The sequence below is a fragment of the Mycolicibacterium sp. 624 genome, from assembly GCF_040548615.1.
In the GTDB taxonomy this organism is placed as follows: Bacteria; Actinomycetota; Actinomycetes; order Mycobacteriales; family Mycobacteriaceae; genus Mycobacterium.
The window spans coordinates 1,077,519-1,192,097 of sequence record NZ_JBEPRZ010000002.1; the positions used below are offsets into that span (position 1 = coordinate 1,077,519).

Annotated in this window: 111 protein-coding genes, 1 tRNA gene and 1 pseudogene (2 of these 113 running past the window's edge); 66 read left to right on the forward strand and 47 right to left on the reverse strand. The window is 66.5% G+C overall.

Annotated elements, in window-relative coordinates; genetic code table 11:
* Positions 1–1,153: the 5' portion of an aldehyde dehydrogenase gene (locus ABIA65_RS12260; protein WP_354523658.1), read on the reverse strand. It extends 314 nt beyond the left edge of the window; only the first 1,153 of its 1,467 coding nucleotides appear in the window; the start codon lies at positions 1,151–1,153; its stop codon lies off the left edge, out of view.
* 202 nt (positions 1,154–1,355) lie between these two features.
* On the opposite strand from ABIA65_RS12260, the gene ABIA65_RS12265 reads away from it, so the two are divergent.
* The 9 genes from ABIA65_RS12265 (at position 1,356) to ABIA65_RS12305 (ending at position 8,660) form a co-directional block, all read left to right on the forward strand.
* Positions 1,356–1,964 carry a TetR/AcrR family transcriptional regulator gene (locus tag ABIA65_RS12265; RefSeq protein ID WP_241403064.1) on the forward strand — a complete coding sequence of 203 codons (609 nt, stop codon included), beginning with the start codon at positions 1,356–1,358 and terminating at the stop codon, positions 1,962–1,964.
* Complete coding sequence (locus ABIA65_RS12270; protein WP_354523659.1) at positions 1,961–3,181, forward strand: cytochrome P450; 1,221 nt, start codon at positions 1,961–1,963, stop codon at positions 3,179–3,181. The genes ABIA65_RS12265 and ABIA65_RS12270 overlap by 4 nt, the downstream gene beginning before the upstream one ends.
* Positions 3,182–4,006 (forward strand): SDR family oxidoreductase, encoded by an 825-nt coding sequence (locus ABIA65_RS12275; RefSeq protein ID WP_241403062.1) that lies wholly within the window; start codon positions 3,182–3,184, stop codon positions 4,004–4,006.
* Positions 4,003–5,397 (forward strand): lanosterol 14-alpha demethylase, encoded by a 1,395-nt coding sequence (gene cyp51, locus ABIA65_RS12280; protein WP_354523660.1) that lies wholly within the window; start codon positions 4,003–4,005, stop codon positions 5,395–5,397. Before ABIA65_RS12275 ends, cyp51 begins: the two co-directional genes overlap by 4 nt.
* A gap of 4 nt (positions 5,398–5,401) precedes the next feature.
* Positions 5,402–5,611 (forward strand): ferredoxin Fdx, encoded by a 210-nt coding sequence (gene fdx / locus ABIA65_RS12285; RefSeq protein ID WP_241403060.1) that lies wholly within the window; start codon positions 5,402–5,404, stop codon positions 5,609–5,611.
* A 2-nt stretch (positions 5,612–5,613) separates the two neighbouring features.
* Positions 5,614–6,153, forward strand: coding sequence for a nuclear transport factor 2-like protein (locus ABIA65_RS12290; RefSeq protein WP_241403059.1), 540 nt, complete (start codon positions 5,614–5,616; stop codon positions 6,151–6,153).
* Between the two features lie 94 nt (positions 6,154–6,247).
* Positions 6,248–7,375: an NDMA-dependent alcohol dehydrogenase gene (locus ABIA65_RS12295; protein WP_354523661.1), complete on the forward strand. Its 1,128-nt coding sequence runs from the start codon at positions 6,248–6,250 to the stop codon at positions 7,373–7,375.
* A gap of 8 nt (positions 7,376–7,383) precedes the next feature.
* Entirely contained in the window at positions 7,384–7,815 is a 432-nt protein-coding gene (locus ABIA65_RS12300; protein ID WP_241403057.1) for a nuclear transport factor 2 family protein, read from the forward strand.
* Positions 7,812–8,660, forward strand: a complete 849-nt coding sequence (locus ABIA65_RS12305; protein ID WP_354523770.1) for an SDR family NAD(P)-dependent oxidoreductase — start codon at positions 7,812–7,814, stop codon at positions 8,658–8,660. Before ABIA65_RS12300 ends, ABIA65_RS12305 begins: the two co-directional genes overlap by 4 nt.
* Here the strand turns inward: ABIA65_RS12305 and ABIA65_RS12310 are convergent.
* On the reverse strand, positions 8,647–9,033 hold the full coding sequence (locus tag ABIA65_RS12310; RefSeq protein WP_354523662.1) for an ester cyclase: 387 nt from the start codon (positions 9,031–9,033) through the stop codon (positions 8,647–8,649). The genes ABIA65_RS12305 and ABIA65_RS12310 overlap by 14 nt on opposite strands.
* Positions 9,034–9,247: 214 nt before the next feature.
* Between ABIA65_RS12310 and speB the strand changes: the two genes are divergently transcribed.
* Positions 9,248–10,237 carry an agmatinase gene (gene speB, locus ABIA65_RS12315; protein WP_354523663.1) on the forward strand — a complete coding sequence of 330 codons (990 nt, stop codon included), beginning with the start codon at positions 9,248–9,250 and terminating at the stop codon, positions 10,235–10,237.
* 97 nt (positions 10,238–10,334) lie between these two features.
* On the opposite strand, the gene ABIA65_RS12320 is transcribed toward speB, so the two are convergent.
* Entirely contained in the window at positions 10,335–11,117 is a 783-nt protein-coding gene (locus tag ABIA65_RS12320; RefSeq protein ID WP_354523664.1) for a carbon-nitrogen hydrolase family protein, read from the reverse strand.
* 169 nt (positions 11,118–11,286) lie between these two features.
* Between ABIA65_RS12320 and ABIA65_RS12325 the strand changes: the two genes are divergently transcribed.
* A complete protein-coding gene (locus tag ABIA65_RS12325; protein WP_241403053.1) occupies positions 11,287–12,804 on the forward strand; it encodes an APC family permease in 1,518 nt (505 codons plus the stop codon).
* 14 nt (positions 12,805–12,818) lie between these two features.
* On the opposite strand, the gene ABIA65_RS12330 is transcribed toward ABIA65_RS12325, so the two are convergent.
* Positions 12,819–13,835: a LacI family DNA-binding transcriptional regulator gene (locus tag ABIA65_RS12330; protein WP_241403052.1), complete on the reverse strand. Its 1,017-nt coding sequence runs from the start codon at positions 13,833–13,835 to the stop codon at positions 12,819–12,821.
* Positions 13,832–14,851 (reverse strand): polyprenyl synthetase family protein, encoded by a 1,020-nt coding sequence (locus tag ABIA65_RS12335; protein WP_354523665.1) that lies wholly within the window; start codon positions 14,849–14,851, stop codon positions 13,832–13,834. The genes ABIA65_RS12330 and ABIA65_RS12335 overlap by 4 nt, the downstream gene beginning before the upstream one ends.
* A gap of 134 nt (positions 14,852–14,985) precedes the next feature.
* Here ABIA65_RS12335 and ABIA65_RS12340 point away from each other — a divergent pair, with 134 nt between their 5' ends.
* Positions 14,986–15,390 carry an HIT family protein gene (locus tag ABIA65_RS12340; RefSeq protein WP_354523666.1) on the forward strand — a complete coding sequence of 135 codons (405 nt, stop codon included), beginning with the start codon at positions 14,986–14,988 and terminating at the stop codon, positions 15,388–15,390.
* A gap of 3 nt (positions 15,391–15,393) precedes the next feature.
* On the opposite strand, the gene ABIA65_RS12345 is transcribed toward ABIA65_RS12340, so the two are convergent.
* Entirely contained in the window at positions 15,394–16,827 is a 1,434-nt protein-coding gene (locus ABIA65_RS12345) for a sensor histidine kinase (protein ID WP_354523667.1), read from the reverse strand.
* Positions 16,828–16,845: 18 nt separating this feature from the next.
* Positions 16,846–17,565 (reverse strand): response regulator transcription factor, encoded by a 720-nt coding sequence (locus ABIA65_RS12350; protein ID WP_241403048.1) that lies wholly within the window; start codon positions 17,563–17,565, stop codon positions 16,846–16,848.
* 129 nt (positions 17,566–17,694) lie between these two features.
* On the opposite strand from ABIA65_RS12350, the gene ABIA65_RS12355 reads away from it, so the two are divergent.
* On the forward strand, positions 17,695–18,426 hold the full coding sequence (locus tag ABIA65_RS12355; protein WP_241403047.1) for a hypothetical protein: 732 nt from the start codon (positions 17,695–17,697) through the stop codon (positions 18,424–18,426).
* 22 nt (positions 18,427–18,448) lie between these two features.
* Here the strand turns inward: ABIA65_RS12355 and ABIA65_RS12360 are convergent.
* A tRNA-Thr gene (locus ABIA65_RS12360) sits at positions 18,449–18,523 on the reverse strand.
* Positions 18,524–18,774: 251 nt separating this feature from the next.
* On the opposite strand from ABIA65_RS12360, the gene gabT reads away from it, so the two are divergent.
* From gabT to ABIA65_RS12385, 5 genes are all read left to right on the forward strand, one after another.
* Positions 18,775–20,127: a 4-aminobutyrate--2-oxoglutarate transaminase gene (gabT, locus tag ABIA65_RS12365; protein WP_502919555.1), complete on the forward strand. Its 1,353-nt coding sequence runs from the start codon at positions 18,775–18,777 to the stop codon at positions 20,125–20,127.
* A 47-nt stretch (positions 20,128–20,174) separates the two neighbouring features.
* Complete coding sequence (locus tag ABIA65_RS12370; RefSeq protein ID WP_241403045.1) at positions 20,175–21,368, forward strand: acyl-CoA dehydrogenase family protein; 1,194 nt, start codon at positions 20,175–20,177, stop codon at positions 21,366–21,368.
* Positions 21,369–21,401: 33 nt separating this feature from the next.
* Positions 21,402–22,874, forward strand: a complete 1,473-nt coding sequence (locus ABIA65_RS12375; RefSeq protein WP_354523669.1) for an aldehyde dehydrogenase family protein — start codon at positions 21,402–21,404, stop codon at positions 22,872–22,874.
* On the forward strand, positions 22,871–23,986 hold the full coding sequence (locus ABIA65_RS12380) for a CaiB/BaiF CoA transferase family protein (protein WP_354523671.1): 1,116 nt from the start codon (positions 22,871–22,873) through the stop codon (positions 23,984–23,986). The genes ABIA65_RS12375 and ABIA65_RS12380 overlap by 4 nt, the downstream gene beginning before the upstream one ends.
* A 95-nt stretch (positions 23,987–24,081) precedes the next feature.
* Positions 24,082–25,629, forward strand: a complete 1,548-nt coding sequence (locus ABIA65_RS12385) for a PucR family transcriptional regulator (protein WP_354523771.1) — start codon at positions 24,082–24,084, stop codon at positions 25,627–25,629.
* Positions 25,630–25,641: 12 nt separating this feature from the next.
* Here the strand turns inward: ABIA65_RS12385 and ABIA65_RS12390 are convergent, their stop codons facing one another.
* From ABIA65_RS12390 to ABIA65_RS12400, 3 genes are read right to left on the reverse strand one after another with little or no spacing between them, the layout of a single operon-like run.
* Positions 25,642–25,797, reverse strand: coding sequence for a hypothetical protein (locus ABIA65_RS12390; RefSeq protein WP_354523672.1), 156 nt, complete (start codon positions 25,795–25,797; stop codon positions 25,642–25,644).
* Between the two features lie 41 nt (positions 25,798–25,838).
* The gene (locus ABIA65_RS12395; RefSeq protein ID WP_241403041.1) at positions 25,839–26,435 is read right to left on the reverse strand and encodes a carboxymuconolactone decarboxylase family protein; all 597 of its coding nucleotides are present in this window, start codon (positions 26,433–26,435) and stop codon (positions 25,839–25,841) included.
* Between the two features lie 14 nt (positions 26,436–26,449).
* A complete protein-coding gene (locus tag ABIA65_RS12400; protein ID WP_241403040.1) occupies positions 26,450–27,217 on the reverse strand; it encodes an acyl-[acyl-carrier-protein] thioesterase in 768 nt (255 codons plus the stop codon).
* A 99-nt stretch (positions 27,218–27,316) separates the two neighbouring features.
* Between ABIA65_RS12400 and ABIA65_RS12405 the strand changes: the two genes are divergently transcribed.
* The 11 genes from ABIA65_RS12405 to ABIA65_RS12455 all read left to right on the forward strand — a co-directional run bounded on the left by ABIA65_RS12405 (position 27,317) and on the right by ABIA65_RS12455 (position 40,015).
* Positions 27,317–28,084 (forward strand): DeoR/GlpR family DNA-binding transcription regulator, encoded by a 768-nt coding sequence (locus ABIA65_RS12405; RefSeq protein WP_241403039.1) that lies wholly within the window; start codon positions 27,317–27,319, stop codon positions 28,082–28,084.
* A gap of 61 nt (positions 28,085–28,145) precedes the next feature.
* Positions 28,146–29,660, forward strand: coding sequence for an amino acid permease (locus ABIA65_RS12410; protein WP_354523673.1), 1,515 nt, complete (start codon positions 28,146–28,148; stop codon positions 29,658–29,660).
* Complete coding sequence (locus ABIA65_RS12415; RefSeq protein ID WP_241403037.1) at positions 29,657–31,105, forward strand: FGGY family carbohydrate kinase; 1,449 nt, start codon at positions 29,657–29,659, stop codon at positions 31,103–31,105. Before ABIA65_RS12410 ends, ABIA65_RS12415 begins: the two co-directional genes overlap by 4 nt.
* Positions 31,102–32,496 carry an NAD(P)/FAD-dependent oxidoreductase gene (locus ABIA65_RS12420; RefSeq protein ID WP_354523674.1) on the forward strand — a complete coding sequence of 465 codons (1,395 nt, stop codon included), beginning with the start codon at positions 31,102–31,104 and terminating at the stop codon, positions 32,494–32,496. Before ABIA65_RS12415 ends, ABIA65_RS12420 begins: the two co-directional genes overlap by 4 nt.
* Positions 32,493–33,737, forward strand: a complete 1,245-nt coding sequence (locus tag ABIA65_RS12425; RefSeq protein ID WP_354523675.1) for an NAD(P)/FAD-dependent oxidoreductase — start codon at positions 32,493–32,495, stop codon at positions 33,735–33,737. The genes ABIA65_RS12420 and ABIA65_RS12425 overlap by 4 nt, the downstream gene beginning before the upstream one ends.
* A gap of 58 nt (positions 33,738–33,795) precedes the next feature.
* On the forward strand, positions 33,796–34,398 hold the full coding sequence (locus ABIA65_RS12430; RefSeq protein ID WP_354523676.1) for a TetR/AcrR family transcriptional regulator: 603 nt from the start codon (positions 33,796–33,798) through the stop codon (positions 34,396–34,398).
* Positions 34,395–35,480 (forward strand): DUF1214 domain-containing protein, encoded by a 1,086-nt coding sequence (locus tag ABIA65_RS12435; RefSeq protein ID WP_354523677.1) that lies wholly within the window; start codon positions 34,395–34,397, stop codon positions 35,478–35,480. Before ABIA65_RS12430 ends, ABIA65_RS12435 begins: the two co-directional genes overlap by 4 nt.
* A complete protein-coding gene (locus ABIA65_RS12440; RefSeq protein WP_354523678.1) occupies positions 35,477–36,721 on the forward strand; it encodes a sulfotransferase family protein in 1,245 nt (414 codons plus the stop codon). The genes ABIA65_RS12435 and ABIA65_RS12440 overlap by 4 nt, the downstream gene beginning before the upstream one ends.
* 69 nt (positions 36,722–36,790) lie before the next feature.
* Positions 36,791–37,153: a hypothetical protein gene (locus tag ABIA65_RS12445; RefSeq protein WP_241403030.1), complete on the forward strand. Its 363-nt coding sequence runs from the start codon at positions 36,791–36,793 to the stop codon at positions 37,151–37,153.
* Between the two features lie 136 nt (positions 37,154–37,289).
* Entirely contained in the window at positions 37,290–39,509 is a 2,220-nt protein-coding gene (locus tag ABIA65_RS12450) for a glycoside hydrolase family 183 protein (protein WP_354523679.1), read from the forward strand.
* An 11-nt stretch (positions 39,510–39,520) separates the two neighbouring features.
* Positions 39,521–40,015, forward strand: a complete 495-nt coding sequence (locus ABIA65_RS12455) for a hypothetical protein (RefSeq protein WP_241403028.1) — start codon at positions 39,521–39,523, stop codon at positions 40,013–40,015.
* A 4-nt stretch (positions 40,016–40,019) separates the two neighbouring features.
* Here the strand turns inward: ABIA65_RS12455 and ABIA65_RS12460 are convergent.
* A pseudogene (locus tag ABIA65_RS12460) lies at positions 40,020–40,436 on the reverse strand (NAD(P)H-dependent flavin oxidoreductase); the annotation flags it as partial.
* A gap of 173 nt (positions 40,437–40,609) precedes the next feature.
* Between ABIA65_RS12460 and ABIA65_RS12465 the strand changes: the two are divergent.
* The gene (locus ABIA65_RS12465) at positions 40,610–42,241 is read left to right on the forward strand and encodes a hypothetical protein (protein ID WP_354523680.1); all 1,632 of its coding nucleotides are present in this window, start codon (positions 40,610–40,612) and stop codon (positions 42,239–42,241) included.
* A 153-nt stretch (positions 42,242–42,394) separates the two neighbouring features.
* Positions 42,395–43,444 (forward strand): cytochrome P450, encoded by a 1,050-nt coding sequence (locus ABIA65_RS12470; RefSeq protein WP_354523681.1) that lies wholly within the window; start codon positions 42,395–42,397, stop codon positions 43,442–43,444.
* A gap of 18 nt (positions 43,445–43,462) precedes the next feature.
* Here the strand turns inward: ABIA65_RS12470 and ABIA65_RS12475 are convergent, their stop codons facing one another.
* Genes ABIA65_RS12475 through ABIA65_RS12485 form a run of 3 tightly spaced genes read right to left on the reverse strand, consistent with a single transcriptional unit; the run spans position 43,463 to position 45,708 of the window.
* A complete protein-coding gene (locus ABIA65_RS12475; RefSeq protein ID WP_241403024.1) occupies positions 43,463–44,332 on the reverse strand; it encodes a DKNYY domain-containing protein in 870 nt (289 codons plus the stop codon).
* 57 nt (positions 44,333–44,389) lie between these two features.
* Complete coding sequence (locus ABIA65_RS12480; protein WP_354523683.1) at positions 44,390–44,656, reverse strand: hypothetical protein; 267 nt, start codon at positions 44,654–44,656, stop codon at positions 44,390–44,392.
* A 44-nt stretch (positions 44,657–44,700) separates the two neighbouring features.
* Positions 44,701–45,708 carry a VWA domain-containing protein gene (locus tag ABIA65_RS12485; RefSeq protein ID WP_354523684.1) on the reverse strand — a complete coding sequence of 336 codons (1,008 nt, stop codon included), beginning with the start codon at positions 45,706–45,708 and terminating at the stop codon, positions 44,701–44,703.
* 147 nt (positions 45,709–45,855) lie between these two features.
* Between ABIA65_RS12485 and ABIA65_RS12490 the strand changes: the two genes are divergently transcribed.
* From ABIA65_RS12490 to ABIA65_RS12515, 6 genes are all read left to right on the forward strand, one after another.
* The gene (locus ABIA65_RS12490; protein ID WP_354523685.1) at positions 45,856–47,013 is read left to right on the forward strand and encodes an XdhC family protein; all 1,158 of its coding nucleotides are present in this window, start codon (positions 45,856–45,858) and stop codon (positions 47,011–47,013) included.
* 104 nt (positions 47,014–47,117) lie between these two features.
* Positions 47,118–49,517, forward strand: a complete 2,400-nt coding sequence (locus ABIA65_RS12495) for a xanthine dehydrogenase family protein molybdopterin-binding subunit (protein ID WP_354523686.1) — start codon at positions 47,118–47,120, stop codon at positions 49,515–49,517.
* Positions 49,518–49,519: 2 nt separating this feature from the next.
* Positions 49,520–50,227 (forward strand): SRPBCC family protein, encoded by a 708-nt coding sequence (locus tag ABIA65_RS12500; protein ID WP_354523687.1) that lies wholly within the window; start codon positions 49,520–49,522, stop codon positions 50,225–50,227.
* Positions 50,224–51,099, forward strand: coding sequence for an FAD binding domain-containing protein (locus ABIA65_RS12505; RefSeq protein WP_241403016.1), 876 nt, complete (start codon positions 50,224–50,226; stop codon positions 51,097–51,099). Before ABIA65_RS12500 ends, ABIA65_RS12505 begins: the two co-directional genes overlap by 4 nt.
* A complete protein-coding gene (locus tag ABIA65_RS12510; RefSeq protein WP_241403015.1) occupies positions 51,092–51,565 on the forward strand; it encodes a (2Fe-2S)-binding protein in 474 nt (157 codons plus the stop codon). The genes ABIA65_RS12505 and ABIA65_RS12510 overlap by 8 nt, the downstream gene beginning before the upstream one ends.
* A gap of 50 nt (positions 51,566–51,615) precedes the next feature.
* Positions 51,616–51,954 carry a DUF732 domain-containing protein gene (locus tag ABIA65_RS12515; RefSeq protein WP_241403014.1) on the forward strand — a complete coding sequence of 113 codons (339 nt, stop codon included), beginning with the start codon at positions 51,616–51,618 and terminating at the stop codon, positions 51,952–51,954.
* A 30-nt stretch (positions 51,955–51,984) separates the two neighbouring features.
* Here the strand turns inward: ABIA65_RS12515 and ABIA65_RS12520 are convergent, their stop codons facing one another.
* A complete protein-coding gene (locus ABIA65_RS12520; protein ID WP_241403013.1) occupies positions 51,985–52,419 on the reverse strand; it encodes a YdeI/OmpD-associated family protein in 435 nt (144 codons plus the stop codon).
* Between the two features lie 23 nt (positions 52,420–52,442).
* On the opposite strand from ABIA65_RS12520, the gene ABIA65_RS12525 reads away from it, so the two are divergent.
* On the forward strand, positions 52,443–53,333 hold the full coding sequence (locus tag ABIA65_RS12525) for an NAD(P)-dependent oxidoreductase (RefSeq protein ID WP_354523688.1): 891 nt from the start codon (positions 52,443–52,445) through the stop codon (positions 53,331–53,333).
* Here the strand turns inward: ABIA65_RS12525 and ABIA65_RS12530 are convergent.
* Positions 53,330–54,169 (reverse strand): SDR family oxidoreductase, encoded by an 840-nt coding sequence (locus ABIA65_RS12530; RefSeq protein WP_354523689.1) that lies wholly within the window; start codon positions 54,167–54,169, stop codon positions 53,330–53,332. The two genes, ABIA65_RS12525 and ABIA65_RS12530, sit on opposite strands and share 4 nt — an antisense overlap.
* Before the next feature lie 254 nt (positions 54,170–54,423).
* Here ABIA65_RS12530 and ABIA65_RS12535 point away from each other — a divergent pair, with 254 nt between their 5' ends.
* From ABIA65_RS12535 to ABIA65_RS12550, 4 genes are all read left to right on the forward strand, one after another.
* A complete protein-coding gene (locus tag ABIA65_RS12535) occupies positions 54,424–54,783 on the forward strand; it encodes an intersectin-EH binding protein Ibp1 (protein WP_241403010.1) in 360 nt (119 codons plus the stop codon).
* A 155-nt stretch (positions 54,784–54,938) separates the two neighbouring features.
* Complete coding sequence (locus tag ABIA65_RS12540) at positions 54,939–55,295, forward strand: intersectin-EH binding protein Ibp1 (RefSeq protein WP_241405466.1); 357 nt, start codon at positions 54,939–54,941, stop codon at positions 55,293–55,295.
* Between the two features lie 58 nt (positions 55,296–55,353).
* Positions 55,354–55,518, forward strand: a complete 165-nt coding sequence (locus tag ABIA65_RS12545; protein ID WP_241403009.1) for a hypothetical protein — start codon at positions 55,354–55,356, stop codon at positions 55,516–55,518.
* A 26-nt stretch (positions 55,519–55,544) separates the two neighbouring features.
* A complete protein-coding gene (locus tag ABIA65_RS12550) occupies positions 55,545–57,008 on the forward strand; it encodes an alpha,alpha-trehalose-phosphate synthase (UDP-forming) (protein WP_241405465.1) in 1,464 nt (487 codons plus the stop codon).
* Positions 57,009–57,014: 6 nt separating this feature from the next.
* Here the strand turns inward: ABIA65_RS12550 and ABIA65_RS12555 are convergent, their stop codons facing one another.
* From ABIA65_RS12555 to ABIA65_RS12610, 12 genes are all read right to left on the reverse strand, one after another.
* Positions 57,015–57,509, reverse strand: a complete 495-nt coding sequence (locus ABIA65_RS12555) for an Rv1363c family protein (RefSeq protein WP_241403008.1) — start codon at positions 57,507–57,509, stop codon at positions 57,015–57,017.
* Entirely contained in the window at positions 57,509–58,231 is a 723-nt protein-coding gene (locus ABIA65_RS12560) for an Rv1363c family protein (RefSeq protein WP_241403007.1), read from the reverse strand. The genes ABIA65_RS12555 and ABIA65_RS12560 overlap by 1 nt, the downstream gene beginning before the upstream one ends.
* The gene (locus ABIA65_RS12565; protein WP_241403006.1) at positions 58,228–59,970 is read right to left on the reverse strand and encodes an MCE family protein; all 1,743 of its coding nucleotides are present in this window, start codon (positions 59,968–59,970) and stop codon (positions 58,228–58,230) included. The genes ABIA65_RS12560 and ABIA65_RS12565 overlap by 4 nt, the downstream gene beginning before the upstream one ends.
* Positions 59,971–61,152, reverse strand: a complete 1,182-nt coding sequence (locus ABIA65_RS12570; protein WP_241405464.1) for an MCE family protein — start codon at positions 61,150–61,152, stop codon at positions 59,971–59,973. It lies immediately after the preceding gene.
* A 35-nt stretch (positions 61,153–61,187) separates the two neighbouring features.
* Positions 61,188–62,579: an MCE family protein gene (locus ABIA65_RS12575; RefSeq protein ID WP_241403005.1), complete on the reverse strand. Its 1,392-nt coding sequence runs from the start codon at positions 62,577–62,579 to the stop codon at positions 61,188–61,190.
* Positions 62,576–63,634, reverse strand: a complete 1,059-nt coding sequence (locus tag ABIA65_RS12580; RefSeq protein ID WP_241403004.1) for a virulence factor Mce family protein — start codon at positions 63,632–63,634, stop codon at positions 62,576–62,578. Before ABIA65_RS12580 ends, ABIA65_RS12575 begins: the two co-directional genes overlap by 4 nt.
* Entirely contained in the window at positions 63,627–64,661 is a 1,035-nt protein-coding gene (locus ABIA65_RS12585; RefSeq protein ID WP_241403003.1) for an MCE family protein, read from the reverse strand. Before ABIA65_RS12585 ends, ABIA65_RS12580 begins: the two co-directional genes overlap by 8 nt.
* Positions 64,661–65,863 (reverse strand): MCE family protein, encoded by a 1,203-nt coding sequence (locus tag ABIA65_RS12590; protein ID WP_354523690.1) that lies wholly within the window; start codon positions 65,861–65,863, stop codon positions 64,661–64,663. Before ABIA65_RS12590 ends, ABIA65_RS12585 begins: the two co-directional genes overlap by 1 nt.
* A 12-nt stretch (positions 65,864–65,875) precedes the next feature.
* Complete coding sequence (locus ABIA65_RS12595) at positions 65,876–66,718, reverse strand: MlaE family ABC transporter permease (RefSeq protein ID WP_241403001.1); 843 nt, start codon at positions 66,716–66,718, stop codon at positions 65,876–65,878.
* A gap of 31 nt (positions 66,719–66,749) precedes the next feature.
* Positions 66,750–67,514, reverse strand: a complete 765-nt coding sequence (locus ABIA65_RS12600) for an MlaE family ABC transporter permease (RefSeq protein WP_241403000.1) — start codon at positions 67,512–67,514, stop codon at positions 66,750–66,752.
* Positions 67,515–67,773: 259 nt separating this feature from the next.
* Complete coding sequence (locus tag ABIA65_RS12605) at positions 67,774–68,703, reverse strand: 3-oxoacyl-ACP reductase (RefSeq protein ID WP_241402999.1); 930 nt, start codon at positions 68,701–68,703, stop codon at positions 67,774–67,776.
* Between the two features lie 13 nt (positions 68,704–68,716).
* Entirely contained in the window at positions 68,717–68,908 is a 192-nt protein-coding gene (locus ABIA65_RS12610; protein ID WP_241402998.1) for a ferredoxin, read from the reverse strand.
* Positions 68,909–69,092: 184 nt separating this feature from the next.
* Between ABIA65_RS12610 and ABIA65_RS12615 the strand changes: the two genes are divergently transcribed.
* The 7 genes from ABIA65_RS12615 to ABIA65_RS12645 are packed head-to-tail and all read left to right on the forward strand — an operon-like array spanning position 69,093 to position 78,026.
* The gene (locus tag ABIA65_RS12615; RefSeq protein WP_354523691.1) at positions 69,093–70,271 is read left to right on the forward strand and encodes an acyl-CoA dehydrogenase family protein; all 1,179 of its coding nucleotides are present in this window, start codon (positions 69,093–69,095) and stop codon (positions 70,269–70,271) included.
* Positions 70,272–70,301: 30 nt separating this feature from the next.
* Positions 70,302–71,399 (forward strand): acyl-CoA dehydrogenase family protein, encoded by a 1,098-nt coding sequence (locus ABIA65_RS12620; RefSeq protein ID WP_354523692.1) that lies wholly within the window; start codon positions 70,302–70,304, stop codon positions 71,397–71,399.
* A gap of 5 nt (positions 71,400–71,404) precedes the next feature.
* Positions 71,405–72,940, forward strand: a complete 1,536-nt coding sequence (fadD17, locus tag ABIA65_RS12625) for a long-chain-fatty-acid--CoA ligase FadD17 (RefSeq protein ID WP_241402995.1) — start codon at positions 71,405–71,407, stop codon at positions 72,938–72,940.
* Positions 72,941–72,967: 27 nt separating this feature from the next.
* On the forward strand, positions 72,968–74,617 hold the full coding sequence (gene casI / locus ABIA65_RS12630; RefSeq protein WP_354523693.1) for a steroid-22-oyl-CoA synthetase: 1,650 nt from the start codon (positions 72,968–72,970) through the stop codon (positions 74,615–74,617).
* Positions 74,595–76,151, forward strand: a complete 1,557-nt coding sequence (locus ABIA65_RS12635; protein WP_354523694.1) for an FAD-binding protein — start codon at positions 74,595–74,597, stop codon at positions 76,149–76,151. The genes casI and ABIA65_RS12635 overlap by 23 nt, the downstream gene beginning before the upstream one ends.
* Before the next feature lie 5 nt (positions 76,152–76,156).
* The gene (locus ABIA65_RS12640) at positions 76,157–77,296 is read left to right on the forward strand and encodes a 3-ketosteroid-9-alpha-monooxygenase, oxygenase component (RefSeq protein ID WP_354523695.1); all 1,140 of its coding nucleotides are present in this window, start codon (positions 76,157–76,159) and stop codon (positions 77,294–77,296) included.
* Positions 77,297–77,306: 10 nt separating this feature from the next.
* Complete coding sequence (locus ABIA65_RS12645) at positions 77,307–78,026, forward strand: DUF6597 domain-containing transcriptional factor (protein WP_354523696.1); 720 nt, start codon at positions 77,307–77,309, stop codon at positions 78,024–78,026.
* Here the strand turns inward: ABIA65_RS12645 and ABIA65_RS12650 are convergent.
* The 3 genes from ABIA65_RS12650 to ABIA65_RS12660 form a co-directional block, all read right to left on the reverse strand.
* A complete protein-coding gene (locus ABIA65_RS12650; RefSeq protein ID WP_241402990.1) occupies positions 77,966–78,358 on the reverse strand; it encodes a VOC family protein in 393 nt (130 codons plus the stop codon). The two genes, ABIA65_RS12645 and ABIA65_RS12650, sit on opposite strands and share 61 nt — an antisense overlap.
* A 103-nt stretch (positions 78,359–78,461) precedes the next feature.
* Positions 78,462–79,583 carry an NAD(P)H-dependent flavin oxidoreductase gene (locus ABIA65_RS12655; protein WP_354523697.1) on the reverse strand — a complete coding sequence of 374 codons (1,122 nt, stop codon included), beginning with the start codon at positions 79,581–79,583 and terminating at the stop codon, positions 78,462–78,464.
* Between the two features lie 29 nt (positions 79,584–79,612).
* The gene (locus ABIA65_RS12660; RefSeq protein ID WP_354523698.1) at positions 79,613–81,265 is read right to left on the reverse strand and encodes a medium/long-chain-fatty-acid--CoA/3-oxocholest-4-en-26-oate--CoA ligase; all 1,653 of its coding nucleotides are present in this window, start codon (positions 81,263–81,265) and stop codon (positions 79,613–79,615) included.
* A 92-nt stretch (positions 81,266–81,357) separates the two neighbouring features.
* On the opposite strand from ABIA65_RS12660, the gene ABIA65_RS12665 reads away from it, so the two are divergent.
* Positions 81,358–82,158 carry a crotonase/enoyl-CoA hydratase family protein gene (locus ABIA65_RS12665; RefSeq protein WP_241402987.1) on the forward strand — a complete coding sequence of 267 codons (801 nt, stop codon included), beginning with the start codon at positions 81,358–81,360 and terminating at the stop codon, positions 82,156–82,158.
* 123 nt (positions 82,159–82,281) lie between these two features.
* On the opposite strand, the gene ABIA65_RS12670 is transcribed toward ABIA65_RS12665, so the two are convergent.
* From ABIA65_RS12670 to ABIA65_RS12680, 3 genes are read right to left on the reverse strand one after another with little or no spacing between them, the layout of a single operon-like run.
* Complete coding sequence (locus tag ABIA65_RS12670; protein WP_241402986.1) at positions 82,282–82,656, reverse strand: hypothetical protein; 375 nt, start codon at positions 82,654–82,656, stop codon at positions 82,282–82,284.
* Positions 82,656–84,119 carry an APC family permease gene (locus ABIA65_RS12675; protein ID WP_354523699.1) on the reverse strand — a complete coding sequence of 488 codons (1,464 nt, stop codon included), beginning with the start codon at positions 84,117–84,119 and terminating at the stop codon, positions 82,656–82,658. Before ABIA65_RS12675 ends, ABIA65_RS12670 begins: the two co-directional genes overlap by 1 nt.
* Positions 84,119–85,744 carry an amidohydrolase gene (locus ABIA65_RS12680; protein WP_354523700.1) on the reverse strand — a complete coding sequence of 542 codons (1,626 nt, stop codon included), beginning with the start codon at positions 85,742–85,744 and terminating at the stop codon, positions 84,119–84,121. Before ABIA65_RS12680 ends, ABIA65_RS12675 begins: the two co-directional genes overlap by 1 nt.
* Before the next feature lie 102 nt (positions 85,745–85,846).
* Between ABIA65_RS12680 and ABIA65_RS12685 the strand changes: the two genes are divergently transcribed.
* Positions 85,847–86,860, forward strand: a complete 1,014-nt coding sequence (locus ABIA65_RS12685; RefSeq protein ID WP_241402983.1) for a LacI family DNA-binding transcriptional regulator — start codon at positions 85,847–85,849, stop codon at positions 86,858–86,860.
* On the opposite strand, the gene ABIA65_RS12690 is transcribed toward ABIA65_RS12685, so the two are convergent.
* The 3 genes from ABIA65_RS12690 to ABIA65_RS12700 all read right to left on the reverse strand — a co-directional run bounded on the left by ABIA65_RS12690 (position 86,857) and on the right by ABIA65_RS12700 (position 89,877).
* Positions 86,857–88,068, reverse strand: a complete 1,212-nt coding sequence (locus ABIA65_RS12690; protein ID WP_354523702.1) for a cytochrome P450 — start codon at positions 88,066–88,068, stop codon at positions 86,857–86,859. The genes ABIA65_RS12685 and ABIA65_RS12690 overlap by 4 nt on opposite strands.
* Positions 88,065–88,745 (reverse strand): acetoacetate decarboxylase family protein, encoded by a 681-nt coding sequence (locus tag ABIA65_RS12695; protein WP_354523772.1) that lies wholly within the window; start codon positions 88,743–88,745, stop codon positions 88,065–88,067. Before ABIA65_RS12695 ends, ABIA65_RS12690 begins: the two co-directional genes overlap by 4 nt.
* 100 nt (positions 88,746–88,845) lie before the next feature.
* Entirely contained in the window at positions 88,846–89,877 is a 1,032-nt protein-coding gene (locus ABIA65_RS12700) for an LLM class F420-dependent oxidoreductase (protein ID WP_241402981.1), read from the reverse strand.
* Between the two features lie 70 nt (positions 89,878–89,947).
* On the opposite strand from ABIA65_RS12700, the gene ABIA65_RS12705 reads away from it, so the two are divergent.
* From ABIA65_RS12705 to ABIA65_RS12720, 4 genes are read left to right on the forward strand one after another with little or no spacing between them, the layout of a single operon-like run.
* Positions 89,948–90,940, forward strand: coding sequence for a Zn-ribbon domain-containing OB-fold protein (locus tag ABIA65_RS12705; protein WP_241402980.1), 993 nt, complete (start codon positions 89,948–89,950; stop codon positions 90,938–90,940).
* 15 nt (positions 90,941–90,955) lie between these two features.
* Positions 90,956–92,023, forward strand: a complete 1,068-nt coding sequence (locus tag ABIA65_RS12710; protein WP_354523703.1) for a thiolase family protein — start codon at positions 90,956–90,958, stop codon at positions 92,021–92,023.
* Complete coding sequence (locus ABIA65_RS12715; RefSeq protein WP_354523704.1) at positions 92,023–93,201, forward strand: thiolase family protein; 1,179 nt, start codon at positions 92,023–92,025, stop codon at positions 93,199–93,201. Before ABIA65_RS12710 ends, ABIA65_RS12715 begins: the two co-directional genes overlap by 1 nt.
* A 50-nt stretch (positions 93,202–93,251) precedes the next feature.
* Positions 93,252–93,608: a nuclear transport factor 2 family protein gene (locus ABIA65_RS12720; protein ID WP_354523773.1), complete on the forward strand. Its 357-nt coding sequence runs from the start codon at positions 93,252–93,254 to the stop codon at positions 93,606–93,608.
* Between the two features lie 9 nt (positions 93,609–93,617).
* On the opposite strand, the gene ABIA65_RS12725 is transcribed toward ABIA65_RS12720, so the two are convergent.
* From ABIA65_RS12725 to ABIA65_RS12745, 5 genes are all read right to left on the reverse strand, one after another.
* On the reverse strand, positions 93,618–94,901 hold the full coding sequence (locus ABIA65_RS12725) for an LLM class flavin-dependent oxidoreductase (protein WP_354523705.1): 1,284 nt from the start codon (positions 94,899–94,901) through the stop codon (positions 93,618–93,620).
* Positions 94,902–94,939: 38 nt separating this feature from the next.
* Complete coding sequence (locus tag ABIA65_RS12730; protein ID WP_241402976.1) at positions 94,940–96,274, reverse strand: LLM class flavin-dependent oxidoreductase; 1,335 nt, start codon at positions 96,272–96,274, stop codon at positions 94,940–94,942.
* Positions 96,271–96,597: a hypothetical protein gene (locus ABIA65_RS12735; protein ID WP_354523706.1), complete on the reverse strand. Its 327-nt coding sequence runs from the start codon at positions 96,595–96,597 to the stop codon at positions 96,271–96,273. Before ABIA65_RS12735 ends, ABIA65_RS12730 begins: the two co-directional genes overlap by 4 nt.
* Complete coding sequence (locus tag ABIA65_RS12740) at positions 96,594–98,108, reverse strand: sodium:solute symporter family transporter (RefSeq protein ID WP_241402974.1); 1,515 nt, start codon at positions 98,106–98,108, stop codon at positions 96,594–96,596. The genes ABIA65_RS12735 and ABIA65_RS12740 overlap by 4 nt, the downstream gene beginning before the upstream one ends.
* Before the next feature lie 171 nt (positions 98,109–98,279).
* Positions 98,280–98,813: a gamma carbonic anhydrase family protein gene (locus ABIA65_RS12745; protein ID WP_354523707.1), complete on the reverse strand. Its 534-nt coding sequence runs from the start codon at positions 98,811–98,813 to the stop codon at positions 98,280–98,282.
* A gap of 141 nt (positions 98,814–98,954) precedes the next feature.
* Between ABIA65_RS12745 and ABIA65_RS12750 the strand changes: the two genes are divergently transcribed.
* The 3 genes from ABIA65_RS12750 to ABIA65_RS12760 are packed head-to-tail and all read left to right on the forward strand — an operon-like array spanning position 98,955 to position 101,291.
* On the forward strand, positions 98,955–100,112 hold the full coding sequence (locus ABIA65_RS12750) for a 3-ketosteroid-9-alpha-monooxygenase, oxygenase component (RefSeq protein ID WP_241402972.1): 1,158 nt from the start codon (positions 98,955–98,957) through the stop codon (positions 100,110–100,112).
* A gap of 27 nt (positions 100,113–100,139) precedes the next feature.
* The gene (locus ABIA65_RS12755; RefSeq protein WP_241402971.1) at positions 100,140–100,634 is read left to right on the forward strand and encodes a hypothetical protein; all 495 of its coding nucleotides are present in this window, start codon (positions 100,140–100,142) and stop codon (positions 100,632–100,634) included.
* An 18-nt stretch (positions 100,635–100,652) separates the two neighbouring features.
* Complete coding sequence (locus tag ABIA65_RS12760) at positions 100,653–101,291, forward strand: sensor domain-containing protein (RefSeq protein ID WP_354523708.1); 639 nt, start codon at positions 100,653–100,655, stop codon at positions 101,289–101,291.
* 10 nt (positions 101,292–101,301) lie between these two features.
* On the opposite strand, the gene ABIA65_RS12765 is transcribed toward ABIA65_RS12760, so the two are convergent.
* From ABIA65_RS12765 to ABIA65_RS12775, 3 genes are all read right to left on the reverse strand, one after another.
* Positions 101,302–102,078, reverse strand: coding sequence for an IclR family transcriptional regulator (locus ABIA65_RS12765; protein WP_354523709.1), 777 nt, complete (start codon positions 102,076–102,078; stop codon positions 101,302–101,304).
* A 77-nt stretch (positions 102,079–102,155) separates the two neighbouring features.
* Positions 102,156–103,568 (reverse strand): FAD-dependent oxidoreductase, encoded by a 1,413-nt coding sequence (locus tag ABIA65_RS12770; protein WP_354523710.1) that lies wholly within the window; start codon positions 103,566–103,568, stop codon positions 102,156–102,158.
* 20 nt (positions 103,569–103,588) lie between these two features.
* Positions 103,589–104,935 carry an MFS transporter gene (locus ABIA65_RS12775; RefSeq protein ID WP_354523711.1) on the reverse strand — a complete coding sequence of 449 codons (1,347 nt, stop codon included), beginning with the start codon at positions 104,933–104,935 and terminating at the stop codon, positions 103,589–103,591.
* A 191-nt stretch (positions 104,936–105,126) separates the two neighbouring features.
* Here ABIA65_RS12775 and glpK point away from each other — a divergent pair, with 191 nt between their 5' ends.
* Both glpK and ABIA65_RS12785 read left to right on the forward strand, forming a co-directional pair.
* Complete coding sequence (gene glpK / locus ABIA65_RS12780; protein ID WP_354523712.1) at positions 105,127–106,644, forward strand: glycerol kinase GlpK; 1,518 nt, start codon at positions 105,127–105,129, stop codon at positions 106,642–106,644.
* A gap of 41 nt (positions 106,645–106,685) precedes the next feature.
* Positions 106,686–108,404, forward strand: coding sequence for a glycerol-3-phosphate dehydrogenase/oxidase (locus tag ABIA65_RS12785; RefSeq protein ID WP_354523713.1), 1,719 nt, complete (start codon positions 106,686–106,688; stop codon positions 108,402–108,404).
* A 14-nt stretch (positions 108,405–108,418) separates the two neighbouring features.
* Here ABIA65_RS12785 and ABIA65_RS12790 read toward each other — a convergent pair whose 3' ends face one another.
* Positions 108,419–109,126, reverse strand: a complete 708-nt coding sequence (locus ABIA65_RS12790; RefSeq protein ID WP_241402969.1) for a FadR/GntR family transcriptional regulator — start codon at positions 109,124–109,126, stop codon at positions 108,419–108,421.
* Between the two features lie 173 nt (positions 109,127–109,299).
* Between ABIA65_RS12790 and ABIA65_RS12795 the strand changes: the two genes are divergently transcribed.
* The 6 genes in view from ABIA65_RS12795 to ABIA65_RS12820 are tightly spaced (at most 26 nt apart) and all read left to right on the forward strand, a layout consistent with a single transcriptional unit that may run on beyond the window.
* Positions 109,300–109,815, forward strand: a complete 516-nt coding sequence (locus ABIA65_RS12795) for a gluconokinase (RefSeq protein WP_241402968.1) — start codon at positions 109,300–109,302, stop codon at positions 109,813–109,815.
* Complete coding sequence (locus tag ABIA65_RS12800; RefSeq protein ID WP_354523714.1) at positions 109,812–110,951, forward strand: ABC transporter ATP-binding protein; 1,140 nt, start codon at positions 109,812–109,814, stop codon at positions 110,949–110,951. The genes ABIA65_RS12795 and ABIA65_RS12800 overlap by 4 nt, the downstream gene beginning before the upstream one ends.
* A gap of 1 nt (position 110,952) precedes the next feature.
* Positions 110,953–112,083, forward strand: coding sequence for an ABC transporter substrate-binding protein (locus ABIA65_RS12805; protein ID WP_354523715.1), 1,131 nt, complete (start codon positions 110,953–110,955; stop codon positions 112,081–112,083).
* A complete protein-coding gene (locus ABIA65_RS12810) occupies positions 112,083–113,024 on the forward strand; it encodes an ABC transporter permease (RefSeq protein WP_354523716.1) in 942 nt (313 codons plus the stop codon). Before ABIA65_RS12805 ends, ABIA65_RS12810 begins: the two co-directional genes overlap by 1 nt.
* Positions 113,021–113,863: an ABC transporter permease gene (locus ABIA65_RS12815; RefSeq protein WP_241402964.1), complete on the forward strand. Its 843-nt coding sequence runs from the start codon at positions 113,021–113,023 to the stop codon at positions 113,861–113,863. The genes ABIA65_RS12810 and ABIA65_RS12815 overlap by 4 nt, the downstream gene beginning before the upstream one ends.
* A 26-nt stretch (positions 113,864–113,889) precedes the next feature.
* Positions 113,890–114,579, forward strand: partial view of an amidohydrolase gene (locus ABIA65_RS12820; RefSeq protein WP_354523717.1) — the beginning only. The gene runs 948 nt beyond the window's last position; 690 of the gene's 1,638 nt are visible here — the first part of the coding sequence; its start codon is at positions 113,890–113,892; its stop codon lies beyond the right edge, outside the window.

Genomic DNA, 114,579 nt, shown 5'->3' on the forward strand with positions numbered 1-114,579 from the left:
TGTTGTCCAGGCCCGCGATGACGGTCGGCTCGATGAAGAATCCGGTGTCGCGGTCGGCGGGACGCCCGCCGCCGCACGCGAACCGGCCGCCCTCGGCGATCGCCGAGTCCAGGTACCCCTGGATACGGTCGCGTTGCAGTGCGGAGATCACGGGCCCGCAGATGGTGCCCGGCTTGTTGGGGTCACCGGGCTTGAGGCCCCCCATCGTGCCCGCCGCAGCCTCGACGGCCTCGTCGTAGCGGGCGCGTGGCACCACCAGACGTGTCGTGATGGCGCATCCCTGCCCGGCGTGCATCGATGCGGTGAATGCGGCCATGGCGCATGCGCCTGCCAGATCGGCGTCGTCGAGCACCAGGAACGCCGACTTTCCGCCGAGTTCCAGGAAGACCTTCTTCAGCGTGGCAGCGCCGTCGGCCATCACCGCACGGCCGGTGTTGGTCGACCCGGTGAACGACACCATGTCGACGCGCGCGTCCCTCGACAGCAGCGCACCCACGCCGTGATCACTGGAGGTGATGATGTTGATGACGCCCGCGGGGAAGTCGGTGTGCTCGGTGATCAGCTCACCGAGCACCGCCGCGGCCCACGGGGTGTCGGGTGCCGGCTTGAGCACCAACGTGTTTCCGGCCGCCAGCGCGGGTCCGATCTTCGCCAGGTTGATCTGGTGCGGGAAGTTCCACGGCGTGATCGCGCCGACGACCCCAACGGCCTCGCGGGCGATGGTGCGGTGAGACTTGATGCCCATCGGCGACGCGATACCGAGGTCGGTTGTCCACTCATAGGACTCCGCGGTGTCGGCGCAGAAGCTCAGATCCTCGACGGGACCCTCGAGCTGCGCCGCCGCCGTCAGCATCCGCGGTGCACCCACCTCGGCGATCGTGAGATCGCGCAGGTCCTCGACGTGATCACGCATCGCCTGCTGCAGTTGCCGAATGCACCGCACCCGGAGTTCGTGGTTGGTGGACCAGTCGGTGTCGTCGAATGCGTCGCGCGCCGCGCCGATCGCCGAACTCATGTCATCGGCGGTCGCATCGGCCGCGACGCCGATGACCTCCTCGGTCGCGGGGTTCAGCGTCGGGAACGTGCCCGAACCACCGGTGACCAGCTTGCCTCCGATGAGCAGTCGACTCTCGCGATCGCTCAGTAGCGCCATCCGAACTCCCATGTGCAGAATTTCCGGTCCAAACGCCTGGACAACTGTCCAGCCGTACTGCGTCGAACCTTAGCCCCAGACGCGCGACGGAAGCAAGGGTCAACACCGGCCGGAGGAGCCACGGCCTCGAGATACACCAGGTGTAGTGGCATTTCGCGGCGATCGCTTGCCTTCGCGGCACACCGTCCGATAACTTGGACATGTGTCCAGCGATTCGGTGTTCGCGATCACAGGGACGTCCGAGACGGACCCTGGCGAGCCAACGCGCAACCGCAGGCAGGAGGAGACCTTCCGCAAGGTGCTCGCCGCCGGTGTGGAGATGCTGCGCGAATCCAGCTACGCCGACCTGACTGTGCGCGCTGTGGCCGCCAGGGCGAAGGTCGCGCCGGCCACGGCCTACACCTACTTCTCCTCGAAGAACCACCTGATCGCCGAGGTGTATCTCGACCTCATGAAGCAGGTGCCCTTCTTCACCGACGTCAACGAGCCGATGACGGCGCGCGTCGAGCAGGCGCTGCGCAGCATGGCGCTGATGGTGGCCGACGAGCCCGAGGTCGCCGCGGCCTGCACCACAGCACTGCTGACCGGCACCGACCCGACAGTGCGGCGCGTCCGCGATCGCATCGGCGCCGAGATCCACCGCCGGATCCGCTCGGCTGTCGGCCCCGATGCCGATCCGCGTGTGGTCTCGGCCCTGGAGATGACGTACTTCGGCGCGCTCGTCAACGCGGGCAGCGGCGCCTTCACCTACCACCAGATCGCCGACCGACTCAGCTACGTCGTCGGCCTCATCTTGGGAGAAGAGCAGTGACATCTCAGACCGGAACGGGCCCAGACGTATTGCTCGACCCGTACGACTACGACTTCCACGAGGATCCGTACCCGTACTACAGGCGGCTCCGTGACGAGGCTCCGCTCTACCACAACCCCGACCTCGGCTTCTGGGCGTTGTCACGGCACGCCGATGTCCTGACGGGTTTCCGCAACAGCACCACGCTGTCCAACCGGGAGGGCGTGTCGCTGGACCCGATCTCCCGCGGGCCGCACGCATCGAAGACCATGTCGTTTCTGGCCATGGATGATCCCGATCACCTCAGGCTGCGGACGCTGGTCTCGAAGGGCTTCACACCGCGTCGCATTCGCGAATTGGAGCCCCGGGTAACCGAACTCGCGGTCAAGCACCTCGACACCATGATGGAGCGGGCGCAAGACGGCACCGTTGACTACGTCGCCGAGTTCGCGGGCAAGCTGCCGATGGACGTCATCTCCGAGCTCATGGGTGTCCCCGAGGAGGACCGGGACCGCATTCGAGCCTGGGCGGATGGCGTCATGCACCGCGAGGACGGTGTCAAAGACGTGCCCGCCGAGGCGATCGAGGCATCGATCAACCTGATCGTCTACTACCAGGACATGGTCGCCGAGCGCCGCAAGAAGCCAGCCGACGATCTGACCACCGCACTGTTGGAAGCCGAGATCGACGGTGATCGCCTCACTGACGAGGAGGTGCTCGGCTTCCTGTTCCTGATGGTGATCGCGGGCAATGAGACCACCACGAAACTCCTTGCCAATGCCGCGTTCTGGGGCCACCGGAACCCCGACCAGATCACCCCGATCTACGACGACGAGTCGCGGATCCCGCTGTGGGTCGAGGAGACACTGCGCTACGACACGTCCAGCCAGATCCTGGCTCGCCTGGTGTCGGGGGACCTTACTCTGTACGACACCAAGATCCCCGACGGCGACGTGCTGTTGCTGCTGCCCGGATCGGCACACCGTGACGAGCGCGCGTTCGAGAGGCCGGACGACTTCATCATCGGCCGCGATATCGGCGCCAAACTCCAGAGCTTCGGCAGCGGCGCGCACTTCTGCCTCGGGGCACACCTGGCCCGCATGGAGGCCCGCGTCGCGCTTGCCGAGCTCTTCAAACGCATCCGCGGATACGAGGTCGACGAGGCCAACTCGGTTCGCGTCCACTCCAGCAATGTCCGCGGTTTCGCCCACCTTCCGATCACCGTAAAGGCCCGATAGATGCCACGTTTCGCACCGCTTCCCGACCGCCGACCCGCAATCGTCGCGGGCGCGTCAGCCGGTATCGGGGAGGCCACCGCCCTGAAACTCGCCGCCCACGGCTTCCCCGTTGCGCTCGGCGCCCGCCGGGTCGAGAAGCTCGACGCCCTGGTCGCCAAGATCCGCGCCGACGGTGGTGAGGCGGTCGGGTTCCACCTCGACGTCACCGACACCGACTCGGTGAAGTCGTTCGTGACCCAGTCCGTCGAGGCGCTCGGCGAGATCGAGCTGCTGGTGGCGGGAGCCGGTGACACCTACTTCGGCAAGTTGGCCGAAATCAGCACCGACGACTTCAACTCACAGTTGCAGATTCACCTGGTGGGGGCCAACCGTCTGGCCGGCGCGGTGCTGCCCGGCATGATCGAGCGCCAGCGCGGCGACCTGATCTTCGTCGGGTCCGATGTCGCGCTGCGCCAGCGTCCGCACATGGGCGCCTACGGCGCAGCCAAGGCCGCACTCGTGGCGATGGTGACCAACTACCAGATGGAACTCGAGGGCACCGGGGTGCGCGCCTCGATAGTGCACCCCGGCCCGACGAAGACCTCGATGGGCTGGAGCCTGCCCGCCGAGCTGATCGGGCCCGCACTGGAGGACTGGGCCAAGTGGGGCCAGGCCCGGCATGACTACTTCCTGCGCGCAGCAGATCTCGCACGCGCCATCACGTTCGTCGCCGAGACCCCGCGCGGCGGGTACATCGCGAATATGGAACTTCAGCCCGAGGCTCCACTGACCGACACCAAGGACCGTCAGAAGCTGGCCCTGGGGGATGAGGGGATGCCGTCATGACCGTCACCAAAGAGGTGCAACGGGTTTCAGGTGGCGAGGACGAGCACGGCCACCTCGAGGAGTTCCGCACCGATCCGATAGGCCTGATGTGGCGGATTCGGCAGGAGTGCGGGGATGCCGGTTGGTTCCAGCTGGCGGACAAGCAGGTCGTCATGCTGTCCGGGGCGGAGGCAAACGAGTTCTTCTTCCGGTCCTCCGACAGCGAGCTCAACCAGGCCGAGGCATACCCCTTCATGACGCCGATCTTCGGTGAGGGCGTGGTGTTCGACGCCGACCCCGAGCGGCGCGCGGAGATGTTGCACAACACCGCGTTGCGTGGCGAGCAGATGAAGGGCCACGCCGCCACCATCGAGAACGAGGTCAAGAAGATCATCGCCGACTGGGGCGACGAGGGCGAGATCGAGCTGCTCGACTTCTTCTCCGAGCTGACGATCTACACGTCGACGGCGTGCCTCATCGGGCTGAAGTTCCGAGAGCAGCTCGACAGTCGGTTCGCGCACTACTACCACCAACTGGAGCGCGGGACCGATCCGCTCTGCTACGTCGACCCCTACCTCGACATCGAGAGCTTCCGCATCCGTGACGAGTCGCGCGTCAAACTCGTTGCGCTGGTGCAGGAGATCATGGACGGCCGCATCGCCAACCCGCCCAAGGGCAAGGAGGATCGCGACCTGCTCGACGTGCTGGTCTCGATCAAGGACGACGACGGCAATCCCCGCTTCACGGCCAACGAGGTCACCGGCATGTTCATCTCACTGATGTTCGCGGGTCACCACACCAGCTCGGGCACCTCGTCGTGGACGCTGATCGAGTTGCTGCGGCACCCTGACGTCTACGCCCAAGTCCAGGCCGAGCTCGACGACCTCTACGCCGACGGCCAGGAGGTGAGTTTTCATGCGCTGCGCCAGATCCCGAAACTCGACAACTCGCTCAAGGAGACCCTGCGCCTGCATCCGCCGCTCATCATCCTGATGCGCGTCGCGCAGGACGAGTTCGAGGTGGCGGGCTTCCCGATCCACAAGGGTCAGATGGTGGCCGCATCGCCTGCGATCTCGAACCGGATTCCCGAGGACTTCCCCGACCCGGACGACTTCAACCCCGACCGCTACGACAAGCCGCGGCAGGAGGATCTGGCCAATCGTTGGACGTGGATACCCTTCGGCGCGGGCAAGCACCGCTGCGTCGGGGCGGCGTTCGCTCAGATGCAGATCAAGGCGATCTTCTCGGTTCTGCTGCGCGAGTACGAGTTCGAGATGTCACAGCCGTCGGAGAGCTACCGCAACGATCACTCCAAGATGGTCGTGCAGCTGGCTCAGCCCGCCAAGGTGCGCTACCGCAAGCGAGTCGCCGGAGGGCAGGAGCGCAGCGACTCGGGAATCGTCAAGGGATAGTCCAGTGGGGTGCTACCGCGTCGAACTCGACGACGACCTGTGCCAGGGCCACGCCATGTGCGAGCTGGAGGCCCCTGACGTGTTCAAGGTGCCCAAGCGCGGCGTCGTGGAGATCCTCGACTCCGAACCGCCCGACGAACTCCGCGAGGACGTCGAACGGGCCGTCGAAATGTGTCCAACCCGAGCACTATCCATCACAGAGAAAGAGGCTTGACAATGGCGTCACGTGAGCAGCTGGAGGATTGGGTCAACCGTTGGCTGAAGGCCAACCGAGACGCCGAGAAGGCCGGTGACTGGAAGCCGTTGGCCGACTTCTACACCGAGGACGCCACCTACGGCTGGAACATCGGCCCCAAGGAAGACGTGATGTGCGTCAACCGGGACGAGATCCGGGATGTGGCGCTCGGTTTGGAGATGGAGGGCTTGGAGAACTGGGTCTACGAGTACCAGAAGACGCTGATCGACGAGAAGCAGAACGAGATCGTCGGATTCTGGAAGCAGATCGCCAACAAGTCCGACGGCACGAAGGACGAGATCTACGGCATCGGCGGAAGCTGGTTTCGCTTGAATGACGACCTGCTCATCGAGTGGCAGCGCGACTTCTTCGACTTCGGGCATGTCCAGAAGGCCTTCATGAAGCTCATCGAGTCCGGCGACCTCACCCCCACCATGCAGAAGCGCATCGAACGCAGCCTCGCCGGCGAGAAGCTGCCGGGCTACTACCCGATCGGGACCAGCCCCGTTCCGATCTGGTGAGGTCCCGGCCAAGCAGTTGCTTGGGGGTGGGTGTGACGCATCTAACTAATGGCTCTAGTCTGGCCTGACTGGGTCTAGCGGAAGGCATGTACTGATGAAGACAAAGGGTGCTCTCATCTGGGAGTTCAACCAGCCGTGGTCGATCGAGGAGATCGAGATCGGCGACCCCGTCAAGGACGAGGTCAAGATCCAGATGGAGGCATCGGGCATGTGCCACTCCGATCACCATCTGGTGACCGGAGACATCCCGATGGCCGGTTTCCCGGTGCTCGGCGGCCACGAGGGCGCGGGCATCGTCACCGAAGTCGGCCCCGGCGTCGAGGACATCGCACCCGGCGATCACGTCGTGCTGTCGTTCATCCCGTCGTGTGGCGCATGTCCGTCATGTCAGGCCGGCCTGCGCAACCTCTGCGACCTGGGCGCGGGACTGCTCGGCGGCCAGGCCGTATCCGACGGCACACACCGCATCACGGCCAAGGGCCAGCCGGTCTTCCCGATGACGCTGCTGGGCACGTTCAGCCCGTACATGGTGGTGCACAAGAGCTCGGTCGTGAAGATCGACAAGTCGATCCCCTTCGAGGTCGCCTGCCTGGTCGGTTGTGGTGTGACCACGGGCTACGGCTCGGCCGTGAAGGCCGGCGACATCCGCCCCGGCGATGACGTCCTCGTGATCGGTGTCGGCGGCGTCGGCATGTCGGCGGTCCAGGGCGCGGTCAACGCCGGTGCCCGCCACATCTTCGTCATCGAGCCGGTGGAGTGGAAGCGCGACGCCGCACTGAAGTTCGGTGCCACGCACGCCTATCCCGACACTGACGCGGCCTTCGCGGGTATCGCCGAGGCCACCTACGGTCTGATGGCCAAGCAGGTCATCGTGACGGTCGGTGAGCTGAAGGGCGCGGACGTCGACACCTACGTCAACCTCACCTCAAAGGGCGGCACCACCGTGCTGACCGCCATCGGCAGCCTGATGGACACCAATGTGTCCTTGAACCTGGCGATGCTGACCCTGATGCAGAAGCGCCTGCAGGGCACCATCTTCGGTGGCGGCAACCCGCACTTCGACATCCCGCAGCTGCTGTCGATGTACAAGGCGGGCAAGCTCAACCTCGATGACATGATCACCCGGCAGTACAAGCTGGAGCAGATCAACGACGGCTACAAGGACATGTTGGAGGGCCGCAACATCCGCGGCGTCATCCGCTACACCGACGCAGACCGGTAGGAGCAACGGTGTCACAGGAAACGGCCGAGAAGTCCCCCGTACTCGCCGCGTCGGAGGCGTCATGGCGCTGCGTTCAGTCAGGTGACCGCGAGGGCTGGCTGGCGCTCATGGCCGACGACATCGTCGTCGAGGATCCGATCGGCGAGTCCGTCACCAACCCCGACGGCACCGGCGTGAAGGGCAAGGAGGCCCTCGCGGCGTTCTACGACGCGAACATCGGGCCCAACACCCTGACCGTCACCCGCGAGGAGACGTTCCCGTCGAGTTCGCGTGAGGAGATCGCCTACATCCTGGTGCTGCACACCGTGTTTCCGAACGGCTTCACCGCAACGGTGCGTGGTGTCTTCACCTATCGCGTGAACGACGAGGGTCTCATCACCAACCTGCGCGGCTACTGGAACATGGATGCGATGAAGTTCGGCCAGGAGGACGCGAGCTGAGCGCTCGGGGTGCCGTCGTCGTCGGCGGCTCCCGGGGCGTCGGGCTCGCCGTCGCCGAACTCCTGGCCAGCCAGGGGTTCGGCGTCGTCGTCAATGGACGTGACCCCGATGCCGTCGCCAGCGCCGTGGGCGGCATCGGAGGTCGCACCGTGGGTTACGCGGGCTCCCCCGCGGATCCAGTGGTTGCCGACGCGTTGATCGAGCGGTGCATGGACGAGTTCGGGCACATCGATGCGCTGATCAACTGCGCCGGAACCGCCGAGCCGGCCGGGTCATCGATTCTCAATGTGTCCTCGGCCCAGTTTCGGGATCTGCTCGACGCTCATCTCGGCACGGTGTTCGAGACCTGCCGCGCGGCAGCACCACGCATGGTCGCCGCTGGTGGCGGCGCCATCGTCAACACCAGCTCGTTCGCATTTCTCGGCGACTACGGCGGCACGGGATACCCGGCGGGCAAGGGTGCGGTCAACGGCCTCACCCTCGCCATCGCCGCCGAACTTCGCGCGTACGGCGTCCGCGCGAATGTGGTGTGCCCCGGCGCGCGGACCAGACTGTCGACCGGTTCGGATTACGAGGCCCACATCGCCGACCTGAACCGGCGCGGGCTGCTCGACGAGATCAGCATGCAGGGTGCACTCGACGCCGCGCCGCCTGAGTACGTCGCACCGACGTATGCCTACCTCGTCAGTGGCCTCGCCAGGGACGTGACGGGGCAGATCTTCATTGCCGCAGGCGGTTTCGTCGGCCGCTTCGACCGCCAGACACCCGCGATCGTCGCCTACCGCGACTACCACGACTCGCCGCCGTGGTCGCTCGACGAGCTGGACGGGTTCATCCGGCGGTAAGCCGCTGATGCAGTTCCCACGACGCACGCTCGACCCAGTTCGTCAGCAGCTTGCCGTCTTCACGCACCGCCCAGACGGCGGTGCCGGTCATCGCGACGTCCTGCTTGTCCGGCACCGTTCCGAGGATGCCGTTGTTGCGCCCGGTCAGCAGCCAGCGCGACGCCACCCGGCTGCCGTCGGCGTTCTGGAAGGACTCGACGACCTCGAGGTGTAGGTCGTCGACCTTGGCCAGAAAGCCCTCGATCCAGCGCTTGAAGTTGTCGCGACCCGTGATGGTCTCACCGCCGGTGACGATGACGAAGTCCTCGACGACGAACCGATCCACCGCCGACGGGTCGTGGGCGTTCCACACGTCGTTCCAGAATGAGTGCACGATTGCTACGGAGTCCTGCGCGGTCATACCCGTGTAACGCCCGCGCTGTCCGGACCATGCCCTGTCGAAACGTTCCCTAGACGCCGGAGGAGGCGAATGCTACGGTCGTGCCGAATCGTTTCGGCAGACATCGTCGCGAAGGCGATGTTTCGCCAAGACGATCTACCAGTGGAGTTGCGAGCCTCTGCTCGCGCAGAAAACAAGTGAGGAAACCATGACTGAAGTGGCGGCCGGCTCATTCGACGAGACGATGTGGACCGGGCTCCTGCACGGAGGCGTCGGCGGAAACTTTATGGGCGTGCCGAGCATTGAACTCGACCGCGAGGCGATCAGGGCGTCTGGAACGAAGGCGGTCGTGTACGGCTTCCCGTTCGACGCGACGACGATCAGCCGAAGCGGCGCCAACTACGGTCCTCGCGCGATCCGTGAGACCTCGGTGCAGTTCACGAACTTCCAGGCGACCTACGACTTCGACCTCTTCGAACGGCTTCCGCTGGCCGACGGCGGCGACTGCAATGTCGCTCTCGGCAACACCGTGAAGACCTTCGCGCGAGTGGAGGCCGATATCACCGAGATCGTCGCGGGCGGAGCGATTCCCGTGGTCTTCGGTGGTGACCACTCGGTGAGCATTCCGGTCGGCAAGGCCGCAAAGAAGCCGGGGACGAGCCCGGGCTGGGTGCAGTTCGACACGCACCTCGATGCCGCGCCGCATGTCGGCGGCGAGGAGCTGAATCACTGCTGCACCATCACGCGCGCGGTCGACAACGGCTACGATCCGTCGAAGATCGTACTCGTCGGCATCAACGGATGGTTGAACCCGAAGACGGAGCTGAAGTACTGCCGGGACAATGACATTCGGGTGATCTGGCTGGAGGAGATCTGGGAGCACGGCGCCGCTTGGGTCGTCGAACAGATTCTCGAGCGCGTCGGCGAGGAGGGGTTCTACCTGACGTTCGACGTCGATGCACTCGACGCGGCTTACGCGCCCGGAACCTGCGCTCCGACACCGGGTGGAATGACCATGCGCGAGGCGCTGCAGATCGTTCGGGGCATCTCGCCCGCGGGATTGATCGGTGTCGATATCGCGGAGACAGCCCCCGCGCATGACCACTCGACCCGGACTCAGCTGATCGCTGCCCGTATCGCGCTGGAGGCGCTGGCATTCCACGCGGGATCATCCAACACGCCGGTGAGGGTCGGCTGACTCCACGTCATCATGGGCGGGCCCGGGCCGAACAGGTCCGGGCCCGCACACGTCTGTGCGCGGCGAGCCGGTCGGCACGTCCCTGCGCGGGCTGCTCCTACGATTCGTAGAGTTCGGGGCGGCGCTGAGCGATCATGTCGACCGCACCTGCGCTGCGCACACCGATCTCTACTTCCGCAGTCGCGCTGCCGGTCTCAACGGAGTCGAGCGCGGCGAGCACCGAGCCGTCCCGGTCGACGATCCGGCTCGATCCGCAGAAGTGGTGTCCCGACTCGTTACCGACCCTGTTCGCGTAAGCCACCGGGACGCGATTCTCCAGAGCGCGAGCGCTGCTGGCGATGACATGATCACGCTCATAGGGATGCATGTTGGCCGACCCCGCGACGAGAAGCGCCGCCCCGCGGAGCACGAGCGTGCGGGACACCTCGGGAAACTCGAGCTCGAAGCAGTTCAGAACGCCAATCCTAGTGTCGCAGAGGGTGACCGGTTCGAGCACATCGCCGCGCAGGAATGCCTCGCGCTCGGTCCCGAACAGGTGCGTCTTGCGTATGGGTTTCCCGATGGTGCCGTCTCGGTCGATCGCGAGATACGCGTCGAAATAGCCACCGGGGCCGGGTTCGACGAAGCCCGCCAGGAGGGCTGTGCCCGCGGCACGACAGCGGTCCGCCAGTGCCGCGATGCGGGGATCGTCGGGTGACAGCGCGATCTCGTCGAGAGCCGTCGTCTGGTACCCCGAGAGGAAGAGTTCGGGGAAGACGATCAGGTCGACTCCGCTCGTCGCGGCCAGACGGTCTCCGACGTGGGAAATGTTGCGCTCGAGGTCCCGGGGCCGGGGCGCGTCCTGAACCACCGTGAGGCGCAGAGTGGTCGGCGGTGTCATGTTACTCCCGGTTTCCCTGGGTCACGAGGTGAGCGTGAGGCCCGAGTTAAATCGTTTCGATCCCCAATAGTACCTCCACCCGGGTACTTCATGAGGGTTGTTAAAACGTTTCGGCTTACGTAGTGTGAGCGCGGTTACATGCCCTCACCGAGTGAATCAAGGGAGTCCAATGGCCGAGACGCCGATGGTGATGAAGCGAGAGTTCACCACGTTTTCCGCGCTATCCGTCGCGTTCGCGTTCGTCTCACCGATCGTTGCGCTGTACAGCGTTCTCGGTGTCGGACTGGCCACCTCGGGGCCGGCGTTCATCTGGGGCGGCCTCATCCTCTACGCGGGGCAGTTCGTCGTGGTGCTCACATTGGGCGTGCTGGCTTCGAAGTGGGCGGATTCGGGCGGTATCTATCAGTGGTCGCGTCGCCTCCTGGGATCTCGGTACGGCTGGTTCGCCTCGTGGACCTACATCTGGACACTCCTGATCACACTTCCCGCGGTCGCGTACGCCGGGGCCGTGCTGCTCCCGCCCATCTTCGATGTCTCGGGCGCCGATCACGGCCTTGTCACGTGGTTGGCGGTCGCCCTCCTCGCGTTCAGCACGCTGGTGAATCTCGCCGGACGGGTCTTCATCAAGATCCTCATGGTCGCAGTGATCGTCGCCGAGGGGGTGGGGTCGGTCGGAGTTGCCATCTGGCTGCTCGTGTTCGAGCGCCATCAGGATCTCGACTACCTGTCACCGGCCGCACTCGTCGACTACCAAGGGGTGCTCTTCTCTGCCCCGCTCGTGATGGCCATCGCGTTCTCGAGCTACTTCGCGATCGGCTTCGAGAGCGCGAGCTCGATCGCCGAGGAGGTCAAGCGACCGAAGCGGGCCGTGCCCCGCGCGATGGTGATCTCGTTCTTCGCCATCATGAGCATCGTCTTGCTCAGCACGCTCGCGTTCACCCTCGCGGTGCCGAACGAGGCCTTCCTGCAAAACCCCGACAACGCTGCCGATCCGGCCGTTGCCATCATGGCTGCCGCGCTTCCTGAGCCGGTGTTCCGCGGCGTCCTCGCCCTCTTCGTCATCGCCTTCGCCGCGAGTCTCATGACCATTCAGATCACGGTCTCCCGAATCGTCTGGGCCACCGCACGAAACGGAGAGCTGCCGTTCGCGCGTCTCCTCACGCGCCTTTCCGGAGAGACGGGGCTGCCGCGGCGGGCGGTCATCGTCACAGCGATCATCGCGGTGCTGCTCTTCATCCCGTTTCAGAGCGAGGGCATTCAGATGGCCCTGATCTCCTTCTCCTCAGTGGGCTTCTTCATCTCCTTCCTCTTTCCGATCCTCGGCTTGGCCATCGCGCGCGTTCGCGGGCAGTGGAAAGACGAGCCCGGCCTCTTCCTGGGACGCGCAGGGCGCGCGACAGGGTGGATTGCGCTGGTGTGGCTCGTATTCCAGATCGTCAACGTCGCGTGGCCGCGGGAGACCGGCGGCGGCTGGGCCAGCGACTGGTCGACGATCATCGGAGCCGTCACCGTCGGCCTGCTCGGCGTCGTGGTGGAGGCGTGGGTGCATCGAAGGAGACTGCACGCGGCTTCCACGGGGCGCACGATCGTGATCTTCGAGCGTGACGAGTCGGCTGACGACGATACGGAGCACGAGCCTCGTCGCGACAGCCTGGGAGACCGCCTCACCACCTCGGAGACCGTGTGAGGACGGATGACACGTCAGTCCGCGAGCGTCGACTCCCGCACGGTCAGCGATGCGTTCACGAGTTCGCGTCGCCGACCGGCCTCACCGTCCAGCGCGGAGAGAAGTAGATCAACCGCGACCTGGCCCAGCCGTACCGGGTGCAGATCGAGCGCGGTGATGGGTTTCTGAAGGCCGTAGTCGAGGTAGCGGCTATCCGTGAGACTGACCACCTGAAGGTCCTCGGGGACGGCCATCCCCAGCAGGTGCGCACCTCGCTCAGCGGCGAAGGCAAGGGTGTCGAGAGTGGCGAGCACGGCATCGAAACGGCGGTCGGGCGATGCGAGCGCGGCCCGGATCACGGGCTCGGCCTCATCCACACGCGGACCGGGCGAGCGGATGATGATGGGCTCAAGCGAGACTGTCGAGCACCAATCGAGATACGCGGAGAGTTCGTCGCGCACATAGGAGGAACTGGTCTCGCTCAGAAACAGCGCCGTTCGCGAACTGCGGACCGCGTTGAGATGAGCGAGAGCCGTCGTCGTGCCCGTGGAGAAGTCGTTGTCCACCCAGCTGAACTCACCGGAGTTCCGGCCGATGGTGACGCAGGCCAAGCCGGCGTGCGCGGCTTCGGCAAGCAGCGGATCGTCATCGCTCGGGTCAACGACGATGAGGCCGTCGGCCGCAGAGAGGAACGCCTGTGAGGATGAGTGGGAGGGGAGCATCGAGACAAGGAACCCGCGCTGGAAGGCTTCGGCGGTCGCCCCGTTCAGGACCCGGAAATAGTATTCGATGTCCCACTCGGGCTGCAGATCTGCGGACGAGGACTGCACGGCCATCGGGGAGACTGTCAGCACGAGCGAGCCGGTCCTGCCCGCGTTCAAATTCTTGGCGATCCGGTTCGCCGTGTACCCCAGGCGATTCGCGACGTCGATTACGTTCTGACGGGTAGCGGGAGCGACGCGCCCCTTGCCGTTCAGCGACTCCGACGCCGTGGCGATGGAGACGCCGGCTTCATGCGCGACGTCCTTGATGGTGATGCGGCGGGATCTCACGGAACCTCGGGCTCGGGATCCGTGCTCGAGAACTGTTCGAGACTGCCCAGGACTGTGCGCACGGTGAGGTCGAGTGCCTCGGACTGCGTCGCCGGGGGCAGCAACGCCCGCGACTCCTCGATCAGAGCGCGGATCCGCTCCGTCGTGGAATGAAGTGTGCGATCCGAACCCGCTTCTTCGGCCAGAGCGTCGCGCAGCGATGGGTCTGCGGCCGAACGGGTCTCACCGCGATCGACGAGACGGCGATAAGCGCTCCAGAGAGGAATCGTGGGAACTCCGTTGCGGAGATCGGCGCCGCGATCCTTGCCGAGGTTCAGCGCGTCGTCTCTGACATCAAGAAGGTCGTCGGAGAGCTGAAATGCGAGACCGAGCCGTTCGCCCGCCTTGCACATGCGGTCCTGGAACGCCGTGTCGCAGGAGGCAGCCATGGCACCGAGTTCGAAGGCCGCTCCGAAGAGCGCGCCGGTCTTGAGCGTCGCGTAGTCCTCGATCGCGGGCCGGGCCTCGTCGCTCCACACAAGCGCCGGTTCCAGCAGCTGCCCCCTGCAGAGCTGCCCGAAGGCGCGGGCGAGCGGAGTCACGGCACGCTCTCCGAGGAGTGCCGCGGTCTCGAACGACATGGCGATGAGCAGATCCGCGATGAGGATCGCGGTGGCCTCGTCCGCGGCGGAGTGCAGTGATGGCTGCCCGCGGCGGAATCGAGATCCGTCGATGATGTCGTCGTGAACCAGCGAGGCGGTGTGCAGCAACTCAAGAGCGACGGCGGCGTCGATGGCGAATCTCAGATCAGGCGCACCGAACGCGTGAGCAATCAGGAACACAGTCCGCCCGCGCAGGTGCTTCCCGCCCGACAGGGCATCGACGATCGTCGATGGATCATCAACGGGGAGCGGGATATCCGCGAGGCGCTCGGATATCCGGGCCCTGAGACTGGCGGCCACGGCGGCCACCTGGCCGTCGACGGTGTCCGGGCGGAACGATTCCGCGTCTCGAGGGAGAGCGATGGGAGTCGTCACACGGCTCCCTTCTCCGGTGAGTGCGAGGAATCCAACCAGGATACGGCCGGACGTGACCAGTGCCAAATCGGTTCAGCAACGTCAGGGCGACCACTGTTCTGAACGACGGTGTGACGGTCTGGCATGCTCGGGTCATGGCGTCCGTATTCACCATGATCATCAACGGGGATCTGCCCGGCCGCTTCGTCTACGAGGACGACGACGTGGTGGCGTTCCTGACCATCGAGCCGATGACACAGGGCCACACGCTGGTCGTGCCACGGGCCGAGATCGACAATTGGCAGGACGTCGATCCTGCGGCGTTCCAGCACGTGATGAGCGTGGCGCAACGAATCGGAAAGGCCGTCTGCAAGGCCTTCGGAACGGAGCGGTCCGGTGTGATCATCGCCGGCCTCGAGGTGCCACACCTGCACGTCCACGTGTTCCCCGCTCGCAACCTGTCCGACTTCGGCTTCGCGAACGTCGACCGCAACCCGTCGCCGGAATCCCTCGACGAGGCACAGACCAAGATCAAAGCCGCTCTGGCCGAACTGGATTGACGTTCAACCGACCGGCACCGCCACCTCGGCGATGCGCGGCAGGCTGACCCTGAACCGACAGCCCTCGCCGAGCGCGGTGATGACGCTGACCCGGCCACCGTGCGCGTAGACGAGCGAGTCGACGATCGAGAGCCCAAGACCTGTGCCGCCACTGGTGCGCGCCCGCGATGAGTCGGTCCGGTAGAACCGCTCGAACACTCGATGCGCGTCCTCGCGACTCATGCCGGGGCCCTCGTCGCACACCTCCAGCACGGCGGCGTCCCCGTCGGTGCCCACCCGAATCGCGACCCGCGCCGTCTCCGGCGTGTGCTGCAGGGCGTTGGCCACGAGGTTGCCCAGAACCTGGCGCAGTCTGGCCTCGTCACCGAGCACCTCGGGTGTGCCAGGGCCGTCGAAGACCTCCATCGCGATATCCCGTTTGGGCGCCACCGACCGTGCATCGTGCACCGCGTCGCTGGCCAGGGACAGCAGGTCCACCCGGCGACGCTCCAACGGTCGCTGCGCGTCGAGCCGGGCCAACAGCAGCAGATCCTCGACGAGTAGGCCCATCCGCTGAGCCTCACTCTCGATGCGGTTCATCAGCAGTTCAATGTCACGGGCGGCGCCCTGGCGGTACAGCTCGGCGAACCCGCGAATGGTGGTCAGCGGGGTGCGCAGCTCGTGGCTGGCGTCGGTGATGAACCGACGCATCCGGTCCTCGGAGGTGCGGGCCTGTTCGGCCGACAGCTCCGATGCCGCGACCGCGTGCTGGATCTGAGCGAGCATGCCGTTGAGCGCCAATGACAATCGGCCCACCTCGGTACGGGGGTCGCGCTGTGGGATGCGTCGGTCGAGTTCACCGTTCGCGATCGCGGCCGCGGTCTGCTCCACCTCGACGAGCGGTCGCAGGCTGCGGTGCACCACGGCGAAACCGGCGATGCCGATCACCAGCAGCACCGCGACACCGATGCCGACCTGCGACCAGGTCAGCGCGCGCATCGTGGACTGCACCTCGGACAGGTCGATGGCCACCGTGGTGAGTTCGCCGCGTATGCCGCGCACGGTCATCGCCCGCCACTCCACCCCCGAGTGGTTGACCGAGCCCACCGTCACGGGCACCGGCCCGACGTCGTTGTCGTCGGGCAGCACGGGTTCGGCATCGCGGTCGTTGACCGCAATCCAGCTGTCTCCCTCGGGATCTATCCCCCGCACGTAGAAGTCCGATGGTGGCCGTGCCGGGTTGGGGCCCTCGATGGGGGCAGCCGGGGCGCGCCGGGGCGCCTGCGCCCAGCCACGGGATGCGTCGAGCAAGGACTGGTCGACGCGACTGATCAGGCTGTGTCGCATGATCGACGTGACGGCAACACCTGAGGCCAACAGTCCGCAGGCGACCAGAACCAGGGTCGCGGCCACCAGCCCGACCCGGAGTGGAATCCCTCGCCCGCGCAGTGTCGCCATTCCCTCGATCAGGGCGCGCTACCGCGGCTCGCGCAGCACGTAGCCGACGCCGCGCAACGTGTGCAGTAGCCGCTTCTCGCCGGTGTCAACCTTGCGTCGCAGGTAGGACACGTAGGACTCGACGACGTTGACGTCGCCACCGAAGTCGTAGCGCCAGACGTGGTCGAGGATCTTCGGCTTCGACAGCACGGTGCCTGCGTTGATGATGAAGTAGCGCAGCAGGGTGAACTCGGTCGGCGACAGCGAGACCGGCTCACCGGCCTTCCACACCTCGTGGGTGTCCTCGTCGAGTTCGATGTCGGCGAACGACAGTCGGGCGCTGCGGGTCTCCTCGACACCGCGTCCCGTCCGCCGCAGGATCACACGAAGGCGCGCCACCACCTCCTCGAGGCTGAATGGCTTGGTCACGTAGTCGTCGCCGCCGAGCGTCAGTCCCGCGATCTTGTCCTGCAGGGTGTCCCGCGCGGTCAGGAACAGTGCCGGGGAGTCGATGCCATCGGCTCGCAGCCTGCGCAGCACGCCGAACCCGTCCATCCCCGGCATCATCACGTCGAGGATCACGGCATCCGGTCGCACTTCGCGTGCCTTGTCGAGGGCTGCGGGTCCGCTGCACGCGGTGTGCACCTCGAAGCCCTGGAACTTCAGGCTCACAGAGAGCAGTTCGACGATGTTGGTCTCGTCGTCGACAACGAGCACCCGCGCCTCTGGAACATTCTCGGTAATTGCTGGCATGGCCATGCGATCAATCTCCACCCTTTAGCTGCGATAGGAACTGCGCAGGCGCTGTGAGCTTCCTGTGAATTCTCTCAGCTTGCCACGACACCCCTCACCCTGGCGAACTGTGACGCCGGTCATAGACTCGATGTCATGAACCTCGGCAAAACGCTGGTGGACCTGGCCATGGCCCCGGCGCGCGTCGGGCTCGCGGTCGCCGACGTCGGCATCGGCATGGCCACCGGAGCACTGGGCATGGCCAGGGCAACGCTCGGCGAGCCCGGTGCGGGCGCGGCCGGACCGGGCTCGGTCGCGAAGATGATGGGCCTCGACGACGCCGTGGCGCGGGCCAACCGCATCGCCCATCTGATCGACGACGACCAGCCTCTTGGCCGTGCGCTGGCGCCCGACGGCCCGCTTGACCGGCTACTGCGGCCAGGAGGCGTCGTCGACAAGCTGACCGCACCCGGCGGAGCGCTGGACCGGCTCACCCAGGAGGACGGCGGGCTGATGCGCGCCATCGAGCCCGGCGGCCTCGTCGATCAACTGCTCGACGAGGAGGGGCTCATCGAGCGGGTGCTCGCCGAGGACGGTCTGGCGGATCGCCTGCTGGCCGAGGGCGGCCTGATCGACAAGCTCACGGCGCGCAACGGACCGCTGGAGCAGCTGGCCGATGTCGCCGACACCTTGAACCGACTGGCACCGGGCCTTGAGGCCCTTGCGCCCACCATTGATGCACTGCACGACGCCGTCGTCACACTCAGCCAGGTGGTCAACCCGCTGAGCAATATCGCTGATCGGATCCCATTCCCTGGCCGTCGGCCGGGGCGCCGCCCCGCACCGCAACCCGTCACCTCGCAGCGGGTCATCGACCAAGAGGACTGACGCCGAGCGCCATGCCGATTGATGGAGCCCCCGGTCAGGATTGAACTGACGACCTACGCTTTACAAGAGCGTTGCTCTACCACTGAGCTACGGAGGCGGGTCCACCTCGATGGATCATCGGGGATCTTACTGGGCGACCCTACGACATTGATTCCGGCCGCTGCTTGGGCAGTCGATGCCGGCGATCGGCCCGGTGGCACCGCCGCCCGTCGCAGATAGCGCGCTCGATCGAGGCATCGCCGATATGGATATAGATAGCCTCGCAGTTGTCCAGTTCGGCCATAGGGCCGGGCGGTCGACGTTCCTACGCTGACCACACATCGACGTGAAGGGACGATCGGGATGACGATGATCGACACTGTGGTGGGTGGCCCCGGCCTCCGCCAGGAACGCAGGCTCATAACCGAGGTGCCCGGGCCGCGATCCCGCGAGCTGGCCGCACGACGCACCGCCGCACTGCCCGCCGGCCTGGCCAGCGGCGCAGGCGTGTACGCCGCGGCTGCCGGCGGTGGTGTCGTCGTCGACGTCGACGGGAACTCATTCATCGACCTCGGCAGCGGAATCGCCGTGACGACGGTCGGCAACGCCGCCCCCGCGGTCGTGTCACGCGCCGCCGCACAGCTGGCCCGCTACACCCACACGTGCTTCCTGGCGACGCCGTACGAGCCGTACATCGAGGTGGCCGAGGTCCTCAACCGAATCACCCCGGGCGACCACAAGAAGCGCACGGCATTGTTCAACACCGGCAGCGAGGCGCTCGAGAACGCCGTGAAGTACGCCCGCGCGTTCACCAAGCGGCCCGCCGTGGTGGTCTTCGACCACGCCTTCCACGGCCGCTCGCTGCTCACGATGACGATGACCGCCAAGAACCAGCCGTACAAGCACAGCTTCGGCCCGTTCGCTCCCGAGGTGTACCGAGCGCCGATGGCCTACCCCTACCGCTGGCCCTCGGGCCCGGACAACTGCGCGGCCGAGGCGTTCAGCCAGTTCGCACAACTCATCGACGCCCAGATCGGCGCCGATGCGGTCGCGTGCGTCGTGATCGAACCCATCCAGGGCGAGGGCGGTTTCATCGTGCCCGCCGACGGGTTCCTGCGCTCGGTCGCCGACTTCTGCCGCGACCGCGGCATAGTGCTCGTCGCCGACGAGGTGCAGACCGGGATCGCGCGCACCGGAACGTGGTTCGCCAGCGAGCACGACGGGATCGTGCCCGATCTGATCACCACCGCCAAGGGGTTGGCCGGCGGTATGCCGTTGGCCGCGGTCACCGGCCGCGCGGACATCATGGACGCCGCGCACGCCGGCGGCATCGGCGGCACCTACAGCGGCAACCCCGTCGCGTGCGCGGCCGCCCTCGGAGTGTTCGACGAGATCGACACCCACCACCTGCTCGACCGCGCCAAGGCCGTTGGCGAGATCCTGGTGCGCGAACTGCGCGCTATCGCCGCCACCACCGAGGTGATCGGCGAGATCCGCGGCCGCGGCGCGATGATCGCCGCCGAACTCGTCGTGCCCGGCGGAACATCCCCCAACCGGGACGCCGTCGCCGCGGTCACCCGGCACTGCCAGGACAACGGCGTATTGACCTTGACGGCAGGCACATTCGGCAACGTGCTGCGATTCCTGCCGCCACTGTCGATCACCGATGAGCTGCTCACCGAGGGCCTCGACGTCGTCCGCGACGCCTTCGCGCAACTCTGACCGCACCCCACCCGTACGCAGTACCTCGCACCCACCTGGAGCCACCCATGACCATCACCTCCGCCTCCCGTGCCGAGAAGACCTACACGCCGCTGGGGCTCTTCGACACCAACCGTCTGCTCGACGACGACGAACGCGACATCGCCGCCACCGTGCGCAAGTTCGTGGATTCGCGGCTGAAGCCCAATGTTGAGGGCTGGTTCGAATCCGCCACCCTGCCCAGGGAGTTGGCCAAGGAGTTCGGCGACCTCGGCGTTCTGGGCATGCACCTCGACGGCTACGGCTGCGCCGGAACCAATGCCGTCAGCTACGGCCTGGCGTGTCTGGAACTCGAAGCCGGCGACAGTGGCTTCCGCAGCTTCGTCTCGGTGCAGGGCTCGCTGTCGATGTTCTCCATCCACCGTTACGGCTCGGAGGAGCAGAAGAGCGAGTGGCTGCCCAAGCTGGCCGCAGGCGACGCGATCGGCTGCTTCGGCCTCACCGAGCCCGACTTCGGCTCCAATCCGGCCGGTATGCGCACCCGCGCCCGCCGCGACGGCAGCGACTGGGTGCTCAACGGCACCAAGATGTGGATCACCAACGGCAACCTCGCCGACGTGGCGACCGTGTGGGCCCAGACCGACGACGGTGTCCGGGGCTTCCTGGTACCCACGGACACACCCGGTTTCACCGCCAACGAGATCCACAAGAAGCTGTCGCTGCGCGCATCGGTGACCTCCGAGCTGGTGCTCGACAACGTCCGTCTGCCCGCCTCGGCCCAGCTGCCTCACGCGACCGGTCTGAGCGCACCGCTGTCGTGCCTCAACGAGGCCCGTTTCGGCATCGTGTTCGGTGCGCTGGGCGCGGCCCGCGACAGCCTGGAGACCACGATCGCCTACACCGGCACCCGCGACGTGTTCGACCGGCCTCTTTCCAGCTTTCAGCTGACCCAGGAGAAGCTCGCCAACATGACACTGGAACTGGGCAAGGGCATGCTGCTGGCGCTGCACCTGGGCCGCATCAAGGACGCCGAGGGCGTGCGCCCCGAGCAGGTCTCACTGGGCAAGCTCAACAACGTCCGCGAAGCGATCGCCATCGCCCGGGAATGCCGAACCCTGCTGGGCGGCAGCGGAATCACTTTGGAGTACTCTCCGCTTCGCCACGCCAACAACCTCGAATCTGTGCTGACCTACGAGGGCACCTCTGAGATGCACATGCTGTCCATCGGAAAGGCCCTCACCGGTCAAGCCGCTTTCCGCTGATCACCCTCTGCCGCAACCTGAATGGGAACAACCATGACTGTCTACACCCCCGTGGAACTGCAGCACCTGGTGGCCGGTGAGTGGATTTCGGGCACCGGCCAACAACTGCGAAGCCTCAACCCCGCCCGGCCTGAGATCATCGTGGCCCACGGGGGCGCGGCCACCGCGACCGACCTGGACACGGCGGTCACTGCCGCCACCGATGCCCTGCCCGGGTGGAGCGCGACACCGATCCACGAGCGTGGGGCGGTGCTGCTGGCGGCCGCCGACGTCATCGACCGCCACGCCGAGGACTGGGGGCTGGATCTGGCCACCGAGGAGGGCAAGACCAGGGCCGAGGGCGTCGGCGAAGTACGCCGCGCCGCCCAGATCCTGCGCTACTACGGCAACGAGGGCGATCGTCAGTCCGGCGAGATCTACTCCTCACCGCGACGCGGCGAGCAGATCCTGGTGACCCGCAAACCCGTCGGCGTGGTCGGTGTCATCACCCCGTTCAACTTTCCGATCGCGATCCCGGCCTGGAAGATCGCACCCGCCCTGGTCTACGGCAACACCGTGGTGTGGAAGCCGGCCAGCACGGTGCCCCTGCTGGCGACGCACCTCGCGCGTGCGCTCAGCGCCGCGGGACTGCCCGCGGGTGTGCTCAACCTGCTGATCGGCGGTTCGGATCTCGGCGACGGTATCGTCAATCACTCTGGCGTCGATGCCATCACCTTCACCGGCTCCACCGGGATCGGCCGGCGCATCGCCGCCGCGGCGGCCGCGCGCGGGGTGCCGGCGCAGTGCGAGATGGGCGGCAAGAACGCCGCCATCGTCCTCGACGACGCCGACGCTGATCTCGCCCTCGAACAGGTGATGCTCGGCGCGTTCCGTTCCACTGGCCAAAAGTGCACCGCCACATCGCGATTGATCCTCACCGACGGCATCGCGGATCGCTTCCTGGACGCACTGACCAGCAAGACCCGCGCACTCATCGTGGGTGACCCGACCGACGATTCCACCCAGATGGGACCGGTGGTCAACGATTCGGCGCACAAGTCCATCAGCACCGGCATCGCCACCGCGACCAGCCAGGGTGCCTCGCTGCTGACCGGCGGGTCAGTGGATCTGGACGGGCAGCTGGCCGGCGGCTACTTCATCTCCCCCACTGTTGTGGAACTCACCGGACCGCCGGCCGACATATGGACAGACGAACTGTTCGGCCCCGTCTTGGCCGTGCGACGCGCCGCCGACGATGACGAGGCGTTCGCGTTGGCCAACGACAGCGAGTTCGGCCTGTCGGCAGCCGTGTTCACCCAGGACCTGACTCGCGCCATGCGGGCCATCGACACCATCGACGTCGGGGTGCTGCACGTCAACTCCGAATCCGCCGGTGCCGACCCCCATGTGCCGTTCGGCGGCGCTAAGAAGAGCGGTCTGGGCCCCAAGGAGCAGGGCGGCGCCGCACGCGAGTTCTTCACCCACACCACCACGGTGTACCTGCGCGGCGGAATGGCACGTCCATGAGTGCCGCACTCGACGGGATTGTCGTCGTCGACTTCAGCCGCGTGCTCGCGGGACCGTACGCCACCATGATGCTGGGCGACTTCGGCGCCGATGTCATCAAGATCGAACGCCCTGGGGTCGGCGACGACACCCGCGAGTGGGGACCACCGTATGACTCCGACGGGGTGGCCACCTACTTCAATGCCGTCAACCGCAACAAGCGTTCAGTGGTGCTCGACCTCACCGACCCCGAAGACGTCGCCCGCGCCCGCGACCTGGTGGCCGGCGCCGACATCGTCGTGGAGAACTTCCGTCCCGGCACCATGGAGAGGCTCGGCCTGGGCTACGACACCCTGAGCGCTCTGCGCCCAAACCTGATCTACTGCGCCATAACTGGTTTCGGCCGCGATGGCGGTGCCGACCTACCCGGCTACGACCTGCTCGTTCAAGCGGTCGGCGGGCTGATGAGCATGACCGGCCCCGGCCCCGGCGAACCCACCAAGGTGGGTGTCGCCCTCGTCGACGTGCTCGCCGGCGTGCACGCACTGAGCGGCATCCTGCTCGCCCTGGCACACCGCGACCGCACCGGCGAAGGACAGCGAATCGACACCGATCTGCTGTCAGTACTGCTGTCCTCCTTGGTCAATCAGGCCTCGGGCTACCTCGGCGCGGCTGCCACGCCCGCCATCATGGGCAATCGGCACCCCAGTATCGCGCCGTACCAGACGTTCTCAACGGCGGACAGGCCCATCGCGTTGGCCGTCGGCAACGACAAGCAGTTCGCGCTGCTGGCCCGCGCCCTAGAGCTGGACTGGCTCATCGAGGATGATCGGTTCAGCTCCAACGCGCTGCGCGTGCGCCACCGCGACGCGCTCATCGACATCCTCACCACCACGCTGAAAAGCCAAGGCGCCGACCACTGGTACGCGCTACTGTCCGGTGTCGGCGTGCCGGCGGGCCCCATCAACGACATCGCCGAGGCATTCGCCTTCGCCGAGAAGCTCGGGCTGGCCCCCACCGTGGCCGTGCCCGGCAGTCACACACCACAGGTCGCCAACCCAATCTCGATGTCCCGCACACCGCCCACCTACCGCAGCGCCCCACCCAGACTGGGTGGTGACGCCCAGAGATGACAGCACCGATCACCGCATGCGATTAGCATCAGAACGGTGTTGGTGAATCTCACGCGACTCGTCTCCTCGCATCGCCTCTAGGCTGTGCCGTGACGATGACCGTGCGCCGCCTGGTGCAACACCCCGATCTTGGGCTGACACTGGTCGCTGGCCGAGAGAACACCGACCGCACCATCGTCTGGGCACATGCCATCGAACTCGCCGACCCCACGCCCTATCTCTCGGGTGGCGAACTCGTCATGACGACGGGCATGAACGTCGGCACGACAGATCTCGAGCAGCACGACTACCTCGCCCGCCTCTCGGCGGCCGGTGTCGCGGCGCTGGCCTTCGACACCGGGACGAGCTTCGCCGAGGTGCCGGCAGGGATCATCGTCGCGGGTGACGCGCTCGGAATGCCCGTGATCGCAGTGCCCGCACGCACTCCGTTCATCGCCATCACACGGGCGGTCATCGACGAGGTCACCGCCGATCAACTCCGATCCGTCCAACGCATCGTTGACCAGCAGGAGGTGATGGCACGCGAGGCCCTCAAGAACGGGATACCGGGGGTGGTCAGCGCGCTCAGCACATCCCTGTCGGCCACCGTCATAGTCCTGGCCACTGACGCCAGCACCCTAGCGGCCGCCGGGCCCGACAGCAGCCGTGTGGCGCATCTCTGCAGCCAGCACCTGCAGCGCCCCCCGACACGCACCACCCGCGACCAGGCCAGCCGCGTGTTCGCCGATGACGTCGGATACTGCACGCTGCAGGCCCTACGGGCGACACCGACGCTGCGCGGTCACCTCGCAGTCAGACGCGACGCCCCGCTGTCGCCGCTCGACAGATTGCTCGTCGCGCACGCCGTGTCCCTGATCTCGATCGAAATGGACAAACCCGCAAAGGTTCTCGACGCCGAGCACCGGCTCCGCGCCGCCGTGGCCCAAGCGGTGCTCGCACAGGATGCCATCATCGACCCGGGGCTCCTGCGGTACTTCGGGTTCGACCCGGAACAGTCGGCCGTTGTCGTCGCGCTGAGCAACACCGGGCCGGCACTCGCCGCCGAGAGACACACCCAGGACGTCCTTGGCACCCTCGCGACCCCCTACCTGATGGCCTCGCGGGCTGACGAGATCAACCTCGTCCTGCCCGCCGATAACAGCACTGCCGCCAACGACATTCATCAGGCCCTGGGCACCCGGCTGCAGAGGCGGCTCGGCGGGGGTGTGAGCCTGCCGGGCACGTTCGGCAATCTGGGCCAGGGCCTGCGCCAGGCACAGGCGGCAATGCGTAGCGGCCCCGACGAGGATCGGGTCAGAAGCTTCGCAGAACTCGGTGTCTTCAGCGTCATCCTCGGCAACCGGACCAGTGCCGAACTCGAACTCATGGCCCGACAACTCGAACCGCTCGACGAGCACGACCGAGCCGAGAACTCACCCGAGATCGGTCTGATCGACACGCTCGAGGCATACCTGCACGCAAACGGGCACATCGAAAGCGCTGCCGCCGCAATAGGTATCCATCGCCACACCATGCGCAATCGCCTCGCGAGGATCCGCGAGATCACCAACTGCTCCCTGGAGTCCGCAGACTCCCGCGCCGAGATGTGGTTGGCGATCAAGGCACGAGAACTGCTGTCAATGGGTGCGCCGAACGAGCGCTAGATCTGACTGACGCTAGGTCTCGTCGGCGATACCGTGTCGATCCTGGTGCCGAGCCGGCGCATCCGGGTCGTCATTCTGGTGTTCCAGCTGATCCTGAAGCTCGCGCTGCTCCTCGGTCGCCTTGGTGGCGTCCCTTGGCGTCGGCGGCGGGGTGCGCTGTTGTTCCACCGTCGCAGAGTGGCCGCAAACGAGCCCCTCCAAACCCCGGCTCAGAACAACTCGTCGTAGCGCTGCATCAGCTCGTTGATATCGCCGTCGATCTCGACCTCCAACGAGGCGAAGACGCGGGCCAGCGTCTCGTAGGTGCCGACGGTGCAGATCAGGTCCAGCACCTGCTTGACGTCGAGTTCGGCGGTCAGCGTCTCCCACGTCGATGCGCTGATGCCGCCGTCGGCGATGAGCTCGTCGACGGCACGCAGCATCGCGGCGTCCAACTCACTCCAGAACGGCGCGTCCGGACCGTAGGCGATGCGGCCGATCTCCTCATCGGTGAGTCCGACGTCGCGGCCCACGAAGACGTGCTGCGCCCACTCGTAGCCCGACTTGCGCACCGCGGCCACCCGAAGGACGAGGAGTTCACGCTGCCGCTCGGACAGCGTGGTCGCCATCAAGACGTGTCCGTTGAGGGTGAAGTACGCCTGCGCCAGCTCGGGGTGATGAGCCCAGGTGCCCAGCACATTGAGGCCCTTGGGGCGATTCTCGGTGGACATCGGGGCGTACCGCGCGTTGGTCGGACGCAGTGCCGCCAGGGCCGTGCGGAACTCCTTGGGCCATTCCTTCGGTGACAGGGGCGAGATGCGTGGCATCTGAACAGTGTCGTCTACAGCCTGCACACCAGCGCGGCCGCCTTCACGACCCCGCTCGCGAGGAACCACATGTGCAGCGCGTCACCGCGACGCTCGTGCGCGATGACGACCGTCTCGTCGAGTTTGATCGGCTTGCGGTACTCCACGACGGCGCGGTAGGGCGTGGTCGCCAGGTCGGGCTCGCGGGCGAGCACTTCGTGAACGCCATGCCAGTACGCGGCATTGGTGACGTGTTCGAAGAGGTCGATATCGGTGTAGCGCAACGGAAACGGGGTTGTCTGGGCGTCGTCGGGCACGGCCCCCGGCAACCAGGGGCGCCACTGCAGCCGGTGCACGTCGGTGGTGCTGGCGAACAGGTCGAAGACCTCATCGCTGACCCGCGATGGCGTCAGGGTGTCCTTGTTCATGAGGATCCAGAACCCCTCGGTCTCGATGCGGCCGCCGTCGGAGCCGTCGAGGCGCACGCGCATCGTGCACCAGCGCGGGGACAGTGCCGAACACCAGCGGCGGAACGTGATATCGCTGGGCAGGCCGATCGGTGCGATGACGTCGATGACCGTGCGCTGCACGATCCAGTGCGGGTGGGCCTCGGCGGCGCCCGCATCGGCGAGGTGTTCGGCGCCCACCTCCTGGATGTAGCGCGCCACGCCGTCGAGCCGGGCGTTGAGGTGGCTGTCGATATCGCTGGTCAGCAGCTTCCACGCCGTCGAGTAGACGTAGCCGCTGTCGGGCAGATCGCGCAGCGGCGCCCGCAGGTCCACGGGGGGCTTCGTCGGTGACACGCGAATGACGGTACCGAGCCCTCCCATTTGACGAAGGGTGGTCGCTGTCACACAATGGCAGTCATAAACGGTCATTAATCCACACAGAGAGGCACGCGAGTGCTCCCAGCAGCCCGGCACGACGCCATCGTCGACCTGGTCAACGGTGCTCAGACAGTGAGCACCGATGAGCTGGTCACCCGGCTCGGGGTGTCGGCCGAGACCGTGCGCCGTGATCTCGCGCTACTCGAGGAACGCGGCGCGATCAGGCGAGTGCACGGCGGCGCGGCGACCGTGCTGAGACGCCGCAGCGGCGAGGAGGCGTCGTTCTCCGAACGCACCCTGACCCGCCATCAGGCCAAAACCGATCTCGCCCGCGTCGCGGCCGGGCTGATCGAACCGGGCCAGACCGTCATCATCGACATCGGAACCACGGCGGTGGAGGTGGCCCGCGCCATCCCGGCCTCATTCCGCGGCACCGTCGCAACCCCGTCACTGCGGGTCGCGATCGAACTCGCCGGGCGGCCCGGCGTCGATGTCCTGGTCTCCGGCGGAAGGGTGCGGGCCGGGGATCTCGCCTGTGCGAACGCCCATGCGGCAGCGCTGTTCTCCGATATCTACGCCGATATCGCGTTCATCGGATCCGGTGGGGTTGACGCCGATGCCGGCCTCACCGACTACCACCTCGACGAGGTCGCCGTGCGGCACATCATCATCGCCAACAGCGCCACCACCTACGTGCTGGCCGATTCGTCAAAGCTCGACCGCATCGCCCCGCACCGCGTGTGCGATCTGGGTTCGATCAGCGGCGTCATCACCGAAGTCAGCAGTTCCGCGGCCGTTGCAGCGGCCGTACAGGAAGCGGGAGGTGTCGTCCTGTCAGCGTGACCGGAAGCGCCGATATGCCCAGCGAACTCGCACAGTCAACACCAGTCAGAAAGCACGATCCATGAAACCTGATTCCACATCGGGCGCCGCGCCGTCCGTCTCTCAATTCGGCTACACCGAGACCCTCGAGCGATCCACCGGCCGGTTCGCATCGTTCGCCGTCGCGTTCGCGTTCGTGTCGATCGCGACGGGCATCTTCACCACCTACGGCAGCGTGCTCAACACGTCGGGCCCGATGGGCATCTGGACCTGGCCGATCGTGGTCATCGGCCAGCTGGCGGTCGCACTGCTGCTGGGCGCACTCGCGGCACGCATCCCCGTCACCGGCTACGCCTACCAGTGGGTGTCGCGGCTGGCCAACCCGGTCCTGGGCTGGATCACCGGCTGGATCTCGTTCACCTTCCTGGCCATCGTGGTGAGCGCCGTCGACTACACCGTCGCCTCCACGGTGCTGCCCGCTCTGTTCTCCTTCGAGGGCACACCGGCCACCGCGTTCCTCATCACGGCCGGCGTCATCGTGCTGCAGGCGCTGCTGATCGGGCTGTCCACCAAGTGGACCGAGCGGGTCAACAACTTCGCGGTCACCGCCGAGCTCATCGGCATGGTGGCACTCGTCGCGCTGCTGCTCATCGTCGGCGTGATCGCCCGCAAGCTCAGTGTCGACAACCTCTTCTCGACAGGCGCAGTCCCCACCGAGAACTACTGGAGCTTCGGCGAGGCGACCGCGGCAGGCCCGTGGATGCTCGCATTCCTGTTGGGCGCCTTCACCATCGTGGGCTTCGAGTCCGCGGCCAACCTCGCCGAGGAGACCAAGCGTCCCGAGATCGTGGTGCCGCGCGCTATGTGGCAGGCCGTGCTGGCATCCGGCGTGCTGGGCTTCCTGTTCCTGCTGGCGGTCACCGCAGCCGTGAACGATCCCATCGCGCTCGCCCAGTCGGGCACGCCCGTCGCCGACGTCATTCAGGACGTGCTCGGCTCGTTTGTCGGCACCGCCCTGCTGGTTCTGGTGTCCATCGCGATCTTCGCCTGCGGTCTGGTGATCCTGCTGACCGGTGTCCGGCTGGTCTGGGCCATGTCCCGCGACCAACGGTTCCCCGGTTGGCAAGCGCTGCACAAGGTCTCGCCGCGCACCAAGACGCCGCTCACCGCGACCATCGTGATGACGCTGATCGCCCTTGTCATCCTCGGCCTGTTCTCCACCAGCACCGATGCGCTGTTCAAGTTGTTCGGTGCGGCCACGCTGCTGCCGGCGATCATCTACACCATCACCGTCACGCTCTACATCGCCAAGCGGCGCAAGCTGCCGACCAGCGCGGGATTCAACCTCGGCCGCTGGGAGCTGCCGATCATCGTCGTCGCGGTGGTCTGGCTGGTGTTCGAACTCTCGTTGTTCCGTGACGCCTCGTTCCGGGACGCGTGGATCTACGTGGCGATCATGGTCTCCATCGGTGCGTGCTATCTGGCCTACCTGCTGGCGACCCGCGGTCGTGACGGGCTGCGGATGCCGGCGATGACGTCCATCGACGCCGAACTCGACCAGGTTGCGGAGACCGACGGGAAAGCTCCCACCCCATGACCGTGCTGGCCATCGATCAGGGCACATCCGGCACCAAGGCCATCGTCGTGGACCCCGAACACGGGGTCTGCGGCGTGGCCGAGGTGCCGGTCCACCCGCGCTACCTCGAAGGCGGTGGAGTCGAACAGGACCCGGCTGAGCTGCTCGACTCCGTCCTGACCGCTGGCCGCGACGCCGTGGCCCGCGCGGGCCGTCGGATCGATGCGGTGTCACTGGCCAACCAGGGCGAGACCGTCCTGGCGTGGGACCGCGCCACCGGGCAACCGCTGACGCAGGCCATCGTGTGGCAGGACCGCCGCGCCGAGGCTCTGTGCACCGAGATGGCCGAACACGCCGAGGAATTCGCGGCCCGCACCGGACTGGTTCTCGACCCGTACTTCTCGGCGCCCAAAATGGCGTGGCTGCGCCGCAACGTCGAGACCGCGGGCGTGGTCACCACGTCCGACACCTGGCTACTGCACCAGCTCACGGGTGAGTTCGTCACGGACGCCACCACCGCCAGCCGATCGCTGGTGACCGATCTCGGTGCGACCGGGTGGAGCCGGGAACTGCTGGCGCTCTTCGGCCTCGAGGACGAGGTCATGCCCGACATCGTCGCCAACGACGTCCTCATCGGCACGACATCGGCCTTCGGTGCCGAGGTGCCCGTCGGTGGCCTGGTCGTCGATCAGCAGGCCGCGCTGCTCGCCGAGTCCTGCTTCGAGGCCGGAATGGCCAAGTGCACCTTCGGCACCGGCGCGTTCCTGCTGGCCAATACCGGATCGACGGCCGTGCGGTCCCGGTCCGGGCTGACCACGTCGGTGGCCTGGCGGATCGCGGGCCAGGACACGTTCTGCGTCGACGGCCAGGTGTACACCGCGGCCTCGGCCGTGCGCTGGCTGGCCAGCCTGGGCGTCATCAGCGGCGCCGAGGAACTCGACGTCGTCGCCGCGTCCGACGCCAAGGGTGTGTTGTGTGTGCCGGCCCTCGCGGGTCTGGCAGCGCCGTGGTGGGAATCCAGTGCGACGGCAACGATCTCCGGGATGACACTGTCCACCGACCGTGGGCACCTGGCGCTGGCCCTGCTGCAGGGCATCGCGGCGCAGATCGGCGAGCTGGTCTCGGCGATCCAGGCCGACACCACCACCCAGCTCAACCGACTCCGCGCCGACGGCGGACTCACCCAGTCCAGGGTGCTGATGCAGGCCGTCGCCGACGTCCTGCAGGTGCCCGTCGACGTCTACCCGTCACCCCACGCGACAGCCCTCGGCGCCGCCGCGCTGGCCGACCTCAGCCTGAATCCGGCCAAGGGCATCCGCGGTGTCGTACCGGACTGGACGCCCGCGTCCAGCTACGAACCCACGTGGTCCGCCACCCGCGCAGCCGAATTCCGTTCGGCCTGGCGCGAACTGGCCGACACCACATACGCGTCCGGGACGGACGTCGCATTTGAAAGGAAATCGTGACAACCCCCTATGACGTTGCCGTCATCGGCGCGGGCATCGTCGGATCGGCGATCGCCCGCGAACTGAGCGGCCACGACCTGTCGGTCGCACTTCTCGAGGCGCGTGACGACGTCGGAGACGGCACCAGCAAGGCCAACACCGCGATCCTGCACACCGGCTTCGACGCCAAACCAGGCACGCTGGAGTCGGCGATGGTCAGCCGCGGCTATCGACTGCTGTCCGAGTACGCACGACACACCGGGATCCCCGTCGAACGCACAGGTGCCGTCCTCGTCGCATGGGACGCCGAACAGCTCGACGCGCTGCCGTCACTGCAGCAGAAGGCGCAGGACAACGGCTACGCCGAATGCGAGATCATCGACGCCGCCGCGGTTTACGCGCAGGTGCCCGATCTCGGCAAGGGCGTCCTGGGCGGTCTCACCGTGCCCGATGAGTCGATCATCTGCACCTGGACGGTCAACCTGGCCCTGGCCACTGACGCGGTCAACCGCGGCACGACGCTGCTGAGGAACCATCGGGTGGAGCGCGTCGACACCGACGCCGACACGACCACGCTGCACACCAATGCGGGCGAGGTCACCGCGCGGTGGGTTATCAACGCCGCGGGCCTGGGTGCCGATGTCATCGACGCCCTGTTCGGCCACGCCCGGTTCACGGTGACCCCGCGCCGCGGCGAACTCATCGTGTACGACAAGCTCGCGCGACCTCTGGTGAACAAGATCGTGCTGCCCGTGCCGAGCGCACGCGGTAAGGGTGTGCTGGTGAGCCCCACCATCTACGGCAACGTCATGCTCGGCCCCACATCGGAGGATCTGCAGGATCGCTCGGCGACGGGAACCTCGGAGGCCGGGCTCGACTTCCTGCTGGAGAAGGGTCGGGCCCTGATGCCGCGCCTGCTCGACGAGGAGGTCACCGCCACCTACGCGGGGCTGCGCGCGGCCATCGACCACGGCGACTACCTGATCGAAACCGATGTCGCACAACGCTATCTACTCGTCGGCGGTATCCGCTCGACGGGTCTGACAGCCGGTATGGCGATCGCCGAGCACGTTCGCGACATGGTCCGCGACGCCGGTGTCACCCTCGTCGCGAGGAAATCCCTGCCACCACCGCCTCGGATGCCCAACCTCGGCGAGGCCTTCACCCGGCCGTACGAGGACACCGAACGCATCGCCGAGGATCCCGAGTACGGGACCATCGTGTGCTTCTGCGAACGCGTCACCGCGGGCGAACTGCGCGACGCGTGCTGCTCGACCATCCCGCCGGCGGGCCTCGACGGTCTGCGCCGGCGCACCCGCGTGATGAACGGCCGATGCCAGGGCTTCTTCTGCGGCGCGGAGGTCCAGACCTACCTCGACGCGATCGAGCTCGTGCAGGGGGTGCACCGATGAACGTCATCACCACGGACGTCGCCATTGTCGGCGGTGGTCCCGCGGGCCTGACGGCCGCCGCGGAACTCGCGTCCGCCGGAGATCTGAACGTCACCGTCCTGGAACGGGAGTCGGCCGCCGGGGGCATCCCCCGCCACAGCGACCACCCGGGCTATGGCATGCGCGACATGAGGACGTTCATCTCCGGACCGACCTATGCCCGCCGCCTTGTCGAGAGGGCTGTGGCCGCCGGTGTCGACATCCACACCAGATCGATGGTCACAGGCTGGAACGGCGACACGTCGTTGGAGGTCACGGCACCCGAGGGTCGTCGGCGCATCGACGCGCGTGCCGTCATCCTCGCCACCGGCGCGCGTGAGCGGCCGCGACCCGCACGCATGATCCCGGGCGATCGGTGTGCGGGTGTCTACACCACCGGACACCTGCAGAACCTCGTCCACCTGCAACACCGCACGGTCGGAAGACGCGCCGTGGTGGTCGGAGCCGAGCTGGTCAGCTACTCCGCGGTTCTCACGCTCAAGCACGTCGGCTGCGAGACGGTCCTGATGACGACGCCGTATCCGTCACCGGAGTCCTACGCCGTGTTCAACGTCGCCGGCCGAACCCCGTTGCTCGGCGCCCACGTCGCCACCCGCACGCGGGTGACACGCATCATCGGCAAGCCCACGTTGGCCGCCGTCGAGGTGGAGAACATCGACACCGGGCAGCGTCGCATAGTCGAGTGCGACACCCTGGTACTGACGGGGGACTGGATTCCCGACCATGAGCTCGCCCGCAGCGCCGGGCTGGATATGGATACGGGAACCCTTGGCCCCCTGACCGATCCCGCGATGCGGACCAGCCGACCAGGCGTCTTCGCGGTCGGCAACCTACTGCACCCGGTCGACACCGCCGATATCGCGGCACTCGACGGACGGCACGTCGCCGGGCCCGTCCGCGACTACCTGCGCGGTTCCCGTGGGCCCGCGGACGGTGTGCGGCTTCGGGTCGACGCGCCGCTGCGGTGGATCTCGCCCGGCATCATCTGTCCGGGTGACGGCCCTCCACCGCGCCATCGGCTGCTGACCTGGACCGACACCCTGGTGCGCGTGCCACGGGTGGTCGCGCGTCAGGACGGCCGGGTCGTCGGGCGGCGGACGCTGCCCTGGCCGGCCTCGCCGGGACGGGTGTTCCGGGTGCCCTCAAGCATTCTCGATGGTGTCGATCCCCGCGGAGGCGAGGTCACCGTGTCATTGCGGTGAAAAGTCACTGCGGTGATTCCGTTGACACTTTACGTTACGGCATGTAACGCTATGGCTTATGACGGCGGAACCGGCGCGGGGTAGACCTCGCGATCCCCGCACGCAGAGGGCGATCCTGACGGCTGCCCGAAAGCTGTTGAGCACCAATGGCTACGACCAGATATCGATCGAGTCGATCGCCCGCGAGGCGGACGTCAGCCGCCCCACCGTCTACCGGCGTTGGCCGTCGAAGGCCCACGTCGTGTTCGACGCGGTGTTCGGCTGGGCCGATAACGCCGACGTGCTGGGGGGCTCGGGTGACTTCGACACCGACCTTCGGCGCTTCGTGCACGGCGTGTGCGAGTTCTGGCGTGAGCCGATAGTCGCCAGCGCCACGATGGGCATCCTCGCCGACCGTCACAGCGACCCGGCGCTTTTCATCCGCACCCAGAAACTCCTCGATGAACAGACGCAGCACAAGTTCGCCGAGTTGGTCGGCGCCGGTATCGAGCAGGGCACGGTACGACCCGACGTCGACATCAAGATGCTCTACGACCTGCTCATCGGCACGTCGTTCTACACCATGCAAGTTCAGCACTGCGATGACGTAGACGACGTCGTCGAAAGACTCTGTGCCCTGGTGATGCAGGGGGCGGAGATGAGAGGCGAGGAGAGTCCGTGACCACTGACCAGCAGGCCGGAACCGAACTGTCAGAGGCCTTCTCGGGCCTTCTGGATGAGGTTCGAGAGGTCGAGAAGAAGCTGCTGGCGGCCTACCCGCCGTTGCCCGAAGCAGACCTCCTCGACGGCTACCGCCTCGCTTTCAGCCTGCTCCGGGTGGCAACCGACGCGTTCGTGTGGAACGACAAGGACCGTCCGCGTCTTGTCGACGTCATCGGGCCGTTCCTCAAGTGGGGCGGTGACAACTCCGATGCCTTCTATCAACTCTCGCCACTGGACCCTGCCCGCACCTATCGCGTGCGAGGAAACCGCGGCGACGCCGCGTACCTGTCGATGACGGTCTACGGCGGGCCCGATGATGGCCGCTACAGCGAGCGGATCGTCGGCACCGTCAATGACCACGCCATGGAGTTCGACGCCGACGGGAACTTCGAGTTCATCATGAGCCCGACACATGCGGACGGGCCGGGAATCACGTTGGAACCCGACTCGGTGTTCGCACTGACTCGTGACTATGTGTCCTCCCGCGAGACCGATCGGCGCCCGGTGTGGACCATCGAGGCCCTCGACGCGCCCCAACGCCGCACCGAGGACCGCGCCGACATGGCACGGCGCTTGAAGGCCGCGCGGACGTGGCTTGCCGCGCAACTCGCGTTCATCCCCACGAAGGTGGAGCCGGCCAACGAGATTCACGAGCCTTACCCCGTGCCCACCGTCACGTACGGCTGGGCGGCCGGCGACGCCGCGTACGCCATGGGCGCCTACGAGTTGGGTCACGACGAGGCACTGATCGTCGACGGCACGTCTCCGGAGTGCGTGTTCTGGAACCTGTGCCTGTGGAATCCCTTCCTGCACACCTACGACTTCTCCCGTGAGCGCGTCACCATCAACGGCACGGAGGTGACCTACGAGCCTGACGGCTCCTGGCGGGTCGTGATCAGCGAACGCGACCCCGGACACCCGAACTGGGTGTCGACCGCGGGGCGGTCCAAAGGGCTGATCTGGCTGCGCTGGTTCCTGCCCGAGCAGACCCCGGCACGGCCGGTCTGTCGTGTCGTCAACATCGCCGACGTCGCGTCATGACCGCCGTACGCCCTGCCGCTGTCAGGCTGACAGATCTGGCCAAGCCGGTCTTCCCTGAGGCGTCACTGCCGATGCGTGACGGCCTCGCCGCCTACGGGGCGGCGCTGACCCTGGCACCGGAGTCGTTGCTGCAGACGGCAACCGAGCGCACCGGCCTGAACGAGTGGGGCGATCCGGCGTTCCGTGAGCGGCTCGAGATCCTGTGCGGTTCGCTGCGCGATCACGCCGGGCTCTCGGGTGTGGGTACGGCGATGGCGTTCGAGCAACTGGTGGGCCACCTGGTCAACCGACTTCGGCTGGAGGCACTCGTCGCGGCGCATCCCGAGATCGAGGATGTCGCGATCGAGCGTCCCATCATCATCTGCGGACTCCCCCGAACCGGAACGACCCACCTGCACAACCTCATTGCCTCCGATCCCGCGATCCGGTACATGCCTTACTGGGAGAGCCTCGAGCCGTTCCCCGGCCCCGACGATGTCGACGAGCAGCCGCGCCGGGACCGGTGTGCGGCCGGGCTCGACATCATCGAGGGGTCCATGCCCGAGTTCAAACGGATGCACGAGATGACTGTCGACCACGCGCATGAGGAGATCCAGCTCCTGGGCAACGACATCTCAGGCATGTTGTTCGAGACCATGCACTACCTGCCCGACTACGCCGCGCACTACAAGTCGCACGATCAGAGCGCGTCGTATGCCTACGTCAAGCGGTCGCTGCAGGCCATGCAGTGGCTTCGGGGTGGGCAGCGGTGGGTGCTGAAGTCTCCGCAGCACCTCGAGCAGTTTCCCATTCTGTTCGCGACCTTCCCGGACGCGACGTTCGTGGTGACCCACCGGGATCCCGTCGAGGTCACGATGTCGATGTCGACCATGATCAGCTACGCGCAGCGGATGGCCAGTGATCGTCCCCAGCCTGAGCGCACCGCGCGGTACTGGCTCGACCGCGCCGACGACCTGCTCAACGGCTGCCTTCGCGATCGCGACGTGCTGCCCGCCGCACAGTCGATCGATGTGCGGTTCGAGGACTTCATGGCCGACGAGGAGGGCATCGTCACCGCGATCTATGACCTGGCCGGCCAGCCATACGACGATCGCGCCCGCTCGGCGATGACCCAATTCCGCGACGACCATCCGCGCGGCAGGCACGGCGGTGTCATCTACGAGCCCTCCGATCTGGGTCTCGACCCCGATGAGGTGGCGAACAGGCTGCGCGCCTACCGAGAGCGCTTCGTCGACGCCTGAGGCGCCGCGCGGCACGCCTCACCGAATACCGGGCTCGACGCCGATATGTTCGTCGCGAAGGAGGACGTCGTGGCTGAGGCTGGGTTCTGGGTGGTGTGGGGTCTTCCGAGTACCGGGCGCGAGCGCCAGGCACTGGATCTCCTCAAGGAGACCACGACGGGGTATCTCGAGGGTCTGCGAACATCGGAGCGCATCGAGCGCTTCGACACCGCGATCCTGCGTCCGCAAAGCGCTGAACTGGGCGGATTCTTCCTGATCCAGGGCAGCCGTGAGCAGCTCGAGGCATTGCGGGCCGACCACGACTTCCAGACCTGGGTCACCCAGGTCCAGCTGGTCGCCGACCGGGTGGGCATCGTCGACGCCTGGGTCAACGACGGCCTGGGCGAGGCCATCGCTCTCTACGATGAGGCACTCCAAAAGCTCGATCAGTAACACCCGCGACCTTTGCGACGACAGATAACGGGAGTGAAAGCTGGGGCAATCGGTGCGATTGCCCCTGCCCCCGCGTCAACTGCGCTTCAATCGCTGATGACGGGGAAGGGTTTGCTGGTCGAGCGATAGGACTGCCATGGGTGCCGCAACGTACATCGGCCGGGTGGGCGGGTTAGCCGTCGCGTTGGGCGTCGGAACGGCCCTCATCGCGGGGCATGGCACGGCGCTGGCCGACGACGGCAGCGCCAGCTCCACGTCATCCGCGTCGGACTCCGCGGCAGCCTCGCCAAGCGACTCGACCGCCAGCCAGTCGACGGCCAAGGACACCACGCCCAAGGACTCGACGCCTGCGGCCTCGGACGGCAAGGACTCGAATCCCAAGGACCCGAAGGCCTCGGATCCCGACGACAGGACCCCCGGCCCCGCCGCGTCCGGACAGGTGAGCGCACAGACCAACACCGGGTCGTCGAGCACCAAGAGCACCAGCACCAAGGACCCCGAGGCCGAGCCCGAACCGAAGACGGCGCCCGACCCGAAGACGGCGCCCGAACCGAAGACGGCGCCCGACCCAAAGATCGAGCCCGAGGTGCCCGTCGAGGAGGAACCGGCGCAGGAAACGGCACCGGTGCCGGCCGCGAAGCCCACCCCGTCGGCACCCAAGAACGATTCGGCCACCGCCTCACCCGCGACTGCCGCACCCAAGGCAGCGCCGAAGACCGACCCCCTCGCGGCCGCCAAGACCATCGCCATCAAGACCGCTGCTGCCAAGACTGCCGCAGCCAAGACGGCGGCCGCCACGATCGACACCGTCGCATCAGCGACTGCCGCGACGGAACAGGCGGACACCGAGCAGACGGCGACGCCCGTCGCCACGGCGGCGCGCACCATGACGGCCGAGCAGCCCGCACCCACCCCGCCGCAGAATCCGCTCGACATCGTCCACAACCTGGTGTCCACCGTCGTGAACTGGGTACTGGGACCGGTCGCAGGCACCACACCCACCGCGCCGGCGCAGGCGCCCATCGGGTGGGCGTTGCTCGCCTTCGCCCGGCGCGAGATCGACAACTTCGTCGCCGCGGCGACGGGACACGCACCCGGGACCCCGGCGGTGTCGGCGCAGACCACCAGCCTCCCCATGGCCGACCCGTTCGCCACCGCCGCCGTGGCGCCGGTACCGCCACGTCCTGGCACCCCGGTCCCCGGACAGCAGTTCAGCCCGTCGACGAGCTTCGTCGACTGGGTGACCGGAAACTTCCAGCCCAACAACACGTTCCAGCGCTACGGCATCTGGGGCACCGACGTCGGAGTGATGTGGGACAACGGCATCGCCGACGATCCGACGACGCCCATCAACGAACACCAGGTGCTCATCGCCTTCGGTGACACGTTCGGCGGACCCAATATGACGGGCACCTGGCGGCTGAACACGCTGTTCCGCAGCTCGGACCTGAACCTCGCCGACGGCCTGAGCATCCCCAACGGTGAATGGTTCAACGGCAACATGTTCGGCGGCTCGCCGCTGTGGGAGCCGACCTACGCACGTCAGATCATCCTGCCCGAGCGGCTGCCCGCGGGCCTGCCGGCCGGCGTGACGCTGATCCCGACGGCGGGCATATCGGTACCGACGCCGGGCACCGAGTTCGGCGCCACGCAGTACCTGAGTTTCATGTCGGTCAAGCAGTGGGGTTCCGCGGGCCAGTGGACCACCAACTACTCGGCCATGGCCTACTCCACCGACAATGGCGAGAACTGGTACATCGCACCAACTTCGGTGCGCATGAATGATCCGTACAGCGGTAATGCGAAGTTCCAGCAGGCCGCGTTGGTCCGTCCGGGAGACGGCTACGTCTACGCCTACGGCACGCCGAACGGGCGTCAGGGCGCCGCGTATGTCTCGCGGGTCCTGGAGCAGGACATCCTCGACGTGTCCAAGTACGAGTACTACAGCAAGGGCAGCGCAGGCTTCTTCGGCTTTGGCGCCACGAAGGCCGGCTGGTATCGCAACCCGGCGGCCGCCACTGCCGTGTTCGGTCAGGACAAGGGTGCCTGCGGTGTCGCCAAACCCGGCAATCAGGTCAGCGAGATGTCGGTCCAGTACAACAAGCAACTGGGCAAGTACGTCGTGATGCACGCGGATCAGTTCAACAACATCGTGATTCGGACCTCGGACACGCCACAGGGCACCTGGTCCTCGGCGAAGGTTCTGATGCAGCAGCAGCCCGGCGGCATCTACGCGCCGATGATGCACCCGTGGTCGCCGTCGACGCAGGGCACCGGGACGGAGCTGTACTGGAACATGTCGCTGTGGTCGGAGTACAACGTCATGCTGATGAAGACCGATCTCAGCAAGATCTAGCGGGGTGTCTGATGTGGCGTTGGGCGGCAATCGGTTTCATCGCGGTCACACTGACCGCATCGGCGCCTGCCGCCCTCGCTGATCCAGCGGATCCCGCTGCCCCCACCGAACCACGATCCGGCACGCCCTGCGCCGCCGCGGCCGACGGCGCGATGACGTGGCTGCCCGGCGAGAAGGCACCACTGGTGTGCGCGGGCGATCAGTGGCAGACCGTCACCACGCCCTACCCGTCGAGTGACCGCTGGGTGAGCTACGGACCGGCACTGACGCTGCACGGCGGCGCCCGGCAGAACCCCGCGCTGGAGCCGGGCCGGTGGACCGCCACTCCCCTGGACCCCGACAGCCGTTGCCGCGCCGAACAGGTGTCGGTCACCTACGGAAAGGTCGACGGGCAGGCGCGAGTCGACGAGGGCGAACCCGGCCGCCCGCTGGCACTCGAGGTGATCCCACGGCTACTGACCATCGAGATGAGCGGCGACTGCCTGTGGCAGCGGTCGACCGACTGATTCCTCAGCCCATCCGGGCCCGCGCCGAGTCCAGGGCGTCCTCGATCTCGGCCCAGGTGCGCTTGACGATCTCCGAGACCGGCAGCAGATCGACGATCCGCGACGACACCTGACCGGTGTTGGCGACGCTGGCCTCGAGGTCACCCTCGAAGTACAGATCGGTGACCGCGCCAAGTAGCGACGTGCTAGGCCCATCGGCGAACACCCTGGCGGCCAGACCCGTGTGCAGCACCCGCATCGTCGGATTCCCTGGCAGGTCCAGGAGGATGGTGCCCGCGTCGTCGGCAGCCACGATCGCGCTCTTGAAGTTGTTGTGCACCGCGGATTCCAGGCTCGCCAGCATCCGCGTGCCCATCTGCACGCCCTCAGCTCCCAGGACCAGCGCGGCCGCGGCCGAACGCGCGTCGCACATACCGCCCGCGGACGGTGAGGTGACCCACGATGTGGTGAGCGACATGGTGGCGGTGCTGACCGCATTCTGCGCCCGGTTCTAGGCATCGGTCGGCACAAAATCGGGCAGTCAGGGCTCGGGGTCGTGCCAGCGTGATGTCGCACCGGTCGGGTTTGTCGGTGCCGCCGGTCAGGATGATGTTCATGGGGCAACGTCGCGCGCTACGCCGGATCGGCGATCCGGTGGTGGCGGCCGCACCGGCGGGGGTGCGGGTGCGGACCCGCCTTCACCTGACCGACGCTGAGATCGCAGCGCTGACGGCGATCGGATCGTTTCTGGGATCGGTGTACCGGGCGGAGTTAGCCGCACGGGTCGAGTTGGGCCGTTTGAGCCAAACTGAGCATGCGCGGTGGCGGGCACAGCGTAAACAGGCGGTGACCACTTTGTCGTCGTCGCGGTGGGCGGGGGCGGTCACCCGGGCAGTCGAGGACCAGTACCAGTTAGGCATGCGGGGCTTGAGTGCGCATGTAACCGATTTGGGCTCCGCGGTGGAGGTACTGGAGCATCGGTGCGCCCTGCGGCCCGGTGAGCGGGACGGCGGTCAGCGTGGTTACCGCACGGCCGGTGAGCGGTTCGCCAAGTCTCGGCGGCTGGCAGGGCTGCGGGCGCGCCTGGCGGGCGCGCAGGAGGCACTGGAGGCTGGTCGGCCCTCGCTCGTGGTGGGAGGGAAGCGGTTGTGGCGCAACCGCCACCATCTCGACGAGGCGGGAATGACCAAACAGAAGTGGCGTGCCCGCTGGGACGCGGCGCGAATGTTCTTGACCGTTGACGGGGAATCGGGCAAACCGGGTGGCAATGAGACCATCCGGGTCGATTCGATGGGCAGGTTGCGGATCAAGGTTCCCGCCGCACTGGCCGCCCGGTACGGCAGCCATCTCGACATTGCGGTACCGCTGGTGTTCAACCACCGCCGCGAACAGTGGGCCCAGCGGGTGGCTGCCCGGCGTTCGGTGCGCTACGACATCAGCCATGACCCGGCGAAGGGCCGTTGGTATCTGGACGCGTCCTGGAAAAAGGACACAGCCACACCCGCACCGGCGATCGAGGATCTGCGCTGTGGCCCGGTATTGGGTGTCGATCTGAACGCCGATCACCTAGCGGTCTGCGTGCTCGACGGATCAGGCAACCCTGTCGGAAAACCGATCACGATCCCCGTCGACACTGCCGGACTACGCGCGTCGCGGCGCGACGGGCGGGTCCGCGCAGCAATCACCGCGCTGCTCGATCACGCCCAGGTCACTAACTGCTCGGCGATAGTCATCGAGAACCTCGACTTCTCCGATGCCCGCACCACCGGACGCGAGACCATGGGTCGAGGCAAGCGTGGCAAACGGTTCCGGCGCACCGTGGCCGGAATGCCCACCGCGAGATTCCGGACCCGCCTCACGTCCATGGCGGCCAGGCGTCGCATCGCGATCATCGGCGTGGATCCGGCCTACACCAGCCGATGGGGTGCTCAGCATTGGGCCAAACCGCTTCAACAACAGACTTCCGAACCGGTCACCGGCCACCACGGTGCGGCGACCGCGATCGGCAGACGTGGCCTCGGACAGGCGATCAGGCGACGGCCGGCAGGACCCCGCAACGGACAGAGGACCGTTGCGGGCACACCACCGGACAGGCCCGAACATCAACCGAACCACGTTGGCAGGCACGGCAGTTCCGGCCCACCGCCACGCACACGATGCGCGCCGGTCCACCGGAGAACACCCGCCGCCAGCGGCCAACACCGTTCGGGTCGCAACCGAGCAACACTCACTGCTGCTCGTTTGTAAGGAACGGTACTGCACGCCCAGCAGGGACTGAATTCGATTCGGCACGCTCCCGATTGTGTCCTGCGGGTGTGGTCAACACCACGCCTCCCCAGCGCAACGTCACACCACGTGGAGCGGACAACCCGCCCCGACCAGCGGTAAGAAGAAATGGAGATGACCACTTCCCTCGACCTCCCCACGCTCGACTACCTCGGCGCCACCGACCCGGAGGTCGCGCACCGACGCATCGCCGACGCACGCCGGCGGGCCCCGATCGCCAGGGGCCCGTTCGGTCTCGAGCTGATCGACCACGAGGTCGTCCACAGCGCGCTGGCCGATCCACGCTTCCGGGCGCCGACCGGTCTGAGCGTGCCCCACCCGCGACTGCGCGCCATCCTCGACAAGACCTTCACACCGCACGCCGCGGACCGCCTCCGCGCCGCAGTGTCCGATATCGTCGGCCGCCTCGTCGATCCGCTCGCCGACACCGGCCGGTGCGACGTCGTCGCCGACGTGGCGGCCCCCTACGCGGCGCACGCGGTCTGCGCTGCGCTCGGAGTGAAGCGCGCGGACTGGGATCGCCTCGCCCGCTGGGCTGATGACGTGACCGATATGGAGGCGCTGTACCACTACGTCGATGTGATGGTCGCGCAGCGGTGCGCCCACCTCAGTGACGATCTGCTGTCTGACCTCATCGTCGCCGACATCGACCACGACGGCCTGACGACGGATGAGTTGCGGCGTCTGGTCGCAACGCTGTTGACGTCGGAGGCGAACAGGATGCGCAGTCAGTTGGCCGCATCGGTCGAGGCGCTGTGCGACCAACCTGAGCTGTGGGCGCTGCTCGCCGAGAACGCCGACCTCGCTCCGCAGGCTGTCGAGGAGACGATGCGGCACTCACCGGTCGTGTTCAGTGTGCTGCGGGTGGCCACCGAGGACGTCGACGTCGACGGTATCCACATTCCCGCCGACACCGTGGTGACGGTGAACATCGCTGCTGCCCACCGTGATCCCGATGCGTATGCCGATCCCGGACGGCTCGACATCACCCGTGTGTTCCCACCGTCGACACCGGACCCGGGCCGCACCGCGCTCGCCGAGGCACTGCGAGTGATGGCCCAGCGGATGCCCGCTATCCGGCGGACCGCGACGGCGCCGTGGAAACCGGTCTTCGGAATCTCAGGCCCCACCGCGCTTCACGTCGAGTTTGGCACCGTCCGGTGATGCGAGGCCACCGGATGGCTACGGCGCAAACGAGATCGACGCCGCCGAACAGCCGATGACCTCGCGACCGACGGGGAACGACGCCGGCTCGGCGCCGACGATGGGATCGTCCCGGTAGTACGCCCGGGTCGCGTCGGCCGAACACTCGAAGTCGACGTTGAGCACCCGGAAGCTCGCCGGGGCGGCACCGTCGATGGGCTCGCCCATCCAGTAGACATGTCGGTCGTCGATCGCATATGGCCCATCGAGGACACGGAACGTCGCGACGTCGGCCTCCGGTACGGCGTCGGTGTAGAAGTAGACCCGCTCACCGTCGCTTGAGTGGGCGCCCCGCAGCACGCGGAAGGTGGCGGGATCGGCACCCACGATTGGGGTGCCGTTGACGTGCACGTTACGTGTGTCCCTGCTGAACAGGTAGTCGTCGTCATCGGCGATGACCTCGAAGTTCTGCGGGTCCTCAGACAGCACGCTGCCATCGGTCCAATACACCGATGCGCCGTCGCGCGACATTCCGTCTGGCAGGAATTCGAAGTTCACCGGATCATCGCTGAGAACGCGGTCACGCACGTAGACGTGTGCGGCGTCCCTGGCCATCTGCGGGCGGCCGATCAGTTCGAACGTCTCCGCGTCAGCGCCCGCAAGGACGCCACCGTCGACGTAGACGGTCGACTGGTCGCGGGCGTAGGTGCTGTCAAACACCTCAAAAGTTGCGACGTCGGCACCGTCGATCTGAAAAGCCTTGCCCGGAAACGCGTTCAGGTAGTACACCGTGTCGCCGGCGACGTGGTAGCCAGCGGTGTCGAACAGCGAGTTCGGGGGCCCGTCGCGGCTACAGGCGGCCGTTAACGCCAGAGCGGCGACACACAGCCCGGCGATCACACGGCGCATGCGTCAACCGTACTGGGGAAACCCAGCCGGTTTGTTGGCGCGCCGATATTGCCGAGACTAGCGCCGCAACATGCTCGGGAAGGGCAGCGTCACCTCGGCGCGCTCGAGACGCCGAGCGTCGAACACGAAGCAGGCCAGGCTGGCGATGAAGCTCGACAGGGCCGTCACGAGGACGACCGTGGCGAGAACTATCGCCCCGCCGCTGAACACTGCGAGACCCAAGACGGCACCGATGACCGACACGAACATGAGCAACAGACCCGCCGTTGCGGCGACCTCGGTCATCGGATCGTGGACATCAGAGCTGCTGCGCTTCGTGATCACCGAACCCTGATACCACACCGTTCGAGGGACGAAACCGACGGGATCTACAGGGGCAACCTGCGATTGATCACCAGAGCCGAGATGGCCGCAATCGCGAGCACCAACGCTCCCAGCCGAAGCCAGCCCGTGCTGGCGTCCCCGCGGACGGTTTCGTAACCGATCTGGTCCTGCAGGGTCTTGTAGATCTGGTCGAGCTGCGGTGCGTCCTGCGCCAGGTAGGAGGTACCGCCGGACAGCTGCGCGACCTGCTTCATCGTGGTGTCGTCGACCGGCACCGGTACATCGGCATTGTCGACCTTCACGGTGCCGTCCGGAGTTCCGAACGCGATGGTCGAAATGGGGATGCCCTGATCCTTGGCCGCGCGCGCGGCAGTGAACGCGCCTCGCGGATTGTCGGGGTTTCCCGGGCTGGTCTCCTTGCCGTCGGAGAACAGCACGATGCGGGCGGGGGGCGGCTCGTCACCACCTCCGATGACGGCACCGACGGTCGAGATCGCCTGCAGCGCAGCGAAGATCGCCTCGCCGGTGGCGGTGCGCTCGGCGACCTGCATCTTGTCGATGGCGACCTTGGTCGCCTCGTGGTTGGTGGTCGGCGAGCTGAGCATGGTGGGGTTGGCGGCGAACGAGATCAGGCCGAGGTTCACCCCTGGCGTCAGTTCGTCGGCGAACTTCTTGGCGGCCTCCTGCGCGGCCTTCATCCGGCTCGGCGAGACGTCGGTGGCGTCCATCGAGGTCGACACGTCCATCACCAGCATCACCACGGCGCGGTTGCGGGGAATCTTGCGGTCCAGCGCCGGGCCCGCCATCGCGATGGTGAACATCACGAGGGCGACGGCAACCAGTGCCGGGGGTAGATGGTGCCACCGACTCTGCGGCTTGGGGGCGACACTTCCGATCATCTCGCTGTCGGCGAACCGCGCGAGGCGGGCCTTCCTGCTGCGCTGAATCCAGAAGTACAGAAAGACCAGACCGGCGACCACGAACAGGAACAGAAAGAACCAGATGTGCGTGAAGCCCGACAGCGGCAATGGCCCCAACACGGGCAGATTCACGGGCAGTTCCCTTCGATAACGACACAATCCCAACCCGAGAGTACAAAGGTTCGCCGGACACGCCCGGCACGCGGGACCGTGGGCGCGTGCTGAGCAGTCGCTCAGGCCATCAGGCGCCGGCGTCGCCCCCGGACATACACTTCTGCTGTGCGCGACGTGATGGACGAAGTGCTGGCGGTCTGGCGAAACGGCGGCACGGCGGGCGTGGCCACCGTTGTGCGCACCATCAAGTCCGCCCCCCGGACGGCCGGCGCGGCGATGGTGGTCGCGCCCGACGGCACCGTGGCGGGCTCGGTCTCGGGCGGTTGCGTCGAGGCCGCCGTCTACGAACTGGCCGGCGAAGTGGCCCGGAACGGGTATCCGCAGTTCCAGCGCTACGGCATCACCGACGATGACGCGTTCGCCGTGGGACTGACGTGCGGCGGCATCATCGACATCTTCGCCGAGCCGGTCTCACGCTCAACGTTCCCCCAACTCGAGGCGATCGCCGACGATATCGCGGCACACCGGCCCACGGCCGTGGCCACCGTGATCACACACCCGGACCCGCAGCGGGTCGGCCGCAGGCTGGTGATCGGCGAGAGCACGGTCGACGGCACGCTCGGGTCTGCGCGTGCTGACGCCGCTGTCGCCGACGATGCCCGCGGCCTCCTCGGCGCTGGCCGCACCGACGTGCTGACCTACGGTCCCGACGGAGAGCGTCAGGGCGAGGGCATGGAGGTGTTCGTCGCCAGCCATGCCCCGCGGCCCCGGATGCTGGTGTTCGGGGCGATTGACTTCGCGGCGGCACTGACCCGACAGGCGGCGCTGCTCGGCTACCGGATCACGGTGTGTGACGCCCGGCCGGTCTTCGCCACACCTGCGCGCTTCCCTGCCGCCGATGAGGTCGTCGTCGACTGGCCGGACCGCTACCTGCGCGGCCAGGTCGCCGCGGGGACACTCGACGAACGCACCGCCATCTGCGTGCTCACCCACGATCCGAAGTTCGACGTCCCCGTGCTTGAGGTGGCGCTGCGGTTGTCGAAGGTCGGCTATGTGGGCGCCATGGGTTCGCGGCCGACGCATCTCGACCGGCTCGCGCGCCTACGGGAGGCGGGCCTGACCGAGTCCCAGTTGGACCGGCTGTCCAGCCCCATCGGCCTGGATCTGGGCGCGCGCACGCCCGAGGAGACCGCGGTGTCGATCATCGGCGAGATCATCGCGCGCCGATGGGGCGGTGGTGGCCGGCCGCTTACCGAGATCGATGGCCGGATTCACCACGAGGCATCCAGAACTGCCGCAAACACCGGGCTCGACATGCGGTAACGCCACTCTCCCTTTTTGGAATCGTCCTTCTCTTGTACGATAATCAAACTTGCCGAGAATGTGACGGCCGACACTTACACGCGAAAGCTCGAGGGAGTGCAGACGTGACTTCAACCGCCTCTTCATCAGCTACTTCAACAGCTGAGGGGCCTGTCGCGACCCGCTACTCGGGGACCCGGGTCCCGCGGGTCGAGGACACCCGCCTGCTGACCGGCAAGGGCACCTTCGTCGACGACGTCTCGCGGCCGGGGATGCTGCACGCCTGCTTCGTGCGCAGCCCCTTCGCACGAGCCACCATCAGGGGTATCGACGCGGCGGCGGCGCTGGCCCTGCCGGGCGTGCACGCCGTGTTCACCGCGCAGGACATCAACCCCGCGGTGAAGGAGGCCTGGCACGCCGTCGCAGGCAAGGACGTCCCCGACACACCCCGGCCGCCCCTGGCTGAGGGCGAGGTGAAGTTCGTCGGCGACCCGGTCGCCCTCGTCATCGCCGACAGCCGCTACGTCGCCGAGGACGCCGTCGACCTCGTCGACGTCGACTACGAGCCGCTGCCTGCGATCGCTGACTTCCGCAAAGCCGTGGGGGGCGCCGAGGCGGGTATCCCCGTCGTGCACGACGCCTACCCCGACAACGTCGCGGGAGGTATGGCGGGTATGCCGCCCGACGAGGAGGTCTTCGCCAACGCCGCGCACGTCGTCACCGAGCACATCTATCAGCAGATGTACGTCCCGGTGCCCATGGAGACCCGCGGCATGGTGGCCGAATGGACCTCGGCCACAGATGAACTCACCATCTGGGCATCCACCCAGACACCGCATGAGTTGCGTGCGTTCTCGGCCCGCCTGCTGGGCATCCCCGCCCAGGGCGTGCGGGTCATCATGCGTGACACCGGCGGCGCGTTCGGCCAGAAGGTCGTGCCGATGCGCGAGGACATGTGCATTCTGCTGGCCGCACGCAAGGTTTGCGCCGCGACGTCGAACGCGCGATCAGGCACCGCGTTGAAGTGGATCGAGGACAGGCGCGAGAACCTGATGTCGGCCGGCCAGTCCCGCCATGTCGACGGCACAGTGCGGATGGCCTTCGACGCCGACGGCAGGATCCTGGCCGCCGATATCGACTTCGTCCAGGACGTCGGGTCCTACCCGACGCCGTACCCGGTGCTGACCACGGCGGCCATCGGCATGTTCTTCCCCGGTCCTTACCGGGTGCCGAAGGCCAGCTTCAACTACAAGACGGTGTTCTCCAACACTCCGGGACTGCACGCCTACCGCGGCCCGTGGCAGTACGAGACCCTCACGCGCGAGATCCTTCTCGACTGCGCGGCCCGCAAGATGGGCATGGATCCCCTCGAGCTTCGGCGCATCAACATCCTGCGCGGCGACGAGATGCCGTTCTTCAATCCCAACGGCATGCCCTATGACAACGTCGCACCGTCGGACACGCTCGAGCAGGCGGTCAAGATCCTCGACCACGAGGGCTTCCGCAAGGAGCAGGCCGAGGCCCTGGCGCAGGGCCGCTACCTCGGGCTGGGCTTCTCCGCCTACATCGAGCCGACGGGCGCCGCGACGGGCAACCTCGCCACCGAGGGCGCCACCATCCGGATGGAGTCCACCGGCAAGGTCAACGTCTACGTCAACGGCGGATCCAGCGGTAACAGCATCGAGACCACCGTCGTACAGCTCACCGCGGATGCGTTGGGCGCCAACATCGATGACGTCGCCACCATCCAGGGGGACACCGCGGTCACGCCGTACGGCGCGGGCACCCAGGGCAGCCGCAGCGCGCCGATGACGGCGGGTGCGGTCAACGAGGCGGGCACCATCCTGCGCAATCAGATCATCGCGATCGCGGCCCAGATTCTCGGCGCCGACCCGACCGCCATAGTGCTCGCGAACTCGCAGGCGAGCGTCCGCGACGATCCGGAGAAGAGCGCGAGCTTCGCCGACATCGCCTACCGCTCGTACTACGAACCCGGCCAACTCGGCGGCGTGTCACCCACTTTGGAGGCGACGGCGCGGTTCAACTCCCAGGCGATGATCCACTGGGCCAACGCCACTCACGCATGCACGTGCGAGGTGGACGTGACGACCGGGCACGTGACGCTGACCCGCTACATCGTCAGTGAGGACGTCGGACCGATGATCAACCCGAACGTCGTCGAGGGTCAGGTCGCGGGCGGAACCGTGCAGGGCATCGGTGGCGCGCTGCTCGAACACCTCGCCTACGACGACGCGGGCAACCCGGTGGCCTCCACGTTCGTCGACTACCTGCTGCCGACGGCCACCGAGGTGCCGCCCATCGAGTTCGGCCACGTCGAGATACCCGGCCCTGGCATCGGCGGATACAAGGGCGCGGGCGAGGGCGGCGCCATCGGATCACCGCCCGCGGTCATCAACGCCATCAACGACGCACTCGCACCGCTGGGCGTCACGGTCACGCAACTTCCCGCAAGCCCAGCCACGATCGTCGACCTCATCGACCAAGCAGCCCGAAAGGACCACTAACCGTGGAACTGAACAACGAGTTCCGAGTCGCGGTCCCCGCCGCGAAGACCTGGGAGTTCATCACCGACGTCGAGCGCGTCGCGCCCTGCCTGCCCGGCGCCACCCTGTTGTCGGTCGACGGCGACGACTTCACCGGCGCCGTCAAGGTGAAGGTCGGCCCGATCACGGTGTCCTACAAGGGTGTTGCGTCATTCCAGGAGAAGGACGCCACCGCGCAGCGGATCGTGCTCAAGGCCGAGGGCAAGGAGACGCGTGGCAACGGCACCGCCGCGGCACTCGTCACCGCCCAGCTCAAGGATGAGGGCGACGCAACCCATGTGGCGATCACCACCGATCTGGCGATCTCGGGCAAGGCCGCCCAGTTCGGCCGCGGCGTGCTGGCCGACGTCTCGGGCAACCTGATCGCACAGTTCGCCAAGAGCCTTGAGGCCGAGCTGCTCGGCGGCGCGGCACCCGATCCTGCGGCATCGCAGAACGGTTCCTCAGCACCCCGGGCCGCGGCCGCACCGCAGGCCGGTGCCGGCGACTCCGTCGATCTGCTCAAGGTTGTCGCCCTGCCGGTCGCCAAGCGATTCGGCCCTCTGTTGGCCGCGGCCGCGGCGGCAGGCGCCCTCGGCTACCTCGTCGGCCGGCGCAGGCGCCGAGCCGCATCTGGAGCCGGTGTGCTCGCCGACGATCTGCAGGCCGCCCTGTTGCGGCTGCTGTCATGAAGGCCGCCCCGTTCGCCTATCACAGGGCCGACAGCGTCGACGGTGCAGTGAAACTGCTCGCGGAGTACGGCGACGAGGCCAAGATTCTGGCTGGCGGCCAGAGCCTGGTGGCCATGCTCGCCATGCGTCTCACCCACTTCGAGAACCTGGTCGACATCTCGCGGGTTGAGGAACTGCGCAGCATCGACCTCATAGGTGACGAGGTGCGCATCGGTGCAGCCACCCCGCACGCGTTCGTCGGCATGGACGACGAGGTCGCCGACTCAGTGCCCCTGCTGACGCTGGCCACCCCCCACATCGGACACTTCCAGATCCGGACCAGGGGCACGCTCGGCGGCGCCATCGCACACGCCGACCCCGCCAGCGAGTACGCAGCGGTGGCGCTGACGCTCGATGCCACGATCGAGGCGGCCTCATCGCGCGGGTCCCGTGAGATCCCGGCAGCAGAGTTCTTCACCGGCCTGTGGGAGACGTCGCTGGCCGCCGACGAGGTTCTCACCGCGGTGCGCTTCCCGGTGTGGTCGGGCCGCTGCGGGTTCGCCGTACACGAGTACGCCCGGCGCCACGGCGACTTCGCCATCGCGGGCGCGACGGTCGCCGTGCAACTCGACGACGACGACCGCGTCACCCGCTGCGGTGTCGGACTGCTCGGGCTGGGCTCGACCCCCGAGCGCGGCACACCGGCCGAGGAGGCGGTGCTCGGCCGGCCGGCGAGCGATCTGCACGCCGATGAGATCGGTGCGCTGGCAATGTCGGGGCTGCACGCCGTCCCGAAGGACCTGCAGGGGTCCGTGTCCTATCGCACGCGCGTCGGCGCCGCGATGGTGGCACGCGCCTGGACGGACGCGATCACGGAGGCACTCGATGCATGAACTTCCAGTCCAGGTGTCGGTCAATGGCCGCCCCTACGGTGGCACGGTCGAACCGCGCGTCACGCTCGCGGACTATCTGCGCGAGAACTGCGGTCTGACGGGCACGCATCTCGGCTGTGAGCACGGGGCGTGCGGGGCCTGCACGGTGCTGCTCGACGGTCAGGCCGTGCGGTCATGCCTCATCTTCGCGGTCCAGGTGGATGGGCAGGAGGTGACCACGGTCGAGGGCATGGCCTCCGCCGATGGCGAGTTGTCCCCTGTGCAGGCGGCGCTGCGGGCCTGCCACGGACTGCAGTGCGGGTTCTGCACGCCAGGCTTTGTCACGTCGATCACGGCGTTGCTGGCCGACAATCCTGCGCCCACCGAGGAGGAGATCCGCGAGGGCCTGTCGGGAAACTTCTGCCGGTGTACGGGTTATCAGGGCATTGTCAACGCGGTACATCAGGTCGCCCAAGCCCACACCTGACCTTTGCTGGCGTACCCTGGCCGCTGGACTGACACGCGACAGGGAGACAGATGAGAAGCAAACACGTCGCCGCCGCGCTGCTCGTCGCGGCCGGTGCGGCCACCGGGTGGGCCGTCCCCGCCGTCGCCGAACCCGGCCCCGGTACGGACAACGACAAGCAGATCGACGAGCTGTTCATCGATGCGGTCCGCGATAAGCGGCTGCCCATCACGTCGAAGGCCGATGCGATCGACCTCGCGCACTCGACCTGCGATGTGCTCGGCCGCGGCGGTTCGGTCGAGACGGCGCTACTACACGTCAAGAACGCCACCGAGTGGACCAAGGTCGACGACCTCGCGACGTTCGGCAGCCTCGCGGTGCAGGCGTATTGCCCCGGCTCCGCACCCTGATAGCCGGCACCCGGATAGTCGCCGAAGCGCTCAGCCCGCGAGCTTGGTGACCACCGCGGCGATCCGACGTGCCCGGGTCTGTTCCGCCTTGGCCCCCAGGACCGACGTCACGTGTGCCTTCTGATTGCTGTAGGACAGCGCCGCCCACGCGGCCGCCGCACCGGGTGATGCGTCCAGGGCTGCCCGAAGATCGTCGGGCACCTCCACAATGCGCGGCGCGGTGTCGACCACCAACTCGACATCGATAGCGTCTCCTCCACCGATGCCCGACTCCCGTCTGCGCTCAGCGCTGAACGGGATCAGGAACCTGCCGCCCATCGGCGCGACGGTCGAGCGGTACCGGTACCCGTTCACGTCCACCACGACAGGCGGCCGCTTACCCGCGCCGAGCGCCTCCACGACGTCGGCGGGCACCTCGATGCCGGTGTTGTTGCCGTCGATGAACATCGTCGTCGAGAACCTCACGCTCCCAGAGTAGAAGTGGAGCCATGGACATGGGATTCATCGGGTTGGGCAACATGGGCGCGGCGATGGCGGAGAACCTGCTGACGGCCGGTCACTCCGTCACTGCGCACAACCGCAGCAGGGCCAAGGTCGACGCGTTGGTTGCCGTTGGCGCACGGCCGGCTCACACCGTCGCCGAGGCCTGTCGCGGTGACGCCGTGATCTCGATGCTCGCCAACGATGAGGCGGTCGAGGCCGTCACGTTCGGCGACAGCGGCATCCTCTCCTTGCTGCGCCCCGGGGCCGTGCACGTCTCGTGCTCGACGATCAGCGTCGACCTCGCCAAGCGCCTGACCGAGGCGCACGCCGAGGCGGGTCAGCGATTTGTCTCCGCACCGGTCTTCGGCCGCCCCGAGGCCGCGGCCGCCCGCAAGCTGTTCATCGTCGCCGCCGGTGAAGCCGAACTGCTACAGACCCTTTCACCCGTGTTCGACGCGCTCGGGCAGCGCACCTTCGTCGTCGCCGAGCAGCCGAGCACCGCGAACCTGGTGAAGCTGTCCGGCAACTTCCTTATCGCGTCGGTCATTGAGTCGCTCGGCGAGGCGATGGCACTGATCGGCAAGGCCGGTGTCGACAAGCAGACCTACGTGGAGATCCTCACCTCGACACTGTTCGGCGCACCGGCGTATCAGGTCTACGGCGGCTTGATCGCCCGCGAGGAGTTCGAGCCCGCCGGGTTCGCCGCCACGCTCGGACTCAAGGACGTCCGACTGGTGCTGGAGGCCGGGGAGGACCTGCAGGTGCCGCTGCCGATCGCCAGCCTGCTGCGCGATCGCTTCCTGACCCTGCTGGCCAACGGAGGCGGCGCGCTGGACTGGTCCGCGGTGGGCGCCCTGTCGGCCTGGGAGGCGGGCGGCGCCAGCCCGATGCGTTAGGAGACCACGCCGCGCAGGCCGTCTGCACCAAAGACCGGTTCGAGCATCGACGACATGTCCGGGCCGCGCCGCAGGCAGTGCCCACCATCGACGTTGAGCACCTGTCCCGTGATCCACGCAGCCGCGTCACTGAGCAGGAATACAGCCGTACCGGCGATGTCGGTGACCTCACCCGGGCGCGGTAGCGGCGTGCAGGCCGCGTAGTCGGCGCTGATCTCCGGCGAATCCAGAATGGGCGCAACCATGTCCGTCCGGATCAGGCCGGGACGGATGCCGTTGACCCGCACCCAGGACGCACCGAGTTCGTCGGCCGCCAGCATCATCAGGTTGTCGACGGCCGCCTTGCTGGGACCGTAGGACGCGAACCAGCGGTGGGTGTTGCTCGATGCGATTGACGAGATGCCGACGAACGAGCCGCCGCCACCGCGGACCATCTCCCGCGCGCTGTGCTTGAGCACGTACATCGTGCCGTTGACGTTGAGATCCACGGTTTGACGCCAGCCCTCGGAGTCCACCTGTGTGATGGGCCCGATGGTCAGTGACCCGCCTGCGCAGTGCACGACACCGTTGAGCCGACCGTGCCACGCGGTCGCCGCCGCGACAGCCCGGGCCACCTCGTCCTCGTTGGTCACGTCGGCGGGCTCGTATCGCGCCGTGCCGCTGCCGTCGACGGACGCGGCGTTGATCTCGTCGGCTGCGGCGGCCAGGCGGTCGGCGTTGCGCCCGACGAGCATGACGTCACCGCCCGCGGCCACGACCTCGGCTGCCACGCCCTTGCCGATCCCACTGCCGCCGCCCGTAACCAGAAACGTCCGATCCGCCAACGAAATCTGCACCGCTGTCCTCCGCATCAATTCGGGTTAGTCCATCCGTGCCAACAAAACTGAAACACGTTCTCGTCATCGAACCACGGCGGGTGACCGGTGCATAGGCGCGCCGCTGCCATCACTTGGCCAGCAACGCCACAGTGGCCTGTCAGCGCACTCACAGAAATGGCACATACGCACCACTTTTGTCGAACTTCAGCCGATGAAAAGGGGTTCGTCAGCGTATCGTTTTTGGCAGTACCTCAACGACAGGAAGCACGACGATGGCGAGCCTTGAGATCTCAGCACGACGAATGGTCCTCGCAGCGGGATTCGCTGTGGCGGTAGCGGCAACACCCGTGCTTGTCGCCCTCTCGGCACCCTCCGTCGCGGCACCGTCTGTTGCGGACTGCCCCAACGGGGAGTCCACCGACACCTTCACCGGAGTGTGCACCCCCGATCTGGTGCCCAACTCGCCGGAATTCGGCACGACCGCACCCGCCGGCGGCCTTCCCGAGATCAATGGCATCCCTTGCACTGGCGCCAATTCCGGCCAGTGCATCGGCCTGTCCGAGGACGCGCCACAGTACGTTCCTCCGACGTCCTCAGTGGGCAGCAGCCCGACCGTTCACGGCGTCTCCTAGCCCTCTACAGACGGGCCTGGAGCCTCGTCGCAACCTCACGCTGGCCGTACCTCACGCGCTGTGTGATCAGGGAACTCGAAGAAGTTGTGCAGATTCCTTTCAGTTTCCATAGAATCCACTCCACGGCTCGGTCAATTACGGAAGAAAGCGTGACGATGGCGATCTTGGAGATCTCAGCTCGACGACTGATCATTGCGGGTGGATTCGCGCTCGCGGTCGCCGCGGCTCCCGCGGTTGCCGCGTTCGCCGGGCCCTCGACGGACCCGGCCGCGCCGATGGCCTGCTCCGGTGGTGAGGAGCCCGATCAGTTCACCGGTGTCTGCGTGCCGCACACCGTGCCGAGTTCCCCCTTCGGCAGCATCGCCGGCAACCCCGACATCCCGGAGATCGACGGTATCCCGTGCACCGGCGCCAACAGCGGCCAGTGCATCGGCCTGGCCGAGGACGCCCCGCAGTACGTGCCTCCCACGTCGTCGGTGGGCAGCAGCCCGACCGTCCACGGCGTCTCCTAATTCACGGTCGAACTCCGGCGAATCGTCTAGTCGCCCGGAGTTCGCCTAGAATTGCGTCATGGCAGCTAAATCTGATCCGGCCGAACTCGGCGACGTGGAGCCCTTGGCCGACAGCACCGCCCGTCAGGCCAGGCGAGTTGTCGCTGCGTACGCCACCGATGCTGACGAGTGCCGCGTCTTCCTGTCGATGCTGGGTATCGGGCCGGCAAAGCAAGACGCGTAGTGACCTCAGGAGACGGCGACTCCGAGATCCCCGCTAGCACTGGGGATATCGGGGACGCCGACTTCGTGGTGGTCGCCAACCGGCTGCCGATCGACATGGAGCGGCTTCCCGACGGCACCACAACGTACAAACGCAGCCCCGGAGGGCTGGTCACCGCGCTGGAACCGCTCTTGCGGCGGCGGCGCGGGGCCTGGATCGGCTGGCCTGGCATCACCGACGGTGATGAGGAACCCATCGTCGAGGACGACCTGACGATGCTGCCGGTGCGGTTGTCGGCAGACGACGTCGCCGAGTACTACGAGGGCTTCTCCAACGCCACCCTGTGGCCGCTCTATCACGACGTCATCGTCAAACCGATCTACCACCGTCGCTGGTGGGACACCTACGTCGCCGTGAACCGGCGCTTCGCCGAGGCGACGGCGAAGACCGCCGCCCAGGGCGCGACCGTGTGGATCCAGGACTATCAGCTGCAGCTGGTCCCGAAGATGCTGCGAATGCTGCGTCCCGACCTCACCATCGGCTTCTTCCTGCACATCCCGTTCCCGCCCATCGAACTGTTCATGCAGATGCCGTGGCGCACGGAGATCATCGACGGTCTGCTCGGCGCGGACCTGGTCGGATTCCACCTGCCCGGCGGCGCCCAGAACTTCATGTACCTGGCGCGCCGGCTCACCGGTGCACAGACCTCGCGAGCCAGCGTCGGCGTGCGATCTCGGCTTGGTGAGGTCCAGGTGGGCTTCCGCACGGTGAAGGTCGGCGCATTCCCCATCTCCATCGACTCCGCCGAACTCGACGGCAAGGCCCGCGACAGGCGGGTCCGGCAGCGGGCCCGCGAGATCCGCGCCGAACTCGGCAATCCGCGCAAGGTGCTCCTCGGCGTCGACCGGCTGGACTACACCAAGGGCATCAACGTGCGCCTCGAGGCGCTCACCGAGTTGTTCGAGGAGGGTCGGGCCAACCGCGACGACACCGTTCTGGTGCAGTTGGCCACGCCCAGCCGCGAACGCGTCGAGAGCTACATCGCGATGCGCGAGGACATCGAGCGTCAGGTCGGCCACATCAACGGCGAGTACGGACGAGTGGGGCACCCGGTGGTGCACTACCTGCACAAGCCGGTGCCGCGGGAGGAACTGATCGCGTTCTTCGTCGCCGCCGACGTCATGCTCGTCACTCCGCTACGCGATGGCATGAACCTGGTTGCCAAGGAGTACGTGGCCTGCCGCAGCGATCTGGGTGGCGCATTGGTGCTCAGCGAGTTCACCGGGGCCGCAGCCGAGCTCAGGCAGGCCTACCTGACCAATCCGCACCATTTGGACGGCGTGAAGGACTCCATCGAGGCGGCCCTGAACCAGGACCCCGAGGAGGGCCGTCGCCGGATGCGTGCGATGCGCCGACAGGTGCTCGCACACGATGTGGACCGGTGGGCTAGGGCTTTTCTCGATGCACTCGCCGACACGCACGACGACAGATCCTCAAGCGCGGACGCCTGATCGGGGCTAGATCGGCGTGATGTACTGGATCTTCCACTGCCCGTCGACCTTCTCGTAGTCGACGCGCAGCCGGCTGCCGTCATACACGGGCTGCTTGGACTTGTCGGTCACCGTGCGGTTCATGAACACCAGAACGCTTCCCGAATTGCGTTGCGCGTCAAGCACGCCGACTCCGACGACATTCGCCTGCGAGATCACCTGACGCTCACGCGCCTGCGGGATGATGTCCTTTGTGGCCCGCTCGTCGAACTCTCTGCGGTAGTCCGGCGTCAGCAACAGCGCGGCCTGGTTGAGGCTTCCCTCGACGGTCTGATAGTCGTAGCCGAACACGAGCGGAATCTGTTGTTGGGCAAGCGGTGCCAACTCTGCAGCCGTCTGCCGCTCGGCGTTGGCCTGCATCCGATTCCAGTACAGGTAGCCACCGGCGCCGCTGAGCACCACGAACCCGAGCGCCAGGACAGCACCGACGAACACCACCAGCCTGGTGGTCCACCGACCCATCAGTTGCCGCCGTCCGGGTACTTGAGGTCGTAGCCGGTCATATGGCCATTGTCGTCCTCGTGCACGATGAGGCGAAGCCGGTACGGCTGGGACGGCTTGTTGACCCCGTCGATATCCGTCACGGTCACACGGGCCGACACCAACACGGATGCGTTCCCGGCGACGTCGTCGACCTTCTCCAGTGCCGCACCGCTGATCACCGCCTCCGACGTTGCTTGGGTGTCACGGAAGATCGCCTTGAGATTGTCGACGTTGTTGGACTGGCTCAACATGTCACGTAGCGGGCCGCTGGTGCCGTTGACGAAGCGGTTCACACTCTCGTCGATGGTGTTCTGGTCGTAGCTGAACATGTTCACCACCGTCTGGCGGGCGGTGTCGACGAAACGTTGGTCCCGCTCGATCTCAGCTCGCGCATCGCGCTGCTGATCAGCCAGCAGCAGTGCCACACCAGCCAGCACGGCGACCGCGACGGCGCCCACTCCCAGTGCGATCGCGGCGACGCGACTGCGGTGCGGTTGCCTGCGCGGTGGCGGTGCTGCGGGACGTCCGGCAGCCCGCTGGCGCACCGTCGCCGGTGCCTCGACGCGTACGCCGGCGGGGGCCTCCCCGACGGCACCTCCCGCGGGCCCGGCGGCGCGCGACGCCCGTCGCCGCGCAGCACCGATTGCCGGCTTGGGCGTCTCAGTCGCGGAGTCGCCCGAAGCCTCGTGCTCTTCTGTCATGCCTGCCTTGAATCCATCATCAGATCGACCCACGTCTCAGCGGGAACGAACTTCTCCGAGCCCGAGGCCAGGACACCCGTTCCGCCATTGGGATCGGCGAATACACCAGTCCTCGAATCGTACGTGGTGGTCGCCGGACCGCTGGCCAGCGGCGCTGGAGGCGCCTCAGCGGGCATCGGTGCCGGCGGCACCTCGGCAGGCATCGGTGCCGGCGGGGGCACCTCAGCAGGCAGAGGGCCGGGTGGCGGCGCCGGAGCCGGAGCCCCGGGTGGCGTCCGGGCGTACGGCGGAAGGACCTGGTCCGGCGGCGCAAAGAACGGCCACGGCGGCGGCGGTGCACCCGGGTCACTCGGCGGGTACGGCAGCGGGAACGGCGCGTGCGGCGCAGGTCCCGGACCGGGCGGTACCCCAGGTGGAAGCTGGACCGCAGGCGGCCCCGGATCGTAATCCGCGTACGGCGGGATGTTCGGGAACTTGTTGGCCGGCGCGATGTTGCGCGGGTCGGTGATCGGCGTGCTGCCATAGGGCACCGGCGGGCCGCGCCACGGGTTGGTGCCGATCGGCACGTAACCGACGGGGTCGCGGCACAGCTGCACGGTCGGTGCGCGCTTGCCGGGGAACTCCATGCACGGGTAGTTACGCGCGCCACGCACCACTGACGGGTCGTTCTGCGCCGTCTTGCAGTACAGGTCGGTCGGCAGGTCACGCAGCGTGGTGTCGGCGGGGGTGCGAACCTGGGTCGGCGGGATGAACCCGGTCAGGCATGGCGGCGCATCTCCGAGATCGACCTTGAAGTCGAGCTTGGCGCCCTCGTCGGCGGGCAGCCCACCACCGACGGTGACGAGTGCGGCCATCAGCGCGGGGAAGATCACCAGCGCCTGCTCGATCGACTTGTGGTAGATGACGCCGATCCGGCCCGCGTTGGCGAGGTTGGCCGCCAGCATCGGGAAGTTCGGCCGAATCCCGTCGAACGTCGTGTTGGCGGCCTCCGTGGCGCCGGGCACGGTCCGCAGCACGTCTCGCAGCTGCGGGTCGGCGTTGGCGGCCTCGGCGGTGAATCGCCCCAAGCCGTCGGCCAGCGACCGAATGTCGTCGCCACTGCGAATCTGGGCGTCCAGGAACGGACCGATCTGATCGATCAGCTGGGTGGTCTGCCCGTAGTTGGCGTTCGCCTCGTCGACGAGTGCCCTCGAGGACTCGATCATTCGCGCCAGTTCGGGCCCGGAACCGTTGAATGCCTTGAACGACTCGCGGAGCAGATCCTGGATGCGGGTGTCGCCGATGCTGTTCACCAGGTTGTCGGCCTGGGTCAGCAGGCTCGAGATGTCCTGACCGATGGCCGTTCGACTGACGTCGATGACGGAGTCATCACGCAGCTTGGCATCGGACGGATCTTCCGGCGGCACGAGGTCGATGTACTGCTCGCCGATGGCCGAGACGCTCTTCACCGTCGCCGTGACGTTCTCCGGCACGGGGAACTCGGTGTTCAGTCGCATGCCCGCGACCACGCCGTCCTTCGACAGCCCCACCGACTCGACCCGCCCGATCGTCACGCCACGGTAGGTGACGTTGGCGTTCTCATACAGCCCGCCGCCAGCGACGAAGTGCGCCGCCACCTTGTAGGACCCGATGCCGAGCGCCGACGGCACGTGCAGGTAGAACGCCCCGATCGCGCCGACACACAGCACCGTCACGACCGCGAAGATCGCGAGCTGCATCCGAATGAGTCGTTCCCGCATTTACGGTGCCTCTCCGTGTTGCGTCGCCGTACCCGCGGGAATCTTGAACGGGTCGGCGGCCTGTCCGGACAGGTTCGACATGGCTCCAGTGAGGAAGTCCGGCGGATTGATGACCTCGTCGAGGCGCTTCATATTCGGGTCGAAGCCCTTTGACGTGGTGAACACCGACTCACCCAGGCGACGCACCGTGAGGTCGAACGTCACGAACACGTTCAGGTAGTCGCCCCGGACCGCGTTCCGCAGGTACTTGTAGTGGAACGGGAACGTCGGCAGGAACTCGAGATCCGAGATCAAGTCGTCCGCATTGTCATTGAGCGCCTTCACGACCGGGTAGAGATCCTTGAAGTCCGCCGAGAAGTCATCCCTGATCCCCGACAGCACCTTCGACGCGACTCCGGAGAAGGTGCGCAGTGCGGTGAAGGCATCGACGATGTGGCCGCGGTTGGCATTGAGCACCGTGAGCGCCTCGGGCAGGGTGTCGAGTGTGCGACCGAGGTTGTCCTTGCTGCGGGCCAGGATGCCGGCGAACCGATTCAGCCCGTCGGCCGCGGCAATGATGTCGTTCGTCTGCTTGTCCAGGGACCCGGTCAGTTCGGCCAGTCTCGGGATCAGGTCGACGAAACTACCCGCGCGACCAGCCACGGCGGCGTAGGCCTCGTCGGTGATGTCCTGCAGCGCACCGAGATTGCCCTTGTTCACCACGACACCGAGCGATGAGAGCACCTCTTCGGTGGTCGGATAGCGACCGGTCTGCGACAACGGGATGTTCGAACCCTCCCGAAGTCTGCCCTCGGAGGCCTTGCCCACTGGACTCGCCAGTGCAACGTGCTGCGAGCCCAGCAGCGAGGTCTGTGCGACCGTCGCTGTCGCGTTGTCCGGCAGGTCGACGTTGCCGTCCATCGACAGCTTGACCGCAGCGAAGAACGTACCGTCGGGCCGCTGAACGGCATCGATGCCCGACACGCTGCCGACTGTGACGTCATCGACCATCACCGGCGAGTTCTGCGGCAGCGTCGCGACGTCCGGCAGTTCCACCGTGATCGTGTAGGAGCCCTTGCCGTGGCCGGCGGTGCCCGGCATGTCCAGCGAGTTGAGGCCGCCGAACGAGCAGCCCGCGAGCAGCACCGCCCCCGACCCGATCGCGACGGTACGACACGTGGTCCGTAGCACCTTGTCACCCATCGTGTTTGAACGCCGCATGTGTGGACTCCGCATGGCTAGCCACCCGCCGTCTCGGCCGGGGCCGGCCCCGGCAGTGGGCCTGCGCCCATCGGCGGGGGTGGGGGCACCGGGCCCGCGGGCGATATCTGTCCCGTCACCGCGGGCGGCGGCAGGATCAAGTCGCTGAGCATTCCGTCGGGACTCGGCGTCGGCGGGGTCACACCGGGTGCGGGTTCCCACTGCAGGTAGGGCACCGGGGTCTGCGCCTTCGCCTCAGTCTCCGGGGTGTCGTAGATGATCTGGCCCTTGTACGCGGTGATGCTGTTGATCGGGTGGAACAGCACGGGCGGGTAGTTCACCGCGAGGCGTTTGAACACCGGGCCCATGCGCTGGCGGCAGATCTCCGCACGCTTGTAGTTGTCCGGTGAGGCACCGATGTCGAACGTGCCACCGCAGACGAACTGGACCGGGTTCGCGAAGTTCGGGAGCGAAAGCAGGCCGCCGACGGTGCCCTGGGCCGGGTTGTAGATGTTGTAGAAGTTCGCCAACCCGTTGGGCGTGACGTGCAGGATCTGCTCGATGTCATCGCTGTGCTCGGTGAGGACGTTGGTGAACTCTGTCAGCTTGTTGACTTGGCCGATCAGCGCCGTGTTGTTCTCGTTGAGGAGGCCCTTGACGTCGGACAGCGCCTGATTCAGCGCGCCCATCGTCTGGTCGAGATCTTGTGAACTGTCGGCCAGCACCTGTGACACCGACGCCACGTGGTTGGAGAACTGCACGATCTGTTCGTTGCTGTTGGCCAGCGCGTTCACCAGCACCTGCAGGTTGCGCACCGTGCCGAACAGGTCGGAACTCGAGTCACCGAGCCGGCCGGCGGTCTGCGACAGTTCGCGCAGGGCGCTTCGGAATGAGTCGCCGTTGCCGTCGAATGTGTCCGCGGCCTGGTTCACGAACTCCGACAGCGGCCCCTGGACCCCGCCCTCTTTCGGGCCGAGTTGCGCGCTGAGCTCGGTGAGCTGCTCCTTGACCTCGTCCCACTCAACGGGGACACCCGTCCGGTCCAGTCCCACCTCGGCGCCGTCGGCCATGACCGGACCGTCGGTGTAGGCGGGCGTGAACTGAACGAACCTGGCAGACACCAGGTTCGGCGCTATGACGAGCGCACGGGCGTCGGCAGGCAGCTTCACACCGTCGCGGATGGTCATGGTGACCTTGACGTCGCGGGCCCGAGGCTCGATCGAGTTGATCGTGCCGACCGGAACCCCGACCACGCTGACGTTGTCGCCCGGGTACAGCCCGACCGCAGTCGGGAAGTACGCCACGACCTCGTGGCCGGCACGTGACGGCCACACCGTGTACACGCCGGTGGCCAGCAGTGCGACAAGGGCGACCGCCAGCGCGGGTCGCACCCAGCGCGCCCGACTCGATTGCGAATTCTGCTGCGTCATGGTGACTTCGGCCTCAGGATCATGCGCTCGGAGATGAGCCCCTTCAGGTAATCACCGAGGCTGTCGGGCAGCTTGCCGGGCTGGAAGTAGGTGTCAAGCAGCATCTCGGACATGGTCGCCGGCGGCAACCCGTACAGGTTGATGTTGAAGCCGGGGCCGTTGCCGACGACCTCGCCCAGCGCGGTGGCGTAGGGCGGCAGCCTGCGCAGGGCCTCACCGATGTGCTCCTTGCGCTCGATCAGGTTGTCCATCACGAGGTTGAGCTTCTCCAGTGCGGGCCCGAACTCACGCCGGTTATCGGCGACGAAACCCGAGAGCTGGTGCGACACATCGTCGATACCGGAGATGAGGTTGCTCAGCGCCTGGCGGCGCTCATCGAGAGCAGCGAACAGGAGGTTGCCGTCGGTGATGAGCTGGTTCACCTGACCGGAGCGCTGAGCCAGCGTGTCGGAAACCCGCTTTGCATGTGCCAGCAGCTGATCCAGCGCCTCGTCGCGGGCGTTCAGGCTCCGCGACAGGTTGGCGACGCCGTCGAGTGCGCCGCGCAACTGCGGGGTGGCGTCGCGCAGCGTGGACGTCAGAGTCTGCAGCGCCTGCTCGAACTTCGGCTTGTCCAGCGCGCTGGCGTTCTGGCCGAGGTCCTGCAGAGCGGTGTTGAGCGTGTAGGGAGTCGTGGTGCGGCCCAACGGGATGACCGTCGACTCGCCCGACCCCCCTGGGGTCACCGACAGCGACTTCTGGCCGAGCACGGTGTCGGTCTTGATTGCCACCAACGACTGGTCGCCGACCTTGATCTTGCGGTCGACGGTGAACGTCACCTCAGCGGAGTCGCCGGCCAGCTCGACCGATGACACCTTGCCGACCTTGATACCGGAGACGGCGACGTCGTTGCCTGGCGATATGCCGCCCGCATCGCTGAAGTAAGCCGTGTAGTTCTTGCCCTGCGGCCAGAACGGCAGGCTGGTGTAGCCGAAGGACACCAGTACAAGGCATGTCACCAAAGCGATGCCGAAGATCCCAGTGCGCGTGGCATTGCCACTATCGGGCCTAGCCATTGTCCGAACACCTCCCCTTCGTTGGATCGGGCGGACCACCGAACGGGATGAGGATGTCACTGCCCGCGGGGCCGTTGATCTTGATCCGGATCGAGCAGTAGTAGATGTTGAAGAAGGATCCGTATGCACCGAGTGCGTTGAGCCGCAGGTAGTTCTCCGCGAGCGGCTCGATGACCTTGTTGACGTCGTCCTTGCGCTCGTCGAGACGCTGCGCCAACGGTCGGACGTTCTCGAGCACACCCTGAATCGGTCGCCGACTCTTCTCGAGCATGGTCGTGAGGTCGTTGGTGGCCGATGCCAACGGAGGGATGGCCCCGGCGACCGGGTCGCGGTTCTGCGCCAGCCCCGTCACAAGCTGTTGGAGTTGATCGACGCTCGCGTTGAACTCCGCGCCCTTCTCATCGACCGTGCCGAGCACGGTGTTGAGGTTGTTGATGACGTCGCCGATCAGCTGATCGCGGTCCGCCAGGTTCTGCGTGAACGAACTGGTCGAGGCCAGCATGTTCGACAACGCGCCGCCCTGGCCCTGCAGCAGTTCGATGATGGCGTTGCTGACCTCGTTGACCTTCCCACCGTCCAGGCCCTTGAGCACTGGCCGAAGCCCGCCGAGCAGAGCGTCCAGATCCAGGGCTGGCTGGGTGTTCTCCTTGGCAATGGTGTCGCCCGGCGCCAACTTGCGCAGTTCGCCTGGGCCGGAGGTGATCTCGAGGTAGCGATCGCCCACCAGGTTCTGGTAGCGCACGACGGCCTTGGTCGACGTGTACAGCTGGTAGCGGTTGTCCACGTCGAACTCGACGTCGACGGTGTTGTCCGGGTTGAGGGCGACCTTCTTGACTGAGCCGACCGGGACACCCGCGATCCGGACATCCTGGCCGGACTTCAGCCGTGACGAATCACTGAACGTCGCGTGGTAGGAGCTGCCCGACGCGAACCGGAACTGTCCGAACACCACGACCAGACCCGCTGCCACCACGAGCATGGCCACGGTGAAGATGCTGACACCGACGACTGTCCTATCGGCCTTCATCAGTAGTCATCCCGTTCTGCGTATGCGCCGTGGAACAGGAACTGCAGCGTCGACGGTGCGTCGAACTGCAACTCGGTGTTCGGCTGGTACGGCACGTAGGCGTTGTCGGTGACCAGGAACGGCGTGTGGTACCACGATCCGCCGTACTGCTTGGTCGGCACATTCGGAAGACCGCGGCAGTTGGGTCCGCCGGAGGCGTTCACCATCGGCAGGCTCTCGGGGAAGGTGTAGGCCGGCGAGCCCGGCAGGAAGTTCGATGCGACGAACAACCCCGGCCGGATACCACCGATAACGGGGGCGAAGGTCTTCAACGCCTGCGCCGAGCCCTGCAGGAAGCAGCCGATCACCGGTGAGTAGTCGCCCAGCACCTTCAGCGGAGCACGCAGTCGCTGAATGGCCGCGATCAAATCGTCGGCTGCGGGTTCGAGCGTCGCGGTGCCATTGGTGGCCAGCCCCGTTGCCGCGAGCAGGGCGGCGTTCAGGTTCTCCTGCTCATCGATGACCGTCTGGCTGATCGTCGGCGCGTTGTCGAAAACCTTCACCAGATCGGGTGCCGCGTCACCGTAGATACCGGTCACCACCGCGGTCTTCTGGAAGTCCTCCTGCAATGTCGGCAGCTTCGGATTGAGCTGCTGCAGGTAGTAATTCAGGCCCGCGAGGGTCTCCCCCATGTTCTCGCCGTTGCCACGCAATCCCTCACCGAGCGCGGTGATGGTGGCGTTGAGGTTGATCGGGTCGACCTTCTTCAACACGTCGGTGAGCGTCTGGAAGAGAGTGTTGACCTCGAGCTGCACATCCTTCGCCGCCACCGTGGCGCCGGGCCGCAGCGATTCGCTCTTGGGGTCGGCGGGCGGCAGGAACTCGACGGCCTTCGCGCCGAAGACCGTGGTGCCGCCGATCTTCACCGTGGCGTTGGACGGGATGTAACGCATCTGGTTGCTGTCGATCGACAGCGTCAGTTTGGCCTCATTACCCGCGTACTGGATGTCCGAGACCTTGCCGATCTGGATCCCGCGGTACTTGACCTTGGCGTCGCGTTCCATCACCAGGCCCGCGCGTTCCGACGTCACCGTCACGGTGTCGGTGGAGGTGAACGCCGCCGTGTACGACAGATACGTGAACACCGCGGCTGCGAGGACGACAGCCGCGAGAATCGCCGCCGCGATCCTCACATGGCTGCGCTTCGCCTCGATGTCCGACATGTACGTCCCGCCCTATCCCGAGAGGTTGAAGTTGCCCGACGCCCCATAAACCGCGAGCGAGATGAACAGGACGATCGTCACGACCACGATGAGCGAGGTCCGCACGGCCTGGCCGACCGCGATGCCGACGCCGACAGGGCCGCCCGACGCGTTGTAGCCGTAATAGGTGTGCACGAGCATGACCGCAACGGACATGACGATGGCCTGGAGGAACGACCACAAGAGGTCGCTGGGCACCAGGAACGTGTTGAAGTAGTGGTCATACAGACCCGCGGACTGCCCGTTGATGTACACCGTCGTGAAGCGGGCGGCGAAGAACGCCGCGAGCACCGAGAGCGCGTACAGGGGCACGATCGCGATCAGGCCGGCGATGATGCGCGTGGACACCAGATAGGACACCGAGTGCACGGCCATCGCCTCGACGGCATCGATCTCCTCCGCCACCCGCATCGCCCCCAGCTGCGCGGTGGTACCCGCACCGATGGTGGCCGCAAGTGCGATGCCCGCGATGACCGGAGCCACGATGCGCACGTTGAGGAACGCCGACAGGAATCCGGTCAGGGCCTCGATGCCGATATTGCCCAGCGATGAGTAGCCCTGCACGGCGATGACGCCGCCCGAGGCGAGCGTCATGAACGCCGCGACGCCGACGGTGCCGCCGATCAACACCAGCGCGCCGGTGCCCATCGTCATCTCGGCGATCAGCCGAATGGTCTCCTTGCGGTACCTGGTCAGCGCGTTGGGGATGTAGCGGACCGACTCGCCGTAGAAGAGCGCCTGCTCTCCGACGGTGTCGACCACCTTGGGCACACCGCGGAACATGCGGCGGAAGCGAAGTGTCGCATCGAAACTCATCAGCGGTGCCCTCCCCTCTTCGCACGAGCGCTCATCGATCCAACACCCGAACTCCGACCGCGGTCATGATCACGTTGATCACGAAGAGGCAGATGAACGCGTAGACCACGGTCTCGTTGACCGCGACGCCCACGCCCTTGGGACCGCCCTGCACGGTGAGGCCTCGGTAGCAGCCAACCAGCCCGGCGAACACTCCGAAGAGCAGCGCCTTGACCATGGCGAGAACCAGCTCCCCAAGGCCCGTCAGGATGGTCAGGCCGTTGATGAAGGCGCCGGGGTTGACCCCCTGCAGGAACACCGAGAAGGCGTAGCCGCCCGCGATTCCGATAGCGCACACGAGGCCGTTGAGCAGCAGGGCCACGAACGTCGACGCGAGCACGCGCGGAACCACCAGCCGCTGGATCGGATCGATGCCCAGCACGCGCATCGCGTCGATCTCCTCGCGGATCGTGCGAGCACCCAGGTCGGCGCAGATGGCCGTCGCGCCGGCTCCGGCGACCACCAGCACCGTCACGACGGGACCGAGCTGGGTGATGGTGCCGAACGCGGTTCCCGCGCCGGACAGGTCCGCGGCGCCGATTTCGCGCAGCAGGATGTTGAGCGTGAATGCCACCAGGACGGTGAACGGGATGGCCACCAGCAGAGTCGGCACGAGAGAGACGCGAGCGATCATCCACGTCTGATCGAGGAACTCACGGAACTGGAACGGTCGTCGCCACATCTTGGCGAACGTGTCCAAGGACATCTCGACGAACCCGCCAACGGCTCGCGCCGGAGCCGCAAGCTGTTCGATCAACCTCGGCTCCATTTCTCGGTACGGGACTGTTGAAGTAGTTACGGCGAAGGCCAAGAAGTTGCCCGCCGGAACGGCCTTCCCACCCCTTGGTTAAGCACTGTTCTTAGTGAGCCCGGTCATATTAACTAGAACACGTTCGCAGTGTCAACGAACGGTGAAATCAGTGAGAATCACCCTATTTGCGCTGGTCAGGACATGTGTGACACAGATCATTCTGAAACGTGTTCTAGTCGATTGTCAGAATTGACGCTCTAGACCGTCAATCCACGGCCGCCATGAGGGCGCTGGCCGAGAATCCCACGTCGGGGTCCCGTTCAGCAAAGTACTGCCCCAGGGTCGCGTCAAGATCGTTTGCGGCCCATGCGCCGGAGTCCGCCGTGAACCGCTTTTCCACCGTCGGTGCCGCGACAAGAGTCACGGTCGGACCGTAGACAATGAAGAGCTGTCCGTTGACTCCAACAGATGCCGGAGAGGACAGGAATCGGACCAGATTGACGACGTGCTCGGGTGACAGCGCGTCGACCTCGCCGTCGGCGAGTTCGGGTACCGCGCCGAAGACGTCGGCGGTCATCGCAGTTCTCGCCCGCGGCGCGATCGCGTTCGCCCGGACGCCGTACCGGCCAAGGGCACGCGCGGCCGTCATGGTCAGAGCGGTGATGCCCGCCTTGGCGGCGCCGTAGTTCGCCTGCCCGACGGGACCAACCAGCCCGGCCTCCGACGAGGTGTTGACGATGCGCCCGTACACGGTGCCGTTGTTCGCCTTCGCCTTATCGCGCCAGTACGTCGCCGCGTTCCGGGTCAGCAGGAAGTGCCCGCGAAGATGCACCGCGATCACGGCGTCCCAGTCCTCGTCGGTCATGTTGAACAGCATCCGGTCGCGCGTGATGCCCGCGTTGTTCACCAGGATGCCGAGACCGCCGAGCCCGTCGGCGGTCGCAACGAGTTCATCGGCGGTGGAGCGCTCACTGATATCGCCGGCCACCGCGACACCCTTGGCGCCCGCGGCCGCGATCTCGTCGAGAACGTCCGACTTGTCCAGTGCCGGGGCGATGTCGTTGACCACCACAGTCGCGCCCTGGCGCGCCAATCCGATGGCCTCGGCGCGACCCAGCCCCCCGCCCGCACCGGTCACAACCGCGACGAGTCCGGACAGATCACTACCGCTGGAGTGCTGATTGTCGTTCGTCAATTTATGAATACCTCTAGTCTCTGCGATTCAGGGCTGCTCGGGGACACTCGGCGATGGACTGCTCGGCCGCTTCCACGAGCTCTGGGGGCACTGTATCCATCTTGACGACGGCATAGTCCTCGTCGTCCAGATCGAACAGGTCGGGGGCGATACCCACACACACTGCATTGCCCTCGCAGCGATCACGGTCTACTTCAACTCGCATGACAACCTCCTCGCAGACACTGGACGGACGGCCCGCAGTCGATAACGGGAAGGATACGACTCCGCCGCACCGAAGGCAGGTAGATCACCGGCCTGGATTCCAAGACTAGAACGTGTTACAACCGGAGTGATCGAAGGGTCCCCGGTGGCCGTCGAACAAGTCCCCGACGAGTGAGGAAATCCCAATGCGGATCGGCTACAACCCAGAGCAGGAAGAGTTGCGACGCGAGTTGCGCGCGTACTTCACCAAGCTGATGACACCCGAGCGCGCCGACGCGCTCCGCTCCAGCGACGGCGAGATGGGACGTGGCAACGTCTACCGCGAGACCGTCGCGCAGATGGGCAAGGACGGCTGGCTGACGCTGAGCTGGCCGAAGGAGTTCGGCGGACAGGCTCGTCCGCCGATGGACGGGCTGATCTTCAACGACGAGGCCTCCATCGCCAATGTGCCGGTGCCGTTCCTGACGATCAACAGCGTCGCGCCGACCATCATGGCGTTCGGCACCGAGGAGCAGAAGAAGTTCTTCCTGCCCAAGATCGCGTCCGGCGACCTGCACTTCGCGATCGGCTACTCGGAGCCCGGCGCGGGCACCGACCTCGCCGCGCTGCGCACCACCGCGGTCCGCGATGGCGACGACTACGTCATCAACGGCCAGAAGATGTGGACCAGCCTCATCGCCTACGCCGACTACGTCTGGCTGGCCGTGCGCACCAACCCCGAGGCCAAGAAGCACCGCGGCATCTCGATGCTGATCATGCCGACGACGGCCGAGGGCTTCTCCTGGACACCGGTGCACACCATGTCCGGCGTCGACACCAGCGCCACCTACTACCAGGACGTCCGGGTTCCGACGTCCAGCCTGGTGGGCGAGGAGAACGCCGGCTGGAAGCTCGTCACCAACCAGCTGAACCACGAACGCGTGGCACTGGTCTCGGCGCAGCCGATCTTCTCCGCACTCGACGGAGTTCGCGAATGGGCGCAGAACACCAAGGACGCCCACGGCAAGCGGCTGATCGACTCGGAGTGGGTGCAGCTCAACCTCGCCCGGGTGCACGCCAAGGCCGAGGTACTCAAGCTCATCAACTGGGAACTGGCCTCCACCGAGGCCGCGCCGTCACCCGCCGATGCGTCGGCGGCCAAGGTCTTCGGCACCGAGCTGGCCACCGAGGCCTACCGCCTGCTGATGGAGGTCCTTGGCACGGCCGCAACCCTGCGCACCGACACCCCGGGCGCGCTACTGCGCGGTCGCGTCGAGCGCATGCACCGCTCCTGCCTGATCCTCACGTTCGGCGGCGGCACAAACGAGATCCAGCGCGACATCATCGGCATGGTGGCCCTCGGGCTGCCCCGGGTCAACCGCTAACCGGCGATCCAAGGACACGAGGAAAAGAACATGGACTTCACCACAACTGAGGCAGCCGCCGACCTGGGTGGCCTGGTGCGCACGATCACCGAATCGGTGTGCACGCCGGAACACCAGCGCGAGTTGGACGGGCTCGACCAGCGCTTCGACCGCAACCTGTGGACCAAGCTGATCGACGCCGACGCACTGTCGACCACCGCGCCGGAGGCGTTGGGCGGCGGCGGGTTCGGCGTTCTCGAGGAGGTCGCGGTGCTGGTCGCCCTCGGGCGGCAGATGGCCGCCGTGCCCTACCTGGAGTCGGTCGTGCTCGGCGCGGGCGCCCTGGCCAAGTTCGGAACGCCTGCGCTGCAGGCCGACTGGGCCACCCCTGCGGTCGCTGGCGAGAAGATTCTGACAGTCGCACTCGACGGCGACATGGGTCAGGGCCCGGTTCAGGCAACCGCCAATGGCGCCGGGCACCGTCTGACGGGGACGCGCGCGCTGGTCGCCTATGGTCCGGTCGCCGACGCGTTCCTGGTACCCGCCGAGACGGAGTCGGGCGTGACGGTGTTTCTCGTCGCGGCCACCGATGCCGGGGTGGCGGTGGAATCACTGAGCACCACGGGCCACGGCAGCGTGGCACACCTGGACCTGCAGGGTGTCGAGGTCTCCGCTGACCGCGTGGTCGGCGGGCAGGACGTGCTCGACTGGCTGACGACCCACGGCACGTTGGGCCGCAGCGCATTTCAGCTCGGGATCGTCGAGCGCGCCCTGGAACTCACGGCGCTGTACGCCCGCGAGCGTGAACAGTTCGACCGGCCGATCGGCAGCTTCCAGGCCGTCTCGTCGCGCCTGGCCGACGGGTACATCGACATCAAGGGCCTGCGCCTGACCCTGACCCAGGCGGCATGGCGGCTCTCCGAGGATCTGCCGGCCGACCTCGAGGTCAGCAGTGCGGCATTCTGGGCTGCCGAGGCTGGCCACCGGGTGGCCCACACCGCGGTGCACGTTCACGGTGGCGTCGGCATCGACGTCGACCACCCCGTGCACCGGTACTTCCTGGCGGCCAAGCAGACCGAGTTCGCGGTCGGCGGGGCCACCGGTGCGCTGCTGCGCATCGGCCGCGATCTCGCCGAGACGCCCGCCTGAAGCAGGTGAGCACCCCGCTCAACCCGACGGTCGGTGACCTGGTGCGGCCGCTTGCCGGCGTCACCGACCGCGGCGTGCACGACGGCGAGAACTTCATCAGCTGGCGCGACCACATCGCGTCGGCCGCCGTGCTCGCCGCTGCGCTGAGGGCAAGGCTGGATCCTGACAGGCCACCGCACGTCGGTGTCCTGCTGGGCAATACACCGTTCTTCTCCAGCGTGCTGGTCGCGGCGGCGCTGGAGGGTCTGGTCGTGGTGGGCCTGAACCCGACCCGCCGCGGTGCGGCACTGGCCCGCGACGTCGCGCACGCCGACTGCCAGGTGATCCTCACCGACGATGTCGAAGCGTGGGCATCATGCGATCCCGGGGTTGCGGTCATATGCGTCGAATCAGAGGGCGTCGAACCCAGGGACTGGACGGCCGAACTCGAGGCACACCGCGGTGCGCCCGTCACGTTCGCCGATGCCGATCCCGGCGATCTCTTCATGCTGATCTTCACCTCCGGGACGAGCGGCGAGCCCAAGGCGGTACGCATCACCCACGACAAGGTGGCCGTGCCCGGCGTGATGCTCGCGCAACGGTTCGGGCTCGGGGCCGACGACGTCTGCTACCTGTCGATGCCGTTGTTCCACTCGAATGCGGTGCTGGCCGGGTGGGCCGTCGCCGTGGCGGCCGGCGCGTCGATCGCGTTGCGGCGCAAGTTCTCCGCATCACAGTTCATCCCGGACATCCGGCGCCACGGCGCGACGTATGCGAACTACGTCGGCAAGCCACTGTCCTATGTCCTGGCGACGCCGCCGCGCGACGACGACGCCGACAACCCGTTGCGGATCCTGTACGGCAACGAGGGCGCACCGCGTGACCTGGTGCGGTTCAGCGAGCGGTTCGGCGTCACGGTGGTCGACGGCTTCGGGTCCACCGAGGGTGGCGTCGCCATCGCCAGGACACCCGACACTCCCGCGGGTTCGCTCGGCCCGCTGACCGACGAGGTCGCCATAGTCGACGTCGAGACGGGTGAGCCGTGTCCACCGGGCAAGGTGGGCGAGTTGATCAACCCGACCGGGCGTGGCTGGTTCCGCGGCTACTACCGCGACGAGGACGCCGAGGCCCAGCGAATGGCCGGCGGCGTCTACCACACCGGCGATCTGGCGTACCGCGACGAGGACGGGTACGCGTACTTCGCCGGACGTCTGGGTGACTGGATGCGCGTCGATGGCGAGAACCTCGGCACCGCACCGATCGAACGGATTCTGCTGCGCCACCCCGACACCATCGAGGTGGCGGTCTATGCCATCCCCGATCCGGCGGTCGGCGACCAGGTGATGGCCGCGCTGGTACTGCGCGACGGTGTCGAGTTCAGTCCCGAGGGGTTCATCGGATTCCTCAGCGAACAACCCGATCTCGGCCCCAAGCAGTGGCCGTCGTTCGTGCGGATCGGCACGAACCTGCCCCGCACCGAGACGTTCAAGGTCATCAAGCGGCTGCTGTCGGCGGAGGGCACCGACTGCACCGACGCGGTGTACCCGATTCGCACGCCCTGACCCCTCGCCGTCGACGATGATTGTGTGATGGCCCGCAACGACATCGCCACCATGCTGCTCGATCGGATCGGCGATGAGCGGCTCGGGCTGCGGACCCGAGCGCAGGACTGGTCCTGGGACGAGGTGGTCCGCGAATCGGCCGCGCGCGGTGCGCTGGCCGAGGCGCTTCGGGCCGACGGGCCGTTCCACATCGGCGTGCTGTTGCAGAACGTGCCTGACTTCATCTTCTGGCTCGGCGGGGCAGCCCTGGCCGGTGCCACCATCGTGGGCATCAACCCCACCCGTGGCAGCACCGAACTGGCCGCCGAGATCCGGCACGCGGACTGCCAACTGATTGTCACCGACAGCACGGGCATGGCGCGGCTGCGCGAGCTCGACCTCGGCCTCGACGCCGACCGGTTCCTGGTGATCGACGATCCGGCGTACCTGGCAGCGGTGGCCGCGCACCGTACCGAACCCATCGGGACGAGCGCGGGTCCCGACTCACTCATGCTGCTGCTCTTCACCTCCGGTACCACCGGCGCGTCCAAGGCGGTCCGCTGCACGCAGGGACGCCTGGCGGCGGTGGCGTACGCGGCGACGGACAAGTTCGGTCACGTGCGCGAGGACGTCGACTACTGCTGCATGCCGTTGTTCCACGGCAACGCCATCATGGCGCTGTGGGCGCCAGCGCTCGCCAACGGCGCGACGGTCTGCCTCACACCGGCGTTCTCGGCGTCCGGATTCCTGTCCGACGTCCGGTTCTTCGGCGCGACGTTCTTCACCTATGTCGGTAAGGCGCTGGGCTATCTGCTGGCCACCCCCGAGGAACCGGATGACGCCGACAACACGCTGAACCGTGGCTTCGGCACCGAGGCCTCCCCTGACGATCAGGCCGAGTTCCGGCGACGGTTCGCCGCGCAGCTCTTCGAGGGCTACGGGTCCAGCGAGGGCGGCGCGGTGGCCACCGTGGTGCCCAACGCGCCCGCGGGTGCACTCGGGCGTCCCGCGCACCACGATGTGGCGATCGTCAATCCCCAGACGCTCCACGACTGCCCACGGGCGATCCTCGATCCGCACGGTCGGGTGACCAATGCCGACGCCGCGATCGGGGAGATCGTCGACAAGCGCGGATCACGCAATTTCGAGGGTTACTACAAGAACGACGGCGCCGACGCCGAGCGGGTGCGCAACGGCTGGTACTGGAGCGGGGACCTCGGTTACATCGACGAGGCCGGCTTCCTGTACTTCGCAGGGCGCCGGGGCGACTGGATTCGAGTCGATGGCGAGAACACGTCAGCCCTGGTCATCGAGCGGGTACTGCGCCGTCATCCGAGGGTGATCGCGGCAGGTGTGTACGGAGTGCCCGACCCCCGCTCGGGCGACCAGGTGATGGCGGCACTCGAGGTTGCCGATCCGGACAGCTTCGATATCGGCGCCCTGGCGAGCTATCTGACCGCGCAGAATGACCTGGGCAGCAAGGGAATTCCACGGCTCATCCGGCTCTCTGCGAACCTGCCGGTGACGGGGTCGAACAAGGTGCTCAAGCGCGACCTCCAGGCGCAGCGCTGGCATTGCGACGAACCGGTCTACCGCTGGATCGGCCGGGACCGCCCCGAATACCACCGGATGACCGATGAGGACAAGCGCGAACTTGACGATCAATTCATTCGACATGGAAGGGAAAGCCTTGTCTGACTGGGATACCGAGGTCGACGTCATCGTGGCCGGTTCTGGTGCCGGTGGGGTCACCGGCGCCTACACCGCTGCCAGGGAGGGGCTCGACGTCATTCTGGTCGAGGCGACCGAGAAATTCGGCGGCACAACCGCCTACTCCGGTGGTGGCGGCATGTGGTTTCCCGTCAATCCGGTGCTGCAGCGCGCAGGCACCGACGACACCATCGACGATGCGTTGGAGTACTACACCGCGGTGGTCGGCGACCGGACGCCGCGCGCACTGCAGGAGACCTACGTCCGCAGCGGCGCACCGCTGATCGAGTACCTCGAACAGGACGATCTGCTGAAGTTCCAACTGCTGCCGTGGCCGGACTATTTCGGCAAGGCTCCCAAGGCGCGCGCCGACGGTATGCGGCATATCGCCGCCAAGGCGCTCAAGGTGGCCGCGGCGCCGGATCTGCGTGAGTTGATCCGCGGACCGCTCGACTCTGATCGCCTCGGCACGCCGCAGCCCGACGACTACTTCGTGGGCGGCCGCGCCCTGATCGCCCGATTCCTCATCGCGACAAGGCAATACCCGCACACCTCGGCGCTATTGAATGCCGCGCTGACCGAACTGGTCGTCGAAGACGGCGCGGTGGTGGGCGCCATCGTGGAAACCGCAGGCAAGCGCACCGCCATCCGGGCGCGTCGCGGCGTGTTACTGGCCGCGGGTGGCTTCGAGAACAATGACGAGATGCGGGCGCGCTACGGCGTTCCCGGTTCCTCCCGGGACACCATGGGCCCGTGGGGCAATCAGGGCCTGGCGCATCTGGCGGGAATCGAAGTCGGCGCCGACACCGACCTGATGGATCAGGCGTGGTGGTCGCCGGGCCTGACCCACCCGGACGGACGCTCGGCGTTCGCACTGTGGTTCACCGGCGGCATCTTCGTCGACCGCGACGGCAAGAGATTCGTCAACGAATCGGCACCGTATGACCGGCTCGGCCGGGAGATCGTCGCCGCGATCGCGGCGGGGACTGTGCCGGTGCCGTACTGGATGGTCTATGACGACACCGACGGCGGCGTTCCCCCGGTGAAGGCCACCAACGTGTCGATGGTCGAGCCCGAGAAGTATGTCGCGGCCGGGCTCTGGCACACCGCCGACACCCTTGAGGATCTGGCCGCCAAGATCGGTGTGCCGCCGGACAATCTGGTCCAGACCGTCGCGCGGTTCAACGATTTCGTGGCGCAGGGCGTCGATGGGGATTTCGGCCGCGGCGACGAACCCTACGACCGGGCGTTCTCGGGAGGGGCGCCGCCGCTGTACGCCATCGCGCGTCCGCCGTTCCATGCCGCCGCATTCGGCGTCTCCGACCTGGGCACCAAGGGAGGGCTGAGGACCGACTCGGCGGCTCGAGTGCTCGATACCAGCGGCAGGGTGATCGGCGGCCTGTACGCGGCCGGCAACACAATGGCCGCCCCCAGCGGCACCACCTACCCGGGCGGTGGCAATCCGATCGGCACCAGCATGGTGTTCTCGTACTTGGCGGTGCGAGACATGATCAAGGAGTAGAGGCGATGACGGATCATATTCGCGAAATCCACACCGGCGCACCGATGACCCGGTTCGCCCGCGGCTGGCACTGCCTTGGCCTGGCGGAGTCATTCCGGGACGGTCAACCGCACGGCATCACCGCCTTCGGCACCAAACTAGTGGTGTTCACCGACTCGGCAGGCAACCTCAAGGTCCTGGACGGCTACTGCAGGCACATGGGTGGCGACCTGTCGCAGGGCACCGTCAAGGGCGACTCCATCGCCTGCCCGTTCCACGACTGGCGGTGGGGCGGTGACGGTAAGTGCACGCTTGTCCCCTATGCCAAGCGAACACCGCGTCTGGCCCGCACCCGCAGCTGGCTCACCGACGAGGTCAACGGCCAGCTGCTGGTCTGGCACGATCCCGAGGGGTCAACGCCGGCCCCGGAACTCACCCCGCCCACCATCGAGGGCTACAACGAGGGCCAATGGTCGCCCTGGCAGTGGAGTTCGATACTGATCGAGGGCGCCCACTGCCGCGAGATCGTCGACAACAACGTCGACATGGCGCACTTCTTCTACATCCACCACGCCTACCCGGCGTTCTTCAAGAACGTCATCGAAGGCCACACCGCCAGCCAGTTCATGGAGTCCAAGCCCTGTCCGGATTTCACCGCGAATCCGGAAAAGCTCTGGGAAGGAACACATCTGCGTTCCGAGGCGACATACTTCGGCCCGGCCTACATGATCAACTGGCTGCACAACGACCTCGGCCCCGGCTTCACCGTCGAGGTCGCGCTGATCAACTGCCACTATCCGGTCAGCCACAACTCGTTCCGGCTCCAGTGGGGTGTGGCTGTCCAGCAGATGGAGGGATTGCCCGCCGATAAGGCCGCCAAGCTCGCCGCCGCGATGAACCGCTCCTTCGGCGACGGTTTCCTCGAGGACGTCGAGATCTGGAAGAACAAGACGCGCATCGACAATCCGCTGCTCACTGAGGAGGACGGCGCCGTGTACCAGCACCGCCGCTGGTACGAGCAGTTCTATGTGGACCTGGCGAACGTCACCCCCGACATGACCGACCGGTTCGAGATGGAGGTGGACACCACGCACGCCTACGACGTGTGGCATCAGGAGGTGGCCGACAATCTCGCCGCCCGCGACCAGGTCGCCGCCCGGCAGTAGCCTGGGCGGTGTGGGATATCGCGAGAGGCCTGCACCCACATCTCTGCGCGGTCTGATCGAGACGACCTGGACCCTCGACGGCCCAGGTGACGCGGCGCGTGTGCTCCCGGACGGCTGCATGGATCTGATCACCATGGGTGGCCGAATCATGATCGCCGGGCCCGACACCCGCGCTCACATCAGCCATCGAGAGGCGGAGTCGTTCGCGGGCTTGCGGTTTCGCCCCGGCGTGCTGCCCCGCCTGCTCGGTGTGCCTGCCTCCGAGTTCACAGATCAGCGAGTTCCACTGGATTCACTGTGCGCCGTCACCTCTGCGCGCCTCGAGGTTGTCGTGGCAGACCTGTTGTCACGGCCCACTAGGACACAGACCTCGCCATGGGCACTGCCCGCGGTGCATCACGTCACCTCACGCCTGGCCGGGGGCGCCGCGGTCCGCGACGTCGCCCGCGAACTCGGCTGGTCGGCACGCACTCTGCAGCGCCAAAGCCTCGCCGTGTACGGTTACGGCCCCGCGACACTGCGCCGGATTCTGCGCTTTCGGCGCGCTGTGGCGCTGCTACGCGCCGGGCAGTCGACGACGACAGTTGCGGCAGTCGCCGGCTACGCCGACGAGTCGCACCTGCACCGTGAGGCGCGAGAGTTCTCCGGTGCGCCGCTTCGCGCGCTGACCTACGACAGCGCCGCGAACAGATCCACCGAGGTGCCGTCGGGGTCCTCGACCGTCGCATAGCGCTGGCCCCACGGTGCGTCGAACGGCGCCAACGTGCCGGGGTGCCCTGCCGCAGTGAGCCGTTCATAGACGGCGTCCACATCGCTGGTCGCTGCAAACCCGAACGCAACGGCCACCCGGCCCGGTCCTGTCGGCGGCGCCCATCCCGGGTGCATTCCCGCGATCACGTCTTCGGTGTCGAAGGCGAGCTTGTTGCCACCCGGTAGAGCCACCTCGACATGCGGCCCCTGGGGTTGCGGCACGTCGAGCCCGAGGAGTCGATAGAACTCGAGGGACCGGCCAATGTCATTGGCGACGATCTCGACGACCGTGGACTGCACGAGGATCTCCATGTGCACAGACGTTAAACGCCTCGCCGAGATGAGTCATGAACAAATCGGACACGTGCTCGGGTGACACCCGCCCAGCCACACGGCCGCGAACGAGGATTGGTCCCTAGTCCTCGCGGATGCCGTCGAGGCGCCTGGTCGCATCCTCGAAACCAGCCACCAGCTCGGCGATGATGTCGGCGACGGGCCGAATCTCGTTCATCCGGCCGACGATCTGACCGACGGGCATCGCGACCGTGGTCGGGTCCGACGACTCGCTCATCCGCTGATGCGCCTCGCTCACGAGGACGTTCTGCAGCGGCATGGGCAGGGGCTCCGGGGCGCCCTCGGCGTCCCAGGCGTCGGTCCACCGGCTCTTGAGCAGCCGCGCGGGCTTGCCGGTGTAGACGCGCCTGCGCACGGTGTCGCTGGAGGTCGCGGCAAGCAGCGCCTGCTGCACCACCGACACACCGCTCTCCGTCCGAACGCCGAGGTCGTACTCGGCGGCGGTGAGGAATGCCGATCCCATCCACACCCCCTGCGCGCCAAGCGCGAGGGCGGCGGCGACCTGGCGGCCGCTTCCGATACCACCCGCCGCCAGCACCGCGGTCTTACTGCCCAGCGCGTCAACGACTTCGGGCACCAGCACCATCGAGGCGATCTCACCGGTGTGGCCGCCCGCCTCGTGGCCCTGGGCGATCACGATGTCGACGCCGTTCTCGGCGTGACGCTGGGCGTGCTTGGCGCTACCCGCCAAGGCAGCCACCGGCACTCCCGCGGCGTGCACCTGGTCGATGACATCCTTGGGCGGTGAGCCGAGTGCGTTGGCGATCAGCTTGATCGGGTGTCTCAGCGCCACCTCGACGTGGCTCCGGGCAACCGAGTGCAGCCAGCCGAGTGTCCCCTCATTGCGTTCCTCACCCTCGGGCAGAGGCGGAACACCGAGATCTGCAAGGGTTTTCGCGACGAAATCGCGGTGCCCCTGCGGAATCAGCTTGTCGATGTCTACCGAGGTCCCCTCGGTCGGCACCTTGGCGGGCATAACGATGTCGACGCCGTAGGGCTTACCGTCGGTGTTGGCGTCCATCCACTGCAGGACGTCCTCGAGATCGTTGGCGTCGTTGAACCGCACGCAGCCCAACATGCCCAGTCCGCCTGCGCGGGTCACCGCCGCCGCGACCTTCTCCGACGGGGTGAAGACGAATATCGGGTACTCGATGCCGAACCGCTCGCAGAGTTCAGTACGCATCTATATCCCCCTTCGCTTCGCTCGCCTCATCAGGTGTTCGCTCCCGCGTGCTTGGCGTGCACGTCATCAGCCGGACGCTCCTCGGTCGTGTCCTTGGCCCACCGGTAGTCGGGCTTGCCCGCCGGCGAGCGCTTGACCTCGTCGACCAGCCAGAGGCTGCGTGGCACCTTGTACCCCGCAATCTCGTTGCGCACGAACGCGTCGAGTTCCGCCAGCGTCGGCTGGGCGCCGTCGCGCGGCTGCACCACGGCGGCGACGTGCTGACCGAACCGTGGGTCGGGCACACCGACAACCAGGGCGTCGAACACGTCGGGATGCCCCTTGAGCGCGGCCTCCACCTCTTCGGGGTAGATCTTCTCGCCACCGCTGTTGATGGACACCGACCCGCGGCCCAGCATCGTCACACTGCCGTCGGCCTCGACCTCGGCGTAGTCACCCGGTATCGCGTACCGCACACCCTTGATCGTCTGGAACGTCTCGGCGGTCTTCTTCTCGTCCTTGAAGTAGCCGACCGGGATGTGACCGCGCTTGGCGATGATGCCGCGCACGCCCGAACCCGGCACCACCTCATTGCCGTCCTCGTCGAGCACGACGGTGTTCTTGTCGATCGTGACGCGCGGCCCGCCGGTGTGCGACTGGCCCTTCGCGACGATGCTGGTTCCGCCGAACCCCGTCTCCGAGGACCCGATCGAGTCGGTGATGATGCGGTTGGGCAGCAGCTCCAGGAACTTCTCCTTGATGCTGGTGGAGAACAGCGCGGCGGTGCTCGCCAGCAGGAACAGCGATGACAGGTCGTAGGTGTTGCCCTCGTCCTGATGCGCAAGCAGGGCATCCAGCAGCGGACGTGCCATGGCGTCACCGGTGAAGAACAGCAGGTTCACCTTGTGCTCGTGGATCATCCGCCACACCTCGTCGGCGTTGAACTCCGGTGCCAGCACCACGGTCTGACCGGAGAACAACGACATCCAGGTGGCCGACTGCGTGGCGCCGTGGATCATCGGCGGGATCGGCAGCCGAATCATCGGCGGGTTGGCGACCGCCTGCTTGGACAGGTCGTACTCGTCGGCGATGGGCTCGCCCGTCGCGAAGTCGGTGCCGCCGAACAGCACCCGGTAGATGTCCTCGTGACGCCACATCACGCCCTTGGGGAAGCCCGTGGTGCCACCGGTGTAGAGCAGGTAGATGTCATCGGCGCTGCGCGGACCGAAGTCACGCTCGGGCGAGCCCTGCTCCAGCGCGGAGTAGAACTCGACGCCGCCGTAGCGCTGGTAGTCGTCATCGCTGCCGTCCTCGACCACCAGGATGGTCTTGACGTTCGGAGTCTCGGGCAGCACGTTGACCACGCGGTCGGCGTACCGACGCTCGTGCACCAGCGCCACCATGTCCGAGTTCTCGAACAGGTAGCGCAGTTCGCCCTCGACATAGCGGAAGTTGACGTTGACGAGGATCGCGCCCGCCTTGACGATGCCGAGCATCGCGATGACGATCTCGATGCGGTTGCGGCAGTAGAGGCCGACCTTGTCGTCCTTCTTGACGCCCTGATCGATGAGGTAGTGGGCGAAGCGGTTCGCCTTCTCCTCCAACCCGGCATAGGTGAGCTGTTCGTCGCCCGAGATCAGGGCGACACGGTCAGGCACGGCGTCGATCGCGTGCTCGGCAAGATCGGCAATATTCAGGGCCACAGAACCTAAACTAGAACGTGTTACATTTTTGTTCAAGCAGCACAGTGAGACAAGGTCTTTTCTATGGCTACGACGCTGGAAGGCGGATCCCCTTGACCGAGTCCGAAAAGAGCCCCGACGCCCTCATTGAGCAGCGGGGACACACCCTGATCGTGACGCTCAATCGCCCCGAGGCGCGCAACGCACTCAGCGGCGAGATGATGCGAATAATGGTCGAGGCGTGGGACCGCGTCGACGAGGATCCCGAGATCCGCACCTGCATCCTGACCGGCGCGGGTGGCTACTTCTGCGCGGGCATGGACCTCAAGGCCGCCACCAAGGCGCCGCCAGGGGACGCCTTCAAGAGCGGCGCCTACGACCCGTCGAAGATCGAGGGTCTGCTCAAGGGCCGCCGGCTGCGCAAGCCGCTGATCGCCGCGGTCGAGGGCCCCGCGATCGCCGGTGGCACCGAGATCCTGCAGGGCACCGACATCCGCGTCGCGGGTGAGAGCGCCAAGTTCGGCATCTCCGAGGCCAAGTGGAGCCTCTACCCGATGGGCGGTTCCGCGGTGCGGCTCCCCCGCCAGATTCCGTACACCATCGCGTGTGATCTGTTGCTGACCGGACGACACATCACGGCCGCCGAGGCCCTGTCCTACGGGCTCATCGGATACGTCGTGCCCGACGGCACCGCGCTGGACAAGGCCCTCGAGATCGCCGAGGTGATCAACAACAACGGTCCGCTCGCGGTGCAGGCGATCCTGAAGACCATTCGCGAGGCCGAGGGCCTGCACGAGGAAGAGGCCTTCAAGCCCGACACCGCCAACGGCATCCCGGTGTTCCTTAGCGATGACGCCAAGGAGGGCCCGCGGGCGTTCAAGGAGAAGCGGCCCCCGAACTTCCAGATGAAGTAGGCCCTCTCCTCGGCGTCGACGCCGCTGCTCTCGTTTGTGAATCTGACGACGTTATCCGGCGGATTTCGTCGTCAGATTCACAAACGAGGGACGTCGTAGCGCGGCAGGTGGGTGCGCCGCCGGTCAGAACACCACCGTCACGGCGGTGATCAGGTAGCCCACCGTCAGCATGACGAACCCGGCGCGGTCGAGCCAGTTCAGCGGTCGGCAGTCGGCGAGCGACGGCCTCCACGCCAGCGGGAAGAACAGCAGCGGCGCGATCCAGGATCCCGCGATGATCAGAACCGTCGCCACGGCCGGCAGCTGCAGATTCGCGGCACCGAGCGCGACAAGGATGGCGCCCATGATGAGAAGGTCTAGATGACCTTGCCGGATGCGCCGGGTGTCGGTCATCCGCAGCCGGGTTCGCCAGCGATCCGAGCCGGCCGCCACCATCAGCCAGCCGGTCAGCACGCCAGCGGTGAGCTCGAGAACTCCCGCGACGACGAGCGCGTTCATCAACCCACGCTCGTGGGCTCATCCGGACGTACCGTCGCGAGCTGCTGATAGGTCTCGGGCTGACGAGCCCGCAGGATGCGCGCGACAACCAGTCCCGCGATGAATGTCACGGGGAGCACCAGGATGAGCGCCGCGTTGGTGGCGGCCCCGGCCCCGGTGAGCAGGTCGTAGTTGATGACGATGAGTATCAGTGTGCCGGTCAGCGCCACGGTGGCGACGGCGGGGGCGATGAGTCGAGTGAAGACACCGTGACCGTGGGGATCCCGCCGGAAGAAGGCCACGACCGCGGCCGAGCACAGTGCCTGCAGACCGATGATGCCCGGGATGCCGATCGCGTTGAGCCAGATGAACGTGTGGGTGTAGGGATCGGCGCCGGCAAGCGCGAAGGCCACGACGATGACGCCCGCGACAGCGGAGACGGTGAGGCTGGCCACGCCGGGCGAGCCGGAGCTCGAGCGGCGGGCGAGCGGGGACGGCAGCGCATGCTCTGAGGCCAGGGCCGACAGATAGCGCGCGCTTGCGTTGTGGAAGGCCAGCGCCGCGGCCAGCGCGCTGGTGACGATCAGCACGTGCATGGCGTTGGCAACGGGTGCGCCCACCCATTGTTCGGTTGCGGTGAAGAACATGCCGGTCGGATCCTCAGTCGCCACCACGACGGCTTGCTCCGGGCCGTAGGCCATGATCGCCGCCCACAGCACGACGGTGTAGAACAGCGCGAGGAATCCGACGGCGATGAAAGTCGCCTGCGGCACAGTGCGTTTGGGATCCTTGGCTTCCTCGCTGTAGATCGCCGTCGACTCGAATCCGAGAAACGCTCCGAACGCCAGCACGAACAGCGCGCCGACTCCGGCACCGAACACGTTGCCCGGGTTGAAACTGCCGAAACTGAGGCCCTCGGCACCGCCCTGGAAGATGATCGGCACCGCGAACACCACCAGCACCAGGACCTCCAGGCCCAGCAGCACTCCGAGCACTTTGGCGCTGAGCGTGATGTTCAGGTAGCCGAGGACACCGACGGCGAGCCAGCCGACAACCGCCCAGATCTGCCACGCGATGTCCACACCGGTCAGTGACAGCACGGTGTCGTGGGCGAACACCCCTATCGCGGGGACGAAGCTGACGGCGATGAGGACATAGGACAGCACCGCGACGAACGCCGCGCCCAGTCCGACGGTACGGCCGAGCCCGCGCGAGATGTAGGCGTAGAACGCGCCGGGGTTGTCGACGTGCCGGCTCATTGCGGTGAACCCAACGGCGAACACCGCCATCACGATTCCACCAAGCAGATATCCGCCGGGCGCACCGACTCCGCCGAACATCACGGCCAGTGGTGCGACACCGGACATCACCGCGAGTGGCGCAGCGGCCGCGACGACGAAGAAGACCAGTCCCCACACTCCGATCGATCGGCGGGGTGCCGAACGGGCGGTTGGCGGGGCCGGTGCGCTGGTGCTGTCGGTCATCAGACGTCCTCTCGGTGAACGATCTCGCCGTCGACGACGGTGAGCGGAATCGGTAGGTCGATCAGATCGTCGGCGGACACCCGCACGGGATCTTCGGCGAAGGCCGTCAGGTCGGCCCTGGCCCCCACCCGGATTCGGCCACGGTCGGTGTCGCCGAGGGCATCGGCCGCCCAGGCGGTGTAGCCAAGCAGGGCCTGTTCACCCGAAAGCCGTTGGTCCGGCTCGAATACGTGTCCGTCGCGGTCGCCGGGACGGCGACGCAACCGGGCCCAGGCCATCCCGTATCTGGGATCGGAATCCGCGACCGGCCAGTCCGAGCCGAGGCATACCGGAGCGCCTGCGGCGATGACGTCGGCGACCCGGAAGGCCTGGGCCGCGCGGCGGCGTCCGAGTCGCCGGGCGAACGAGTCGCTGTGGTCGGCTTGGCGCCACTGCATGTGCAGCGGCTGCATCGACGCGGTGATCTGCAGGTCGGCAAGCCGTTTCACGTCGTCGTCCTCGAGTAGCTCCAGGTGCTCCAACCGGTGCCGCACCGTGCCGCCGCCACCCACATCTCGATAGCAGTCCAGGACGAACGCGACGGCCTGGTCGCCGACCGCATGGATCGCGAGTTGTATTCCTGCCGCGGTGTATTGGGCGATCACGTCCCGAAGGCGTTCGGGGTCCGGCCAGAATGGATGCGATCCGCACCCGCAGGTGTCGAGCTCGCGCAGCCATGCGGTTCCGGTGTCGATCACGCCATCGCTGAAGATCTTGATCAGTCCGGAGCGCCAGCGTCGGCCGCCGCGCGCGGCGAGCTTGATGAACTCGGCGACTCCGGCGTCGTCGCGGTCGGGGTGATGCCAGAGCGCGGTGACGAGTCGCACCGACAGCCGACCCGCATTGTCGAGTGCGGCGTACGTGTCGAGGTCGGCGGCGCTGGCGTCCATCACCACACCGCCGGTCACACCAAATCGGTTGAGCTTGCCAAGAACACCGGCCAGTCGATCCAAGACCGCGGCCGTATCCGTCTCCGCGTGCGCCGTGGTCAGGGGTTGGTACGCCGAGGGTTCCTTGAGTTCGCCGGTCGGCAGACCCGCGTCGTCGACGACGACGGCCGCAGCGTCGGGGAAGGTCTCGCGGCCGGTCAGCCCGCTCTGTCGGATCGCCTCCGTCGAGATCATGGCGGTGTGCAGGTCGTAGAAGACACCGATGAGGGGCCGGCCACTGACCGCCTCGTCGATCAGATCGGCGCGGATGCCGGTTGGCGAGAACGCGGCGTAGTCGAGGTTCCAGGCGCGGATCCACTGGTCGGCCGGTGTCCGCGCGGCCTCCGCCCGCAACGCGGTGCGTACCTGTTCGAGGGTGGTGCACCCGGCCAGGTCGGCCCCCCGGGACAGCTCGGCGCCCCAGGCCGGGTGGATGTGGGAGTCGATCAGTCCCGGTGTCAGTGCCGCGCCGCGCAGGTCGATCGGGTCGGCCCCGGCGGGGGCGACGGCCAGCACCTCGGCGGTGGTGCCGACGGCGGTGATCATCCCGTCGGCCCAGCTGACCGCCTCGGCCGTTGGCTGACCGGCGTCCAGGGTGCGGATGTCGGCGTTCACGATCAACCCCGAACCGGATGTGATGGGCAGCACATGTTCCATGGGGAGGAATCGTAGACCCAAATCGATTTGGGTCAAGCCCTTACCGATTTGGGCAGCTCTTTCAAGGCATTTCCGAGGGGTCGCGCAGAGTAAAGTGAGCCCGTGGCCCGTGCCCGAGTGACCATCCGCGATGTGGCCGATGCCGCCGGGGTCTCGGCCACCACGGTCTCTCACGCGCTCAATGGCAAGGGCGAGGTCAGCGCGGTAACCATCGAACGCGTGCGGGCCGCGGCGCACCGGCTCGGCTACCGGCCGAGCGCGACAGCCCGGGCTCTGCGGCGCGGCCGGACCGGGTCGCTGGTCCTCATCCTGCCGCGCGAGGACGGCCGGGAGGTCGCGCGTCAGATCGTGGCGCTCGACTACTACATGGCCATCGCCGCCACCGCGGCGTCGGCGGCCTTCGAGCACGAGCGGGCGCTCATCCTCCCGCCGGAACTCACCACCGCGGAGGAGTGGGAGGCGATCAATCCCGACGGGGTCCTCCTGTGCGACCCGATCGCGTCCGATCCGCAGATCGATCTCCTCGAGGGCATCGGAATTCCCGTCGTGTCCATCGAGCGCGACGCGGGCAGGCCCGATCGCGCCCATTACGTGGCCGGCGACAACGCGGCCAACACTCGGCTGGTCCTGGAACATCTGCGGGCTCAGGGTGCGCGCCGCATCGCCTTGCTCACGACGGCATGGACCCGAGCCTGGTCGATCGACATCGACGAGGCGTACGCGGCGTGGTGCAAGGAGACGGGATCCCCGGACCTGAGAGTGCGGGTGCCGGTGCAATTCGACCATCGCGCCGGCTACCAGGCCGCCTGCCGATTGCTTGACGGCCCCGAACCTCCGGATGCCATTTACGCAACGGCCGAGGGCTACACGAACGGTGTCGTGACCGCGTGCCGCGAACGGGGACTACGCATCCCGCAGGACGTTCTGGTGGTCGGTGGTATCGACGGCCGGGAGGCCCGTGAGAGCGAGCCGGCGGTCACCGCCCTCGACTTGCACCCCGATCGGCAGGCCGAGGCGGCGGTGGAACTCCTGATCGATCGCATCGACGGCCACGACGTACGGGGACCCGTCTATGTGCCAAGCACGCTACGGGTGCGCGCAAGTTCAGCGCGCTAGTCGAGGACCCTCTTGGTCGGCGTGAAGACCACCGGCATGCCCTCGGGTCCGCTCACGAAGTTGGCCGCGCGCAGGGGCACCTCGGCTCCGTCGGCCAGGCGTAGATCGGGCAGCCGCTTGAGGATTCGGCTGGTCATCAATGAGAGCTCCAGGCGAGCCAGCTGATTTCCCATGCAGAAGTGCGTGCCGAATCCGAACGCCAGGTGGCTGTTGGGCTGGCGATCGATGCGGAAGTTCTCCGGGTCGCCGAAAACGCTCTCGTCGAAGTTGGCGGACTCGAACATCAGCATGATCTTCTCGTCCTTGCGCAGCTCTGTGCCGTGAAACTCGGTGTCGGCAGTCAGAGTTCGGCACATGTTCTTCACCGGCGAGGTCCAGCGCAGCATCTCCTCGATGGCACCGGGCAACCGATCGGGATCGGCCACCAGCGCGTCCCATTGATCGCGGTGGCGCAGTAGCTGTTCGGTGCCGCCCGACAGCGTGTGACGGGTGGTCTCATCACCACCGATCAGGATCAGCAGGGTCTCCATGACGATCTCCACGTCGTCCATCCGCTGTCCCTCGACCTCGGAGTTGACCAGGATGGAGAACAGATCGTCTGTGGGCTCTGAGCGCCGCTTGGCGATGACGTCCATGGTGAACGCGGTGTAGGCGGCGAAGGTATCCATGACCTTCTGCATGGTGAGTTCGTCGATGTGCGAGCTGAGCCCGCAGACCAGGTCGTCGGACCACTGCAGCAGCATGTCGCGGTCCGTGGGTGCGACACCGAGCATGTCGCCGATCACCGCCATCGGCAGCGGCGCCGCGATGTCTCGGACGAAGTCGCACTCGCCGCGTTCACACACCGCGTCGATCAGGGTGTCGCAGAGGTTCTCGATCGAGGGCAGCTTGTCCATCACCCGCTTGCGGGTGAAGCCGGCGTTGACGAGCTTGCGCCGCAACAGGTGTGCGGGGTCGTCCATGTCGATCATGTAGGGCATGCCGGGCTGATCGGGCCTGATGCCGCCCGCGCTGGAGAACAGCTCGGGATTGCGCTCGGCGTCCAGCACCGCCGCGTAGCTCGCCGCCGCGGCCTGCCCGTTGCGATCCCGAAACACCGGCTCGTTGGCCCGCATCCAGCGGTAGGCCTCGCGCGCCTTGCCGTCGGCGTAGAAGCGGCCGTCTGCGAGGTCGACGTCGGGCCGAGTGTTGGCAAGAACCGTTGTCATGCAATCTCCTTGGCGTCGCCGAATGTCATCTCGACGTTGTCGGCTGAACTCGAAATCATCGCGCGTTTGGGGAAGCCTAGTGACGCGAGCTCGGCGGCGTAGGCATGTTGGCCAAGCCGGACTGTTGCGCCACCGAGTCGGTAGCGGACGCCGGAAAGTGTCATCTCCCCTGCGGTTTCGCGAGTGACGCCGTCGAGATGCGAATAGGTCGGATGCACCTGCGGCTTGGAGGTGAACCTCGACGGCACGGGCAGTCCGGGCCGGAAGTCGATCCCCACCGCGAACTGACCATCGATGGTCACGTCGAACCCGAAGTGGTGGCCATCTGTGACGGTGAAGTCCGCCATCACCTTCGGGTAACCCCAGATCGATCGCCCCGCCTCAAGAGTGAACGCCTGGTCCACGGGCAGGTGATGAATGAAGGCGCCAGCCGACTGCAGCGCGCGCATGCCGCTTTCGTTCGACCCCGGCGGATTCACCATGATGTTGGTGCCGTACTCGAGGTACTCCCCCAGGTCGCCGTCGATGTAGCGCATGAGCATGAGAACCGCGACGGCACGGTTGGGCCGGTAACGGCAGACCCGCAGACCGCTGTAGTCGATCATCGCTTGCGCGGCATCAGCGTCGACCGAGAACATCGCCATGTGTTGCGTGGCCGCCCGAATCTTGACCGGCATGGTGAGGACCGTGCCGGCAATGGTGTGCTGCGAGGGAGTTATGGCGTCGGTCACACGCCAAATCTAGAACGTGTTCTAGACAACTGCAAGAAAGTGTCTACTAGACCAGCGCGGCGAGGTCCCGGATCTGCTCGGGTGAGCGGGCACCGACGACCATCATGGTGACGCCAGAGGCCTCCCACGCCTTGATCTGCTCCTTGACGTAGTCGAGGTTGCCCACGATCGCCGAGTCGTCGACGAGTTCGTCGGGGATGACCGACGCGGCCTGGTCCTTGCGATTGCTGCGGAACAGGGCGGTCACCTCGTCGACGACCTCCGAATAGCCCATTCGGCGGTAGACGTCGGCGTGGAAGTTGGTGTCCTCAGCCCCCATGCCGCCCATGTAGAGCGCCAGGTGCGGCTTCATCAGCTCCATGACACCGGCCCGGTCGTCGGTCACGACCACCTGCGCTGTCGCGCAGATCTCGAAGGTCTCGCGGGTGTGCCGGGCACCGGGCCGCGCGAAGCCCTCATCGAGCCACTCGTTGTACATGTCGGCGATGCGCGGACTGTAGAAGATCGGCAGCCAGCCGTCGCAGATCTCGGCGGCCAGCGCCACGTTCTTGGGCCCCTCGGCGCCGAGCATGACGGGGATGTCGGCGCGCAGCGGATGCGTTATCGGCTTGAGGTTCTTACCCAGCCCCGTGGTGCCCTCACCCGTCAGCGGCAGGGGGTAGTGCGGGCCGTCGCTGTGCACCGGGGCCTCGCGCGCCCACACCTGGCGCAGGATGTCGACGTACTCGCGGGTGCGGGCCAGTGGCTTGGGGAACTTCGCCCCGTACCAACCCTCGACGACCTGCGGGCCCGACACCCCGAGACCGAGGATGTGCCTGCCCCCGGAGAGGTGATCCAGCGTCAGCGCGGCCATGGCGCACGCCGTCGGCGTGCGCGCCGACAACTGGATGACCGAGGTTCCGAGCCGCATGCGGGTGGTCTCGCGTCCCCACCACGCCAGTGGTGTGTAGGCGTCGGACCCCCAGGCCTCCGCGGTGAAGACCGTGTCGAAGCCCGATTCCTCGGCGGTGGCCACCAGTTCCGCGTGGTTCGTCGGGGGCTGCGCGCCCCAATATCCCAGCTGCAGACCCAACTTCATGAGAGCCAACCTTCCCGGGCTGGTGAGCCCGTCCTTGCGACGATTGTTAGAACCTGTTCTACTCGATGCCGTGAGCGCCAGCCAAAGCAGTCCGGCCCAGATCGACGGCCACGAGTCTCCACTTTCGGCTCCCCTGAAGCTGTCATTCGACTACACCCGTTCAGTAGGTCCGGTACTCGGTCGTTTCTTCACCGAACTACGCGGCCGACATGTCGTCGGTGTGCGCGGCTCGGATGGCCGGGTGCACGTACCTCCTGCTGAGTATGACCCGGTCACCTACGCGCCCCTGAACGAGGTCGTTCCGGTGGCCAGCGTCGGAACGGTGGTGTCGTGGACGTGGCAGCCCAACCCGCTGGAGGGGCAGCCGCTGCGCCGTCCGTTCGCCTGGGCACTGATCACACTCGACGGAGCCGACACCCCGCTGCTGCACGCGGTCGACGCCGGGACGCCCGACGCGATCAGCACCGGCGCCAGGGTGCACGTGCACTGGGCCGACGAGCCGATCGGTGCCATCACCGACATCGCGTACTTCGAACTCGGTGAGGACGCCGAGGAGGTCCCCGACGCGGCCGATGACCGGGACCCGGTCACCATGCTCGTCTGCCCGAGCAACCTCGAGATCCAGCACACCGCATCCCTTCCCGAGAGCACGTTCCTGCGTGGGCTCGAGGAGGGCAAGCTGCTCGGGGCCCGCTCCGGGGACGACGGCAAGGTGTACTTCCCGCCCAAGGAGGCGGATCCGGGGACTGGCCAGGCACTCGATCAGTTCGTCGAGCTGCCCGACCGTGGCACGGTGACGACGTTCGCCATCATCAACATCCCGTTCGCCGGCCAGCGCATCAAGCCGCCGTACGTCGCGGCCTACGTCCTGCTGGACGGTGCCGACATCCCGTTCCTGCACCTGATCCTCGAGATCGATGCCGCGGACGTGCGGATGGGCATGCGGGTGGAGGCCGTGTGGCGGCCCCGCGATGAGTGGGGCCTTGGCATCGACAACATCGAGTACTTCCGGCCGACGGGTGAGCCCGACGCCGACTACGACACCTACAAGCACCACCTCTAAGGGCGGTTGAACAAGATGACGGATCGCAATGTCGCGGTGGTCGGTTTTGCGCATGCTCCGCATGTGCGCCGCACCGAAGGCACCACCAACGGCGTCGAGATGCTGATGCCGTGCTTCGCCGAGCTGTACGCGGAGCTGGGCATCAAGCAGACCGATATCGGGTTCTGGTGCTCGGGCTCCTCGGATTACCTTGCCGGTCGGGCGTTCTCGTTCATCTCGGCGATCGACTCGATCGGTGCGGTACCCCCGATCAACGAGTCACACGTCGAGATGGACGCGGCCTGGGCGCTGTACGAGGCCTACATCAAACTGCTGACCGGCCAGGTGGACACCGCACTGGTGTACGGCTTCGGCAAGTCCAGTGCCGGCGTCCTGCGCCGGATTCTGGCCCTGCAGACCGACCCGTACTCCCTGGCGCCGCTGTGGCCCGACTCGGTGTCGATGGCGGGCCTGCAGGCCCGCTTCGGCCTCGACGCCGGCAAGTGGACCGCCGAGCAGATGGCGCAGGTGGCGCTTGACTCCTTCGCCGTCTCCGAACGCACCGATTCGGAGAAGTCCGCCAAGAGCATCGATGAGCTGCTGGCCCGGCCGTACTTCGCCGATCCGCTGCGCCGCCATGACATCGCGCCCATCACCGACGGTGCGGCCGCGATAGTGCTCGCCGCAGGCGATCGGGCCCGCGAGCTCCGCGAGCGGCCGGCCTGGATCACCGGCATTGAGCACCGCATCGAGACACCGGTGCTCGGGGCACGCGACCTTACGGTCTCGACGTCGACGGCGGCCTCTGCTGCCGCCGCGACCGGAGGCGATGCGGGCTCGATCGACGTGGCGGAGCTGCACGCGCCGTTCAGCCATCAGCAGTTGATCCTCACCGAGGCCATCGGGCTCGGTTCGAACACCGTGGTCAATCCCTCCGGTGGGGCGTTGGCGGCCAATCCGATGTTCGTCGCCGGTCTGGAACGCATCGGCTTCGCCGCTCGGCACATCTTCGACGGTTCAGCGGGTCGGGTGCTGGCGCATGCCACGAGTGGCGCTGCGCTGCAACAGAACCTGGTTGCCGTGATGGAAGGGAAGGACAACTGATGGCCGGTCGGAACGCCGCGGTCCTGGGCACCGGGCAGACCAAGTACGTCGCCAAGCGTCAAGACGTGTCGATGAACGGCCTGGTCCGCGAGGCCATCGACAGGGCGCTGCAGGACTCCGGTTCGACGTTCGACGACATCGACGCCGTGGTGGTCGGCAAGGCGCCCGACTTCTTCGAGGGCGTCATGATGCCCGAACTGTTCATGGCTGACGCAGTCGGCGCGACGGGTAAGCCACTCATCCGGGTGCACACCGCCGGGTCGGTGGGCGGGTCGACGGCGATCGTGGCCGCCAGCCTGGTGCAGTCGGGCAAGTACAAGCGCGTGCTGACCATGGCGTGGGAGAAGCAGTCCGAGTCGAACGCCATGTGGGCGTTGAGCATTCCGGTGCCGTTCACCAAGCCCGTCGGCGCGGGCGCGGGCGGCTACTTCGCACCCCACGTGCGGTCCTACATTCGGCGCTCCGGCGCACCAAGCCACATCGGGGCGATGGTCGCGGTGAAGGACCGCCTCAACGGCGCCAAGAATCCACTGGCGCACCTGCATCAGCCCGACATCACCCTGGACAAGGTGATGGCGTCGCAGATGCTGTGGGATCCGATTCGCTTCGACGAGACGTGCCCGTCCAGCGACGGCGCCTGCGCAATGGTTATCGGCAACGAGGAGATCGCGGATCGCCGCGTCGCCGACGGCCATCCGGTGGCGTGGGTCCACGCCACCGCGCTGCGCACCGAGCCGCTGGCCTACTCGGGTCGCGACCAGGTCAACCCGCAGGCCGGTCGCGATGCCGCGGCCGCCCTGTGGCGGGACGCGGGTATCACCAGCCCGATCGACGAGATCGACGTCGCCGAGGTCTACGTGCCGTTCTCCTGGTTCGAGCCGATGTGGCTGGAGAACCTCGGCTTCGCCGCCGAGGGTGAGGGCTGGAAGCTCACCGAGGCCGGCGAGACCGCAATCGGCGGCAAGATCCCGTTCAACGCCTCGGGCGGCGTGCTGTCCTCGAATCCGATCGGCGCATCCGGAATGATCCGCTTCGCCGAATCGGCGATCCAGGTCATGGGCAAGGCGGGTGACCACCAGGTCGAGGGTGCCCGAAAGGCCCTCGGTCACGCGTACGGCGGTGGCTCCCAGTACTACTCGATGTGGGTGGTGTCGGCCGACAAGCCGGTCTCGAAGTGAGCGACGTGGCGCCGGTTCACCTCGCGGGCAAGCGTTCCCGCGAGGCGGCCATGGCCCGTGACAAGGAGGCCTGGCTGTCGGTGTTCGCCGACGACGCTGTCGTCGAGGATCCGATCGGGCCGTCGCACTTCGACCCCGAGGGCAAGGGCCACCGGGGTAAGGAGGCGATCGCGAAGTTCTACGACATGGCGATCGCCCCGAGCGAGCTGACGTTCAACTTCGAGAAGACCTACATCTGCGGTGACGAGGAAGCCAACGTCGGCAGCATCGTGATCCGATCCAGCGGATACGAGGTCACCGCCGAGGGCGTGTTCACCTACCGGGTCAACGGCGACGGCCAGATGGTCGCGCTACGGGCGTATTGGGAGCTGGACAAGGCCACGGCAAGCGCACGCAAGCTCGACTGACCTGCGCCGCTAGTCACCGAGGATATTGGCGCGCAGCGTGTTTCCCGGATAGCGCGTACGGTACCGACCGCGTCGCTGCAGCTCGGGGACGACGAGGTCGACGAACTCCTCGAAGCACCCGGGTGTGTGGGTGGCCAGGAGCATGAAGCCGTCGGCACCGCCGTCGTCGAGGAACACCTCGAGCTGGTCGGCGACGGACTCCGGAGTGCCGATGATCTGGGGCATGGAGAACCGGAACGCGTAGATGTCGGCGGCCTCGGCGACCGTCACCGCCTCACCGGCCCCGGTGGCGACCAGCGCGTCCTTGACACCCTGAATGCCGGGCACCGGGATGTCCTGCAGAGGCGCCTCCGGGTCGAACTTCGAGAAGTCCACGCCCAGTTGGCCGGACAGCATCGCCAGCGATGCCTCCGGCCGCAGCAGCGACCGCAGGTACTCGGCCCTCTCCCGAGCCTGGGACTCCGTCGCGCCGATGATGACCTGCGCGCCGTAGTAGAGCTTGACCGCCTCCGGGTCGCGGCCCGCCGCAGCCACCCGCCCGCGGATATCGTCGGAGTAGGCACGCATCGAGGCCACCGTCGGCTGGATCGAGAAGATCGCCTCGGCCGTGGCGGCGGCGAACCGGCGCCCCTGTTCGCTGGCCCCCGCCTGCCACAGCACCGGCCTGCCCTGCGGCGACGGTGCCACGAAGTGCCGTGCCCGGCAACGGAAGTACTTGCCCTCGAAGACCACCTCGGCGACCTTCTCCGGGTGCGCGTAGATGCCCGACTCCCGGTCGGCGACGACGGCGTCGGGCTGCCAGGAGTCCCAGAGCCGACAGCACAGGTCGACGTACTCCTCGATGCGCTCATAGCGCGTCGATCGATCGGGCATGTCCTGGCCGTAGGCGGCGAACTCCGACGGCGAGTACGAGCCGACGATGTTCCACGCCACCCGCCCACCGGACAGGTGATCGAATGTGGAGAGACGACGCGCCATCGAGTACGGGTGCTCGAACGCCGTGGACAGCGTGATGCCCACCCCGAGGTGCTCGGTGGCGCCGGTGATGATGGGCGTCAGCGCCGCGGGCTCGTGCGTCGGAGCCTGCACCGCGTAGCGGACCGTCGCGTCCGAACTGTCCTCATACGAGTTGTACGGTGCCAGTTCGTCGGCCAGGAAGACTGCGTCGAACAGGCCCCGCTCCAAGGTCCGGGCCAGGTGCTGCCAGTACGGCGGCGACGCGTAGTCCCACCCGACCTTGTCCTGCGGATGGCGCCACATGCCCACCGAGTGACTGCTGACACCGTGCTGCATGAAGGCGAGGAAATGTGCCTTGCGAGTGCGTGCGCTGATCAGTACTCCTGCAGGCTCTCGCGCAGCGTGGTCCCGGGATAGCGGGTGCGGTAGCGGCCGCGGCGCTGCAGCTCGGGCACCAGCAGCTCGGTCATGTCGTTGAAGCAGCCCGGGGTGTCGGTGGCCAGCATCATGAAGCCGTTGCAGCCGCCCTCGTCGAGGTAGTGCTCCATCTGGTCGGCCACGTCCTGCGGCGTTCCCACCGCGACCGGCGCACCCATCGAGGTGCCGTAGATCTGGGCGGCCTCGCGCACCGTGACCGGTGCGCCGTCCTTGGCTTCCAGGATGGCGTCGAACAGGCCGCGGATGCCCTGTACGTCGGCGTCCACCACGTTATCGTCGAGATTCAGCGTCGAGAAGTCGAAACCGGTGTGGCCGGAGAGGATTCCGAGGGCGCTCTCGATCTGGACGTTCTCGACGAACTCCGCGTACTTGTCGTTGGCACGGGACTTGTCGCGATCGATGATGGTCTGCAGCCCGTAGATGAGCTTCACCGACTGCGGGTCGCGACCGTGATCGTCTGCGCGGGTGCGGATATCGTCGGCGTAGGCCCGCATGCTCTTGGGCGTCGGGAAGATGCCGAACACCGATTCGGCGTGCTTGGAGGCGAACTCGCGACCCTGATCGGATGACCCGGCCTGCCACAGCACCGGGCGCTTCTGCGGCGAGGGCGCGACGAAGTGCCTGCCCTTCGACTGGAAGAACTCGCCCTGGAAGTCGACCTCCCGCACCTTGGCGGGGTCGGCGAAGATCCCGTTGGCGCGGTCGTAGACGATCGCATCGTCATCCCAGGAGTCCCACAGCTGGTACAGCAGTTGCATGTACTCCTCGACGACCTCGTAGCGCTTGTCACGCGGGGTGAGGTTCTCCTTGCCCATCGCCTGGAACTCGCTCTTGGAGTACGACGTGACGATGTTCCACCCGACCCGGCCGCCGGTGAGGTGATCAAGTGTCGACAGCTGGCGGGCCATCATGTACGGCGGCACAAAGGATGTGGACAGCGTGATGCCGATGCCGAGATTCTTGGTGAACGCGCCGACGATCGGCACCACGCTGGCCGGTTCGTGGACCGGACACTGGCCCGCGAACTTCACCACGGGATCCGAATTGCCCTTGTAGGTGGTGTAGGGCGCCAGCTCGTCGGCGATGAACATCGCGTCGAACAGGCCGCGCTCCATGATGCGGCCGAGATCGCGCCAGTACTCCGGGCGCGACCAGTGGTAGCCGACCTTGTCGCGCGGATGCGCCCACATCGTCGATGCGTGGTTCATCACCCCGTGCTGAACGAAGCCAAGCAGGTGCGCTTTGGTCTTCGTGTTCTTGGAGTTGGTCATTCCGCGCTCCTGGAGTCGATGATGAACGCTGCGATGACGGCGACGGCCGTTCCGATGGCCAGGATCACCGGCAGGTACCAGAACACGGGGCTCACACCGAGCAGCACGATGACAGATGTTGACACGACAACGGCGCCCAGCGCCTTCCACGCGAACCCGGTGCCATCGTCGTCCAGTCCGGTCGTGTCGATCTCCGCTGTCTCGCCGGATGCGGCCAGTGCCAGCACGTCTCGGCGTACCCGGAGGAAGGACTGCACTGCGAGCGTGACGTAGACGATGGCCACCACCACCGCGATGACGACGGTTATCCAGAAGGCGATCATCGGACCGGGTCCGGATCCGCGGCCCTGTCGACCTTGACCGCCGGCGCACGGCCCTCGGTCAGCGCCTCACCGCGATCCCGCAGCGACGCGAAGTCGAATGACTGTTTCGACAACAGGCTGATACCGACGGCAGCCACGAGTGAGATCGCCTCCAAGGTAATGATTCCCGGCAGTTCGCCGACGAATTCGCGTACTGGGTAGCCGATGGCGATGGCCAGCACCAGGCTGGCGACGAACGCCGTCGACGTCATGCGGCGCCAGAAGATGGCCAGGCCGAGCGGGACTATCAGCGCGGCCTTGATGAAGTAGACGGTGTTGACTAGCTCGACGTAGTCGATGCCCGAGCTGACGACCACCCCGCCGACCACGCCGGCGATGATGATCGATGCCTTGGTGTAGCGGAACAGCGACTTCTGGGAGATGTTCGGATTGCTTGGCTTGAGGATGTCGACGGCGACAACTGAGGAGAGTGCCGAGAAGGCGCCGTCGATGGTGGAGTAGCACGCGTTGAGGATGATCAACACGTAGAGCGCCACCAGGATGATCGGCAGGCCCAGGTTGCTCACGACGTATGGCCCGACACCACCGGATCCCGCGGCGCCCAGATCGGATGTCTGGAGGCCGAAGGCCAGCCCGACGAGACCGAGCAGACCCATCACGATCGGGATCGGGTAGAACCACAGGCCCGCCCACACGAACGTGCGGCCCATCGATGCCGGCTTGAGGGCCCACGCCTTCTGCCAGAACGTCTGGTCGGCCATGGTGGACGCGAGAAGCCCTAGCGCCAGCGAGATTCCGAAACCCGCGGCGGCGGCGGGACTGAAGGCGTTGAGCGTGTCGGGTCCGGCGGCGTCGACACGCTGGAAGACCACGTCGGGTCCGCCGACCTTCTGCAGGACGAAGAGGACCACGACGGCGGCGGGGATGGTGATGAGCATGGTGTTGAAGGTGGCGGTGATCGCCGAGGTCCACAGCCCGCCGAAGTACGAGTACACCGTCACCGTCGCGAGCGTGACGATCAGCACGACGGTGGGGTTGATGTCGAACACCACGCCCATCACCAGGACGACCCCGAAGAGGTTGATGAAGATCTCAGCGAGCAGTCCGAGCAGCATCGCGACCAGCATCACGGTCGTCGCCGGCTTGTTCTGGAAACGTGCGCGGATGAACTCGACAATGGTGTAGCCGGCGGGCATCTGGCGGCGAAGCCGAAGTGCGAAGGGCACCATCGCCATCACCGCGAGACCGTTGGGCACGACGAACCAGATGAGACCTGAGATGCCGAAGGTGAATGCCTGCGCCGACGACATCATCACGGCCATCGACCAGGTCCAGACCGCGATCACGGAGCCGACACCGAAGCCGAACCCGATGCGGCGATCGGCGATGACGAAGTCGTGGGTGTTCTTGACCATTGTGCGGACCGTGAAGGCCACCACGAACATGAAGGCACCGAGCCCCAGCATCAGCGCGAAGCCGATACCGGGTGACAAGTTGGACGGGTGGAACACACAGCCTCCTGGACCAGATGAAACGAGCGGCCCCCCGCGTGCCGGGCATGCGCCATCGCACGCCGCTTGGCAGTGGACAGAGTGGCATCACGCACCGGACTGCGGGAGCGTTGCAATCAGGATGAATCCAGGGATGTTTGGCGCTGCGAACCTGCGGTATTGGCAGACGCGTCAGATCTCGGCGATGAGCTCCAGCCCGGCCTGATACCGCCGGGCAAGGTCCTGATAGGCGCCCGGGTTGGTGTCCACCCACAGCTGCGCGCCGGTCCCCGCGATCGGTCCACGAACCTTGGCGGGCGCACCCATGACGAACACCTCGTCGGGGATCTTGGTGCCGCCGACGACCAGCGAGTGCGCCGCGATCAGGCTGCGCCGTCCAATGACCGCTCCGTCGAGCACCGTCGCGTGGTTGGCGATCACCGCCTCGGGGCCGACGTTCACACCGTGAATGACACAGCTGTGCGCGATGGTCGCGCCGGGCCCGATATCAGTGGGGATGCCCGGCGGTGCGTGCAGAACGCTGCAGTCCTGCACGTTGGCGCCCTTGCGGATAATGATGGGGGCGAAGTCCGCGCGCAGGACCGCGTTGAACCACACGGACGCACCCGCCTCGACGTGAACGTCCCCGACCAGCGTCGCGGTGGGTGCGACGAACGCGCTCGGATCGATCACTGGGGATCGTCCCTCGAATGAATACAGCGGCATCTCCTACATATACCGCGTGGTAGACACTGTTGGCTGGCGATGAGCGCTCGCAGAAGAGCCCGTCTACCTGCTCACATTGCGCTCCCGGGGTGAAAAACTGTAACGTGTTCTAGTTAGAAGCTCAGAAACGGGAGGCCCACCGTGAGTACAGAAACTGCAGGTATACGCGAGATCGACACCGGCGCGCTGCCGGAACGGTTCGCGCGTGGCTGGCATTGCCTCGGACCGGTGAAGGATTTCCTGGACGGCAAGCCGCACGGCATCGAGATCTTCGGCACGATGCTGGTGGTCTTCGCCGACTCTAACGGCGATCTCAAGGTCCTCGACGGGTACTGCCGACACATGGGCGGCAACCTGTCCCAGGGCACCATCAAGGGTGACGAGGTCGCCTGCCCGTTCCACGACTGGCGCTGGGGCGGCGACGGCAAGTGCAAGCTGGTGCCCTACGCCAAGCGCACGCCGCGCCTGGCCCGCACCCGCGCTTGGGAGACCGACGTTCGCGGTGGCCTGTTGTTCGTCTGGCACGACGTCGAGGGCAACCCGCCGCAGCCCGAGGTGCGCATTCCCGAGATCCCGGAGTTCGACAGCGACGAGTGGACCGACTGGCGGTGGAACACGATGCTGATCGAGGGCTCCAACTGCCGCGAGATCATCGACAACGTCACCGACATGGCGCACTTCTTCTACATCCACTACGGCATGCCGACGTACTTCAAGAACGTGTTCGAGGGCCACATCGCCAGCCAGTACCTGCACAACGTCGGCCGCCCGGACATCAGCGATATGGGCACCACTTACGGTGAGGCGCACCTGGACTCGGAGGCCAGCTACTTCGGGCCGTCGTTCATGATCAACTGGCTGCACAACAACTACGGCGGTTTCAAGGCCGAGTCCATCCTGATCAACTGCCACTACCCGGTCAGCCAGGACTCGTTCGTGCTGCAGTGGGGCGTCATCGTCGAGAAGCCCAAGGGCTTGGACGAGAAGACCACCGACAAGCTGGCCCGAGTGTTCACCGAGGGTGTCAGCAAGGGGTTCCTGCAGGACGTCGAGATCTGGAAGCACAAGACGCGCATCGACAACCCGCTGCTCGTCGAGGAGGACGGCGCGGTCTACCAGATGCGTCGCTGGTATCAGCAGTTCTACGTGGACGCAGCGGATGTCACCGCCGATATGACCGACCGCTTCGAGACCGAGGTCGACACCACGGCTGCCATTGAGAAGTGGCAGGTGCAGGTCGAGGAGAATCTGGCACTGCAGGCCGAACAGCAGGAAGCGCCAGAGCAAGCCACCCGATAAGCGCTCGCGAAGAGCAGAGGACAAGCCATGACGGCCAGTGACGAGCGGACCCAGGCACCAGACGTAGACCGCCTGGCCCGCTCGATGCTGCAGCTCAGCGGCCACGACGACGAGCACGGCCACGACGACGAGCACGGCGCCGACCACCCGACGGGTGAGGGCCGGGCGAGCGGGTCGTGGTCGAAGGCACCTGACTTCGCGGCCGACCCGGCGCGCGCCGCAGCCATCCGCGAGGCCAGCCGCCAGGACCGGGAGCGTTACCTCACGGCAGGTCTCGTTCCGGTCGACTGCCGGTTCTGCCACGCCACTGTCGCGGTGAAGAAGCTCGGCCCCAGCCAAACCACGGTGCAGTGGAACTCGGACGCCTCGACCCGGTGCGCCGTGTTCTCCGAGATTCGCGCCGGCGGTGGCGACAGCAGTCGCAGCCGATCGTGCCCACGACTGTCGGACAGCATCAAGCACGCGGTGGCCGAGGGTTGCCTGGAGGAAGTGTCCTCTGCCCCCTCCCCCGGCGACGGCTGAGCGCCTACTGTCCTGGCCATGTGGAAATCGGGACTGGTGCTCGTGTTCGGCGCCGTTCTCACCGGCTGCACGCAGGTCGTCGACACTGCGCGGCCACAGGCCGAGTCAGCGGTCGCACCCATCACCGCCGGACAGGTCCGTGACTTGTTGAGCCCGAGTGTCGGGGATGTCGATGGCAATCTGTTCGCCACCGTCGAACCGCAGCAGTGCAGTGGGATAGCCCGGGAAGTGGACCCGCCCTTCATCTTTGACCTCGATCCGGCCGCAACCGATGGTGGGCACTGGTCCGATGCCACAGGCCACGGGGTGGTCATCGAGGAGATGGCCGGCGTCTACCCGGCCGACTTCGACGCACGCGACGCACTCGACCGGACGCGGAGAACCCTCGAATCGTGTCGGGAAACGCCCCTGCGGGTCACCACGATGCGCGACCGCACCTACGTCTTCAGGCTGGGGCCCCCGGTGGAATCCGGTTCACCCGATATCGTGCTGTGGTCTCTCACCGCCACCGACTGGGCCTGCGACAGCGCGTACGTCGCCGCGCACAATGCCGCCGTGGGCATTTCCACATGCGGACCCGTCAACGGTTATGACGTGTTGGCACTGGCTCGGAACGCGCTGGATCGCATTGAGGCACTCGCCAATCTGACCGCGTGATCTGTCGCCCTCAGGCGGAGCGCACCGACAGATCCTCATCGCGCGGCAATTGGAGCGCGATCTCCTGCGCGGCGTCTCGCAGCTGAGGGAGGAACGTGGCGATCTCGTCGAGCGGCATCCGGAAGTCGGGAGCGGACACCGTCAACGCGTATGCGGGCCTTGCACCCTTCATGATCGGCACGCTGACCGCTCGGATGCCCCGCTGAATCTCGCCGTCGTTCACCGCATACCCAGATTCGGCAACCTGGCGCAGTTCCTTGCGGAAGTCCTCTTCATCGATGTGGGTATTGGGCGTCAACTTCTCCCAGTGCAGTTGCCTGATGATTTCCTCTTGCTCAGCAGCCGGAAGAAATGCCAGCAGACACTTGCCGCCTGCCGCCGCATGCAGCGGCAGCCGCTCCCCCACGTAGGCCCTGATCTGCACGCGATCGGATCCACCGAGCCGTTCCACGTAGTAGTACTCCGCGCCCTCCCTGGCACCGATGAAGATGGTTCGGCCGGTGCTGTCGGCCAGTCGGCGCATGACCGCGAGCATCACCTCCGGCAGCGTGCGCACCTCGGAGGCCCGGTGGTGCAGCTCAAAGAGCTTCATTCCCAGTTGATACCGCCGGCTCTGTGGGTCGATGCGCGCGAGACCGATGCGAACCATCTCGGTGAGCAACCGATGAACCGTGCTGGGCGGCAGGTCGACCTCCCGAGACAGCCCGGTCACGGTCACGCCATCGGGGTGATCAACGAGTACGTCGAGCAAGATGAAGCCCTTGGCAAGGGTGCCATCAGTCGCCATGCCGGAATCCTAACTCCCGTCGGAACACGCAGGTCCGGAGAACTCCGGCATGGCGACCTCGGCCTCACTGCGCTTTGTCAGTCGATCAGCTGGTTGCGCTCCAGCACCGCACCCTGTTGCCGCAGCACGTCCTGGACGTCGCCGTGCGGAATATCGCGCAGTGCCACGCCTGAACTCTGTGCGCCCAACGCCGCGATCGTGCCTGCGGCGTGACCGCTCACCATGCAGACGGCCTGGCCGCGCACGGACCCTGCGGCCTCGTGATCTGAGCTGATGCACCGGCCGGCAACGATGACGTTGTCCAGCCCGTTGGGGATCAACGCGCGCTTCGGAATCCCGTACGACCGGGACAGGTACTGCAGTGTGATACCCCCGCCCTCAACCTTCGTCCCGAGCACCTTGGCCCCGATGCCGGTGTCATGGATGTCGAGCGGATACGCACCGCGTCCGACCTGATCCTCGAAGTCCCGCCCGGCGAGCACGTCCTCGCGCGTCAGCGTGTGCTCGCCGACGATGTGCCGCGACTCCCGCACACCCAGCTGGTGCGGCAGGTTCGCCAGGTAGCAGCGGTCGAAGCCGGGCACGTACTTGCGCAGGAAGTGCAGCGCCTCGTAGGTCTGCAGCTGGGTCTCGGCCTCTGCGCGGCTGACGTCCCAGGGATCGGTTCCGTCGATGCCGTGTACGCGGGTGAGGTTGATGACGACATCGTCGCGGCCGGGCAGGGTGTAGATACCAAGGCGGTTACGCGGCATGGTGAAATCACCGGCGTCCTTGGCCTGTTGGATCAGGTTCTGGAATGCCATGAGGTGCACGCCTGGGGTGTTCCGGATGTACTCCATCGTGTACCCCGTCCCGGTCCAGCCGGTCGGAGCGGTGCGGTCCTCCGGATGCTCCTCGAGGTAGTCCCACACCTTGTCCAGGAGAACCCCACCGACGCGGAAGATGTTGCTGACCGGCTGGGTCACCCGGTCTGTCCCGTTGCCGAAGACAAACTCGCCACCTGCCCGCGCAACCACGTCCGCGTCACCGGTCGCGTCGACGACATACTTCGCCTTGATCGTCGAGATACCGGCCTTGTTCGCGACGGTCAACTTCGCGACGCGATCACCCTCGCGTTCCACACCCAGAAACATGGTGTGGAACAGCAGATCTGCGCCGTGCTCCCTGGCCGCGCGCAGCAGGAAGATCTTGAACGGTTCGGGATCCTGGGCGAGGATCGAGCCGAAGAGGCTGTCCTTCACCGGCGGCGTCGCGTGCTCGTTCTTGATCAGGTCGCGAACGATGTCTCGGGGGTATCCACCGAGCGCCCAATAACCCTCTGCATCAGCCGATCCCAGGAGGTTCATACCCAGCGAGAGAATGCCGCCAAGGTAACCGTACTGCTCGATGACGATCGTCTTGGCGCCCGTCGCGGCCGCTGCGATCCCGGCGAACGCGCCGGCGGTACCACCACCCACCACAGCGACGTCGTAGTCATATTCGTTGGTCATATTCATTCCCACTTTCTCTTCTAATCAGCGATCTTCGTGAGGGTTTCGAGATCCGCGGCGCCCGACGACGCACCTGAACCCGTGAAGTCGTCGCCATAGGTCGTCTTGACGAGGTAGATGGAGATCAGGCCGATGACGGTGCTCACGATGATCAGGACGGAGATCGGCCAGGATGCGCCGTCGGCCCAGCCGACGATGGATGCGGCGAACAGTGGTACGAATCCCACTGTCGCGCCACCGATCTGATAACCGACCGACGCACCGCTGTAGCGGACACGAGGCGGGAACATCTCCGCGTACAGGGCCGCGGTCGGCGCGTACATCATCGGGTGCGCCACGCCAAGGACGACGACCACTGATGTCCACACCAGAGCCGGCACGCCGGTCCCGATCATCCAGTAGAGCGGAAAGGCGCACACCGTGGCGAGCGCAGCACCGATGGCGTAGGTCCGCCGGCGGCCGAGGCTGTCTGAGAGTCGACCGAAGATGGGGACCAGGGCCGCCTGACACGCGGCGGCGATCATGATCCCCGTGAAGAAGACACTTCTGGGCATCCCCAGCTCGGTGGTGGCCCAGGACAGGGTGAAGACGCTCAGCACATAGAACAGCACCCCGTGACCGAGATAGATACCGCCGGCGAGCAGCACATTCTTCGTGTTGGACCGAACCAGCTCGAAGAACGGAATCTTCGCGACCGCTCCCTGCTTTTGGAGCTTGTCGAACACCGGCGTCTCGATGACGCGGAGCCGGATGAACAGGCCGACGGCGACGAGCACGATGCTCAGCAGGAACGGCACCCGCCATCCCCACGTTCGGAAGTCGTCATCCGGCATCGCCGAGAACATCGCGAACAGGCCCGTCGACATGAGAAGTCCGATGGGCACCCCCATCTGGGGCCAGCTGCCGTAGAAGCCGCGCCGGTTCCGAGGGGCGTGCTCAACGGCCATGATGACCGCACCGCCCCATTCGCCACCAACGGCGAATCCCTGAATGAATCGCAGGCTCACCAGAATGATTGGCGCCCAGACGCCGATCGCGTCGAATGTCGGTAGCAGACCGATGGCGAAGGTCGCCGCACCCATCACCAGCAGGCTGACGATGAGCATTCTCTTGCGACCGATTCGGTCACCGAAGTGTCCGAAGAACACCCCGCCCAGCGGACGTGCGATGAATCCAACGGCGAACGTGCTGAACGCCGCAAGGGTGCCGGCAAGGGTCGAGAAACCGGGAAAGAAGAGGGTCCCGACGATCGTCGCCGAAGCCGCTCCGTATATGTAGAAGTCGTACCACTCGATCGTCGTGCCGATGAGGCTGGCCGCCGCGACCCGCTTGATCGGTGACTTCTCGCGTTCGTCGTCCACTGCCACTCGGGCTCGCTCCATTGCGACGTCTCACCCTCTTCAAGTTGATCTCAGAACCTATTCCGATTATCGGAATAAAACCCCGCCTATCGGGATACTCGCTACTGTAAGCGGGGTCACAACGCAGTGTCAACAGCTTGTGTCCGACCGCGATCAGAATGCGCTTGGGCCAGTACAGCCGTGAAAGGACCTGTCTCATGCCAGATTTCGTCGGCGCCATCGACCAGGGCACCACCAGCACACGCTTCATGGTCTTCGATCACGGCGGCCGCGTGATCGCTCGCCACCAACGTCCCCATGAACAGGTCCTTCCCCGCCCAGGCTGGGTTGAACACGACCCGGTGCAGATCTGGCAGCACACGGAAACGGTGATGAACGAGGCGTTGGACGAGCACGGGTTGCGCCCAGACGACCTTGCCGCCATCGGAGTCGCCAATCAACGCGAGACAACGGTGGTGTGGAACAGGCGCACCGGTCTGCCCTACTACAACGCGATCGTCTGGCAGGACACTCGCACGGACCGGATGTCGGCCGAACTCGACGCCGGCGAAGCCGGACACGTCATCCGTCACAAGACCGGGTTGCCACCGGCGCCGTACTTCTCCGGCGGAAAGCTCGCCTGGATCCTGGCCAACGTCGATGGTGTCAGGAAAGCGGCCGAAGACGGTGACGCACTGTTCGGCACCATCGACGCCTGGTTGCTGTGGCACCTGACCGGCGGTCCGAGCGGCGGCGTGCACGTCACCGACGTCACCAACGCCAGTCGGACGATGCTCATGAACCTCGAGACGCTGGACTGGGATGACGAACTGCTGGCGTTGTTCGACGTTCCGCGGCAGATGCTTCCCCGAATCCGTCCCTCCTCGGCACCAGACCTGTACGGACACACGGGAGTTGTGGGACCGTTCGGGTCATCGATACCACTGTCAGCCGCAGTGGGCGACCAACAGGCCGCCATGATCGGACACCTCTGCCTGTCCGCCGGTGATGCGAAGAACACCTACGGCACCGGAAACTTCCTGCTGCTGAACACCGGCCAACAACTCGTTCGGTCGAACAACGGACTCATCACGACGGTGTGCTACCAATTCGGGGACCAGCCCGCCACATACGCACTCGAGGGCTCGATCGCCGTGACGGGCTCGGCGGTGCAGTGGCTACGCGACCAACTCGGGATCATCGAGCACGCCGCCGACAGCGAATCCCTCGCTGCGCAGGTGCAGGACAGTGACGGGGCGTACTTCGTGCCGGCGTTCTCCGGCTTGTTCGCACCGCATTGGCGCTCAGACGCCCGCGGCGCCATCGTCGGACTGACGCGCTACCACCACAGGGGCCATATCGCGCGCGCCACACTCGAATCGATCTGCTACCAGAGCCGCGAGGTGGCCGACGCCATGCACAAGGACTCCGGAGTGCCGCTCGAGATATTCAAGGTCGACGGCGGCGTGACGGCCAACAGCCTGTGCATGCAAATCCAGGCGAATGTGCTCGGCATCCCGGTCAGCCGGCCGGTCGTGGCCGAAACCACCGCGCTCGGTGCCGCTTACGCCGCCGGGTTGGCAGTCGACTTCTGGAAGAGCACCGACGAGCTGCGGCAGAACTGGCACGAGAGCACCCGCTGGCATCCGCAGTGGAACGCCGAACGGCGCGAGCATGGATACCGCGGATGGCGAAAGGCCGTCGAGCGCACCTTGGACTGGGTTGATGTGACATGACAAACCCTTTGCCACAACTTGTTTCGACCAAAGGACAGCCCATGACCCTCACCCCAGTCCCCCTTAGCCCCGAATCCCGCCGTCTTGCCCTGGACACCATGGCGACCACCGAACTGGACGTCTTGGTCATCGGCGCCGGCGTTGTCGGGGCGGGAGCGGCGTTGGACGCGGTCACTCGCGGGCTCATCACCGGCGTGGTCGAGGCGCGTGACTACGCGGCCGGGACGTCGAGCCGTTCATCGAAGCTCGTGCACGGCGGATTGCGCTATCTCAAACAGCTCAACTTCGCCCTGGTTTTCGAGGCCCTACGGGAGCGTTCCCTGATCATGGACAGCCTCGCGCCGCATCTCGCCAGACCCGTCGAGTTCCTGTATCCACTGATGCGCCGTGGCATCGACCGGGCCTGGGTCGGCGCAGGTGTGGGCGTCTACGACGTGCTGGGCGCCGGACGGGGCGTACCCACTCATCACCGCCACCTCGGCAAGCGCAAGACACTGCAGAGCTTTCCCGGCGCAAAGTTGGGGGCCGTGCACGGCGGTGTCAGCTTCTATGAGGGCCACCTCGACGACGCCCGCCACACGATGATGCTCGCGCGCACTGCCGCCAGCTACGGCGCGCTCTGCGCCAACAGCGCCCGCATGGTCGGGTTTCTCCGGGACGGCGATCGTGTTGTCGGCGCACGAGTCAAGGACCTCGAGACCGGCAGGGAGATCGCGGTCCGCGCCAAACGGACCGTCAACGCGACAGGAGCGTGGACGGACGAGGTTGGGCAAATCCTAGGCAGCCAAGGCGGTTTCGGAGTGCGCGCGTCCAAGGGCGTTCACGTCGTCGTGCCCCGCGCCGCCATCGACTCCCGCACCGGCATCATCACCGAGACGGAGAAGAGCCTCCTCTTCGTCATCCCGTGCCCGTGGAGCGACGCGCACTGGGTGATCGGCACCACGGATACCAGTTGGGATCGGGACCTCGCTCATCCCGCGGCCAGCGCCTCGGATATCGACTACATCCTCGACCAGGTCAACAGGCTGCTGCAGACACCCATCACTCATGACGACATCGTCGGCGTGTACACCGGTTTGCGCCCCCTGCTGGCCGGCGACTCCGACCAGACCTCCACACTGTCGCGTGAGCACGCCGTGGTGAGCCCTGCCGACGGGCTGGTCATCGTCGCAGGCGGCAAGTACACCACCTACCGGGTCATGGCCAAGGACGCGATCGACACGGCAGTGCGGGGCCTGCGCGCGGAGAGGTCGCGCACAGATCGGCTTCCACTGATCGGCGCCCTCGGCTACCACGAGATGTGGGCGGCGCGGGCGCGGCTCGCCACCGAGGCGGGTCTGGACCTGGCCGCCGTCGAACACCTGCTCGGCCGCTACGGCAGCGCGATCACCGAGATCCTTGGCATCATCGACGCTGATGCGTCCCTGGCCCGGCGCATCTCGCCGCACTCGCCGTATCTGCGGGCCGAGGTGGTCTACGCCGTATCCCACGAGGGGGCACTGCACGTAGACGATATCCTCACCCGCCGCACCCGGATTTCGATCGAAACCCCGGACCGGGGTGTTGACGTCGCGCAGGAGGTCGCCGAATTGGTTGCGCCGCTACTGGGTTGGGACGAATTGCACACCCGGCGAGAAGTTGCGTACTTCCGGGCTCGGGTCGGCGCTGAGATCGAATCGCAGCGCCAGCCCGACGATCAGACCGCTAACGCAGCAAGGCTCGGCGCACCCGACGTACGTGCCGAGCTCGCCGAGCAGTGATCGCCCACGGGCCTTTACTCGAGGCCGTCACCGACAGCGGCCGCCGCCTCATCGATGATCGCCCGCATAGCGCGCTCGGCGCCCGCCTCATCACCCAGCCGTATCGCTCGCGCGACCTCATCGTGCAACTCGATGGCGGCCGGGTTGGGCCTCTCCGGCATCATGCCGTGGTGGGTGCGACCAGTGAGCACCTCGGCAATCACGCCGTTGAGCGCCCGTAGCATCTCGTTACCGCTGGCTTCAAGCAGTGTTTGATGAAAGGCCTTGTCCGCCAGGAGATACGCTTCAAGATCACCTGAACGGCCGTGCATGACCATGTCTGATACCGCTGCCGCCATGGTCCGGCACTGGTGCGGATCGGCCCGTCGGGCGGCCAACGCCGCCGCGGTCGGTTCGACACCGCGGCGCAGTTCGGATAGCGACACCAACTGCGCTGCCCGGTCGCCTGATCCGAGACGCCAGCGAATCATCCTGGGGTCGAATACATTCCACTTCTCGGGTGGCTGAATCGTGATGCCGACGCGCCGACGCGACTCAATCATGCCCATCGACTCCAGAACCCGGATTGCCTCACGGGCGACACTGCGCGACACACCGTGCTCCGCACCCACCCGATCGAGAGTGAGCACATGCCCGGACGCGTACTGCCCGGACACGATCGCGGTGCCGAGCGCGGTCAACAGACTCTCATGCAATGCACCGACTATCGCGTCCCCGTCCACCCATACATCCTGTCATAGCCAGGCCACTGTGGTTGAAGACATACGATGTCGACTATTTGGTTGCATTCGTATGCCTATTAGGCGATAGTGTGACTGCAAGCACAGTGGCAAGAGGATGGAGTGAAGTGGGATCACCAGTGTCGAGAGTTCGACGCGTTCCCCCGATAGTCGCCATGGGGGTCTCCGGCACAGGGAAGACCACGGTCGGCATGGGCCTGGCCACACGGCTGAATGAGCCGTTCATCGACGCCGACGATCTACACGATGAGCCCAGTAAGACCAAGATGGCGCGTGGCATACCGCTCACCGACGAAGACCGTGCGCCGTGGCTCACCCGAGCCGGGCAAGCGATCGAACGAGAGGTGCGACTCGGTGCGTCACCGGTCCTCGCGTGTTCCTCGCTGAAGGCGAAGTATCGAGATCGCATACGGTCCTTCGCGCCCACGGTCGTATTCGTCCACCTGGACGGCACGGCATCGCTGATCGCCCATCGACTGAGCGAACGCACCCATGAATACATGCCGTCGACACTGTTGGAGTCTCAGCTCGGCGCCCTCGAACCATTGCGCGACGACGAGCACGGTCTCCGGGTGGACATCTCCATGACACCGGGACACATCATCGATCGCGTGGTCACGTGGCTGGACGGCGCACCATTTGCCGCCGATGAGCGAATTGAGGAGAAATGACCGACACGCATGCCAGCGGCGCCCTCGAACTGAGTGGTCTCACAAAGCGCTACGGGGACAACACCGTTGTCAAGGGTATCGACCTGACGCTGCGCCCCGGCGAATTCGTCTCGCTACTCGGCCCATCGGGATGCGGTAAGACCACGACGCTTCGGATGATTGCCGGATTCGAATCGGTCGACGCGGGCGACATCCGACTCGGTGGTGTCTCGGTCCGAGACACCCCAGCGAACAAGCGCGACGTCAACACCGTGTTCCAGTCATATGCGCTCTTCCCGCACCTGAGCGTCGCAGGCAACATCGCCTACGGCCTGCGGCAGCGCAAGGTCGCCAAGAGCGAGATCGAAGACCGCGTCACCGATGCCCTGGACCTGGTACGCCTCACCCCGCTCGCGGACCGGCGACCAGCCCAGCTATCGGGCGGACAGCAGCAGCGGGTAGCCCTCGCCCGTGCTCTCGTCAATCGCCCCCAGGTACTGCTGCTCGACGAACCCCTCGCGGCGCTCGATCGTCAACTGCGCGAACAGATGCAGATCGAGCTGCAACTCATCCAGCATCGGCTCAACACCACATTCCTGTTCGTGACCCACGACCAGCACGAGGCCCTGGCCATGAGCGACCGCATCGCGATCATGAACGATGGCCGAATCGAGCAGTTGGATGCCCCGGACGCCGTCTACACGCGACCGGCGACCAGGTTCGTCGCCGGGTTCGTCGGCCAGCAGAACTTCTTCGAGGGCGCCGTCGACACCGATCGACGGTTCGCGACTGCCGACGGCACGCGCTTCAGCCTGACCCAGGCGCCGGACGGGCTCGTGGCCGGGGAGCCGGTCACACTCGCGGTGCGGCCCGAAGCCGTGCGTCTGCGCGCCGGGGAGCATCCCACCGACAGCGACACCATCGGAACATCGGTGGTCGCCCGTAGCTATCTCGGCGACGTCGTGCAGTACGTGCTGCACTCGGCTGCGCGCCAGGAGATCATCGCGCGAGTTCCGCGCCGAGACATCGACGAGAGCATCGTCGTGGGCGACACGGTGACCTGCTCCTGGGCAGACACAGCGGTCGCGGCCTTCCCGGCCAATTCACCGACGGCTCAGGCGACGACGCCCGAACCGGCACTCACGAAGGGTAATTGAGATGACACTGAACCGAGCGCCCAGATTGCTCGTGCCCAAGGGCCGCGAGGCTGCGATCAGTCGGCGCCTGTTCCTTGGCGGCGTCGCCGGCGTCAGTGCCGCGGTCGCACTCGCCGCGTGCTCAAAGCCCGGAGGGTCGGCCGCATCGGGCGACCTGCGCGTCTACTCCTGGGCCGGATACGACGCCGACGAGAACGTGTCGGGCTTCGGCAAGCCGGTCAAGATCGACGCCTACTCCTCCAATGAGGAGATGATCGCGAAACTCGTTGCAGCACGCGGGACCAGCGGCTACGACATCGTCATCCCCACCGGCGTCTTCATCCCGCAGATGGCCGAGAACGGCCTGCTCGAGACGCTCGACATGTCGCGGCTGCCCAATGTCACCAACATCGACGACGCCTTCCGCAATCAGAAGTGGGATCCCGACAACACCCACTCCGTCTGCAAGTTCTGGGGCACAACGGGGTTCGTCTACGACACCACGGTCATCAAACGGGAACTCACCTCGTGGGATGACTTCATCTCCGCCGCCAAGGGCGAGGCCAAGGGCAGGACCTCGCTCGTCGACGATCCCGGCGAGATCGCAGCGATCCTCTGCTTCGCCCGGGGTTGGGATCAGAGCACCACCGATCCGGCCCAGCTCGACCAGATCCGCACATTCCTCGTCGACGAACTCGCCCCGTGCATCTCGTCGTTCGACTCGTCACCCGGCAGTAGCGCGATCCCGCAGGGCACGCAGGTTCTCATGCACAGCTGGAACGGCGACGCCAGGCGCGGAATCCTGTCCAGCCCAACGCCAGAGCGCTGGAAGTGGGTCCTGCCGACCCCGCAGACCAACCTGTGGATGGACAACTGGGCCATCGTCAAGGATGCACCGAACCGTGATGCCGCATACGAGTTCATCAACTACTCGCTGGGCGTGGACCAGGCGGCACGCAACACCGAGTTCGTCGGGTACGGCACCGGCGTCACCGGCACTCAGGAACGACTCGTTTCCGAGAACGCCGAACTGCTCGACATGATCTTCCCGACCGCGGAGCAGAAGACACGCATGTACACCGGTGTCATCAACGACGCGCAGCAGGTGCGGATGGACATCGTCAGCGAGATGAAAGCCCGAGCGGGGGGCTGATGACTGGCCTGCTGACTGCCACGCGCCGTCGTCTGCGTGGCGGCGGTCTCTTCACCGCTCTCGCCATTCCCGGCGCGCTGTGGTTCGCGTTGTTCTTCGTCGTCCCCATCCTGGTGGTCGTGTGGTACAGCCTGGGCCACAAGCCCAGCCTGTACGCCACGCACGCCAATGACACACTGTCCCTTGGCCGGTATCAGGAGGCGCTCAGCGGCTCCTTCCTGGCGACCTTCGTGAACACGCTCCAGATCGCGGTGCTGGGCACGGCGATCTGTCTGGCACTCGGCCTGCCGTTCGCGTACTGGTTGGCGATCAAGGTGTCGACGCGCTGGCGGTATGTGGTGCTGGCGTTGGTGTTCATCCCGTATTGGACGAACTTCCTGGTCCGCACCATCGGCTGGCAGATCATCCTGGCGCCCGAGGGCCCGGCGACCCGGCTGCTGCGGTCCATGGGCCTGGTCGACGGCGCGTTCTCGATGCTCTACACCAAGCAGGCCGTGCAACTCGGCGTCGTCTACAACTATCTGCCGCTGATGATCCTGCCGATCTTCGTCGCACTGGAGCGCATGAGTCCGGCGCTGCGAGAGGCGAGTACGGATCTGGGAGCCGGACGATGGGCGACCTTCCGTCAGGTGACGTTGCCGCTGGCGAGTCCGGGAATCATCTCCGGGGTGCTGTTGGTGTTCATCCCGCTGATGGGTGACTACATCACCGCGTCGGTGCTCGGCGGCGCGCGCGGCAACATGGTCGGGCAGATGATCGCCGGCCAGTTCCAGCAGGGGCAGAACTGGGCGCTCGGATCGGCCATGTCGGTCATGCTGATCCTGATCACCCTGTTGACAATCGCGCTCATCGGCGTCGCCGGATTGGTGGCAATGCGCATCTCGCGCCGGCACAACAGACTCGCTGTGGAAACCGCTGGCATTGGGAGAACCGCCTCGTGAGGAACAACCGTTCGGCAATCGATCGGGCGCTGCTCGTGGTGGGCGTAGGGGTGCTGTGCTTTCTGTTCGCGCCCATCCTCGTGATCGTCGTGTACTCGTTCAACACGGGCCGGCTGCTCGGCGCGTGGGAGGGCGCAGGCATTGACGCCTATCAGGGCGCGTTCAACAATTCCGCGATCCTCGACTCGGTCGTCGTCTCCATCCAGGCCGGGATCCTCGCGACGCTGATCGCCACGCTGCTTGGCACCTTCCTCGGCATCGGGATCGGTATGCGCCGCGGTGCGGTCACGTCGGTCATCGTCGGCGTCATCGGCCTGGTGCTGGTGACACCCGAGATCGTGCAGGCCGTGTCGCTGCTGCCATGGCTCACCTCGCTGGTTATCGACGCGGGAATCTGGCCGCTGGAGAACGGTGTGCTGCGGCTCGCGATCGGACACTCGTTGTTCGCGACGGCGGTGGTGTCGTTCCTCGTCCGCGGGCGAGTGCGCTCACTGGACCCGGCACTCGCTGAGGCTGCAGCGGATCTCTATGCGTCGCAGTGGAATGGCTTCCGGCAGATCATGCTGCCTCAGTTGCTCCCGTCGATCGTGGCCGGTGGGTTGATGGCGTTCACCCTGAGCCTCGACAACACGATCATCTCTGCGTTCGTACAGGCCACCGGCAGCACGCCCTGGCCGGTGTACGTTTTCAGCTCGATCAAGGCCGGCCTGCGCCCGGAACTCGCGGCGATGGCCACCGTGATGCTGGTCGGCACCCTGCTGGTGCTGGCGGTCGTCATCGTGATTCTGCGCGCCGGCGGCTCCTCGTCACGCGACGTCACCCGAACGTTCGTCGGCTGACCCCTTTTTCATTGGAGAGTCGAAACATGACCGTTGCCGATTTCACCCTCGTCAACTGTGACCTGCCCCTTCTCGGTATCGATGGGCTGCATGCCATTTCGGTGGCGAACGGCACCATAACGGCAGTCGAGCCGATGGTCGCGCACCGCCCCGTGAGCAACGCCGCGGTGTTCGATGCGCATGGCCGCTCCGTCATCCCCGCCTTCACCGACGCACACGTACACCTCGTGGAGTCGGGCGTGGAACTCGCGCGATGCGACCTGTCTGCCACTGGCTCTCGCGATGAGGCGCTCGCCCGAATCGCCGACTACTGTGCACACTCCGACGCCGACTGGGTCATTGGTCGCGGGTGGTCACTCGATCACTTCGAGGACACCGGCCGCATGCTCGGCGAACTCGATGCGATCACCGGAGCACGCCCGGCATATCTCGCCAACAAGGACGGGCACAGCGCCTGGGTGAACTCCGCGGCGCTGGCTCGGGCCGGCGTCGACGATCGCACTGCAGACCCGGCCGGAGGGCGCATCGAGCGCGATGCCGACGGCCGAGCGGTCGGGCTGTTGCACGAGTCGGCCATGCAGTTGGTCTCCGAGCTGATGCCGCCGATGGACGAGGCGACCCGCCTGGCCGGCCTGCGGGCGGGCCAGAAGCACCTGTTGGCGCTGGGAGTGACGGGCTGGCAGGAGGCGATCGTCGGCGATTTCGTCCCCACCACC

Coding starts and splice junctions, on each gene's coding strand:
- cyp51 (WP_354523660.1), top strand. CDS start 4,003: ATGACCGTCACCAAAGAGGTGCAACGGGTTTCAGGTGGCGAGGACGAG.
- ABIA65_RS12810 (WP_354523716.1), top strand. CDS start 112,083: ATGACTGGCCTGCTGACTGCCACGCGCCGTCGTCTGCGTGGCGGCGGT.
- ABIA65_RS12695 (WP_354523772.1), bottom strand. CDS start 88,745: ATGCCGGTCAAGATTCGGGCGGCCACGCAACACATGGCGATGTTCTCG.
- ABIA65_RS12555 (WP_241403008.1), bottom strand. CDS start 57,509: ATGGGTCGGTGGACCACCAGGCTGGTGGTGTTCGTCGGTGCTGTCCTG.
- ABIA65_RS12710 (WP_354523703.1), top strand. CDS start 90,956: ATGACGGATCGCAATGTCGCGGTGGTCGGTTTTGCGCATGCTCCGCAT.
- ABIA65_RS12735 (WP_354523706.1), bottom strand. CDS start 96,597: ATGATCGCCTTCTGGATAACCGTCGTCATCGCGGTGGTGGTGGCCATC.
- ABIA65_RS12340 (WP_354523666.1), top strand. CDS start 14,986: ATGGCGTCCGTATTCACCATGATCATCAACGGGGATCTGCCCGGCCGC.
- ABIA65_RS12430 (WP_354523676.1), top strand. CDS start 33,796: ATGACGGCGGAACCGGCGCGGGGTAGACCTCGCGATCCCCGCACGCAG.
- ABIA65_RS12770 (WP_354523710.1), bottom strand. CDS start 103,568: ATGACCAACGAATATGACTACGACGTCGCTGTGGTGGGTGGTGGTACC.
- ABIA65_RS12590 (WP_354523690.1), bottom strand. CDS start 65,863: ATGTCGGACATCGAGGCGAAGCGCAGCCATGTGAGGATCGCGGCGGCG.
- ABIA65_RS12800 (WP_354523714.1), top strand. CDS start 109,812: ATGACCGACACGCATGCCAGCGGCGCCCTCGAACTGAGTGGTCTCACA.
- ABIA65_RS12805 (WP_354523715.1), top strand. CDS start 110,953: ATGACACTGAACCGAGCGCCCAGATTGCTCGTGCCCAAGGGCCGCGAG.
- ABIA65_RS12570 (WP_241405464.1), bottom strand. CDS start 61,152: ATGGGTGACAAGGTGCTACGGACCACGTGTCGTACCGTCGCGATCGGG.
- ABIA65_RS12585 (WP_241403003.1), bottom strand. CDS start 64,661: ATGAAGGCCGATAGGACAGTCGTCGGTGTCAGCATCTTCACCGTGGCC.
- gabT (WP_502919555.1), top strand. CDS start 18,775: ATGATCGACACTGTGGTGGGTGGCCCCGGCCTCCGCCAGGAACGCAGG.
- ABIA65_RS12560 (WP_241403007.1), bottom strand. CDS start 58,231: ATGACAGAAGAGCACGAGGCTTCGGGCGACTCCGCGACTGAGACGCCC.
- ABIA65_RS12465 (WP_354523680.1), top strand. CDS start 40,610: ATGGGGCAACGTCGCGCGCTACGCCGGATCGGCGATCCGGTGGTGGCG.
- ABIA65_RS12545 (WP_241403009.1), top strand. CDS start 55,354: ATGGCAGCTAAATCTGATCCGGCCGAACTCGGCGACGTGGAGCCCTTG.
- ABIA65_RS12700 (WP_241402981.1), bottom strand. CDS start 89,877: ATGAAGTTGGGTCTGCAGCTGGGATATTGGGGCGCGCAGCCCCCGACG.
- ABIA65_RS12450 (WP_354523679.1), top strand. CDS start 37,290: ATGGGTGCCGCAACGTACATCGGCCGGGTGGGCGGGTTAGCCGTCGCG.
- ABIA65_RS12785 (WP_354523713.1), top strand. CDS start 106,686: ATGACCCTCACCCCAGTCCCCCTTAGCCCCGAATCCCGCCGTCTTGCC.
- ABIA65_RS12325 (WP_241403053.1), top strand. CDS start 11,287: ATGGCCGAGACGCCGATGGTGATGAAGCGAGAGTTCACCACGTTTTCC.
- ABIA65_RS12620 (WP_354523692.1), top strand. CDS start 70,302: ATGGACTTCACCACAACTGAGGCAGCCGCCGACCTGGGTGGCCTGGTG.
- ABIA65_RS12395 (WP_241403041.1), bottom strand. CDS start 26,435: ATGCCACGCATCTCGCCCCTGTCACCGAAGGAATGGCCCAAGGAGTTC.
- ABIA65_RS12565 (WP_241403006.1), bottom strand. CDS start 59,970: ATGCGGGAACGACTCATTCGGATGCAGCTCGCGATCTTCGCGGTCGTG.
- ABIA65_RS12380 (WP_354523671.1), top strand. CDS start 22,871: ATGAGTGCCGCACTCGACGGGATTGTCGTCGTCGACTTCAGCCGCGTG.
- casI (WP_354523693.1), top strand. CDS start 72,968: ATGGCCCGCAACGACATCGCCACCATGCTGCTCGATCGGATCGGCGAT.
- ABIA65_RS12715 (WP_354523704.1), top strand. CDS start 92,023: ATGGCCGGTCGGAACGCCGCGGTCCTGGGCACCGGGCAGACCAAGTAC.
- glpK (WP_354523712.1), top strand. CDS start 105,127: ATGCCAGATTTCGTCGGCGCCATCGACCAGGGCACCACCAGCACACGC.
- ABIA65_RS12595 (WP_241403001.1), bottom strand. CDS start 66,718: ATGAGTTTCGATGCGACACTTCGCTTCCGCCGCATGTTCCGCGGTGTG.
- ABIA65_RS12355 (WP_241403047.1), top strand. CDS start 17,695: ATGAACCTCGGCAAAACGCTGGTGGACCTGGCCATGGCCCCGGCGCGC.
- ABIA65_RS12475 (WP_241403024.1), bottom strand. CDS start 44,332: ATGCGCCGTGTGATCGCCGGGCTGTGTGTCGCCGCTCTGGCGTTAACG.
- ABIA65_RS12580 (WP_241403004.1), bottom strand. CDS start 63,634: ATGGCTAGGCCCGATAGTGGCAATGCCACGCGCACTGGGATCTTCGGC.
- ABIA65_RS12635 (WP_354523694.1), top strand. CDS start 74,595: ATGGAAGGGAAAGCCTTGTCTGACTGGGATACCGAGGTCGACGTCATC.
- ABIA65_RS12345 (WP_354523667.1), bottom strand. CDS start 16,827: ATGGCGACACTGCGCGGGCGAGGGATTCCACTCCGGGTCGGGCTGGTG.
- ABIA65_RS12455 (WP_241403028.1), top strand. CDS start 39,521: ATGTGGCGTTGGGCGGCAATCGGTTTCATCGCGGTCACACTGACCGCA.
- ABIA65_RS12765 (WP_354523709.1), bottom strand. CDS start 102,078: ATGGCGACTGATGGCACCCTTGCCAAGGGCTTCATCTTGCTCGACGTA.
- ABIA65_RS12615 (WP_354523691.1), top strand. CDS start 69,093: ATGCGGATCGGCTACAACCCAGAGCAGGAAGAGTTGCGACGCGAGTTG.
- ABIA65_RS12290 (WP_241403059.1), top strand. CDS start 5,614: ATGGCGTCACGTGAGCAGCTGGAGGATTGGGTCAACCGTTGGCTGAAG.
- ABIA65_RS12640 (WP_354523695.1), top strand. CDS start 76,157: ATGACGGATCATATTCGCGAAATCCACACCGGCGCACCGATGACCCGG.
- ABIA65_RS12320 (WP_354523664.1), bottom strand. CDS start 11,117: ATGACACCGCCGACCACTCTGCGCCTCACGGTGGTTCAGGACGCGCCC.
- ABIA65_RS12610 (WP_241402998.1), bottom strand. CDS start 68,908: ATGCGAGTTGAAGTAGACCGTGATCGCTGCGAGGGCAATGCAGTGTGT.
- ABIA65_RS12425 (WP_354523675.1), top strand. CDS start 32,493: ATGAACGTCATCACCACGGACGTCGCCATTGTCGGCGGTGGTCCCGCG.
- ABIA65_RS12730 (WP_241402976.1), bottom strand. CDS start 96,274: ATGACCAACTCCAAGAACACGAAGACCAAAGCGCACCTGCTTGGCTTC.
- ABIA65_RS12670 (WP_241402986.1), bottom strand. CDS start 82,656: ATGAACGCGCTCGTCGTCGCGGGAGTTCTCGAGCTCACCGCTGGCGTG.
- ABIA65_RS12510 (WP_241403015.1), top strand. CDS start 51,092: ATGCATGAACTTCCAGTCCAGGTGTCGGTCAATGGCCGCCCCTACGGT.
- ABIA65_RS12385 (WP_354523771.1), top strand. CDS start 24,082: ATGACCGTGCGCCGCCTGGTGCAACACCCCGATCTTGGGCTGACACTG.
- ABIA65_RS12350 (WP_241403048.1), bottom strand. CDS start 17,565: ATGGCCATGCCAGCAATTACCGAGAATGTTCCAGAGGCGCGGGTGCTC.
- ABIA65_RS12515 (WP_241403014.1), top strand. CDS start 51,616: ATGAGAAGCAAACACGTCGCCGCCGCGCTGCTCGTCGCGGCCGGTGCG.
- ABIA65_RS12720 (WP_354523773.1), top strand. CDS start 93,252: ATGGCCCGTGACAAGGAGGCCTGGCTGTCGGTGTTCGCCGACGACGCT.
- ABIA65_RS12415 (WP_241403037.1), top strand. CDS start 29,657: ATGACCGTGCTGGCCATCGATCAGGGCACATCCGGCACCAAGGCCATC.
- ABIA65_RS12540 (WP_241405466.1), top strand. CDS start 54,939: ATGGCGATCTTGGAGATCTCAGCTCGACGACTGATCATTGCGGGTGGA.
- ABIA65_RS12410 (WP_354523673.1), top strand. CDS start 28,146: ATGAAACCTGATTCCACATCGGGCGCCGCGCCGTCCGTCTCTCAATTC.
- ABIA65_RS12375 (WP_354523669.1), top strand. CDS start 21,402: ATGACTGTCTACACCCCCGTGGAACTGCAGCACCTGGTGGCCGGTGAG.
- ABIA65_RS12575 (WP_241403005.1), bottom strand. CDS start 62,579: ATGACGCAGCAGAATTCGCAATCGAGTCGGGCGCGCTGGGTGCGACCC.
- ABIA65_RS12760 (WP_354523708.1), top strand. CDS start 100,653: ATGTGGAAATCGGGACTGGTGCTCGTGTTCGGCGCCGTTCTCACCGGC.
- ABIA65_RS12725 (WP_354523705.1), bottom strand. CDS start 94,901: ATGCAGCACGGTGTCAGCAGTCACTCGGTGGGCATGTGGCGCCATCCG.
- ABIA65_RS12275 (WP_241403062.1), top strand. CDS start 3,182: ATGCCACGTTTCGCACCGCTTCCCGACCGCCGACCCGCAATCGTCGCG.
- ABIA65_RS12525 (WP_354523688.1), top strand. CDS start 52,443: ATGGACATGGGATTCATCGGGTTGGGCAACATGGGCGCGGCGATGGCG.
- ABIA65_RS12650 (WP_241402990.1), bottom strand. CDS start 78,358: ATGGAGATCCTCGTGCAGTCCACGGTCGTCGAGATCGTCGCCAATGAC.
- ABIA65_RS12470 (WP_354523681.1), top strand. CDS start 42,395: ATGACCACTTCCCTCGACCTCCCCACGCTCGACTACCTCGGCGCCACC.
- ABIA65_RS12690 (WP_354523702.1), bottom strand. CDS start 88,068: ATGACAACGGTTCTTGCCAACACTCGGCCCGACGTCGACCTCGCAGAC.
- ABIA65_RS12755 (WP_241402971.1), top strand. CDS start 100,140: ATGACGGCCAGTGACGAGCGGACCCAGGCACCAGACGTAGACCGCCTG.
- ABIA65_RS12655 (WP_354523697.1), bottom strand. CDS start 79,583: ATGCGTACTGAACTCTGCGAGCGGTTCGGCATCGAGTACCCGATATTC.
- ABIA65_RS12745 (WP_354523707.1), bottom strand. CDS start 98,813: ATGCCGCTGTATTCATTCGAGGGACGATCCCCAGTGATCGATCCGAGC.
- ABIA65_RS12680 (WP_354523700.1), bottom strand. CDS start 85,744: ATGGAACATGTGCTGCCCATCACATCCGGTTCGGGGTTGATCGTGAAC.
- ABIA65_RS12370 (WP_241403045.1), top strand. CDS start 20,175: ATGACCATCACCTCCGCCTCCCGTGCCGAGAAGACCTACACGCCGCTG.
- ABIA65_RS12505 (WP_241403016.1), top strand. CDS start 50,224: ATGAAGGCCGCCCCGTTCGCCTATCACAGGGCCGACAGCGTCGACGGT.
- ABIA65_RS12675 (WP_354523699.1), bottom strand. CDS start 84,119: ATGACCGACAGCACCAGCGCACCGGCCCCGCCAACCGCCCGTTCGGCA.
- ABIA65_RS12295 (WP_354523661.1), top strand. CDS start 6,248: ATGAAGACAAAGGGTGCTCTCATCTGGGAGTTCAACCAGCCGTGGTCG.
- speB (WP_354523663.1), top strand. CDS start 9,248: ATGACTGAAGTGGCGGCCGGCTCATTCGACGAGACGATGTGGACCGGG.
- ABIA65_RS12795 (WP_241402968.1), top strand. CDS start 109,300: ATGGGGGTCTCCGGCACAGGGAAGACCACGGTCGGCATGGGCCTGGCC.
- ABIA65_RS12440 (WP_354523678.1), top strand. CDS start 35,477: ATGACCGCCGTACGCCCTGCCGCTGTCAGGCTGACAGATCTGGCCAAG.
- ABIA65_RS12535 (WP_241403010.1), top strand. CDS start 54,424: ATGGCGAGCCTTGAGATCTCAGCACGACGAATGGTCCTCGCAGCGGGA.